General features: G+C 68.4%; 110 protein-coding genes and 2 tRNA genes (1 of these 112 only partly in view). 30 read left to right on the top strand and 82 right to left on the bottom strand.

From position 1 onward, the window contains the following. Positions 1-464, bottom strand: partial view of a 23S rRNA (adenine(2503)-C(2))-methyltransferase RlmN gene (gene rlmN / locus MLGJGCBP_RS25740; RefSeq protein WP_087556523.1) — the 5' portion only. It extends 646 nt beyond the left edge of the window; only the first 464 of its 1,110 coding nucleotides appear in the window; it begins with the start codon at positions 462-464; its stop codon lies beyond the left edge, outside the window. 114 nt (positions 465-578) lie between these two features. On the opposite strand from rlmN, the gene MLGJGCBP_RS25735 reads away from it, so the two are divergent. After that, the gene (locus MLGJGCBP_RS25735) at positions 579-992 is read left to right on the top strand and encodes a LapA family protein (protein ID WP_160098907.1); all 414 of its coding nucleotides are present in this window, start codon (positions 579-581) and stop codon (positions 990-992) included. An 83-nt stretch (positions 993-1,075) separates the two neighbouring features. Then, positions 1,076-1,927 carry an HpcH/HpaI aldolase/citrate lyase family protein gene (locus tag MLGJGCBP_RS25730; protein WP_179220155.1) on the top strand — a complete coding sequence of 284 codons (852 nt, stop codon included), beginning with the start codon at positions 1,076-1,078 and terminating at the stop codon, positions 1,925-1,927. 9 nt (positions 1,928-1,936) lie between these two features. Here MLGJGCBP_RS25730 and MLGJGCBP_RS25725 read toward each other — a convergent pair whose 3' ends face one another. The 6 genes from MLGJGCBP_RS25725 to rpsB form a co-directional block, all read right to left on the bottom strand. Continuing rightward, positions 1,937-2,638 (bottom strand): class I SAM-dependent methyltransferase, encoded by a 702-nt coding sequence (locus tag MLGJGCBP_RS25725; protein ID WP_160098905.1) that lies wholly within the window; start codon positions 2,636-2,638, stop codon positions 1,937-1,939. A gap of 10 nt (positions 2,639-2,648) precedes the next feature. Continuing rightward, positions 2,649-3,575 carry a phosphatidate cytidylyltransferase gene (locus MLGJGCBP_RS25720; protein ID WP_087556525.1) on the bottom strand — a complete coding sequence of 309 codons (927 nt, stop codon included), beginning with the start codon at positions 3,573-3,575 and terminating at the stop codon, positions 2,649-2,651. Between the two features lie 28 nt (positions 3,576-3,603). Then, complete coding sequence (gene frr / locus MLGJGCBP_RS25715) at positions 3,604-4,161, bottom strand: ribosome recycling factor (RefSeq protein WP_015890301.1); 558 nt, start codon at positions 4,159-4,161, stop codon at positions 3,604-3,606. 81 nt (positions 4,162-4,242) lie between these two features. After that, on the bottom strand, positions 4,243-4,971 hold the full coding sequence (gene pyrH / locus MLGJGCBP_RS25710) for a UMP kinase (RefSeq protein ID WP_087556526.1): 729 nt from the start codon (positions 4,969-4,971) through the stop codon (positions 4,243-4,245). 178 nt (positions 4,972-5,149) lie between these two features. After that, positions 5,150-5,974: a translation elongation factor Ts gene (gene tsf / locus MLGJGCBP_RS25705; protein ID WP_072937822.1), complete on the bottom strand. Its 825-nt coding sequence runs from the start codon at positions 5,972-5,974 to the stop codon at positions 5,150-5,152. Between the two features lie 112 nt (positions 5,975-6,086). Continuing rightward, positions 6,087-6,953 carry a 30S ribosomal protein S2 gene (rpsB, locus tag MLGJGCBP_RS25700; RefSeq protein ID WP_015890299.1) on the bottom strand — a complete coding sequence of 289 codons (867 nt, stop codon included), beginning with the start codon at positions 6,951-6,953 and terminating at the stop codon, positions 6,087-6,089. Positions 6,954-7,269: 316 nt separating this feature from the next. Between rpsB and MLGJGCBP_RS25695 the strand changes: the two genes are divergently transcribed. Next, complete coding sequence (locus MLGJGCBP_RS25695) at positions 7,270-7,797, top strand: M23 family metallopeptidase (RefSeq protein WP_236581361.1); 528 nt, start codon at positions 7,270-7,272, stop codon at positions 7,795-7,797. On the opposite strand, the gene MLGJGCBP_RS25690 is transcribed toward MLGJGCBP_RS25695, so the two are convergent. Then, on the bottom strand, positions 7,794-8,819 hold the full coding sequence (locus MLGJGCBP_RS25690) for a MinD/ParA family ATP-binding protein (protein WP_160099041.1): 1,026 nt from the start codon (positions 8,817-8,819) through the stop codon (positions 7,794-7,796). The two genes, MLGJGCBP_RS25695 and MLGJGCBP_RS25690, sit on opposite strands and share 4 nt — an antisense overlap. A gap of 301 nt (positions 8,820-9,120) precedes the next feature. Between MLGJGCBP_RS25690 and MLGJGCBP_RS25685 the strand changes: the two genes are divergently transcribed. Next, positions 9,121-10,290, top strand: coding sequence for a multidrug effflux MFS transporter (locus MLGJGCBP_RS25685; RefSeq protein WP_160098903.1), 1,170 nt, complete (start codon positions 9,121-9,123; stop codon positions 10,288-10,290). A gap of 26 nt (positions 10,291-10,316) precedes the next feature. Here MLGJGCBP_RS25685 and MLGJGCBP_RS25680 read toward each other — a convergent pair whose 3' ends face one another. After that, positions 10,317-11,102 (bottom strand): siderophore-interacting protein, encoded by a 786-nt coding sequence (locus MLGJGCBP_RS25680; RefSeq protein WP_442972123.1) that lies wholly within the window; start codon positions 11,100-11,102, stop codon positions 10,317-10,319. A 351-nt stretch (positions 11,103-11,453) separates the two neighbouring features. Here MLGJGCBP_RS25680 and MLGJGCBP_RS25675 point away from each other — a divergent pair, with 351 nt between their 5' ends. Together MLGJGCBP_RS25675 and MLGJGCBP_RS25670 are read left to right on the top strand one after the other, a co-directional pair. Next, positions 11,454-11,831, top strand: a complete 378-nt coding sequence (locus tag MLGJGCBP_RS25675) for an ArsR/SmtB family transcription factor (RefSeq protein ID WP_087556529.1) — start codon at positions 11,454-11,456, stop codon at positions 11,829-11,831. Next, entirely contained in the window at positions 11,828-12,436 is a 609-nt protein-coding gene (locus tag MLGJGCBP_RS25670) for an SRPBCC domain-containing protein (protein ID WP_160098899.1), read from the top strand. Before MLGJGCBP_RS25675 ends, MLGJGCBP_RS25670 begins: the two co-directional genes overlap by 4 nt. Before the next feature lie 37 nt (positions 12,437-12,473). On the opposite strand, the gene dprA is transcribed toward MLGJGCBP_RS25670, so the two are convergent. From dprA to MLGJGCBP_RS25615, 11 genes are all read right to left on the bottom strand, one after another. Further along, positions 12,474-13,628: a DNA-processing protein DprA gene (gene dprA / locus MLGJGCBP_RS25665; protein WP_160098897.1), complete on the bottom strand. Its 1,155-nt coding sequence runs from the start codon at positions 13,626-13,628 to the stop codon at positions 12,474-12,476. Beyond that, positions 13,625-15,133 (bottom strand): YifB family Mg chelatase-like AAA ATPase, encoded by a 1,509-nt coding sequence (locus MLGJGCBP_RS25660; RefSeq protein WP_160098895.1) that lies wholly within the window; start codon positions 15,131-15,133, stop codon positions 13,625-13,627. Before MLGJGCBP_RS25660 ends, dprA begins: the two co-directional genes overlap by 4 nt. Beyond that, positions 15,133-15,489 (bottom strand): YraN family protein, encoded by a 357-nt coding sequence (locus MLGJGCBP_RS25655; protein WP_087556533.1) that lies wholly within the window; start codon positions 15,487-15,489, stop codon positions 15,133-15,135. The genes MLGJGCBP_RS25660 and MLGJGCBP_RS25655 overlap by 1 nt, the downstream gene beginning before the upstream one ends. 209 nt (positions 15,490-15,698) lie before the next feature. Continuing rightward, positions 15,699-16,571, bottom strand: coding sequence for an LLM class F420-dependent oxidoreductase (locus tag MLGJGCBP_RS25650; RefSeq protein ID WP_160098893.1), 873 nt, complete (start codon positions 16,569-16,571; stop codon positions 15,699-15,701). 128 nt (positions 16,572-16,699) lie between these two features. Next, positions 16,700-17,743: a patatin-like phospholipase family protein gene (locus tag MLGJGCBP_RS25645; protein WP_160098892.1), complete on the bottom strand. Its 1,044-nt coding sequence runs from the start codon at positions 17,741-17,743 to the stop codon at positions 16,700-16,702. A gap of 34 nt (positions 17,744-17,777) precedes the next feature. After that, a complete protein-coding gene (locus tag MLGJGCBP_RS25640; protein ID WP_005240496.1) occupies positions 17,778-18,095 on the bottom strand; it encodes a DUF2469 domain-containing protein in 318 nt (105 codons plus the stop codon). A 37-nt stretch (positions 18,096-18,132) separates the two neighbouring features. Further along, the gene (locus tag MLGJGCBP_RS25635) at positions 18,133-18,813 is read right to left on the bottom strand and encodes a ribonuclease HII (RefSeq protein WP_160098890.1); all 681 of its coding nucleotides are present in this window, start codon (positions 18,811-18,813) and stop codon (positions 18,133-18,135) included. After that, positions 18,810-19,592: a signal peptidase I gene (gene lepB, locus MLGJGCBP_RS25630; protein ID WP_160098888.1), complete on the bottom strand. Its 783-nt coding sequence runs from the start codon at positions 19,590-19,592 to the stop codon at positions 18,810-18,812. The genes MLGJGCBP_RS25635 and lepB overlap by 4 nt, the downstream gene beginning before the upstream one ends. Before the next feature lie 81 nt (positions 19,593-19,673). Then, a complete protein-coding gene (gene rplS / locus MLGJGCBP_RS25625) occupies positions 19,674-20,015 on the bottom strand; it encodes a 50S ribosomal protein L19 (protein WP_005240490.1) in 342 nt (113 codons plus the stop codon). A gap of 94 nt (positions 20,016-20,109) precedes the next feature. Next, positions 20,110-21,015 (bottom strand): hypothetical protein, encoded by a 906-nt coding sequence (locus MLGJGCBP_RS25620; protein ID WP_160099039.1) that lies wholly within the window; start codon positions 21,013-21,015, stop codon positions 20,110-20,112. 73 nt (positions 21,016-21,088) lie between these two features. Continuing rightward, entirely contained in the window at positions 21,089-23,428 is a 2,340-nt protein-coding gene (locus MLGJGCBP_RS25615; RefSeq protein ID WP_201453195.1) for a Tex family protein, read from the bottom strand. Positions 23,429-23,535: 107 nt separating this feature from the next. Here MLGJGCBP_RS25615 and MLGJGCBP_RS25610 point away from each other — a divergent pair, with 107 nt between their 5' ends. After that, the gene (locus MLGJGCBP_RS25610) at positions 23,536-24,552 is read left to right on the top strand and encodes a serine hydrolase (protein WP_160099035.1); all 1,017 of its coding nucleotides are present in this window, start codon (positions 23,536-23,538) and stop codon (positions 24,550-24,552) included. A gap of 22 nt (positions 24,553-24,574) precedes the next feature. Here the strand turns inward: MLGJGCBP_RS25610 and trmD are convergent, their stop codons facing one another. From trmD to MLGJGCBP_RS25540, 14 genes are all read right to left on the bottom strand, one after another. After that, the gene (gene trmD / locus MLGJGCBP_RS25605) at positions 24,575-25,267 is read right to left on the bottom strand and encodes a tRNA (guanosine(37)-N1)-methyltransferase TrmD (RefSeq protein ID WP_160098886.1); all 693 of its coding nucleotides are present in this window, start codon (positions 25,265-25,267) and stop codon (positions 24,575-24,577) included. 10 nt (positions 25,268-25,277) lie between these two features. Then, entirely contained in the window at positions 25,278-25,829 is a 552-nt protein-coding gene (gene rimM, locus MLGJGCBP_RS25600; RefSeq protein WP_160098884.1) for a ribosome maturation factor RimM, read from the bottom strand. Between the two features lie 14 nt (positions 25,830-25,843). Beyond that, positions 25,844-26,086 (bottom strand): RNA-binding protein, encoded by a 243-nt coding sequence (locus MLGJGCBP_RS25595; protein WP_005240479.1) that lies wholly within the window; start codon positions 26,084-26,086, stop codon positions 25,844-25,846. Continuing rightward, positions 26,083-26,544: a 30S ribosomal protein S16 gene (rpsP, locus tag MLGJGCBP_RS25590; RefSeq protein ID WP_005240477.1), complete on the bottom strand. Its 462-nt coding sequence runs from the start codon at positions 26,542-26,544 to the stop codon at positions 26,083-26,085. Before rpsP ends, MLGJGCBP_RS25595 begins: the two co-directional genes overlap by 4 nt. Positions 26,545-26,723: 179 nt before the next feature. After that, entirely contained in the window at positions 26,724-27,809 is a 1,086-nt protein-coding gene (locus tag MLGJGCBP_RS25585; RefSeq protein ID WP_160098882.1) for an amidohydrolase family protein, read from the bottom strand. Positions 27,810-27,812: 3 nt separating this feature from the next. Then, entirely contained in the window at positions 27,813-29,399 is a 1,587-nt protein-coding gene (gene ffh, locus MLGJGCBP_RS25580) for a signal recognition particle protein (protein WP_087556542.1), read from the bottom strand. A gap of 76 nt (positions 29,400-29,475) precedes the next feature. Then, positions 29,476-32,028 (bottom strand): [protein-PII] uridylyltransferase, encoded by a 2,553-nt coding sequence (locus MLGJGCBP_RS25575; protein WP_160098880.1) that lies wholly within the window; start codon positions 32,026-32,028, stop codon positions 29,476-29,478. Beyond that, positions 32,018-32,356 (bottom strand): P-II family nitrogen regulator, encoded by a 339-nt coding sequence (locus tag MLGJGCBP_RS25570; protein ID WP_005240467.1) that lies wholly within the window; start codon positions 32,354-32,356, stop codon positions 32,018-32,020. The genes MLGJGCBP_RS25575 and MLGJGCBP_RS25570 overlap by 11 nt, the downstream gene beginning before the upstream one ends. 4 nt (positions 32,357-32,360) lie before the next feature. Then, positions 32,361-33,728, bottom strand: a complete 1,368-nt coding sequence (locus MLGJGCBP_RS25565; protein WP_087556544.1) for an ammonium transporter — start codon at positions 33,726-33,728, stop codon at positions 32,361-32,363. A gap of 211 nt (positions 33,729-33,939) precedes the next feature. Further along, complete coding sequence (gene ftsY, locus MLGJGCBP_RS25560; protein ID WP_201453194.1) at positions 33,940-35,322, bottom strand: signal recognition particle-docking protein FtsY; 1,383 nt, start codon at positions 35,320-35,322, stop codon at positions 33,940-33,942. 66 nt (positions 35,323-35,388) lie between these two features. Further along, the gene (gene smc, locus MLGJGCBP_RS25555) at positions 35,389-38,994 is read right to left on the bottom strand and encodes a chromosome segregation protein SMC (RefSeq protein ID WP_160098876.1); all 3,606 of its coding nucleotides are present in this window, start codon (positions 38,992-38,994) and stop codon (positions 35,389-35,391) included. A 22-nt stretch (positions 38,995-39,016) separates the two neighbouring features. Next, entirely contained in the window at positions 39,017-39,286 is a 270-nt protein-coding gene (locus MLGJGCBP_RS25550) for an acylphosphatase (protein WP_255314957.1), read from the bottom strand. A gap of 5 nt (positions 39,287-39,291) precedes the next feature. Next, the gene (locus tag MLGJGCBP_RS25545) at positions 39,292-40,221 is read right to left on the bottom strand and encodes a hypothetical protein (protein WP_087556546.1); all 930 of its coding nucleotides are present in this window, start codon (positions 40,219-40,221) and stop codon (positions 39,292-39,294) included. Next, the gene (locus MLGJGCBP_RS25540; RefSeq protein WP_087556547.1) at positions 40,221-40,661 is read right to left on the bottom strand and encodes an OsmC family protein; all 441 of its coding nucleotides are present in this window, start codon (positions 40,659-40,661) and stop codon (positions 40,221-40,223) included. Before MLGJGCBP_RS25540 ends, MLGJGCBP_RS25545 begins: the two co-directional genes overlap by 1 nt. Before the next feature lie 147 nt (positions 40,662-40,808). On the opposite strand from MLGJGCBP_RS25540, the gene MLGJGCBP_RS25535 reads away from it, so the two are divergent. After that, on the top strand, positions 40,809-41,513 hold the full coding sequence (locus tag MLGJGCBP_RS25535; RefSeq protein ID WP_160098874.1) for a pyridoxamine 5'-phosphate oxidase family protein: 705 nt from the start codon (positions 40,809-40,811) through the stop codon (positions 41,511-41,513). On the opposite strand, the gene mutM is transcribed toward MLGJGCBP_RS25535, so the two are convergent. The 10 genes from mutM to MLGJGCBP_RS25485 form a co-directional block, all read right to left on the bottom strand. Next, positions 41,464-42,333, bottom strand: a complete 870-nt coding sequence (gene mutM / locus MLGJGCBP_RS25530; RefSeq protein WP_160098872.1) for a bifunctional DNA-formamidopyrimidine glycosylase/DNA-(apurinic or apyrimidinic site) lyase — start codon at positions 42,331-42,333, stop codon at positions 41,464-41,466. The genes MLGJGCBP_RS25535 and mutM overlap by 50 nt on opposite strands. After that, entirely contained in the window at positions 42,326-43,084 is a 759-nt protein-coding gene (rnc, locus tag MLGJGCBP_RS25525) for a ribonuclease III (RefSeq protein WP_072937778.1), read from the bottom strand. Before rnc ends, mutM begins: the two co-directional genes overlap by 8 nt. 19 nt (positions 43,085-43,103) lie before the next feature. Continuing rightward, on the bottom strand, positions 43,104-43,286 hold the full coding sequence (gene rpmF, locus MLGJGCBP_RS25520) for a 50S ribosomal protein L32 (protein ID WP_005240446.1): 183 nt from the start codon (positions 43,284-43,286) through the stop codon (positions 43,104-43,106). 2 nt (positions 43,287-43,288) lie between these two features. After that, entirely contained in the window at positions 43,289-43,849 is a 561-nt protein-coding gene (locus tag MLGJGCBP_RS25515; RefSeq protein ID WP_087556550.1) for a YceD family protein, read from the bottom strand. Between the two features lie 149 nt (positions 43,850-43,998). Next, the gene (locus MLGJGCBP_RS25510) at positions 43,999-44,772 is read right to left on the bottom strand and encodes a DivIVA domain-containing protein (RefSeq protein WP_087556551.1); all 774 of its coding nucleotides are present in this window, start codon (positions 44,770-44,772) and stop codon (positions 43,999-44,001) included. 108 nt (positions 44,773-44,880) lie between these two features. Beyond that, complete coding sequence (coaD, locus tag MLGJGCBP_RS25505; RefSeq protein ID WP_015890262.1) at positions 44,881-45,375, bottom strand: pantetheine-phosphate adenylyltransferase; 495 nt, start codon at positions 45,373-45,375, stop codon at positions 44,881-44,883. After that, entirely contained in the window at positions 45,372-45,938 is a 567-nt protein-coding gene (gene rsmD, locus MLGJGCBP_RS25500) for a 16S rRNA (guanine(966)-N(2))-methyltransferase RsmD (RefSeq protein ID WP_160098870.1), read from the bottom strand. Before rsmD ends, coaD begins: the two co-directional genes overlap by 4 nt. Further along, positions 45,935-49,339 carry a pyruvate carboxylase gene (locus MLGJGCBP_RS25495; RefSeq protein WP_087556553.1) on the bottom strand — a complete coding sequence of 1,135 codons (3,405 nt, stop codon included), beginning with the start codon at positions 49,337-49,339 and terminating at the stop codon, positions 45,935-45,937. Before MLGJGCBP_RS25495 ends, rsmD begins: the two co-directional genes overlap by 4 nt. Positions 49,340-49,473: 134 nt before the next feature. Beyond that, the gene (gene recG, locus MLGJGCBP_RS25490; RefSeq protein WP_160098868.1) at positions 49,474-51,732 is read right to left on the bottom strand and encodes an ATP-dependent DNA helicase RecG; all 2,259 of its coding nucleotides are present in this window, start codon (positions 51,730-51,732) and stop codon (positions 49,474-49,476) included. Positions 51,733-51,740: 8 nt separating this feature from the next. After that, the gene (locus MLGJGCBP_RS25485; protein ID WP_087556555.1) at positions 51,741-53,426 is read right to left on the bottom strand and encodes a DAK2 domain-containing protein; all 1,686 of its coding nucleotides are present in this window, start codon (positions 53,424-53,426) and stop codon (positions 51,741-51,743) included. 235 nt (positions 53,427-53,661) lie between these two features. Here MLGJGCBP_RS25485 and rpmB point away from each other — a divergent pair, with 235 nt between their 5' ends. Both rpmB and MLGJGCBP_RS25475 read left to right on the top strand, forming a co-directional pair. Next, positions 53,662-53,853 carry a 50S ribosomal protein L28 gene (gene rpmB, locus MLGJGCBP_RS25480; protein WP_005240429.1) on the top strand — a complete coding sequence of 64 codons (192 nt, stop codon included), beginning with the start codon at positions 53,662-53,664 and terminating at the stop codon, positions 53,851-53,853. 148 nt (positions 53,854-54,001) lie between these two features. Further along, a complete protein-coding gene (locus MLGJGCBP_RS25475) occupies positions 54,002-54,802 on the top strand; it encodes an enoyl-CoA hydratase/isomerase family protein (RefSeq protein ID WP_160098866.1) in 801 nt (266 codons plus the stop codon). Positions 54,803-54,832: 30 nt separating this feature from the next. Here the strand turns inward: MLGJGCBP_RS25475 and MLGJGCBP_RS25470 are convergent, their stop codons facing one another. The 3 genes from MLGJGCBP_RS25470 to MLGJGCBP_RS25460 are packed head-to-tail and all read right to left on the bottom strand — an operon-like array spanning position 54,833 to position 57,015. Next, positions 54,833-55,510, bottom strand: a complete 678-nt coding sequence (locus MLGJGCBP_RS25470) for a uracil-DNA glycosylase (protein ID WP_201453198.1) — start codon at positions 55,508-55,510, stop codon at positions 54,833-54,835. Further along, the gene (locus tag MLGJGCBP_RS25465) at positions 55,507-56,028 is read right to left on the bottom strand and encodes a gamma carbonic anhydrase family protein (RefSeq protein WP_160098862.1); all 522 of its coding nucleotides are present in this window, start codon (positions 56,026-56,028) and stop codon (positions 55,507-55,509) included. The genes MLGJGCBP_RS25470 and MLGJGCBP_RS25465 overlap by 4 nt, the downstream gene beginning before the upstream one ends. 9 nt (positions 56,029-56,037) lie before the next feature. Next, complete coding sequence (locus tag MLGJGCBP_RS25460; RefSeq protein WP_160099033.1) at positions 56,038-57,015, bottom strand: thiamine-phosphate kinase; 978 nt, start codon at positions 57,013-57,015, stop codon at positions 56,038-56,040. A gap of 192 nt (positions 57,016-57,207) precedes the next feature. On the opposite strand from MLGJGCBP_RS25460, the gene MLGJGCBP_RS25455 reads away from it, so the two are divergent. Both MLGJGCBP_RS25455 and MLGJGCBP_RS25450 read left to right on the top strand, forming a co-directional pair. After that, positions 57,208-57,441, top strand: coding sequence for an Lrp/AsnC ligand binding domain-containing protein (locus MLGJGCBP_RS25455; RefSeq protein WP_087556560.1), 234 nt, complete (start codon positions 57,208-57,210; stop codon positions 57,439-57,441). Positions 57,442-57,443: 2 nt separating this feature from the next. Further along, positions 57,444-58,040, top strand: a complete 597-nt coding sequence (locus MLGJGCBP_RS25450; RefSeq protein WP_087556561.1) for a DUF3515 domain-containing protein — start codon at positions 57,444-57,446, stop codon at positions 58,038-58,040. A 19-nt stretch (positions 58,041-58,059) separates the two neighbouring features. Here MLGJGCBP_RS25450 and MLGJGCBP_RS25445 read toward each other — a convergent pair whose 3' ends face one another. From MLGJGCBP_RS25445 to MLGJGCBP_RS25435, 3 genes are all read right to left on the bottom strand, one after another. After that, a complete protein-coding gene (locus MLGJGCBP_RS25445; protein ID WP_160098860.1) occupies positions 58,060-59,169 on the bottom strand; it encodes a D-alanine--D-alanine ligase family protein in 1,110 nt (369 codons plus the stop codon). Between the two features lie 94 nt (positions 59,170-59,263). Next, on the bottom strand, positions 59,264-60,388 hold the full coding sequence (locus MLGJGCBP_RS25440) for a cystathionine gamma-lyase (protein ID WP_160098858.1): 1,125 nt from the start codon (positions 60,386-60,388) through the stop codon (positions 59,264-59,266). Positions 60,389-60,392: 4 nt separating this feature from the next. Then, positions 60,393-61,391 (bottom strand): NAD(P)H-dependent glycerol-3-phosphate dehydrogenase, encoded by a 999-nt coding sequence (locus MLGJGCBP_RS25435; RefSeq protein WP_072937764.1) that lies wholly within the window; start codon positions 61,389-61,391, stop codon positions 60,393-60,395. 171 nt (positions 61,392-61,562) lie between these two features. On the opposite strand from MLGJGCBP_RS25435, the gene cofC reads away from it, so the two are divergent. From cofC to MLGJGCBP_RS25420, 3 genes are all read left to right on the top strand, one after another. Then, entirely contained in the window at positions 61,563-62,264 is a 702-nt protein-coding gene (gene cofC, locus MLGJGCBP_RS25430; protein WP_328799608.1) for a 2-phospho-L-lactate guanylyltransferase, read from the top strand. A gap of 68 nt (positions 62,265-62,332) precedes the next feature. Then, positions 62,333-64,537 (top strand): RNA degradosome polyphosphate kinase, encoded by a 2,205-nt coding sequence (locus MLGJGCBP_RS25425; RefSeq protein ID WP_087556564.1) that lies wholly within the window; start codon positions 62,333-62,335, stop codon positions 64,535-64,537. A gap of 35 nt (positions 64,538-64,572) precedes the next feature. After that, a complete protein-coding gene (locus MLGJGCBP_RS25420) occupies positions 64,573-65,508 on the top strand; it encodes an NUDIX hydrolase (protein WP_160098854.1) in 936 nt (311 codons plus the stop codon). Positions 65,509-65,610: 102 nt separating this feature from the next. Here MLGJGCBP_RS25420 and MLGJGCBP_RS25415 read toward each other — a convergent pair whose 3' ends face one another. From MLGJGCBP_RS25415 to leuC, 3 genes are all read right to left on the bottom strand, one after another. Beyond that, the gene (locus MLGJGCBP_RS25415) at positions 65,611-66,300 is read right to left on the bottom strand and encodes an HU family DNA-binding protein (RefSeq protein WP_160098852.1); all 690 of its coding nucleotides are present in this window, start codon (positions 66,298-66,300) and stop codon (positions 65,611-65,613) included. Between the two features lie 158 nt (positions 66,301-66,458). Continuing rightward, a complete protein-coding gene (gene leuD, locus MLGJGCBP_RS25410) occupies positions 66,459-67,067 on the bottom strand; it encodes a 3-isopropylmalate dehydratase small subunit (protein ID WP_087556567.1) in 609 nt (202 codons plus the stop codon). A gap of 27 nt (positions 67,068-67,094) precedes the next feature. Then, complete coding sequence (leuC, locus tag MLGJGCBP_RS25405) at positions 67,095-68,516, bottom strand: 3-isopropylmalate dehydratase large subunit (protein ID WP_160098850.1); 1,422 nt, start codon at positions 68,514-68,516, stop codon at positions 67,095-67,097. Between the two features lie 136 nt (positions 68,517-68,652). On the opposite strand from leuC, the gene MLGJGCBP_RS25400 reads away from it, so the two are divergent. The 3 genes from MLGJGCBP_RS25400 to MLGJGCBP_RS25390 all read left to right on the top strand — a co-directional run bounded on the left by MLGJGCBP_RS25400 (position 68,653) and on the right by MLGJGCBP_RS25390 (position 70,165). After that, positions 68,653-69,354 carry an IclR family transcriptional regulator gene (locus MLGJGCBP_RS25400; protein ID WP_087556569.1) on the top strand — a complete coding sequence of 234 codons (702 nt, stop codon included), beginning with the start codon at positions 68,653-68,655 and terminating at the stop codon, positions 69,352-69,354. 38 nt (positions 69,355-69,392) lie between these two features. Next, positions 69,393-69,911 (top strand): pyridoxamine 5'-phosphate oxidase family protein, encoded by a 519-nt coding sequence (locus MLGJGCBP_RS25395; protein WP_160098848.1) that lies wholly within the window; start codon positions 69,393-69,395, stop codon positions 69,909-69,911. 86 nt (positions 69,912-69,997) lie between these two features. After that, on the top strand, positions 69,998-70,165 hold the full coding sequence (locus MLGJGCBP_RS25390; protein ID WP_150136595.1) for a DUF5302 domain-containing protein: 168 nt from the start codon (positions 69,998-70,000) through the stop codon (positions 70,163-70,165). Positions 70,166-70,228: 63 nt separating this feature from the next. Here the strand turns inward: MLGJGCBP_RS25390 and MLGJGCBP_RS25385 are convergent. The 4 genes from MLGJGCBP_RS25385 to MLGJGCBP_RS25370 form a co-directional block, all read right to left on the bottom strand. Further along, positions 70,229-70,301, bottom strand: a tRNA-Glu gene (locus MLGJGCBP_RS25385). 76 nt (positions 70,302-70,377) lie between these two features. Beyond that, positions 70,378-70,449, bottom strand: a tRNA-Gln gene (locus MLGJGCBP_RS25380). 142 nt (positions 70,450-70,591) lie between these two features. Next, a complete protein-coding gene (gene gltX / locus MLGJGCBP_RS25375; RefSeq protein WP_160098846.1) occupies positions 70,592-72,067 on the bottom strand; it encodes a glutamate--tRNA ligase in 1,476 nt (491 codons plus the stop codon). A 73-nt stretch (positions 72,068-72,140) separates the two neighbouring features. Continuing rightward, entirely contained in the window at positions 72,141-72,914 is a 774-nt protein-coding gene (locus tag MLGJGCBP_RS25370; protein WP_160098845.1) for a fumarylacetoacetate hydrolase family protein, read from the bottom strand. 115 nt (positions 72,915-73,029) lie between these two features. Here MLGJGCBP_RS25370 and MLGJGCBP_RS25365 point away from each other — a divergent pair, with 115 nt between their 5' ends. After that, positions 73,030-74,274, top strand: a complete 1,245-nt coding sequence (locus MLGJGCBP_RS25365) for an MFS transporter (protein ID WP_087556573.1) — start codon at positions 73,030-73,032, stop codon at positions 74,272-74,274. Here the strand turns inward: MLGJGCBP_RS25365 and MLGJGCBP_RS25360 are convergent. From MLGJGCBP_RS25360 to MLGJGCBP_RS25340, 5 genes are all read right to left on the bottom strand, one after another. Beyond that, positions 74,271-75,281, bottom strand: a complete 1,011-nt coding sequence (locus MLGJGCBP_RS25360) for a 3-isopropylmalate dehydrogenase (RefSeq protein ID WP_087556574.1) — start codon at positions 75,279-75,281, stop codon at positions 74,271-74,273. The genes MLGJGCBP_RS25365 and MLGJGCBP_RS25360 overlap by 4 nt on opposite strands. A gap of 67 nt (positions 75,282-75,348) precedes the next feature. Continuing rightward, the gene (gene serA / locus MLGJGCBP_RS25355) at positions 75,349-76,944 is read right to left on the bottom strand and encodes a phosphoglycerate dehydrogenase (protein ID WP_087556575.1); all 1,596 of its coding nucleotides are present in this window, start codon (positions 76,942-76,944) and stop codon (positions 75,349-75,351) included. A 224-nt stretch (positions 76,945-77,168) separates the two neighbouring features. Further along, on the bottom strand, positions 77,169-78,170 hold the full coding sequence (gene ilvC / locus MLGJGCBP_RS25350; RefSeq protein ID WP_179220164.1) for a ketol-acid reductoisomerase: 1,002 nt from the start codon (positions 78,168-78,170) through the stop codon (positions 77,169-77,171). Positions 78,171-78,219: 49 nt separating this feature from the next. Further along, positions 78,220-78,723, bottom strand: coding sequence for an acetolactate synthase small subunit (gene ilvN, locus MLGJGCBP_RS25345; protein ID WP_087556577.1), 504 nt, complete (start codon positions 78,721-78,723; stop codon positions 78,220-78,222). Next, positions 78,720-80,663 (bottom strand): acetolactate synthase large subunit, encoded by a 1,944-nt coding sequence (locus MLGJGCBP_RS25340; RefSeq protein WP_087556578.1) that lies wholly within the window; start codon positions 80,661-80,663, stop codon positions 78,720-78,722. Before MLGJGCBP_RS25340 ends, ilvN begins: the two co-directional genes overlap by 4 nt. A 267-nt stretch (positions 80,664-80,930) precedes the next feature. Between MLGJGCBP_RS25340 and MLGJGCBP_RS25335 the strand changes: the two genes are divergently transcribed. The 3 genes from MLGJGCBP_RS25335 (at position 80,931) to MLGJGCBP_RS25325 (ending at position 85,188) form a co-directional block, all read left to right on the top strand. Continuing rightward, positions 80,931-81,428: a PH domain-containing protein gene (locus tag MLGJGCBP_RS25335; RefSeq protein ID WP_160099031.1), complete on the top strand. Its 498-nt coding sequence runs from the start codon at positions 80,931-80,933 to the stop codon at positions 81,426-81,428. Positions 81,429-81,480: 52 nt separating this feature from the next. Next, positions 81,481-83,325 (top strand): dihydroxy-acid dehydratase, encoded by a 1,845-nt coding sequence (ilvD, locus tag MLGJGCBP_RS25330; protein WP_087556580.1) that lies wholly within the window; start codon positions 81,481-81,483, stop codon positions 83,323-83,325. 321 nt (positions 83,326-83,646) lie between these two features. Next, positions 83,647-85,188, top strand: coding sequence for an amino acid permease (locus MLGJGCBP_RS25325; RefSeq protein ID WP_087556581.1), 1,542 nt, complete (start codon positions 83,647-83,649; stop codon positions 85,186-85,188). Between the two features lie 84 nt (positions 85,189-85,272). Here the strand turns inward: MLGJGCBP_RS25325 and MLGJGCBP_RS25320 are convergent, their stop codons facing one another. Next, a complete protein-coding gene (locus tag MLGJGCBP_RS25320) occupies positions 85,273-86,139 on the bottom strand; it encodes a DoxX family protein (protein ID WP_160099029.1) in 867 nt (288 codons plus the stop codon). Between the two features lie 98 nt (positions 86,140-86,237). Here MLGJGCBP_RS25320 and MLGJGCBP_RS25315 point away from each other — a divergent pair, with 98 nt between their 5' ends. After that, complete coding sequence (locus MLGJGCBP_RS25315) at positions 86,238-87,386, top strand: PQQ-dependent sugar dehydrogenase (RefSeq protein ID WP_160098844.1); 1,149 nt, start codon at positions 86,238-86,240, stop codon at positions 87,384-87,386. Between the two features lie 91 nt (positions 87,387-87,477). On the opposite strand, the gene gatB is transcribed toward MLGJGCBP_RS25315, so the two are convergent. The 4 genes from gatB to MLGJGCBP_RS25295 form a co-directional block, all read right to left on the bottom strand. Beyond that, positions 87,478-88,992: an Asp-tRNA(Asn)/Glu-tRNA(Gln) amidotransferase subunit GatB gene (gatB, locus tag MLGJGCBP_RS25310; protein WP_160098843.1), complete on the bottom strand. Its 1,515-nt coding sequence runs from the start codon at positions 88,990-88,992 to the stop codon at positions 87,478-87,480. Between the two features lie 42 nt (positions 88,993-89,034). Beyond that, positions 89,035-90,066 (bottom strand): ATP-dependent 6-phosphofructokinase, encoded by a 1,032-nt coding sequence (locus tag MLGJGCBP_RS25305; protein WP_087556585.1) that lies wholly within the window; start codon positions 90,064-90,066, stop codon positions 89,035-89,037. A gap of 96 nt (positions 90,067-90,162) precedes the next feature. Continuing rightward, complete coding sequence (locus MLGJGCBP_RS25300) at positions 90,163-90,825, bottom strand: response regulator (RefSeq protein ID WP_015890224.1); 663 nt, start codon at positions 90,823-90,825, stop codon at positions 90,163-90,165. Positions 90,826-90,834: 9 nt separating this feature from the next. After that, positions 90,835-92,031, bottom strand: coding sequence for a sensor histidine kinase (locus MLGJGCBP_RS25295; RefSeq protein WP_160098842.1), 1,197 nt, complete (start codon positions 92,029-92,031; stop codon positions 90,835-90,837). 138 nt (positions 92,032-92,169) lie between these two features. On the opposite strand from MLGJGCBP_RS25295, the gene MLGJGCBP_RS25290 reads away from it, so the two are divergent. Then, entirely contained in the window at positions 92,170-92,811 is a 642-nt protein-coding gene (locus tag MLGJGCBP_RS25290) for a hypothetical protein (protein WP_160098841.1), read from the top strand. Continuing rightward, positions 92,808-94,259, top strand: a complete 1,452-nt coding sequence (locus MLGJGCBP_RS25285) for an alpha/beta-hydrolase family protein (protein WP_160098840.1) — start codon at positions 92,808-92,810, stop codon at positions 94,257-94,259. The genes MLGJGCBP_RS25290 and MLGJGCBP_RS25285 overlap by 4 nt, the downstream gene beginning before the upstream one ends. On the opposite strand, the gene gatA is transcribed toward MLGJGCBP_RS25285, so the two are convergent. From gatA to MLGJGCBP_RS25270, 3 genes are all read right to left on the bottom strand, one after another. Further along, the gene (gene gatA / locus MLGJGCBP_RS25280; RefSeq protein WP_087556589.1) at positions 94,256-95,737 is read right to left on the bottom strand and encodes an Asp-tRNA(Asn)/Glu-tRNA(Gln) amidotransferase subunit GatA; all 1,482 of its coding nucleotides are present in this window, start codon (positions 95,735-95,737) and stop codon (positions 94,256-94,258) included. The two genes, MLGJGCBP_RS25285 and gatA, sit on opposite strands and share 4 nt — an antisense overlap. Continuing rightward, entirely contained in the window at positions 95,734-96,033 is a 300-nt protein-coding gene (gene gatC, locus MLGJGCBP_RS25275) for an Asp-tRNA(Asn)/Glu-tRNA(Gln) amidotransferase subunit GatC (protein ID WP_005240352.1), read from the bottom strand. Before gatC ends, gatA begins: the two co-directional genes overlap by 4 nt. A gap of 75 nt (positions 96,034-96,108) precedes the next feature. Further along, positions 96,109-96,666, bottom strand: coding sequence for an antibiotic biosynthesis monooxygenase (locus MLGJGCBP_RS25270; protein ID WP_160098839.1), 558 nt, complete (start codon positions 96,664-96,666; stop codon positions 96,109-96,111). A 204-nt stretch (positions 96,667-96,870) separates the two neighbouring features. On the opposite strand from MLGJGCBP_RS25270, the gene MLGJGCBP_RS25265 reads away from it, so the two are divergent. Continuing rightward, positions 96,871-97,521, top strand: coding sequence for an amino acid-binding protein (locus tag MLGJGCBP_RS25265; RefSeq protein ID WP_025432327.1), 651 nt, complete (start codon positions 96,871-96,873; stop codon positions 97,519-97,521). 86 nt (positions 97,522-97,607) lie between these two features. Here the strand turns inward: MLGJGCBP_RS25265 and MLGJGCBP_RS25260 are convergent, their stop codons facing one another. The 9 genes from MLGJGCBP_RS25260 to MLGJGCBP_RS25220 form a co-directional block, all read right to left on the bottom strand. Next, a complete protein-coding gene (locus tag MLGJGCBP_RS25260; RefSeq protein WP_160098837.1) occupies positions 97,608-98,096 on the bottom strand; it encodes a GNAT family N-acetyltransferase in 489 nt (162 codons plus the stop codon). 57 nt (positions 98,097-98,153) lie between these two features. Further along, positions 98,154-100,244: an NAD-dependent DNA ligase LigA gene (ligA, locus tag MLGJGCBP_RS25255; protein WP_160099027.1), complete on the bottom strand. Its 2,091-nt coding sequence runs from the start codon at positions 100,242-100,244 to the stop codon at positions 98,154-98,156. Between the two features lie 41 nt (positions 100,245-100,285). Beyond that, the gene (locus tag MLGJGCBP_RS25250; protein WP_160098835.1) at positions 100,286-101,308 is read right to left on the bottom strand and encodes a methionine synthase; all 1,023 of its coding nucleotides are present in this window, start codon (positions 101,306-101,308) and stop codon (positions 100,286-100,288) included. Then, the gene (mnmA, locus tag MLGJGCBP_RS25245) at positions 101,305-102,399 is read right to left on the bottom strand and encodes a tRNA 2-thiouridine(34) synthase MnmA (RefSeq protein ID WP_160098833.1); all 1,095 of its coding nucleotides are present in this window, start codon (positions 102,397-102,399) and stop codon (positions 101,305-101,307) included. The genes MLGJGCBP_RS25250 and mnmA overlap by 4 nt, the downstream gene beginning before the upstream one ends. After that, the gene (locus MLGJGCBP_RS25240; RefSeq protein ID WP_160098831.1) at positions 102,399-103,619 is read right to left on the bottom strand and encodes a cysteine desulfurase family protein; all 1,221 of its coding nucleotides are present in this window, start codon (positions 103,617-103,619) and stop codon (positions 102,399-102,401) included. Before MLGJGCBP_RS25240 ends, mnmA begins: the two co-directional genes overlap by 1 nt. Positions 103,620-103,636: 17 nt before the next feature. Continuing rightward, positions 103,637-104,575, bottom strand: coding sequence for a lysophospholipid acyltransferase family protein (locus MLGJGCBP_RS25235; RefSeq protein ID WP_160098829.1), 939 nt, complete (start codon positions 104,573-104,575; stop codon positions 103,637-103,639). After that, positions 104,572-105,405 (bottom strand): GNAT family N-acetyltransferase, encoded by an 834-nt coding sequence (locus tag MLGJGCBP_RS25230; protein WP_160098827.1) that lies wholly within the window; start codon positions 105,403-105,405, stop codon positions 104,572-104,574. The genes MLGJGCBP_RS25235 and MLGJGCBP_RS25230 overlap by 4 nt, the downstream gene beginning before the upstream one ends. 135 nt (positions 105,406-105,540) lie before the next feature. Continuing rightward, positions 105,541-106,497 (bottom strand): electron transfer flavoprotein subunit alpha/FixB family protein, encoded by a 957-nt coding sequence (locus MLGJGCBP_RS25225; protein ID WP_087556597.1) that lies wholly within the window; start codon positions 106,495-106,497, stop codon positions 105,541-105,543. A 46-nt stretch (positions 106,498-106,543) separates the two neighbouring features. Beyond that, positions 106,544-107,344, bottom strand: a complete 801-nt coding sequence (locus MLGJGCBP_RS25220; protein WP_073359191.1) for an electron transfer flavoprotein subunit beta/FixA family protein — start codon at positions 107,342-107,344, stop codon at positions 106,544-106,546. Positions 107,345-107,586: 242 nt separating this feature from the next. Here MLGJGCBP_RS25220 and MLGJGCBP_RS25215 point away from each other — a divergent pair, with 242 nt between their 5' ends. From MLGJGCBP_RS25215 to MLGJGCBP_RS25205, 3 genes are read left to right on the top strand one after another with little or no spacing between them, the layout of a single operon-like run. Continuing rightward, the gene (locus MLGJGCBP_RS25215; protein ID WP_160098825.1) at positions 107,587-108,366 is read left to right on the top strand and encodes a class I SAM-dependent methyltransferase; all 780 of its coding nucleotides are present in this window, start codon (positions 107,587-107,589) and stop codon (positions 108,364-108,366) included. Then, positions 108,363-109,961, top strand: coding sequence for a 1,4-alpha-glucan branching protein domain-containing protein (locus tag MLGJGCBP_RS25210; protein ID WP_201453193.1), 1,599 nt, complete (start codon positions 108,363-108,365; stop codon positions 109,959-109,961). Before MLGJGCBP_RS25215 ends, MLGJGCBP_RS25210 begins: the two co-directional genes overlap by 4 nt. After that, positions 109,958-111,202, top strand: coding sequence for a glycosyltransferase family 4 protein (locus MLGJGCBP_RS25205; protein WP_087556599.1), 1,245 nt, complete (start codon positions 109,958-109,960; stop codon positions 111,200-111,202). The genes MLGJGCBP_RS25210 and MLGJGCBP_RS25205 overlap by 4 nt, the downstream gene beginning before the upstream one ends. A 77-nt stretch (positions 111,203-111,279) precedes the next feature. Here MLGJGCBP_RS25205 and MLGJGCBP_RS25200 read toward each other — a convergent pair whose 3' ends face one another. Both MLGJGCBP_RS25200 and MLGJGCBP_RS25195 read right to left on the bottom strand, forming a co-directional pair. Further along, positions 111,280-111,537, bottom strand: a complete 258-nt coding sequence (locus MLGJGCBP_RS25200) for a DUF3253 domain-containing protein (protein ID WP_160098823.1) — start codon at positions 111,535-111,537, stop codon at positions 111,280-111,282. Positions 111,538-111,562: 25 nt separating this feature from the next. Beyond that, positions 111,563-112,306: an acyltransferase gene (locus MLGJGCBP_RS25195; RefSeq protein ID WP_087556601.1), complete on the bottom strand. Its 744-nt coding sequence runs from the start codon at positions 112,304-112,306 to the stop codon at positions 111,563-111,565. A gap of 188 nt (positions 112,307-112,494) precedes the next feature. On the opposite strand from MLGJGCBP_RS25195, the gene MLGJGCBP_RS25190 reads away from it, so the two are divergent. Then, positions 112,495-113,802 (top strand): outer membrane protein assembly factor BamB family protein, encoded by a 1,308-nt coding sequence (locus tag MLGJGCBP_RS25190; RefSeq protein WP_160098821.1) that lies wholly within the window; start codon positions 112,495-112,497, stop codon positions 113,800-113,802. 120 nt (positions 113,803-113,922) lie between these two features. Here MLGJGCBP_RS25190 and MLGJGCBP_RS25185 read toward each other — a convergent pair. Continuing rightward, positions 113,923-114,564 (bottom strand): transposase (locus MLGJGCBP_RS25185; RefSeq protein WP_201453192.1); only part of this gene is annotated, 642 nt, incomplete at its 5' end.

Here is a 114,564-nt window from a genome sequence, read left to right as displayed (position 1 = left end):
ACCTGGTCGACGATTTCGGCGGTCGACAGGTTGCGTTGCAGCCCGCCCTGCCCGGTCGCGCAGAACGGGCACGCCATTCCGCACCCCGCCTGACTGGAGATACACAGCGTCGCACGGTCCGGGTAGCGCATGAGGACGCTCTCGAGCAACGTCCCGTCATTCGCCTTCCAGAGCGTCTTGCGGGTGTCGCCGCCGTCGCACGCCAGGTGCTTGACGGCGGTGAGCAGCGTCGGGAACAGCGCCGCACCCACCTGCTCGCGCACGGCGGCGGGAAGGTCGGTCATCTTCTCCGGATCCGCCTCGAGCCGCGCGTAGTACTGACGGGCCAGCTGGTCGGCCCGGAACCCGGGCAGACCCAGCTCCTTGACGGCCTCCCGCCGCTCGGTGGAGTCGAGGTCCGCGAGATGCTTGGGGGGCATCCCACGCCGGGGCGCGGTGAAAACGAGGGGAAGCGAGACAGCCATAGTTTCTCCATTGTCCCATTGATTCGGGGGTCGTTGTCGTGCGGATGCCTGATCGACGTTGTTTCGCCGCCCGATGCGCATGCGGAACCCGCCCAGGTGGGTGAAGATCAACTCATGTCGACAACACCGGACGACCCTTCGAACTTCCCACCGGACGTCCCGGCCGGTCGTGGTCCCGGTACCGGAGCGGCACCCACGGACCCGACACAGCCCGACACGTCACCGGCAGGCACCGAGCATCCCGACGTCGCCCGCCGCAAGGGCATCAAGCACACGCGGGTGGGTGCCACCTGGACCGGTCTGGTGATCGGAATCGTCGTTCTGGTACTGCTTCTCGTGTTCATTCTGCAGAACCTCGACAGCGTGACCCTCGAACTGTTCGCCTGGGATTTCACGCTCCCGCTGGGCGTCACTCTGCTGTTCGCGGCGATCGCGGGCGCGGTGATCATGGCCCTCGCGGGCGGTGTCCGCATCATCCAGATCCGGCGGGCCGCGAACCGGCAGCGGCGTCTGAACAGTAATTTCTAACTGAACAATAGTTACGCAAGTGGATTGCGACGACCCCCTGCGAGCAGAATTACTGTCGTGGATATCACCGGAACGGCACAACTGTGAAGGCCGACATGGAGACGACTGTGGCACCGCGCATCGCGGCTGAACAAGCACGATCCTGGCTGCTGGTTCCCGCCGGCAAACCCGAGGGGTTCGAGGCGGCCCACACCAGCGCCGCCGATGCGGTGATCCTCGACCTCGAGGACGCCGTCACTCCCGATCGCAAACCCCGGGCCCGGGCCGACGTGGTCGCCTGGCTCGGCGAGAACCGCCGCGCATGGGTGCGGATCAACGACGCCACCACCCCCTACTGGGCGGACGACCTGGCAGCCCTGCACGGCGTGCCCGGACTCGAGGGCGTCATGCTCGCCAAGACCGAGAGCGGGATGCAGGTCGACGCCACCGCCGAGCGACTCCCCGAGGGCACGAAGGTGCTCGCCCTCGTCGAATCTGCGATGGGACTCGAGGCCGCACCCGAGATCGCCCGGACCGAGGCCACCTTCCGCCTGGCGTTCGGCAGCGGCGACTTCCGTCGCGACACCGGCATGGACGACTCACCGCTGGCGATGGCGTATCCGCGCTCCCGGCTGACGGTCGCCAGCCGGGCCGCCCGGATCGCACCGCCGATCGACGGCCCCACCCTCGGCACCGACGTCGACGCCCTGGTCCGCGCGTCGGCGCTCACCCTGTCGATGGGCATGACCGGGAAACTGTGCATGACCATCGCGCAGACCGCGCCGGTCAACGACGCGCTGAGCCCGTCCCCTGCCGAGGCCGAATGGGCGCGGGACGTGATCGCGGACCTCGGCGAGGACGGTTCCCGGGTGCGGGACGGCAGCGACCTCCCCAAGCTGGCGAAGGCCAAGAAGATCAACGCGCTCGCGAAGCTCTTCCACATCGCATCGCGCTAACGACACCGGTCAGAGCAATTCCAGCCCGGCGGGCTTTCGGCGAACGTGCACGCGGTAGCGCACGTCGAGAGCCACGCCGGGCGTCTGCGCGAATGCGGTGGACGCCGTCTTCTTCGTGAACTCGATGCCGAGGACTGCGCGCAGCGCTTCCCGGTTCGGGAAGCGCCATCGGGTCTCGACTCGGGCCAGGTCGAACCCCTGCGCCGCGAAGAAGGCCTCCACAGCCGCGGGGTGGTACTGCGGCAGGTCGATGCGCATCCACTCCCCGTAGGGGTGCGCCGTCGCGTCGAGATCGACCACGACCAGTGCGCCGCCCGGGCGCAGCACCCGCATCGCCTCGCGGATTCCGCGGCCACAGCCCGGGCCGAAGAAATACGCGGTCCGCGCGTGCACGATGTCGACGGTCGCGTCGCCCAGGGGGATGCCCTCCGCCGAGCCGGCGAGCACGCGGACGTTCGGCAGGTGTCCCACGCGGGCGCGGGCCCGTTCCAGAAGTGGCGGATGCGGTTCGATGCCGTAGACCGTGGCCGCGGACTCGGCGAAGACCGGGAGATGGAAACCGGTGCCGCAGCCCACGTCGGCGACGATGCCGCCCGTCCAGTCCACGGCCCCGCGCAGATGCCGGAAGATCGCCCCGTCCACGTCCTGGGCACGATTCTCCACCTCGTACCACTCCGGCCAGTGCCAGATGTTCGGGCTGGGAATGGTCACGACAGCGGGGTCACACGAGGACCGTGAGCACCAGCCACGTCACGAACGCCGACGGCAGCAGGGAATCGAGACGGTCCATGATCCCGCCGTGCCCGGGAAGCAGCGTGCCCATGTCCTTGATACGCAGTTCGCGCTTGACCTGGGATTCGATGAGATCGCCGAGCGTGGCGGTGACCACCAGCACGACGCCGAGAAGCACACCGATCATCGAGTTCTCGTCGAGGATCAGCGTGACCGTCAGCAGGCTTCCGATCACGCAGAACAGCAGCGAACCGAAGAACCCTTCCCACGACTTCTTGGGGCTGATCGCCGGCACCATCGGATGCTTGCCGAACAGCACACCCGCCGCATAACCACCGACGTCGGAGCAGACCACGCCGATCATCAGGCACAGCACCCGCCCGGCGCCGTCGTCCTGCAGCACCATCAGCACGGCGAACGACGCCAGCAACGGAATCCAGGACGCCACGAACACGGTGATCGCCGTGTCCCGGAGGAAGTTCTGCGGCGCCGCCTTCAACCCGTGGTCGAACAGGCGCCAGACCATGCAGACCAGGACCGTGCCCGCGAAGGCGCTGAGCACTCCGACCGGACCGAACGGCCACCCGAGCCACAGGATCGCCTGTCCCCCGGCGATCAGCGGGATCCGGGGGGCGCTGATGCCGGACTCGCGGAGCCGCTTCGTGACCTCCCACGTGGCGACGGCCATCGCGACCGCGACCACCCCGATCCACACCAGGGGCACGTAGACGAGGATCAGGATGAGCGCGACACCGAGTCCGACGCCGACGCCGATCGCCGCGGGGAGGTTACGCCCGGCCTTGGACTTCGCGGCCGTGGCCGCCTCCGGCGCGGGTTTCCCCTCGGAGACCGGTCCCGAGGGGTCGCCCTCGGAGATGGGTCCCCCTGGGGTCCCGTGTTCTGCTGGCACGGTCACTGTCCCCGATCCACTCCTCGTCTCGTGACTAAACTTCCAGTAACTCGGCTTCCTTGTGCTTCACCAGTTCGTCGACCTGCGCGACGTACCGGGCGGTCGTCTTGTCGAGTTCCTTCTCGGCCCGCCCGACCTCGTCCTCGCCGGCCTCGCCGTCCTTCTGGATCCGGGACAGCTCGTCCATCGCCTTGCGGCGCACGTTGCGCACGGACACCTTCGCGTCCTCGCCCTTGGACTTCGCCTGCTTCACCAGTTCGCGGCGGCGTTCCTCGGTGAGCTGGGGAACGGAGATGCGGATCAGGTTTCCGTCGTTGGACGGGTTCACGCCCAGGTCGGAGTTCCGGATCGCCGTCTCGATGGCGTTCAGCTGCGAGGCCTCGTACGGCTTGACGACGACGAGTCGCGCCTCCGGCACGTTGATGCTGGCAAGCTGCGTGATCGGGGTGAACGCGCCGTAGTAGTCGATTCCGATGCGGTTGAACATGCCAGGATTCGCGCGGCCCGTGCGGATCGATCCGAGATCGTCCTTGGCCACCGTGACAGCCTTCTCCATCTTCTCCTCGGCTTCGAAGAGAGCTTCATCAATCACGGCTGTTCCTCCATGTCGTTCTGCATCGATTCGTCACTGCCTCTGTTTCGAGAAAACCCTGTGTCGAGCGTGGCACGCGCGTCATGACTTGACGAGCGTTCCGATCTTCTCACCGGACACCGCCCGAGCGATATTCCCCTCGGTCAGCAGATTGAACACCATGATCGGCATCTCGTTGTCCATACACAGGCTGAAGGCCGTCGCGTCGGCCACCTTCAGCTCCTGCTCGATGACCTCACGGTGCGTGATCTGCGTGTACATCGTCGCGTTCGGGTCGAGGTTCGGGTCCGCGGTGAACACACCGTCGACGGCCTTGGCCATCAATACCACCTCCGCGCCGATCTCGAGGGCCCGCTGCGCCGCGGTCGTGTCGGTCGAGAAGTACGGCATGCCCATGCCGGCGCCGAAGATCACGACGCGCCCCTTCTCGAGGTGACGCTGGGCGCGCAGCGGAATGTACGGTTCCGCCACCTGCCCCATGGTGATCGCCGTCTGCACGCGGCTGTCGATGCCCTCCTTCTCCAGGAAGTCCTGCAGAGCAAGGCAATTCATGACCGTGCCGAGCATGCCCATGTAGTCGGAACGCGCGCGGTCCAAACCTCGCTGCTGCAGTTCCGCACCACGGAAGAAGTTGCCGCCGCCGATGACCACCGCCACCTGCACCCCGGATCGCACGACCTCCGCGATCTGCTCCGCGACCTTGGTCACCACGTCGGGGTCGAGACCGACCTTGCCACCACCGAACATTTCTCCGCCGAGTTTGAGAAGGACTCGATGGAATCCCGTACGTTCGTTGGCTGGTTCGGACATTGCTCTCCTCAGTTCCACAGCACTCGTCGATTTCGACAGCGGCCGAGCGCACCCATGCGGCTACCCGGCCCATTCAGACGGCCATCCTCATCCTGCCTCATCAGGACGGTGGCGGTATACGTAGGCCCCGCCGGGCGAGCGCACTCGTCCGACGGGGCCATACGACTCACACGACTTCCTACGAAGCACCGACCTCGAAGCGGACGAAGCGCTTGATGGTCACGCCGGCCTCGTCGAGGATCGCCTTGACGGACTTCTTGGAGTCCTGCACCGAGGACTGCTCGGTCAACACGACGTCCTTGAAGTAGCCGTTGACGCGGCCTTCGATGATCTTCGGCAGAGCCTGCTCCGGCTTGCCCTCGGCGCGAGCGGTCTCCTCGGCGATGTGACGCTCGTTGGCGACGATGTCCTCGGGGACCTCGTCGCGCGTGACGTACTTGGCCTTGAGCGCCGCAACCTGCATGGCGGCGCCGCGAGCGGCCTCCGCAGCAGCGTCGCCCTCACCGGTGTACTCGACGAGGACGCCGACGGCGGGCGGCAGGTCGGCGCTGCGCTTGTGCAGGTAGACCGCGACCGGTCCGTCGAAGGAGGCGATCTTGCTCAGGACGAGCTTCTCGCCGATCTTCGCGGACTGCTCCTGGATGACGGTGTCGACCGTCTTGCCGTCGAGCTCGAGCGCCTTGAGGGCGTCGACGTCAGCGGGCTTCGCTGCGGCGGCGACCGTGACGATCGACTCGGCGAGCTTCAGGAAGTCCTCGTTCTTCGCGACGAAGTCCGTCTCGCAGTCGAGCTCGAGCAGGACGCCGTCCTTGGAAACGACCAGGCCCTCGGCCGTGGTGCGCTCGGCACGCTTGCCCACGTCCTTGGCGCCCTTGATGCGCAGCTGCTCGACAGCCTTGTCGAAGTCACCCTCGGCCTCAGCGAGAGCGTTCTTGCAGGCCATCATTCCGGAGCCGGTGAGCTCGCGGAGCCGCTTGACGTCAGCGGCGGTGTAGTTCGCCATGGTGAGCGAGCCTCCTCATATGTCTGTTGGGACGTAAGTCAGGGTAGTACTCGGGGCAGACCGTGAAACGGCCCTGACCAAAGATCTCTTGGTCAGGGCCGTTTGCATCGGATCAGGCCTCGGTGGAGGGAGCCTCTGCTGCGGGGGCCTCGGCAGCCGGAGCCGCCTGTGCCTCAGCTGCGGGAGCGGCCTCCGCTGCGGGCGCTGCCTGCGAGAGCAGTTCCTGCTCCCACTCGGCGAGGGGTTCACCGGCGCCGGCCTCGGGCTTCGCGTCCTTGTCGGAGCTCAGTCCGGCACGGGCCTGCACGCCCTCGGCCACCGCGGAGGCGACGACCTTGGTGAGCAGGGCGGCGCTGCGGATGGCGTCGTCGTTGCCCGGGATCGGGTAGTCGACGAGGTCGGGGTCGCAGTTGGTGTCCAGGATCGCGATGACCGGGATGTTCAGCTTGCGAGCCTCGGCAACCGCCAGGTGCTCCTTGTTGGTGTCGACGACCCACACCGCGGAGGGGACCTTGGCCATGTCGCGGATACCACCGAGAGTGCGGTCCAGCTTGGTCATCTCACGCGTGAGCATGAGGATTTCCTTCTTGGTGCGACCCTCGAAGCCACCGGTCTGCTCCATCGCCTCGAGCTCCTTGAGGCGGAGAAGACGCTTGTGGACGGTGGTGAAGTTGGTGAGCATGCCGCCGAGCCAACGCTGGTTGACGTAGGGCATCCCGACGCGAGTGGCCTCGGCCGCGATGGACTCCTGGGCCTGCTTCTTGGTGCCGACGAAGAGGACGGTGCCGCCGTGGGCAACCGTCTCCTTGACGAATTCGTACGCCTTGTCGATGTACGTCAGCGTCTGCTGCAGGTCGATGATGTAGATGCCGTTGCGGTCGGTGAAGATGAATCGCTTCATCTTCGGGTTCCAGCGACGGGTCTGGTGACCGAAGTGCGTGCCGCTGTCCAGCAGCTGCTTCATTGTTACGACAGCCATGGCTGTGTATCTCTCTTTCATTGCCGGTTGATGCCGAACGTCGGTGACGTTCCGCCCTGGCGCCCGTGAATCGTCGGACTCACATCGAAATGCGAGACCAGCCGACGATCCGTACACTGCGCGGACGCGCGAAGTCGGACTGTGCGAACACAGACCGCTCGATCAGTGTACGGCCTCGACGCCCCACGCCCTAACCGCCCCTGACACACCCGCGCCATCCGTGCAAGGGCTGCAGGGAATCTGTGGACGAAACGGAATCCATCCACAATGTCGGCCGCCGCCCGATTTCCGCCCCGACGTGCGGGATCGTCGAGCCATGACGAAGTTCGGGGCGATCCTGCGGGTCCTGACCGCGGCGGTCACGGCGACGACCCTCCTGACCGCCGCGGCTCTCCTCGGCCCGCCCGCCGATGCCGCACCGACCGGCGACTTCGACTGGCCGCTGCACCCGCGGCCGCGGGTGGTGCGGGCGTTCGACAATCCCGAACACGACTGGCTTCCCGGCCATCGCGGCGCGGATCTGGGCGGCGTCCCCGACGAGGCGGTGCTGTCCGCGGGCGCGGGCATCGTGGTGTTCGCAGGCACGGTCGCGGGCAAACCCGTCGTCTCCGTCGACCACCCGGGAGGGCTGCGCACCACGTACGAACCGGTGACCGCCCGGGTCACCCCCGGGCTGCGCGTCGGCCGCGGCACCGTCCTCGGCACACTCGAACCCGGGCACCCGGGCTGCATCACTCCCGTCGCCGCGTGCCTGCACTGGGGTCTGCGCCGCGACCGCGAATACCTCGACCCACTCGGACTCGTCCGGGTGGCGCCGGTACGGCTCGAACCTGTCGGCGGCTAGCGCCACTCGGCGACAGCGTGTCTGCCCGCCGATTCCGGGAAGTCGTCCGCGACCATCGCGGCGAGTTCGACGAACGCCTTGCGCGTCTCGGGACGCAGCAGATCCAGATCCACCACCGAACCCTCGGCGAGGTGCTCGTCGAACGGCACCACCTTCACCGCCCGGCACCGGAGCAGGAAATGGTTGGTCAGTTCCGTCATGTCGATCATGCTCGAGCCCGGCCGGGCGGCACTGATCACGACGACGGTGCGGGACACGAGGTGCCCGTAACCGTGGTGCTGCAGCCAGTCCAGCGTGGCGGCGGCACTGCGGGCGCCGTCGATCGCGGGCGAACTCACCAGCACCAGGTAATTGGCGAGTTGCAGAACGCCGTTCATCGCCGAATGCATGATGCCGGTGCCGCAGTCGGTGAGGATGATGTTGTAGTACACCTGCAGGATGTCGATGACTCGCCGGTAGTCGTCCTCGCTGAACGCCTCGGAGATCGCCGGGTCCTGTTCGCTCGCGAGCACCTCGAGGCGACTCGGCGCCTGCGACGTGTGAGCCCGCACGTCCGAATAGCGCCGGATGTCCGGCTCCGCCGCGATGAGGTCACGGACGGTCGATGTTGTCTGCAGGGGCACCCGTTGCGCGAGCGTCCCGAAGTCGGGGTTGGCGTCGACGGCGATCACGCAGTCGCCGCGCAACGACGCGAACGTCGATCCGAGCCCGATCGTGGTCGTCGTCTTCCCGACGCCGCCCTTCAAGGACAGGAACGCAATTCGGTAGTCCCCCTGGATCGGCTGCCGGATCCGGTCGAGGAGTGCGGCGTCACGAGCTTCCCCCGCCGACTCCCCCGGGTTCACCGTTCCCCCGGTGAGCCGGTGCAGTCCGCGCCGCCATCCCCGACTCGGCGCCTTGCGCGCCCGCTTGAGGAGCGCATCCGCCACCAGATCCTGATTGGTCACCTGATGCTGACTCGGCGCCGGAGCGGGATCGTCCCAGGACTGCTGTCCCCACGGGTCCGCCGCGGCATCGCCCACCGGGGCGCCGCCACCGTCGTTCAGCCACGACGGCTGCGGTCGAGTCAAGTCTTCGCGGTCCACTGTTCCCCCGGGATAGTGCAGCAACAACTGCAGATTCGTGGGGCGACGCTACCAAACCGGATCAGGCCCGGGAATGTGCCTGATCGTGCACCGCACGCAGCCTGCCCGGAACCTTCCGTCGCGAGCGCGGGCTGCCGGAAGGTCGCTGCTCATCGCGGCAACAGCCGACTCGGGCGGGGCAAAAATCGAGCAGTCGCGCCGCTACTGTTCTTTTGTGCAGCGAACGATCTCCATCCCGATGTTGTGTGTTCTGGCGTTACTGTCCGCGATCGCCCCACTGGCCACCGACATGTATCTCCCCGGCCTCCCCCTGATGACGGAGAGCCTGAACACGTCGGCGCCGAGCGTGCAGCTGACACTGACCACGTTCATGGCGGGGCTCGGGATCGGCCAGCTCGTGATCGGACCGTTGTCGGACGGTCTCGGACGTCGCCGCCTGCTGATCGGCGCGACCGTCGTGACGACCCTCGCCGCGATGGCCTGCGCTCTCGCCCCGACCGTCGAAAACCTCATCGCCGCAAGACTTTTCCAGGGCCTGAGCGGCGGTGCGGCGATCGTGCTCGCGCGCGCCTGCATCGCCGACCGGGCCCGCGGAGACAGCGCCGCCCGGCTCTTCAGCATCATGATGATCATCGGCGGGGTCGCACCGGTAGTCGCGCCGCTGCTCGGCGGCGCCCTCCTCGGGCCGGTCGGCTGGCGAGGGATCTTCTGGGTCCTCACCGCCGCCGGGGTGGCGATGTTCGCGGGCGTGCTGATCCTCGTCCCGGAGACGCTCCCCCCGGAGAACCGGCACGGCGGCGGGCTCACCGCCCTCGTCCGCAACCTGCACTACGTCGTCGGCAACCGCGTCTACCTGGGTTACGCGTTCACATTCATGTTCGGGTTCGTCGCCCTGTTCTCGTACATCTCCGCGTCGCCGTTCGTCGTGCAGAACGTCCTCGGCCTCAGTCCGGGACAGTTCTCGATCGTGTTCGCGGTGAACGCCGCGGGGATGGTGAGTGCCGCGATCGTCAACACGCGACTAGTGGGCACGTTCCATGCCCGGCAATTGCTGCGTTTCGGGGTGACGCTGCTCCTGACGGCGGGTGTGGTGCTGCTGCTCGCCGCGACAACGATCGATTCGCCGTCCTGGTGGGCGATCCTGATCCCGCTGTTCGTCTCCGTGTCGAGCATCGGTTTCGTGATGGGCAACGCGACGGCCCTGGCTCAGGGCGAGGTCACGAAGGCGTCCGGCACCGGGTCCGCACTCCTCGGGGCCGGCCAGTTCGGGCTCGCCGCGGTGGTCTCGCCGCTCGTCGGCATCGCCGGACCCGACAGTGCCGTGCCGATGACCGTCGCGATCCCCTCGGCGGGAGCCGTGGCCATGCTGTCGCTGCTGGTGCTGACGCGGCCGACGCACACCTCGTAGCGCGTCCGCCGCGGCGGGTCAGCGTGTCAGCGGGAGGCACCCTCACTCGCGGCGAGTTCGGACTTCCACACCCGGAAGCCTTCCTCGGTGCGACCGCGGCGCCAGTATCCGGAGATCGACGCGGCCGAAGCGGGGACGCCCCGCTCGTTGCGCACGTAGGAGCGGAGGTTCTGCATCACGGCCTGCGCCTCACCGTGAATGAACACCTGCGCGTCTCCGGGCAGCCATTCGGTGTCGCGGACCGCCGCGACGAGGGGGGCGTTGCCTCCCGACGCCTCTTCCCCGATCCGGTCCGCCGTGTCGCCGCGGTGGATCCACGTGACGTCGACGCCCGCGGGCGAGTCGAAGGCGATCTCGTCGTCCGGGCCTGCGACCTCGATGATGACCCTCCCCACCGCCGACGCGTCGAGTTTCTCGACGGACGCCGAGATGGCGGGGATTGCGGTCTCGTCGCCCGCGAGCAGGTACCAGTCGGCCGCCGGGTCCGGTGCGAACGCCCCACCGGGGCCGCGCAACGTCAGGACGTCACCGGCCGCCGCGGACGCCGCCCACGGTCCGGCGACACCGGCGTCGCCGTGGACCACGAAGTCGATGGCGATCTCACGCGTCACCGGGTCGACGGACCGGATCGTGTAGGTGCGCAGAACAGGCGCTTCGGGGCTTCCGAATTCGAGTTTCGCGTACGCGTCGGTGAAGGCGTTGGGAACGAAGCTGTCGAATCCGGGGTCGCCGAGGATTACCCGCACCATGTGCGGCGTCAGCCATTCGGTCCGGAGCACGGTCAGTGTTGCAATCGGCTTTGCCACAGGCATCTCTCCAATGAACTCAAGTTGGTTAGTGTTACCTAACTACGGTACAGGAGAGACTGCCGGCGGCAGCCGGAGTCGTCTACGAGCCGGACGCGAACAACAGGTTCAACACCTGCGCGACGAAGTTCCGCCACAAATCCTCGGCTGACCCCATATCTCACTCCTTACGTGACGCTGATCCACCTGTGGGCATCGAATGTTGTGAGGTGCGTTCCAGAGACGTTTCTACTCCACCTCGTCGCCGATCGGTCGGTTCAACTCACCCTTTCAGCTGGCCGAAGCGCGACGACCAGTCTTCCCCTCTGAAATTCTTCGGCCCTTGCCTATATTGGCGAGAGCCGATATAAACGGAAGATGCACGCGTTCGACGTACTCGGCGACCCCGTTCGCCGGCGGATCATGGAACTCCTGTCGGAGGGCGAACTTTCGGCCGGTCAGGTGACCGAAGTCGCAGCCGCAGAGTTCGGGATCTCACAGCCGACAGTGTCCGGGCACCTGCGCGTGCTGAGGGAGAACGGGTTCGCCACCGTCCGTCGCGAAGGCACCAGGCGTCTCTACGCGGTCGAGCCTGCGCCGCTGCAGGAGGTGGATCGATGGCTCGACGGGTTCCGCCGGTTCTGGAGCCAGCCGCTCGACGCCCTGGCCACCGAACTCGCCCGCGGGAGTCGTCAGGACGCCCGGCCGAGCCGATCCGCGCACCCCGATTCATCGACAGAAGGAGACCGACAGTGAACGAGATCGCCGGTCAGGACACCAGCCTGACGACAGTGCAGCGGAGCATGGGTAACCGCGAGATCGCCGAGGGCTCGGCACGAACGGCTGTGCTCAGACGACGCTACGACGCGCCGATCGACGACGTCTGGAATGCCATCACGACCCCGGACCGAGTCGACCGCTTCTTCCTCCCGCTCAGCGGCGAACTGCGCGCGGGCGGTTCCTTCGCGCTGCAGGGCCAGGCCAGCGGGGAAATCCTGGCCTGCGACGCCCCGCATCTGCTGCGGCTGCAGTGGACGCCGCCCGGCGACCGTGGGTACAGCGACCAGGTCGAGGTCCGGCTGACCGCCGACGGTCCGGACGCGACGTGGCTGGAGTTGGAACACGCGTCCGTCGCCGACGTCTTCCGCAACGACCCGGACACGGGCTGCTACGGCGTCGGAACGGGCTGGGAAGGTCCCCTGCACTATCTCGGCGAGTACCTGCGCGGCGTCCTGCCGGACCGCCCCAGCACCGAGTGGTACACGTTCGACGAAGCCGAGGAACTGCGCCTCGCCAACTACCGGGGCACGGAATGGGCGAAAGTCGAGGCCCAGCACGCGCGGAGCATCGGCGACGCCTGAGAACGCATCGGGTCGCGCGCCCCGGACCCGCCCCGTCTCACCGCTGCCGGGACCATCCCGTGTCGTCGGAGCCGACGAAACCCTCCATCTCGAGGAGCGGGAGCACGGCGCGGACCTGCTCGATCGCGACCCCGGACAGTTCGGACAGTTCCCGGACCCCGCGCGGTCCGGCGGCAGGCAGCGCCTCGTACACCAGCAGGGCGTCGCCCGACAGCGCGTCGAGATCGCGGGCCACCTCGGGGCCGTCCCGCAGTCCGATCGGCCCGGCCTCCTCGACCACGTCGCCAGCGTTCGCGACCAACCGTGCCTCACCCTCTCGAATCATCCGATTGCATCCGGTCGACGACGCCGACGTCACCGGACCGGGCACGGCCATCACCGGACGCCCCAGTTTGCGCGCCCAGCTCACGGTGTTCCTGGCGCCGCTGCGCCAGCCCGCCTCCACCACGACCACCCCGTCGGACAGGCTCGCCACCAACCGGTTCCGCGCCAGGAACCGGTGTTTCGCGGGAGTCGTGCCCGGCGCGTACTCACTGATCACCGCACCGTTCTGCGCGATCTGCCGCAACATGCGCGCATGCCCCGCCGGGTACGCGCGATCCACACCACATGCCAGCACCGCCACCGTCAGGCCCCCGACACCCAGGGCTGCGCGATGTGCGGCGCCATCGACCCCGAACGCCGCGCCCGATACGATCGTCCACCCGTCGACCGCAAGATCACCCGCAATCTCCGCCGTCACGTGCTCCCCGTACCCACTCGCCGCCCGTGTCCCCACGATCGAGATCGCCCGATCGGTGAGTTCGGCCACCGGGCGCGAACCGAGCACCCACAACGCCAGCGGCGGACCCTCGTTCCGCGACCGCGACAGATTCCCGAAACCGAGGAGCCTCCACTGTGGCCACTCGTCGTCGTCCGGCGTCACGAGCCGGCCACCCATCCCCGCCATCAGTGCGAGATCGTCCGCGGCCGTGTCCACGTGGGCACGGGCCACCGTGCGCTCCCCCAGCACGTCCGACAGATCCCGCTCCCGCACGGCCCGCGCAGCCTCCTCCGGCCCCACCTCCGCCACGAGTCGGTACAGCGCCGGACACGGCCCCTGCACCACCTTCGACAGATACGCCCACGCCAACCGGCGCGGATCGTGAACTCCGCTCGGATCGTCTGCGTCACTTCGTATTTCCACCGTCATTGAAAGCTCCGATCACGAAATCCCAGCGCGGTGACCACCTGCTCCGGGCCCGGCATGCCCAGCCCGGCCAGATCGCTCACCGTCCACGCCACCCGTAGCGCACGATCGGCCCCTCGGGCTGTGATCAGCCCCTTGCGCAGCGCCCGCTCCACCGGCGCCAGCGCCGGGCGCGCCAACCGGAACTTCTGCCGCAGGGCCGGGCCGGGCACCTCGGCGTTGGTGCGCCATCCGTAGTCGCTCCACCGCTCGCCGGCGGCGGCGCGCGCCTCGGCCACCCGCTGCCGCACATCCTCGGTGCTCTCGCCGACGTCGTCGATGAACGCCCCGGTCGCGACGGCCTGCATCCGCACCCGCAGGTCCACGCGGTCCATCAGAGGTCCCGACAACTTCCCGAGATAGCGTCGCCGAGCGGTTGGTGCGCACACACAGTCCGCCTCCCGCGGCGGCGCACACGGGCACGGATTGGCCGCGAGGATCAGCTGGAAACGCGCCGGGTACCGGGCGACCCCGTCCCGTCGCGCGATACGCACTTCCCCGTCCTCGAGAGGGGTCCGCAGAGCCTCGAGCACCTTGGTTCCGATCTCGGCGCACTCGTCGAGGAACAGCACCCCGCGGTGGGCGCGACTGACCGCACCGGGTTTCGCGACACCGCTGCCGCCGCCGACCAGTGCACTCACCGACGCGGTGTGGTGGGGTGCGATGAACGGCGGCACGTCGATGAGGGGGCGCTCGGGCGGCAGGAGCCCCGCCACCGAGTGGATTGCCGTCACCTCCAACGATTCGCTCTCGGTGAGCGGCGGCAGAACCCCCGGAAGACGTTGCGCCAGCATCGTCTTCCCGACGCCGGGTGGGCCGGTGAGCATGAGGTGGTGCGCTCCCGCCGCCGCCACCTCGATGGCCCAGCGGGCCTCCGTCTGACCGACCACCTCGCTCAGATCGGCGCGCACCGGCTGCGCGACCCACTGCGCCGGCTCGGGGTACTCGAGATCACGTTCCTCCCGCAGCCACGCGATCGCCGCCCTCAGATCGTGCGCGCCGAGCACCTCGACACCGCCGACCAGTCCCGCCTCGGGCAACGACTGCACGGGGACCACCACAGTGGCCCATCCCGCATTCTTCGCCGCAAGCACCGCGGGCAGGATCCCGCGCACCGATCGGAGGCGCCCGTCCAGCGCCAATTCGCCGAGCAGAACGGTCTCGCGCAACCGCTGCCGCTTCACCTGCTTGGCCGCGTCGAGCACGGCAGCGACGAGCGCGAGATCGTAGACCGACCCCACCTTGGGCAGGGTCGCAGGCGACAACGCGAGGATCACCTTCGAATCCGGCCATTCCTCGCCCGAATTCGCGACCGCGGCCCTGATCCGGTCGCGTGCCTCCGACAGCGCGGTGTCGGGCAACCCGACCAGGTGCACTGCGGGAAGCCCCCGGCCGATGTCGGCCTCGATCTCGACGAGTTGACCGTCGACCCCGGTCACCGCAACCGAATGCGCGCGCCCCAGTGCCATCAGAACGCGTCCCGGACGTGCTCGATCTGTGGTTGCGGGCCGTGCCCGATCATGATGGCGACGACGTCGAACCGCACCCGCGACCAGTGCCGGCTCGACTCCCGCAACCATTCCACCGCCAGCAGTCGGATCCGTCGCTGCTTGGAGAACGTGACTGCCTCGGCGGGAGTGCCGTATCCCAGGCCGCGCCGCGTCTTCACCTCGACGAAGACGAGCCAGTCCCCCTCCGCCGCAATGAGATCGACCTCGCCGTATCGGGATCGCCAGTTGCGGTCGACGATTTCCATGCCCGCCTCGGTGAGATACCGGGCGGCCAGATCCTCTCCATGTGCACCAAGCGCGAGATTGTGCGCCACAGCAGCCTCCACCCCGTCCCGCGGCGGCCCACCGATGCGAACCGCGCCCCTCGCACCACCGTGGCCGACCAGGATTCCGGAGGAAGTGCTCGAACTGGGCGAACACATTGGGTTGTGGATGGAGCCCACGTTGTGGACAACTCGCCACCCCGCGGCGAATGTTCACGAGGAAACCCCTGGCCAGGGCTGTCAAGAAGGGAGTCGAGCGCTCAGCCGATCGCTGGCATCCAGCGGCGTGCGAGGGCCGCCACCCACTCGGCGGCGTCACCGGGATCCCCGGGTGGTGCTTCGACGAGGACGAGTTCGTCGACGCCCGCACTGACCAGGGCATCGACGTGGGACGGGTCCACTTCCCGCAGGGCAACGGCCAGGTGCACACCGGCCGGTTCGCGCCCCGCGTCGCGGCACAGTGCGCGGATCGCCTCGATCCGTTCGGCGACGGCGTCGACGCCGTTCAGGTTGAACCCGTACCAGCCGTCTCCCCACGCCGCGACCCGGCGGAGCGCGGCGTCGCTGTTACCGCCGAGCACGACCGGAATCCGGCGATCGCGCACGGGTTTGGGGTTCACGCGGATCGAGTCGAAGTGGACGAACTCGCCGTCGAACGTCGCGACATCGTCACGCCACAGCGTGCGCATCGCGGCGACGTATTCGGCGGCGCGCTCGCCGCGGCGCTCGAACGGAATGCCGAGCGCAGCGAATTCTTCCCTGGACCAGCCGATGCCGACACCGAGGGTCAACCGGCCACCGCTCATCAGATCCAACGTCGCCGCCTGCTTGGCCATGAGCACGGGATTGTGCTCGGGCAGCAGCACTATCCCGGTGGCGACACCGATCGTGTGGGTGGCTGCGGCGGCGAAGCTCAGCCCGATCATCGGGTCGAGCCAATCCGCAACGGCGGGAACGGCGATCTTTCCGTCGTCCGCGTACGGATACCGCGACGCCGACCGATCCACCATCACGACGTGCTCGCCTGCCCACAGCGTGGCGAATCCGGTGTTCTCGGCGGCGACCGCGACCGCGTCGATCACGGCGCGGCGAGCGCCGGTACCGATCCCGAGGGCGTGCAACCCGAGGCGCATCGGCCGATCGTCTCACAGTTGCCCGGCCGAGGTGCCCGGTTCCGGACGCACCTCCCCGCGCACGTCGAGGCTCCTGGCGTAGTGCTCCTTGAACACCTCGAGGTGCGTCCAGGTCTCGCCTTTCGCCGTCAGCCGGACTCGCCGTCCGAATCGGCCGGAGACGGGGCGGCCGTCGTCGGGGTGAGTCCGGCGTCGTCGAGCGCACGCCCGGTGAGCACCCGGCCCAGTTCGATCATCTCGGCGGCGCGGTGGAAGTCGAGGCTGCGGCACGCGTTCCGCGGCACCCGGACGTGCACGTCCGGTGGGTACGCGGCGAGCTGGTACCGGGCCAGCGTTGCCTGCATCACGTCGAGCGAGCGGTTCATCACCGCGAACCGACTGAACTTCGGGACGGCCACCGCGGTCCCCTCGACCACGGCCTGGTCGGCGATCACCTGACCGTCCGGCTCCTCCGACGGATCCGGGTCGGTGTGCGCGGCGCCGAACCGTCCGACCACCGACCGCACGATGTCCAGGTCACGCAGTTGTGCGGCGCTGCGGCGGAAGCGGGCCATCCATTCGTCCACCGGCCGCGAGTCCGCGCTGACGTTCTCCGGGGCCGGCGAACGGCCGTCCCGATCCTCGGCGCCCAGGCTGATTCCGACGGTCAGGTCGGCGCTCACCGAGACGAGCGGCGCCATCGGCAGCGGGTCGAGTACCCCACCGTCGGCGAGGACCCTGCCGTTGAGCACGTACGGCGTGATGACGCCGGGGATGGCGATCGACGCGCGCATCGCCGCGTCGACGGGGCCGCGCTGGAACCACACCGACCGGCCCGCAGCGAGATCGGTGGCCACAGCCGTATACGGGATGGGAAGGTCTTCGATGCGGATCTCCCCGAGGATCTCCCGGACGCGGTGCAGGATCTTCTCGGCGTGGATGGCGCCGGGCGCGGAGACCGACAGGTCGAGGAGCCGCACGACGTCCAGCTGGGTCAGACCGATCGCCCACCGGGTGAAGTCGTCGAGCTTCCCCGCGGCGTGGAGGCCGCCGACGAGGGCGCCCATCGACGATCCTGCGACACCGACGATCTCGAATCCGCGCTCCTCGAGTACCTGAATCGCGCCGATGTGCGCGTATCCCCGGGCGCCGCCACTGCCCAGAGCCAGCGCGACGCGCCTCGGTCCGGTCATCGGATGATCGTACGCGGCCGGGAACTTCAGGTCGTCAGGACAGACCGTTGTCCGGGAGCCGCAGGTCCGGCTTGTCGAGTTCCTCGATGTTCACGTCCTTGAACGTGATGACGCGGACGTACTTCACGAACCGCGCGGGACGGTACATGTCCCACACCCAGGCGTCGGACATGCGCAGCTCGAAGTAGATTTCACCGTCCGCGTTGTGCGGCAGCAACTCCACCGAGTTGGCCAGATAGAATCGGCGCTCGGTCTCCACGACATAGGAGAACTGACCGACGATGTCCCGATACTCGCGGTAGAGCGACAGCTCCATCTCGGTTTCGTACTTCTCGAGATCCTCGGCACTCATCGGTCTCGGAGTCCTCCTGCTCTGGTGTGAATTGTCATCATCTCGCACTTCCGGAACTGTTATCCACTCGGTGTAGCAGCGCCGCGACGTTCGACCACGATCGGCGGTGCTCCGGGCACGGGCCCAGCTCGTCGAGCGCCGCCAGGTGGGCGGGCGTGTTGTATCCCTTGTGGATCGCGAAACCGTAACCGGGGTGTGTCTCGTCCATCGCGACCATCACCCGGTCCCGCGACACCTTGGCCAGGATGCTCGCCGCAGCGATGCACGCCGCAGCGGCGTCGCCCCCGATCACCGGCAGCGACGGGGCCGGGAGCCCCGGGACGCGGAAGCCGTCGGTGAGAACGTAGCCGGGGGTGGTCGAGAGCCCGGCGACCGCACGCCGCATGCCCTCGATGTTGGCGACGTGGACCCCCATGCGGTCGACTTCCTCGGCCGGGAAGGACACGACGCTCCAGGCCACTGCCAGGCGCGTGATGGCCGGGAACAACTCTTCGCGCGTGCGCTCGGTGAGCTTCTTCGAATCGTCGAGTCGTGCCAGCGCCGGATACGGCTTCGGCGCGAGCACACAGGCCGCCACGACGAGCGGGCCCGCGCACGCGCCCCGGCCGGCCTCGTCGACACCGGCCACCGGCCCGAGTCCGCTGCGGACCAGGGCCGACTCCATCGTCCGCAGACCGGACGACCTGCGAATGACGATGCGCGGAGGCCAGGAAGTCACTTGCCCTGGATATCGGGTGAACTGATCGTGCCCATCCGCGACGGCGGCAACGCGATGAAGACCGCTTTTCCGATCACGTTGTCGAGCGGGATGGTGCCTTGCATGTCGTCGCCGACGTGGTACCGCGAGTCCGCGGAGTTGCTGCGGTTGTCGCCCATCATCCACAGGTGGCCCTCGGGGACGGTGACGGGACCGAAGCAGCGTGCCGACTTCAGCGCGGTGTCGCAGGTCTGGGAGCCCGGAACGAACGGGAAGTCCATGACGACGTAGGGCTCGTCGAGTGGTTTACCGTCCACCAGGATGCGCCCCTGGTCGTCGCAGCATTCGACGGTCTGACCGCCGGTGGCGATCACACGCTTGACGAGGTCGTTCTCGTCCGGCGGGACGAGTCCGACGAGGGAACCGACTTCCTGCGCACCGCGGATCACCACATTCGAGGAACGGGTGGAGACGAAATCCTGTGACCACGAATCGGGGCCGCGGAACACGATGACGTCACCCGGTTTCGGATCACCGAAGCGGTAACCGATCTTCTCGACCACGATGCGGTCGCCGGTGCAGCCCGTGCACCCGTGCAGTGTCGGTTCCATCGATTCCGACGGAATGAGATAGACCCGTGCGACGAACGTCTGCAGCAGGAAGCTCAGGACGAGCGCGACCAGAATCAGGACCGGCAACTCGCGGAAGAAGGAGCGGGGCTTCTTCTCGGGCTCCGCCGCACCGCCGTTCGCTGCGGAGGTGGCGGCCGAATCGCCGGTGGTCTCGGATTCCGACGACAATGCCCGCTCCTTCGAAGAATCTGTCACGAAATCAGATTAGCCCGGCACTGCGCGTACGCAGTGCCGGGCTCATCGGAAAGGTCAGCGCTTTTCCTTGATCTTGGCGGCCTTGCCACGCAGATCGCGGAGGTAGTACAGCTTGGCGCGACGGACGTCACCGCGGGTGACGACCTCGATCTGCGCCAGGTTCGGGCTGTGAACCGGGAAGGTGCGCTCGACGCCGACACCGAAGGAGACCTTGCGGACGGTGAAGGTCTCGCGGACGCCGCCGCCCTGACGGCGGATCACGACGCCCTTGAAGACCTGCACGCGCTCCTTGGAGCCTTCGATGACCTTGACGTGCACGTTGAGGGTGTCGCCGGGACGGAACTCGGGAATGTCGTCGCGGAGGGACTTCTTGTCCAGGAAATCGAGAGTGTTCATCGGTGTTCCATCCTTGCGTTTTCGCAGGAGCAGAGGAACCGAGCGGCACGCGGACGTTCGAAGAACACCGGTGCTCGTCTGGTTCGTGCCCAGATCAAGTACTGCTGCCTGGTCCAGGCAACCCGTCCATTGTGCCAGACGCCACCGGGTGAAGCGAAATCGGTGGTGGCGCCGCATGCACCACGTGGTCGAGTTCCACCTCGGCCGCCACCTTGGCATGTTCCGCGGCTTCCTTCACGTGCACCGCGCTGGGCGTGCCCGCGATGAAGTCCTGCACGAAGATCTTGGCCCGGATGACGGGCCGCCGCCACTTCCGCTCCCGTTCGAGCGCCCGCAGCATCCGCTTCGGCTTCGACGTATAGCGCCACCGCGCCCACGGCGCGCTCGGCCTACTCAGCCGGAGCGCCCCGATCAGCAGGATCGGGAACACGAACAGCCCGAGCAGTCCGGTCCAGATCTTCCCCTTGAGCAGCACCACCGCCGCGATGAGCAGGTTGATCACCGACGACAGCGCGATCGCCACCCGCACCCAGGGATCCGGGGAATCCCGGAAGTCGGTGACGTTGATCAGTTCGAGTGGACGCAGACCGAGGAGCAGCAGACCGGTGACGGCGATCGCGACGAACACGGCATCGACCGACGTCCGGCCCTCGTCCGCCCAGTACACGTCCTGCAGGTAGAAGATCAGCGCGAACTCGTCCAGCACCAGAGCTGCGCCGATCCCGAAGAACGTGGCGAGGACGGCACCGGTGGTCTGGGTGCCGTCCTCGTACACGGCGATGAGGGCGACACCGGACATGAGCATCGTCACGACGCCGAACACCACGTGGTGGACGTGGTGCCCGCCGGGTTTCACGTTGCCCGGCCACCACGAGATCTCGGCGCGGATCATCCGCACGCTCAACCGGATGAACAGGAATGCCGCGAGAAACCCGAGCAGGAAAAAGAGCAGAGGCAGGCGCCCGTGCCCGACGATTTCCCTATCCAGCCATTCGTACATCGGCATCCACTATCCCAGTAAAGAACTGGTCACTCCACGGGAAAGTGGAGGCTCGTGTCGGGATGGTGACCTCTTACTTGCCGAACCCCGCCTTTCGCAGCGCGTCGGCCATCGACCCGCCGGGCGCCGGGCGGTTGTCCCGCCCGCGGTCGCGTCCACCCTGCTGCTGCGGCTTGCCCCCGCCGCGCCGGTCCTGCGGCTGCCCACCACCCCGCCGATCCTGCCGCTGCCCGCCGCCGCGGGGCCCGTCGTTCTTGCGGCCGCCTGCCCCGACCTCGTCGTCGAGTCGCAGCGTCAACCCGATGCGCTGACGGGCCTCGTCGACCTCGAGGACCTTCACCGTCACCACGTCGCCCGACTTCACGACGTCGCGCGGGTCCTTGACGAAGTTGTGGGACATCGCCGACACGTGGACGAGGCCGTCCTGGTGGACACCGATGTCGACGAACGCGCCGAACGCCGCCACGTTGGTGACGACGCCCTCGAGGGTCATCCCGGGCTTCAGGTGCGACACCTTCTCGATGCCCGCCGCGAATGTGGCCGTCTTGAATTCCGGGCGGGGGTCACGGCCGGGCTTCTCGAGCTCACCGATGATGTCGGTGACAGTCGGGAGTCCGAACCGGTCGTCGACGAAGTCGGCCGGGTTCAGGCTGCGCAGCGCGGACGTGTTGCCGATGATCTCGCGCACGCCGGTGCCGCTGGTCTGGACGATCTTGCGCACCACCGGGTAGGCCTCGGGGTGGACGCTGGACGCGTCGAGCGGGTCGTCGCCGTTGGGGATGCGCAGGAAGCCGGCGCACTGCTCGAACGCCTTCGGCCCGAGCCGCGCGACGTCCTTGAGACCCTGGCGGCTGCGGAACGGCCCGTTCTGGTCGCGGTGCGCGACGATGCTCTCGGCGAGGGACCCGGCGATACCGGACACGCGGGACAGCAGCGGCACGGACGCGGTATTGACGTCGACGCCCACGGCGTTCACCGCGTCCTCGACGACGGCGCCGAGCGACCGCGCGAGGACGGTCTCCGACACGTCGTGCTGGTACTGGCCGACGCCGATCGACTTCGGGTCGATCTTCACCAGTTCGGCGAGGGGATCCTGCAGGCGCCGGGCGATGGAGACGGCGCCGCGGATCGACACGTCGAGGTCGGGCAGTTCCGCCGAGGCGTACGCGGACGCCGAATACACGGACGCGCCGGCCTCGGACACGACGATCTTCGTGAGGTTGGTGGCGCCGGACTTGGCGATCAGCTCGCTCGCGAGCGCGTCCGTTTCACGGGAGGCGGTGCCGTTTCCGATGGCGATCAGCTCCACGCCGTGCTTGGCGACGAGACCGGCGAGTGTGGCGAGGGAGGCGTCCCACTTGTTCTGCGGCTGGTGCGGGTAGATCGTCTCGTGTGCGACGACCTTGCCGGTGGCGTCCACCACCGCGACCTTGGTGCCGGTCCGGAAGCCGGGGTCCAGGCCCATCGTGGCGCGGGTGCCTGCCGGCGCCGCCAGAAGCAGGTCTTTCAGGTTGGTGGCGAACACGTCGACGGCGTCCTTCTCCGCCGACTGCCGCAGCCGCATCCGCGTGTCGATGCCCAGGGTGACGATCATCTTGGTGCGCCACGCCCACCGCACGGTGTCGAGGAGCCACCGGTCGGCCGGCCTGCCGCGGTCGGCGATGCCGAACCGTCCGGCGATCCGGCCCTCGTAGACCGTGGGTTCGCCCGGGACGGCTTCTTCCGTGTCGGGTGCCAGGGTGAGCGAGAGCACCTCTTCCTTCTCGCCGCGCAGCACCGCCAGGATCCGGTGTGAGGGGAGCTTGCCGAACGGTTCGGAGAACTCGAAGTAGTCGGCGAACTTCGCACCCTCGGTTTCCTTGCCCTTGCGGACCGCGGACACCAGTTGCCCGCGGGTCCACATCAGCTCACGGAGCTCACCGACCAGGTCGGCGTCCTCGGCGAAGCGTTCGACGAGGATTGCGCGCGCACCCTCGAGTTGCTCGGCCGTGTACGACGCCGGATCGGTCGAGGGATCGGTGATCAGCGCGTCGGCCACGGGCTCGTGACCGGCTTCGCGCGCGATCTGCGCCTTGGTGCGACGCTTCGGCTTGAACGGCAGGTAGATGTCCTCGAGACGCGCCTTCGTCTCGGCGGTCATGATCTGCCCGCGCAGCTGATCGTCGAGCTTGCCCTGCGAGTCGATCGACTCGAGCACGGCGTCCCGGCGCTCGTCCAGTTCCCGCAGGTACCGCAGGCGTTCCTCGAGCTGGCGGAGCTGAGCGTCGTCGAGCGTTCCGGTGACTTCCTTGCGGTACCGGGCGATGAAGGGCACGGTGGCTCCGCCGTCGAGAAGGTCCACGGCGGCCGCGACCTGCCCCTCCCGGACGTCGAGCTCCTCGGCAATGCGCTGGTTCACGGTCTTGAGACTCACGGAAATGGACCCTACCGCTACTCTGAGACAATATCGTCGGCGGTGAGGCCGTCACGAAGATCTCTCGGGAGAATTTCATGTCCAGGCTGATCCGCTGCCTGACGGTCATGGTCTTCCTGCTGGGTGCGACGCAGGCCTGCACCATCCCGACCGAGACGAACTCCGTGGTCGACATCCCGGCGACCTCACCGGCGGTCGCGACCCCCGACCTTCTCCCTTCCGAGGAACCCCCCGAGGAACCTGCCGGTGACGGCGTGACCGTGAGCCCGGAGCCGTTCCCCTCCGAGCGGGTCCCAGTCTCCGCACCCCTCGCCGACCGCATCTCGGCGGCGGTCGCGACGGCGGCGGCCGAGCGCGGCGCCGACATGTCGATCGCCGTCCGGGACCGGGCCACCGGCAGCTATCTGGAGGACGCCGCAACCGAACCGGTCGAAACGGCGTCGCTGGCCAAGCTCTTCATCGCCGCCCAGATGTACCACCTCGACGCGCTCGGTGAGCGGCCGCTGTCCGACTTCGACCGTCTCCTGCTGGAACGGATGCTCGAGTCCTCCGACGACGACGCGGCCAACACGCTCTGGGATGATCTCGGCGGTTCGGACCTGGTCGTCGACGTCGCCCGGCGATACGGGCTCGCCGCCACCACACCGCCCTGGGACGGATTGTGGTGGAACACGGAGACGACCGCCGCCGATCTCGTGACGTTCTACACCGGGCTTCTCGACGACCGCGACGGCCTCGGCCCGGCGCGCATCGCCGAGTTCGTCGGCTACCTGCGCGCGACGACACCCGAGGGCATCGACGGCTACGACCAGCGGTTCGGCATCCCCGACGGGTTGCCGGGCGAGACCGTCGTCGGGGTGAAGCAGGGCTGGATGTGCTGTGTGGGTGATCGGTGGATCCACGTGTCGACCGGGGTGATCGGGGAGGACAACCGCTACATCGTGGCCGTCGCGTCTCGGGAGGACATCCGGTACGAGGACGACGAGGAGTCGTATCCGGACACCGCGATCACGGATGTCACCGAGGATTCGAGTGCGCAGCATGCACGGGACACGATGACCGGGTTCGTGAAGTCCGTGTTCCCCACCGGGGTCGTCGACGACTGGGCGCGGCCCCAGGGTTAGCGCCCTGGCCTCGGAAATCGTTTCAGGGCAACAGGTCCGGGCGACGTTCAACGGTTCGTTGCAGCGACTGCTCGCGCCGCCACGCCGCCACCTTCGCGTGATCGCCCGACAGGAGGACGGGCGGGACGTCGAGTCCGCGCCATGTGGCGGGCCGGGTGTAGCTGGGACCTTCGAGGAGGCCGTCGGAGAACGAATCCTCTTGGTGCGATTGCTGATTGCCGAGAACGCCGGGAATCAGGCGCACGAACGCCTCCGTCATCACCAGCACCGCCGCCTCCCCGCCGATGAGGACGTAGTCGCCGATGCTCACCTCTTCGACGCGAACGCGTCGGGCGGCGTCGTCGAACACCCGCTGATCGATGCCTTCGTAACGCCCGCAGGCGAAGACGATGTGCTTCTCCCCCGCCCAGCGCTCGGCGGTGGCCTGCGTGAACGGAACGCCGGCGGGTGTGGGGACGACGAGCAACGTGTCGGCGTCGTCGTCACCGGCGGCGAGGACGTCGTCCAGCGCGGGCCCCCACACGGTGGGCTTCATGACCATCCCCGGCCCGCCGCCGTACGGCGAATCGTCGACCGCCTTGTGGACGTCGTGCGTCCAATCCCGCAGATCGTGCACCTCGACGGAAATGAGGCCCTTGTCGATGGCCTTGCCGAGCAACGCTGCGCGAAGCGGTTCGAGGTATTCGGGAAAGATGGTGACCACGTCGAGGCGCATGCCTGCCGACTCACTTCCCGTCGGTGGATTCACCGAAGTCGGGATCGAGCAGCCCTTCCGGCGGATCGATCAGGACGACACCGTCGGCCACGGACACCGACGTGACGATCGCGGCCACGAACGGGACCAGCAGTTCGCCGGACTGTTCACCGGCCCGACGGACGGAGAGCAACTCGCCTGCCGCGGAATGCAATACCTCGATGACGGTACCCACCTCGGTGCCGTCCGCGAGGCGCACCGACAGTCCCTCGAGTTCGTGATCGTAGAACTCGTCGGGGTCGTCGGAGGGCACCAGGTCTGCGGTGTCGATGACGAACAGCGTGCCCCGCAGGGCATCCGCGGCAGTGCGATCCGGGACGCCCTCGAGGCGCAGCAGAAGCCGCCCGGAATGCTCCCGGGCGGCTTCCACCGTGTACGTACTCACAGTCTGCTCGCGCGGCTTGTGTCCCCGCAGCACGGCACCCACGGCGAATCGATCCCCGGGTTCGTCGGTGCGAACCTCGACCACGATCTCACCCTTGATGCCGTGCGACTTGGCGACACGGCCGACCACGAGCTCCACTGTTGTAAGGCCCTCTACTGATCGGTGTCGACGACGTCGACGCGGATCCCCCGGCCACCGATACCGGAGACCAGCGTGCGCAGAGCGGTCGCGGTGCGACCACCGCGACCGATGACCTTGCCGAGATCGTCAGGGTTGACGTGCACCTCGACAGTGCGCCCCCGACGCCCGGTGATCAGCTCGACACGAACGTCGTCGGGGTTGGCGACGATGCCACGAACGAGGTGCTCCACGGCATCGGCGACGACGGCACTCACTTGTCAGCAGCCTCGGACTCTGCAGCAGCCTCGGCGGGAGCGTCGGCAGCAGCCTCGGCGTCCTCGGCCTTCGCCTTCTTCTTCTTGGGCGTGATGGCCTCGCCGACGGGCTCGTTCTCGGCCTGCGCGAGCGCAGCCTGGAACAGCTCCAGCTTGGACGGCTTGGCTTCCTTGACCCGGAGGGTGCCCTCGGCGCCCGGCAGGCCCTTGAACTTCTGCCAGTCACCGGTGATCTTGAGGATGGCCTCGACGGGCTCGGTGGGCTGGGCGCCGACGCCGAGCCAGTACTGAGCGCGCTCGGAATCGACCTCGATCAGCGAGGGCTCTTCCTTGGGGTGGTACTTGCCGATGGTCTCGATCGCACGGCCGTTGCGGCGGGTGCGGGAGTCTGCGACGACGATGCGGTACTGCGGGTTCCGGATCTTGCCGAGCCGGGTGAGCTTGATCTTGACAGCCACTGCTGTACTTCTCCTTCAGTGCGCACACGAATGTGCCCACATGTCACGTGCAATTCGGCGACGCGCAGGAATAGCGCGCCCGGTTTTGCCTCTAATCTGTGACCGCCGCGCGGTGCGTAACCGGATGCGACGAACAGCGGTTCATTCTGCCAGACGAACCCCGGCAGGGGAAAACCAGGTCATCGGGTCTTGACGACGAGGCCCCCCAACACCACGACATCGGGCGCGGCGAGGGTGTCGTTGCTCGCGCGCGGGTCGTTCCGGAAGACCAGCAGATCGGCGGGCGCACCCGCTTCGACACCCGGATGTCCGAGCCACGCGCGCGCATCCCAGCACGCGGCGCCGAGCGCCTCGGACGGGGTGAGGCCGACCGCCTTCAGTTCCTCGACCTCGTCGGCGATGCGTCCGTGAACGATCGATCCGCCCGCGTCGGTGCCGGCGTAGATCGGGATCCCCGCATCGTGGGCGGCACCGATCGTGTCCTTCACCCGCGAGTGCAGGTCGCGCATGTGCGCGGCGTAGACCGGGAACCGTGAGGCGGACTCGGCGATCTCCGGGAACGTCGCGATGTTGATCAGCGTCGGGACGAGCGCCGTCCCGTTCGACACCATCAGCTCGATCGTCTCGTCGGTGAGTCCGGTGCCGTGCTCGATGCAGTCGATTCCGGCGTTGATCAGGCCCGGAAGCGCATCCTCCGCGAAGACGTGCGCGGTGACACGCGCCCCTTCGCGGTGCGCCGCAGCGATCGCCTCGACCAGAATGTCGTCGCTCCACAGCGGCGCCAGGTCGCCCGTGGAGCGGTCGATCCAGTCGCCGACCAGCTTGACCCACCCGTCACCGGCCCGGGCCTGACGCACCACCTCGTCCGGCAACTGCGACTCGTCCTCGAGATCGACGGGCAGTCCGCGGATGTACCGCTTGGGGGCGGCGATGTGTTGCCCGGCGCGGACAATTTTCGGCAGGTCGGGGCGGTCGTCGACGAATCGGGTGTCGACCGGCGAACCGGCGTCGCGAATCAGCAGGACCCCGCAGTCGCGCTCGGTCTCCGCCTGCGCGATCAACCCTTCGACGCTCTCGCCACCGCCACCGCCGAACTTGATGCCGACGTGGCAGTGGGCGTCGACGAGACCGGGAACGATCCACCCCGACTCGCAGACGGTCTCGGCGCCGGGAATCGGTTCCGTCGAGATCACACCGCCGTCGACCCAGAACTCGACCGGCTGTTCGTCGGGCAGACCGGTTCCCCGGAAGTGCAGTGCAGCCATCGGCTACTTCTTCGGCAGCTTCAGCTGGGACAGGTCGATGCCCTCGAGTCCGGGCGGCAACTCGTCGAGGCCCTTCGGCATGTTCGACAGGTCGGGCATCCCCGCGGGGAGACCTCCGGGCGGCATACCCGGGAACCCGCCGGGCAGGCCGCCGGGGAATCCTCCGCGCACCTTCGGCGGGGTCGGTCCCTTGCCACCCTTCTTGCCCTTCTTGCCCTTCTTGCTGCGCTGCGGCTTGCGGGCACCGGGCATGCCCATGCGACCGGCCATCGCGGCCATCATCTTGCGGGCTTCGAAGAAGCGGTCCACGAGCTGGTTGACGTCGGAGACCTTCACGCCGGAACCGTTGGCGATCCGCAGCCTGCGGGAGGCGTTGATGATCTTCGGGTCGTCACGCTCGGCGGGGGTCATACCCCGGATGATCGCCTGCACCCGGTCGAGCTGCTTCTCGTCGACGTTCGCGAGAGCGTCCTTCATCTGCCCCGCACCCGGGAGCATGCCCAGGAGGTTGCCGATGGGACCCATCTTGCGGACGGCCATCATCTGCTCGAGGAAGTCTTCGAGGGTCAGCTGGCCGGAGCCGATCTTCTGCGCGGTGGCCTCGGCCTGCTTCTGGTCGAAGACCTGCTCCGCCTGCTCGATGAGGCTGAGCACGTCACCCATGCCGAGGATGCGGCTGGCCATGCGGTCGGGGTGGAAGACGTCGAAGTCTTCGAGCTTCTCACCCGTGGACGCGAACAGGATCGGCTGCCCGGTGACCTCGCGGACGCTGAGCGCGGCGCCACCACGGGCGTCGCCGTCGAGCTTCGTGAGCACGACACCGGTGAATCCGACACCCTCGCGGAACGCCTCGGCGGTGCTGACCGCGTCCTGACCGATCATCGCGTCGAGGACGAAGATCGTCTCGTCGGGGTTCACGGCGTCGCGGATGCCCGCGGCTTGCGCCATCAGGTCGGCGTCGATACCCAGGCGACCCGCGGTGTCGACGATGACCACGTCGAACTGCTTGTTGCGGGCTTCCTCGACACCGGCCCTGGCCACCTCGACCGGGTCGGCCGCGGTGATGCCCAGTTCGTTGTCGCCGCCGCCGATGGACGTGCCGGGGTGCGGCGCGAACACCGTGGCTCCGGCGCGCTCACCGACGATCTGCAGCTGGGTGACGGCGCCGGGACGCTGCAGGTCGCAGGCGACGAGCAGCGGGGTGTGCCCCTGGTCGCGCAGCCACTTCGCGAGCTTGCCCGCGAGGGTGGTCTTACCGGAACCCTGCAGACCGGCGAGCATGATGACCGTCGGCGGCGTCTTGGCGAACACCAGCCGGCGGGTCTCGCCACCGAGGATCCCGACGAGTTCCTCGTTGACGATCTTGACGACCTGCTGCGCCGGGTTCAGCGCCGCCGAGACCTCGACGCCCTTGGCGCGTTCCTTGATCTTGGCGATGAACGAGCGGACGACGGGCAGCGCGACGTCTGCCTCGAGCAGGGCCAACCGGATCTCACGGCAGGTGGCATCGATGTCGGCTCCGGAAAGGCGACCCTTGCCACGCAGATCCTTGAGGGCTCCGGTCAACCTGTCGGAAAGGGATTCGAACACCGAGTGCGCTCCTGAAGTCATACGAGTGTGCGGTGGATATTCTCGGGCACCAGCCTAGCCGCTCACGTCCGGTCGTTCATTCTCCCCCGCTGCCCTCCTGCTTCTTCGGCTTCGTGAGCGGGACGACACCGAGGATCGCGCTCTCGACCTGTTCCCGGCTCGCCCTCGTGTCCCCGCCGCCCACATCGAGGCAGAACGAGTCGATCACCGACGAACCCAGCGTCGTCACCCGCGCCCACCGGACGTCCGCTCCGCACGTGTCGAACGCGTCGGCCAGCCTGCACAGAAGCCCCAGCCGGTCCTCGGCCCTGAGCTCGAGGATGACCTCTCCGGGCGACGCGGTGTCGAACCAGATGACTCGCGGCGGCGCCTGCGCGTACTGCACCGGAACCGCGGCCTCGCCGCGTTCCTCGACGGCGGCCACGCGCTGGCTCTCGCGGGCCTCGTCCTCCTTGGCCGTGAGCATCTCCAGCAGATTCAGCTCGCCCGCCAGTGCGCGGATCAGCTCCTGGCGCAGCAGTCCCGCCTGCGGCGGCGCGCCGAACCTCGGGGACACGACGAACGAGTTGACCGCCGAACCCTCGGCACCGCCCAGCGAGGCGGAGAAGACCCGCAGGGAGTGCAGCGCGAGCACACCCGCCGCCTTCGACAGCAGACCCCGCTGGTCGGGGGCGATGACCGTCACCACATACGTGTGCGGACTGTCGGCGGGGACCAGTGCGACGTGCACGCCCCCCGTCGCCGCCAGCGCGACGTGCTCCGGATCGAGCGGATCCGGTGCGGGAAGCACCTCCCCCGCCATGACCAGACGGCACCGGCGCACGAGTTCCCCGATGAGCGAGGACTTCCAGTCGCCCCACACCCCGGGACCGGTCGCCAGTGAATCCGCCTCCGCCAGCGCGTGCAGCAATTCCAGCAGAACGCCGTCACCGCCGAGCGCCTCGACCACCCTCTCGACCGTCGCGGGATCGTCGAGGTCCCGCCGCGTCGCGGTGTGCGGCAGCAGAAGATGGTGGCGCACGATCGCCGTCAGCAGCGCGACGTCGGACGGCCACAATCCGAGCCGCTTGCCGATCTGGGTGGCCAGTTCCGCGCCGACCACACTGTGGTCGCCGCCGCGGCCCTTGCCGATGTCGTGCAGCAGCGCGCCGAGCATCAGCAGATCCGGGCGGGCGACGCGGGTGGTGAACCCACTGGCGTAGGCGGCGGTCTCGACGAGGTGGCGATCCACCGTCCACGTGTGCACCGCATCCCGCGGCGGCAGGTCCCGGACGGCACCCCACTCGGGAAGCAGCCTGCCCCACAGTCCGGTGCGGTCGAGGGCCTCGATCGCGGCGACGGCCCGGCTACCGGTGCCGAGCATCACCAGCAGATCGTTCAGCGCCTCCTTGGGCCACGGCTCCCGCAACTCGGGGGCGTTGTCGGCCAGGCGATTCAGAGTGGACGCCGACATCGGCATCCCCGTCGTCGCCGACGCGGACGCGACCCGCAGCACGAGGCCGGGGTCCTTCGCGGGCCGGGCGTCGCGGGCCAGCACCACTTCACCGGCGTGCTCGACGACTCCCTCGTCGAGGGGCCGCCGCACCGGTGGACGGCGCAACCGCGCCAGACCACGCCGCGGCAGGGCGTGGCCTGCCGTCCGCACACCGACGTCGACGGAGTAGCTGATGGTGCGCGCGGCATCGCTGAGCATGCGCGCGAGGTCGAACCGATCACCGATCCGGAGTGCGGCGCCGATCTCGTCGGCGTCCTGCGCCCGCAACTGGTCGCGCGAGCGGCCCGCCACCCGGTGCAGTTCGGTGCGGACGTCGAGGAGCCGCCGGTGCGCGAGCGCCAATCCCCCGCCGGGCGACTCCGGGCCGAGTCCGGGCATGCCGTCGGTGAGCTGCGCAATGGACAGCGCGTTGAGCAACTGCACGTCCCGCAGTCCACCGCGACCGCTCTTGAGGTCGGGCTCGGCGCGGTGGGCGATCTGGCCGCTCCGTTCCCAGCGGGCCTGGGTCTGCTCGATGAGGCCGTCGAAGCGGTTGCGGATGTCGGTGCGCCACTGCCGGCGCACCCCGCTGATGAGCAGATTGGTCAGCTCGACGTCGCCGACGATGTGGCGTGCCTCGAGCATCCCCAGGGCCGCGGTGATGTCCGTGTCCGCCACCTGCAGTGCCTGAGGGATGGTGCGGACACTGTGGTCGAGCTTGATGTGCGCGTCCCACAACGGATACCAGAGCTGGTCCGCCACCTGCGCGACCACCGCCGGATCCATGTCGTCGTGGAGCAGGAGGAGGTCGAGATCCGAGTACGGCAGCATCTCCCGCCGACCGAGCCCCCCAACCGCGACGAGCGCGAAGCCGCTGTCCGGCTTGATGCCGAGTTCGGCACCCTTTGTGGTCAACCAGAACTCGTGCAGGTCGACGAGCGCGTGACGCAGCGCAGCCGCGTCGAGCCGCCGACCGTGACCTGCCGGATTCCTTGCGCCGGGGCCGGTCTCGGAGCCGCCGGTGAGCAGTTGCCTGCGTGCGCGGGCCAGGTCCGCCGCTTCGTCCGATCCGCCTGACGCAACCGGCCCTGGTTCCGTCGCCTTGGCGACGGGACCAGGGCCGGTCTTACCGGACCCGTTGGGGTCAGAGCGCATCCGCGCCGCGTTCCCCGGTGCGTACCCGGATGACCGACTCGACCGGGGAGACCCACACCTTGCCGTCACCGATCTTGCCGGTGCGTGCGGCCTCGACGATCACCTCGACGACCTTGTCCACAGCAGCGTCGTCCACGACGACCTCGACCCGGACCTTCGGTACGAAATCGACCGAGTACTCGGCGCCTCGGTAGACCTCGGTGTGGCCCTTCTGCCGGCCGTACCCCTGAACCTCACTGACGGTCATGCCCAGGACGCCCGCCTGCTCGAGTCCCGTCTTGACGTCCTCCAGAGTGAACGGCTTGACAATTGCTGTGATCAGCTTCATTTCCTCATCCCTCCTTGCCGGATACACGAGCGGCTGCCGAGTTTCCGCCGAGAGCGGCGAAATCGTAGGCGGTTTCTGCGTGTTCCGACTCGTCCACTCCAAGTGATTCACCCTCGTCGCTGAGCCGCAGCCCGATCGTGAACTTCACGATCAACGCGACGACGGCCGTACCGACGAGCGAGTAAAGCAGTACTGCTCCGGCGCCCACTGCCTGACGCCAGAGTTGGTCGAGGCCTCCACCATAGAACAGTCCGACCACACCCGCGGGCGCCTCAGACGTTGCGACCAGGCCGACCATCAGCGTTCCGACGATGCCACCGACCAGGTGAACACCGACGACGTCGAGCGAGTCGTCGAACCCGAAGCGGAACTTGAGACCGACGGCGAGCGCGCAGAGCGCTCCGGCCACGACGCCGATCGCAAGTGCGCCGACGACGTTCACCGAGGAGCAGGAAGGCGTGATGGCGACCAGGCCGGCCACGATTCCGGAAGCCGCGCCGAGCGTGGTGGCGTGACCGTCCCGAATGCGCTCGACCAGGAGCCAGGCGAGCATCGCCGCGCACGTTGCGATGACCGTCGTGATGAAGGTTGCGCCGGCGATTCCGTTGGACCCGACGGCCGAACCGGCGTTGAAGCCGAACCAGCCGAACCAGAGCAGGCCTGCGCCGAGCATCACGAAGGGCAGGTTGTGCGGACGGAACGGGGTTCCCGGCCATCCCTTGCGCTTGCCGAGGATGATTGCGAGGACGAGGCCGGCGGCGCCGGCATTGATGTGGACCGCGGTACCACCCGCGAAGTCGACCGCGGCGAGTTTGTTGGCGATCCAGCCGCCGGTCCCTGCGGTGACGCCGTCGAAGGCGAAGACCCAGTGCGCCACGGGGAAGTACACGACCGTCGCCCAGAGGCCGGCGAACAGCAGCCAGGGACCGAAGCGCAGGCGATCGGCGACGGCACCCGAGATGAGGGCGACCGTGATGATCGCGAACATGGCCTGGAACGCGACGAACACCGTCGCAGGGATGGTGCCGACGAGCGGGATCGCGGAATCGGCGATGACCGAACCGGCGTCGTCGGTCTCGGCGAGGTAGGAGCCGCCGAACAGTCCCTTGAGCCCGAAGTACTGGAACGGATCACCGACAAGGTTCCCCTTGTCCTCACCGAAAGCCATGGAGTAGCCGTAGAGAACCCACAGGATGCCGACGACACCCATCGCACTGATGCTCATCATGAGCATGTTCAGCACGCTCTTGGCCCGCACCATGCCGCCGTAGAAGAACGCAAGACCCGGAGTCATGAGCAACACGAGCGCGGCGCTGGTCAGCATCCACGCTGTATCCCCGGTGTCCGGTGCACCGATAGTGGGGAAATCCACCTTGAGCCTCCTCCTTCTCTGCCCAGCCGGTTGCGGCTGACGACCTGAGAAGAAGGGTGCTCAGTCGGTGTTTCGGCTGTGCCACTGCACTGTTTCGCGCACGTGAACGCATCGACCTATTTTGTTGCGTACACGTTTCGCCAGGCGATTTGCAGTCGGTTTCGGGTCCCCGGAGCCGTCCGGGACCCCGGGACGACCGCCGGATCCCCCTCTAACCGAGCAACGCGTCGACGAACGCGCCCGGCTCGAACGGCGCCAGATCGTCGGCACCCTCACCGAGTCCGACGAGCTTCACGGGGACTCCGAGTTCGTGCTGGACCTGGAACACGATGCCGCCCTTGGCGGTGCCGTCGAGCTTGGTGAGCACCACACCGGTGATGTCGACGACCTCGGCGAACACCCGGGCCTGCGCCAGACCGTTCTGGCCGATGGTCGCGTCGAGGACCAGGAGGACGTCGTCGACCGATGCCTTCTTCTCGATGACCCGCTTGACCTTGCCGAGTTCGTCCATCAGGCCCGTCTTGGTGTGCAGCCTGCCCGCGGTGTCGATCAGCACGACGTCGACGCCGTTGTCGATCCCCTTGGCCACCGCGTCGAACGCGACGGCCGCCGGATCCGCGGCTTCCTTTCCGCGCACCACTTCGGCGCCGACCCGTTCGGCCCACGTCTGCAACTGGTCCGCGGCGGCCGCACGGAATGTGTCGGCGGCGCCCAGCAGGACGCGCCTGCCGTCGGCCACGAGAACACGCGCGAGCTTGCCCGTGGTGGTGGTCTTGCCGGTGCCGTTCACCCCGACGACGAGCAGGACCGCCGGGTGGTCGTCGTGCGGAAGGGCGCGAATGGAGCGGTCGAGTTCCGGACGGAGTTCGGCGACCAGGACCTCGCGCAGCAGTGCGCGGGCGTCGGCCTCGGTACGGACGCTGCGCGACGCCATCTGCTCGCGCAGCGACGTGACGATCTTCGTGGTGGTCGCCGAACCCAGGTCGGCGATGAGGAGCGTGTCCTCCACCTCTTCCCAGGAGTCCTCGTCGAGGTCGCCGCCGCCGAGCAGTCCCAGCAGGCTCTTGCCCACCGCCGACTGGGAGCGGGACAGACGCCCACGCAGACGGTCGAGCCGACCTTCGGTGGGGGCGATGACGTCGAGCGCGGGTGCCGCGGGAGCCGGTTCGGGCTCGGGAGTCGGCGCAACCTCGGGTTCCGGTTCGACCTCCGGGGCGACCACCGGTTCGTAGGTGACCGGCTCCGGCGGTGGCGCAGGCTTCTCCGGTGCCTTCTCCGGCGCGGGGGCCGTCTCCGGCTCCGGAGGCGCCACGACCTCCGGTTCGGGGGCGATCGTGGGTTCGGGCACCGGTGTGGGGAGTACGGGCTCCCGGGGCGGCGCCGTCGCCGTCGACCCCTGGCTGAAGTTGAAGCCGCCGTCGGCGCGATAACTGCCCGAACGGTCCTTCTCCGCCGTGGTGACCTGCGGGGTGTCCGGCGCCTTCAGGGAGATCCGGCGACGCCGATACAGCAGGGACCCGACGACGAGAACGACGAGAAGTACGGCCAGTGCGGCCGCGATGGCAATCCAAGCTCCGGTAGTCACGCCGCCCATTGTTTCAGGCTCCGGATTCCGTCGCGCACTGCCTCGCCGGGCGAACGGTCCCCGTCGGTGCCGGAATCAGGCGTCCGCGGCCGCCATGTCCTGGCCACGGAGCCGCTGGGAGATGACGGTGGTGATGCCGTCGCCGCGCATGCTGACGCCGTAGAGCGCGTCGGCCACCTCCATCGTCGGCTTCTGGTGGGTGATGACGATCAGCTGGGACTTCTCCCGCAGCTGCTCGAACAACCCGATGAGGCGACGCAGGTTGGTGTCGTCCAGCGCGGCCTCCACCTCGTCCATCACGTAGAAGGGGGACGGCCTGGCCCGGAAGATCGCCACGAGCATTGCCACGGCCGTGAGCGATTTCTCACCACCGGAGAGCAACGACAGCCGCTTGACCTTCTTGCCGGGGGGCCGGGCCTCCACCTCGATGCCGGTCGTCAGCATGTCGGACGGGTCGGTGAGCACCAGCCTGCCCTCGCCGCCGGGGAACAGTTTCGCGAAGACCTGCACGAATTCGCGTTCGACGTCCGCGTAGGCCTCGGTGAACACCTGCAGGATGCGGGCGTCGACGTCGGCGACGACACCGAGGAGGTCCTTGCGGGCGGTCTTCACGTCCTCGAGTTGTGTCGAGAGGAAGTTGTAGCGCTCCTCGAGTGCGGCGAACTCCTCGAGCGCCAGCGGGTTGACCTTGCCGAGCGTCGCCAGGTCCTTCTCGGCACGTTTCGCGCGACGTTCCTGCGTGGTGCGGTCGTACGGAATCGGCGCGGGCATCGTGACCTGTTCGCCGCGTTCCTTCGCCTGCTCGTACTCCTCCATCTCGAGCGCGGACGGTGGGAGCGCCACGTCGGGACCGTATTCGGCGATCAGATCGTCCAGGCCGATCCCGTGCTGGTCGAGGATCGCCTCCTCGAGTTGTTCGATGCGCAGTGCGGCCTGCGCGCGGGCCACCTCGTCGCGATGCACGGCGTCGGTGAGCGACGCCAGCTGTCCGGTCAGCTGACGCACCCTCTCCTTCACCTGTTCGAGTTGGGTCGTCCGCTCGGTGCGGGCCCGGGCGAGATCGTCCCGGTGCGCCATCGCGGCGTCGACGACCTCACCGAGGTGCTCGGCGACCCGCTGTCCGGACTCGGCGACCGCCGCCGCGACGGCGGCCGCGTTCTGCCGGGCCTTCATCGCGCGTTCGGCCCGGGCACGCGCGTCGCGTTCCACCTGGGCGGCGCGGCGCAGCGAATCGGCCTTGCCGCGCACCGACTCGGCCCGTTCCTCGGCCGTCCGCACGGACAGCCGGGCCTCGACCTCCACGGCCCGCACTTCCGCCAGGGCCGCGGCGGCCATCTCCCGATCGATGCTCGTCGAATCGGAACCCCCCGTGTCGGCGCCGGCGGGCGAGGCCTCCTGTTCCGCCATCCGCAGCCGCTCCTCGAGTTCGGCCAGCGCAGTGAGCGTGTCCTCGCGACCGCTCTCGGCCTTGTCTCGCTGCGCCATGAGCCGATCGGATTCGGCATGCGCGGCCCGGGCGGCCTGGCCGAGGCGGCCGAGGCGTTCGTAGATGGCCGACATCGCGGCGTCGGATTCGTTCAGCGCGGCCAGTGCCTGCTCGGCGTTCTCCTGGCGGTCGGCCTGTTCCGCGACGGCGCCGGACAGTGCCGCGGACAATTCCTCGGCGCGACGTTCGGCGCGAGCGAGGTCCTGCACCGAGTTGTCGATGGCGGCCTGGACCTCGAGGGTGCTCGGCTGGCGGTCGGAGCCGCCGCTCATCCAGCCCGCCCCGAGGAGATCTCCGTCGCGGGTGACGGCGCGCACGTCGGGTCTGCGCCGGACGTGTTCGACGGCGTCGTCGAGGGAGTCGACCACGACCACTCCGCCCAGGAGTGCCGCAAGCCCGGTCCGCAATTCGGCGGGGCAGTCGATGACGTCGACGGCCCACCGGGCGCCGGAATCCAGGTGCCCACCGTTCGGCACGGCTTGATCGGTGCCGATGACCAGGGACGCCCGGCCGCTGTCCGTCTCCTTCAGCGCACCGACCGCGCCGCGGGCGGCGTCGAGGGATTCGGCGACGACGGCGTCCGCGGCGGGACCCATCGCTGCCGCGACCGCACCTTCGTACCCCTTTTCGACGGTGATGAGACCCCCGATCGGTCCCCGGATACCGTGCTCGCCCCGGTTCTCGACGAGCCAGCCTGCGCCGTCCTTGCGTTCGAGGCCCATCGACAGCGCGTCGATCCGGGCGCGCAGCGACGCCACTTCCTGCCCGGCGGCGCGTTCTTCGGCCTGGAGTTCGGTGACGCGTTCGGTGATCAGGCGCAGCGCCTCGACGGCACGCTCGTGGTGGGAGTCGAGCCCGAGTTCACCGGCGTCGAGGTCGCCGATCTCGTCCTGGACGACCTCGAACTCGGACTGCGCCGCGTCGCCGCGCCGTCGGGCCTCGTCGATCGCGACGGTCAGCCGCGACACTTCGGCGTCGACGGAGTCGGCGCGGGTGCGCAGGGTGTCGACCTGCCCGGACAGCCGGGCCAGGCCTTCACGGCGGTCGGCGATCGCGCGCACCGCCGCCATGTGGGCCCGTTCCGCGGCGGCGGCGGTCTCCTCCCCCAGCGCCAGTTGCTCCTTGGCCGCGTCCAGCGCCGCGCGGGCCATTTCGACGGCTTCGACGAGTTCCATTTCCTCCGCCGCGATCCGGTCGGCGCGGGCCTCCATCTCGTCCGGATCCTGACCGCGGTTCGCGGACGGCTCGGAGTCGAGGTGGCGCGCCCGCTCGCGGGCGATGCGGATGGTCGCGTTGACGCGCTCCGCGAGCGCCGACAGCTGGAACCACGTCTGCGCGGCCGCTTCCGCACCCGGTGTGAGCCTCGACAGTTCCTGCTCGTGCCGTCCCAGCTCGAGATTGGCCTCGTCGAGCGCCTCGGTGACCTGGTCGTGCTGTTCGCGGGCAACCTTCTCGTCCTGCGCCTGGTCGGCGAGCTCCTCACGCCGCGTCACCAAGTCGTCGGCGGCGAGCCGCAGCTTCGCGTCGCGGAGGTCGGCCTGCACGGTCTGCGCACGGCGGGCCACCTCGGCCTGCCGCCCGAGCGGTTTGAGCTGTCGGCGCAGTTCCGCCGTGAGGTCGTTCAAGCGCGCCAAGTTGGCCTGCATCGCGTCGAGTTTGCGGACCGCTTTTTCCTTGCGTTTGCGGTGCTTGAGCACCCCGGCGGCCTCTTCGATGAACGCGCGCCGGTCCTCCGGACGCGATTCGAGGATGGCGGCGAGGCGGCCCTGCCCGACGATCACGTGCATCTCCCGGCCGATACCGGAGTCGCTGAGCAGTTCCTGCACGTCCATCAGCCGGCACGAGCTGCCGTTGATCTCGTATTCGCCGGCGCCGTCGCGGAACATGCGCCGGGTGATCGACACCTCGGAGTAGTCGATCGGCAAGGCGCCGTCGGAGTTGTCGATGGTCAGCGTCACCTCGGCACGCCCGAGGGGCGCCCGCCCGGCGGTGCCGGCGAAGATCACGTCTTCCATCTTGCCGCCGCGCAGCGCCTTCGCCCCCTGCTCACCCATCACCCAGGTGAGGGCGTCGACGACGTTGGACTTACCCGACCCGTTGGGCCCCACGACACAGGTGATTCCCGGCTCGAATCGCAGAGTCGTTGCGGACGCAAAGGATTTGAATCCCTTCAGCGTCAGACTCTTCAGATGCATGACGGAGAACTTTACCTTCGGTTCACCGTTCGACGAACCCGGTGAGGTCGCCGCGGGGGGAATCCCATTGCTCCACGACGAGATCCACCGCGCCGGGCGTGTCTCCCGACCGCAGCAATGTCAGCAGGGTGTCCAACTTGTCCCGGGGTCCCTCGGCGATGACGAGTACCCGGCCGTCCTTCTGGTTGGCCGCGTAACCGACGAGGCCGAGTTCGAGTGCGCGGGCGCGGGTCCACCACCGGAATCCGACACCCTGCACGTACCCGTGCACCCACGCTGTCATTCGCTCCATGTCCGTCACGACCGTTCGAGCTTGTAGATCTTCCCGGTGAAGCTGGTGGCGTAGAGCGCATCCGGGTCCCAGCCCGGTCCGGCACCGAAGCGCACCGACGACACGAGGGGCAGCCCGGACGCCAGGGCGCAGCTCTCCCCCGTCGCCGGATCGACCCGGACCACCTTGCCGCCACCGTTGTACGCGACGTACACGATGCCGTCCGGTCCGACGGTGAGGTCGTCGGCGGCGTTGAGCGGCCCGGAGCCGGGCAACTCCACGGACACGACAGGACCGCGGAGGTCGTCTTCGCGGAGGATGCGCAGCGTCGTGGTGGTGTCGAACGTCGTGACCGTGTAGACGTTGCCGTCGTGCACGGCGAGTCCGTCGACCGTTCCCAGATCGGTGCGCACGACCTCCGGTGTGTGGGGGTCCTCGGCCGGGACGCGGGTCAGTCCGGCCCCGGAGCCGAGATTCCGCGCGGTGAGGATGTCGCCGTTGCTCAGCCGGACGAGCCCGTTCGGCATCACCAGCCCCTCGGCCACGGTGCTCGTGTCACCGGTGTCGAGATTCACGACGTCGACGGTGCCGCTCGTCGAGCCCGTGACCCCGGAGGCGAAGGAGTTCCCCGTGGCGAAGTACGCGTCGGCGCCGTCCACGGCGATCCCGCCCGGCGACTCGACCTCCGGCACGATCGGGGTGACGGTGCCGTCGGGGCTGACCCCGTCCAGGGCTCCGCCGCCCACCAGACCCGTCCGCGACACCAGCATGGTGCCCGCGCCATCGAAGGCCAGGTTCTCGAGCACGCCCGCGCCGGACGTCACCTCCGACACGGACCACGGGGTGCAGGCGCCGCCGGGGGGCGAGAACGCGGGCCCGGCCGCAGCAGGCGCGACCACGAGCAGGCCCGCGCAGAGCACCGACCCGCCCGCGAGTGCGGCGAGCTCGCGACGCATCACTGTTCCTTCTCGACGGACAACGTGACTTTCGTCCCGGCCTTCAGCGTCCGCCCGACCGTGCACACCTTGTCGACCGACCGTTCCACGAGCGTGACCAGACGCGCCTGCGCGTCGGCGTCGAGTTCGCTGAGATCGAGCTCGAGCACCTCGTCGAGCTGCGGGTACACCTCGTTCTCCCGGTCGGCGGCGCCGGACACCCGGATGGTGGCCTCGTAGTTGTCGCCCAGGCGCCGCGACAGCGGGAAGTCCGAGCTCATTCCGCTGCACGCGGCGAGTGCGATCTTCAGAAGTTCCCCGGGGGTGAACACGCCCTCCACGCCCTCGGAGCCGATCAGGACCTCGGCGCCGCGGGAGCTGCGGCCGGTGTACAGCCGGGTGCCCGTTCGCTCGACCCACAGTGAGGTGGGCGCCGTCGTGTCGGAAGTCTGTTCTGCCATGCGCTCAATCCTGCCACCGACGGGCGCAACGCCAGGTAGGCGGGTGGGCGGCACCGGTTTCCACCGATTTGTGAACGTCGATTCTCAGCAGTGGGAACCGGTGGGCCGTAGGGTGAACCGACCAACGACGCCGAGACGTAGCGGGGAATGCAGATGGGCCAGATCGGGAGTGCGGGAGAACGCCGACTTCAATCCGAGTTCGGCACCGGGGATCGTGCCGCCAAGTTCTACTCGGATCAGATGCTGGACCATCTCAATCCGACGATGATCGAGTTCGTCGGACGCCAGGAGATCGCGTTCATCGCCACCGCCGACGCGTCCGGCGAGTGCGACAACAGTCTGCGTGCCGGGACTCCGGGATTCATGCACGTCATCGACTCGAAGACCCTCGCCTACCCGGAGTACCGCGGCAACGGTGTCATGGCGAGTCTCGGCAACATCCTGGAAAACCCGCACGTCGGAATCATTCTCGTGGACTTCGTGCAGGACCTCATCGGACTGCACGTGAACGGTTCGGCCCGGATCGTCGACGACGAGGTCCTCCGCTCCGAGATCGCGGATCTGCCGGTGGACCACTCCGGCGGGCGGATCCCCGAACGCTGGGTGGTCGTGGACGTGGAGGAGGCATACATCCACTGCCGCAAACATATTCCGAGGATGGCACCGGTTCCCCGCCACCGTGAATGGGGAACCGACGACGTGAAACGCAAAGGCGGCGACTACTTCGACGCCAAGGCGACGCCACGCCACGACGCCGACGGACAGGTCGCCGAAGAGCCCATGCCCGCCGGACTCACCCACGTCATCTCGCCGGGCTTCTCCGTGGCGCCGGCTGGCACTTCGGGCAACTGAACGACGAGCGGTTCATGAACTTCTCCCGCCGGATCGCAGTGCCGCACCGCGGGCACGGCCGATCCTCCTGACCGTAGGCGGACAGGCAGCGGTCGAAGTAGCCCGACTCGCCGTTGACGTTCACGTACAGCGCGTCGAACGACGTGCCGCCCTGGGTGAGTGCCTCACGCATCACCTGTTGGGCGGCGGTGAGCACATCACGAGTCCGGGGACCGGTCAGCCTGTCGGTGAGCCGATTTCCGTGGATCTGCCCGCGCCACAACGCCTCGTCCGCATAGATGTTGCCGATGCCGGAGACGACGGTCTGGTCCAGCAGCACCCGTTTGATCTCGGTGTGCTTGCCGCGCACCACCTTCACGGTGGCCGCGAGATCGAAACGCGGATCCAGTGGGTCGCGGGCGATGTGCGCCACCGAGTCCGGCACGAGCGAACCGTCGACGTCGACGAGAGGCGCGAGTGCCCAGCCCCCGAACGTCCGCTGATCCACGAACCGGAGGTCGAGACCGGAATCGAGCCGGGCCCGGATACGCAGATGCTTCTCGGTCGGCAATTCCGGTGGCTGCACGAGCATTTGACCACTCATCCCGAGATGCACCACGAGAGCGACCGTGCTGGGTTCGAGGACCAGCCACAAATACTTTCCACGACGGTCGGCGCCCGCGATCCGTTCGCCGGTGAGCTGTCCGGCGAGGTCCGCGGCACCGGGCAGGTGACGCCGGATCGCCCGCGGGTGCAGGATGTCCACCGAATCGATGGACGCCCCCACGATGTGGCGTTCGAGTCCGCGCCGGACTACCTCGACTTCGGGTAGTTCAGGCACTGACGTCGTCGGTCGCTACGTCGGGTCCTGCGTCGGACAACGCATTCCACGCCGTGCTCGCAGCCTTCTGCTCGGCCTCTTTCTTGGAGCGGCCGATACCGACGCCGAGGGGCTTGCCGCCGACGATCACGGTGGCGGTGAACTCCTTGTCGTGATCCGGACCGGTCGCGGTGATCTCGTACGCCGGAACTCCGACGCCACGCTCCGCGGTCAGCTCCTGCAGGCTCGTCTTCCAGTCCAGGCCCGCGCCGAGGCGGGGGGCTCGCTGAAGGAGGTCGCTGAAGAGATCGAGCACGACGCGTCGCGCCGTCTCGATTCCGTGCTCGAGATGGATGGCGCCGAGAATCGACTCCATGCCGTCGGCCAGGATGCTCGGCTTGTCGCGGCCGCCGGTCATCTCCTCGCCCTTACCGAGCAGAAGATGGGCACCGAGACCGCCCTCACCGAGACTGCGCGCCACTTCCGCGAGCGCGTGCATGTTCACGATGCTCGCCCGAATCTTCGCGAGGTCGCCCTCGGATTTGTCGGGGTGCGCGAGGTAGAGCTTCTCCGTGACGGTGACTCCGAGTACGGAGTCACCGAGAAACTCGAGACGCTCGTTGGTGGGCAGGCCACCGTTCTCGTACGCATACGAGCGGTGCGTCAACGCCAGGGTGAGCAGTGAAGGCTCGATTTCTACGCCGAGGGCGGCGAGGAGGGAAGCATGATCCTCCTCGCCGCCGGCGGGTGTATTACTGATGTCGCTCGTCACAACGCCTCTCCGTGGAGAACTAGACGGCGGCAGTGACCTGGCGGCCCTTGTATGTGCCACACGACGGGCACGCGACGTGGGGCAGCGTCTTCTCGCCGCAGCCACGGTTGGGGCAGGTGACGAGGGTAGGCACAGTGGTCTTCCACTGGCTGCGACGCGACCTCGTGTTGGATCGCGACATTCTGCGCTTGGGGACAGCCACTTCTACTTCTCCTCGGCTTCGTTGTTCACAAGATTCTTGCTGGGTTCCGAATCCACGCCAAATTTGGCTGCAAGACCAGCCCAGCGAGGATCAAGTATGTCATGCCCGTGGCCAGATTCGGCAATCGCCAGGCGAACGCCACATTCTGGGCACAATCCTTGGCAGTCGTCACTGCAGAGCGGCTGCAACGGCAGTGCGAGGCCGACGGCGTCGATCACGACGGGTTCGAGGTCGATCTCGTCGTCGACGACGTGATAGACCTCCCCCTCCTCCGTGGTCTCTTCCGTGGCGCTGTCCGGGTACGCGAACAGTTCCGTGAGAGTCAGGTCCACCGCGTCGGAGAACGGCTCGAGACATCTCGAGCACTCCCCGACGGTGTCGGCTCGCAACGAACCGGTGACCAGGACCCCCTCGGATACGGCCTCCAACCGGAGATCCAGATCGATCTCCGATCCTTCCTCGATGGCGATCAGGTCGAGACCGATACGCCGTGGCGCCGTCACCACCCGTTCCACGGTGCGCATCGAACCGGGACGACGGCCGAGTTTGACCGTGTCCAGCACGAAGTCCGCGTCCCGACGGGAGCGCGATGAGCTGTGGCGATGGGATGACAACAAACTTCACTTTCGAGAAAAGGGAAACGACAAAGGGCAACCACCCCACGATACGCAATGAGCGCTGTGGAGCCAAATTCGATCGGGAGTTCAGACGCTCAGCGGCGACGCTCGGCGCGGCGGTCGTCGACGTCGTAGTCGGAGGCGTAGTCGGGAACACCCGAACCCGTCCGCAACTGCTGACGGCCCCGCCCCACGGACCGGACGGTGCCGTTGAGGAAGTCCTCGAACTCCGCGAGCTTCGTGTCGACGTACAGGTCGCAGTCCGAGCGGAGACGATCCGATTCGGCGTGCGCGGAGTCGATCACCCGCGCCGACTCTGCGTGGGCGGCCTGGACGACCTCCGTCTGCGAGACGAGCCGCGCCTGCTCGGCCGTGCCCTCCGCGACGGACCTCTCGTAGGACGCCTTGCCCGACTCGATCATGCGATCGGCCTCGGACCGCGCCCGACCAGTGAGTGCGTCGTACTCACGCCGGCCTTCGGCGACGGAGGACTCGGCCTCGGCGCGCGCGTCCGCGACCAACTGCTCGGCGTGCGCGCGGGCCTCGGCCACCATCCGGTCGGCCTGCGCCTTCGCGTCCGCCAGGATGCGGTCGGCGTCGTCGCGGGCGTTCTCGATGGTGGAGTTCGCTTCGGCGTTGGCGCTGGAGACGGTCTTCTCCGCATTGGCGCGGGCGTCCCCCACCAGCTTGTCCTTGTGGTCCAGGACGTCCTGGGCGTCGTCGAGTTCACCGGGAATCGCATCGCGCACGTCGTCCAGCAGTTCGAGGACGTCGCCGCGGGGAACCACGCAGCCGGCGGTCATCGGTACGCCGCGTGCCTCTTCGACAATCGCGACAAGTTCGTCGAGCGCCTCGAAAACCCGGTACACAAGCAACCCCAATCGTCCGTGACCCTCAGCAGGTCGGCGCAGCCTTCCTCGTGCAAGTCTGCACGACCGGACGCCGCGGGTGGGTCCTGGCAGCCGGTGTGTCGGGTATCAGCTGCTCTCGGCGGCGCGCTCGGCGATCCTCGTGAGAAGGCGGGCGTGCACCTTCTCGGGGAGCATGTCGGAGACGTCGCCACCGAAGGTGGCCACTTCCTTCACGAGCGAACTCGACAGGTAGCTGTAGGTGGGGTTGGTCGGGATGAAGAGGGTGTCGACACCACTGAGCTTCTGGTTCATCTGCGCCATCTGCAGCTCGTAGTCGAAGTCGTTGGCACCGCGAAGGCCCTTCACGATCGCCGTGATCCCTTGCTGCTTGGCGTAATCCACCAGCAGGCCGTGCCAGGAGGAGACCCGCACGTTGGGCAGATCAGCGGTCGAGTCTTCGAGCATCTCGATGCGTTCCTCGACGGTGAAGAGGCCACGCTTGTTCTTGTTGACCATGACCGTCACGATGACCTCGTCGAACTGCGCGGCAGCTCTGCCGATCACGTCAAGGTGGCCATTGGTCACAGGGTCGAAGGATCCGGGGCAGACAGCGCCAGTCATGAGTCCAGACCGTAGCAGGTTGCCAACTCGATTCTCGCCTCGCCGTACTTCTTCGCCTTGACGGGCGCGAAGCCGTCGGGCCAGGCCGTCTCGGGCGACCTCGACGACCGCTCGAGCACCACGATCGAGCCGTCACCGACCCAGCCGTTGACCCGCAGGTGACCGAGGACCGTCTGCACCGCCGCATCGTCGACGGCGTACGGCGGATCCGCCATCACCAGGTCATACGGCCGGTCGGCGGTGCCCGCGAGCACCGCAGCCACCGGGGCGCCGCGGACTTCCGCGCCGGGCAGGCCGACCGTCGTCACGTTGTGCTTGATGACGCCCGCCGCCTTCGAGTCGGATTCGACGAGGACGACGCGATCCGCACCCCGGGACAGCGCCTCGAGGCCGAGCGCCCCCGAGCCCGCGTAGAGATCGAGGACGGACGCGCCCTCGAGGTCCATCCTGCTGTGCAGCGCGCTGAACAATGCCTCGCGGACCCGGTCCGAGGTGGGCCGGGTCCCGCTCGGCGGGACCCGCAGGCGTCGACCGCCTGCGAGTCCCGCGATGATCCGAGTCACTCGCTCGCGGACTCCCCCGTCGCCACGACGGCGAGGAGGTCGCCGCCCTCCACCTGCTGGACCGATCCGATGGCCAGCCGGGTGACGGTGCCACCGCGGGGTGCGGTGATGGCCGCTTCCATCTTCATGGCCTCGATGGTGGCGATCGTGTCCCCTGCGGCGACGTGCTGGCCCTCGCTGACCGCGAGGGTCACCACACCGGCGAACGGCGCCGCCACGTGGCCGGGGTTGTTCTTGTCGGCCTTCTCCGCGGCGGGGATCTCACTCGAGATCGACCGGTCACGCACCGACACCGGACGCAACTGCCCGTTGAGGATGGCCATGACGGTGCGGTAGCCCCGCTCGTCGGGTTCGGAGATGGCCTCGAGCCCGATGAGCAGCTCGACACCCTGCGCGAGACGGACCCGGTGCTCGTCGCCGCGGCGCAAACCGTAGAAGAACTGGTTCGCCGACAGCTGCGAGGTGTCGCCGTACTTTTCCCGGTGCTCGAGGAATTCCTTCGTCGGGCCGGGGAACAGCAGCCGGTTCAGCGTCGCGCGGCGTTCCGCGGACGTGCCGGCGAGGGCCTTCTCGTCCTCCGCGGACAGCGGTACCTCGGGCTTGGCGTCGCCGCGGCCCTCGAGTGCCCGGGTGCGGAACGGCTCCGGCCAGCCACCGGGCGGGGTGCCCAGTTCGCCGCGCAGGAACCCGACCACCGAGTCGGGGAGGTCGAACTTCGCGGGGTTCTCCTTGAACTCCTCGGTGGAGGCACCGGAGCCGACGAGGTGCAGGGCGAGGTCGCCGACCACCTTCGACGACGGCGTGACCTTCACAAGGCGGCCGAGCATCCGGTCGGCGGCCGCGTACTTGGCCTCGACCTCCTCGAACTTGTCGCCGAGCCCGAGGGCCACGGCCTGCGTGCGCAGGTTCGACAGCTGACCGCCCGGGATCTCGTGCGTGTAGACCCGCCCGGTGGGGGCGGGCAGCCCGGACTCGAACGGGGCGTAGACCTTGCGGAGCGCCTCCCAGTACGGCTCGAGGTCGCACACCGCCTGCAGATCCAGGCCGGTGTCGTGCTCCGAGTGCGCCGCCGCGGCCACGATCGCCGACAACGCCGGCTGGCTGGTGGTGCCGGCCAGGGCGGCCGAGGCGCCGTCGACGGCGTCCGCGCCGGCCTGCCATGCGGCCAGGTACGTCGCGAGCTGTCCGCCCGGGGTGTCGTGGGTGTGCACGTGCACGGGCAGGTCGAAGTTCTTGCGCAGCGCGGTCACCAGGGTGGTGGCGGCCGGGGCGCGGAGCAGTCCGGCCATGTCCTTGATCGCGATGATGTGCGCACCGGCCTCGACGATCTCCTCCGCCAGGCGCAGGTAGTAGTCGAGGGTGTACAGCTTCTCGTTCGGGTTCGACAGGTCGCCCGTGTAGGACAGGGCGACCTCGGCGACCGAGGTGCCGGTCTCGCGGACCGCGTCAATGGCCGGCCGCATCTGGTCGACGTTGTTGAGGGCGTCGAAGATGCGGAAGATGTCGATGCCGCTGTTGGTGGCCTCCTCGACGAACGCCCGCGTCACCTTCTCCGGGTACGGGGTGTACCCGACGGTGTTCCGGCCGCGCAGCAGCATCTGCAGGCAGATGTTGGGCACGGCCTCACGCAGCGCCGACAGCCGGTACCAGGGGTCCTCGTGCAGGAACCGCAACGCCACGTCGTAGGTGGCACCGCCCCACGCCTCGATCGAGAGCAGTTCCGGCGTCATCCGGGCGACATGCCCGGCGACGTCGAGCAGACCGCTGGTGCGCACGCGGGTCGCGAGCAGCGACTGGTGGGCGTCGCGGAACGTGGTCTCGGTGACCGCGAGCGCCTTCTGCTCCCGCAGTGCCTTGGCGAATCCCTCCGGCCCGAGGGCGAGGAGCTTCTGGCGGCTGCCGTCCTGCGGCGGGGCGGACAGATCGATCTGGGGCAGCTTGTCGCGCGGGTACACCGACGACGGCCGCTCGCCGTGCGGCTTGTTGACCGTCACGTCGGCGAGGTAGGACAGGATCTTGGTGCCACGGTCGGCGGAGCTGCGCAGCGTGAGCAGCTCGGGGCGCTCCTCGATGAACGAGGTGGTGACCCGTCCCGCCTTGAAATCGGGGTCGTCGAGCACGGCCTGCAGGAACGGGATGTTCGTCGACACCCCGCGGATGCGGAACTCGGTGACCGCGCGGCGGGCCCGGGCCACGGCGGTTTCGAGGTCGCGGCCGCGGCAGGTGAGCTTGACGAGCATCGAATCGAAGTACGCGCCCACCTCGGCGCCGAGGGTGGCACCGCCGTCGAGACGGATGCCCGCACCGCCCGGGGTGCGGTACGCGGTGATCCGGCCGGTGTCCGGACGGAACCCGTTGGCCGGGTCCTCGGTGGTGATGCGGCACTGCAACGCCGCACCGCGGAGCTTGATCTTGTCCTGGCTCAGGCCCAGATCGGCGAGGGTCTCCCCCGACGCGATCCGCAGCTGCGACTGCACGAGGTCGACGTCGGTGACCTCTTCGGTGACGGTGTGCTCGACCTGGATGCGCGGGTTCATCTCGATGAACACGTGGTTGCCGCGGGTGTCGAGGAGGAACTCGACGGTGCCCGCACAGGAGTAGTTGATCTCCTTCGCGAACGCGACGGCGTCTGCGCAGATCTTCGCCCGCAGCTCTTCCGGAAGGTTCGGGGCCGGTGCGAGTTCGATGACCTTCTGGTGGCGACGCTGCAGCGAGCAGTCCCGCTCGAACAGGTGGATGACGTTGCCCTGACCGTCGGCCAGGATCTGGACCTCGATGTGCCGCGGGTCGACGACGGCCTGCTCGAGGAACACCGTCGGATCACCGAACGCCGATTCGGCCTCGCGGGCAGCGGCCTCGATGGACTCCTTCAGCTGCGCGCGCTCGGCGACCCGGCGCATGCCGCGGCCACCGCCGCCGGCGACGGCCTTCACGAACAGCGGGAACTGCATGGTCTCGGCCGCGGCCAGCAACTCGTCCACATCGGCGGACGGCTGCGACGACGCCAGCACCGGCAGACCGGCAGCCTTCGCCGCGGCGATCGCGCGTGCCTTGTTGCCAGTGAGCTCGAGCACCTCGGCGGAGGGACCGACGAACGTGATGCCCGCTTCGGCGCACGCGGCGGCGAGATCCGGGTTCTCGGAAAGGAAGCCGTAGCCGGGGTAGATGGCGTCGGCGCCTGCCTGCTTGGCCGCGGAGACGATCTCATCGACGGAGAGGTACGCCCGAACCGGGTGTCCCTCCTCGCCGATCTGATAACTCTCATCGGCCTTCAGACGGTGGATCGAGTTCCGATCCTCGTACGGGAACACCGCAACCGTTCCAGCACCTAGTTCGTAGGCGGCACGGAAAGCGCGGATCGCAATTTCGCCACGGTTGGCGACCAGGACTTTGGAGAACATTGGAGCAAACTACCCCGCCGAAGACGGCCGTGGAGAACAGGCATCCCACATTGCAAGATTCTCCGCAAACTTCACAAAGACGCCCCTGACGTGTGCGAATTCTGCAACAGACCCGAAACAGACGTGCGAAGTTCTCACGTTTTCTCCAAATATTCGATGCGGTCGGCGTCGAGCGCCGACGTCACCATCGCCGACAGCCCCGGGTGATTTTCGAGCCGCGGATCGTCGGCGATCACCGACCGCGCGAACTCGGACGCCGCCGCGATGACGTCCTCGTGGCCGAGCAGCGACAACAGCCGCAGCGTGGACGTCGTGCCCGACTGCGCCGCACCGAGGATGTCGCCCTCGCGGCGGGTGGCGAGGTCGAGTTGCGCGAGTTCGAAGCCGTCGTTGGTCGACGCGACGTTCGACAGTCGCTCGTAGGCGGGGCCGCCCGGGTTCATTTCGGTGACGAGAATGCAGAGCCCCTGGTGTTTGCCGCGGCCGACGCGTCCGCGCAACTGGTGCAGCTGACTGACACCGAACCGGTCCGCGTCGACGATCACCATGATCGTCGCGTTGGGGACGTCGACGCCGACCTCCACCACCGTGGTGCACACGAGGACGTCGATGTCTCCGGCCGTGAAGTCGCGCATCACCGCGTCCTTCTCGTCCGCGGGCAGCCTGCCGTGCAGCAGTCCCACCCGCAGGTCGGCCATGATGTCGCCGCTCAGTTCCTCGAACACGTCGACGGCGGACTTCGTCTCGGGCGCCTTCTCGTCGAACGTGTCCTCACCGTCGCCCTTCTCGCCGTCGCCGATCCGTGAGCACACCACGTACGCCTGCCGCCCGTCGGCCACGTCCTCGCGGATCCGTTCCCACGCCCGCGCGACCCACTGCGGCTTCTGGGACGCGGGTACCACACTGCTCTTGATCGGGGAACGTCCCTTCGGCAGCTGGCGCAGCGTCGACACCTCCAGATCGCCGAGCACCGTCATCGCGATGGTGCGGGGAATCGGCGTCGCCGTCATCACCAGCAGGTGCGGGCTCAGCCCCTCCCGCGCCCTCGACCGCAGCCGGTCACGCTGCTCGACACCGAACCGGTGCTGCTCGTCGACGACCACCATCCCGAGGTTGAAGAATTCGACGTTGTCCTGGATGAGGGCGTGCGTCCCGATGACGATTCCGGCGTCGCCGGTGATCGCCTCGTTCAAGGCCGTCCGTTTGGCGGCAACGCCCATCGACCCCGTCAGCAGCGCCACCCGCGTCGCCTTCTCGTGCGCCCCGAGTTCACCGGCGGTCGCGAGGGAGCCGAGCATCGCCCGCAGCGATCGGGCGTGCTGCGTGGCGAGTACCTCGGTGGGTGCGAGCAGCGCGCACTGGTAGCCGGCGTCGACCACCTGCAGCATGGCACGCAGGGCCACGATCGTCTTGCCCGAACCGACCTCACCCTGCAGCAGCCTGCTCATCGGGTGCGGTTGCGCCAGATCGGCGGAGATCTCGTCGGCGACCGAGTGCTGACCGTCGGTGAGCTGGAAAGGGAGCATGCTCTCGAACACGTCCGCGATCCCACCGGGCACGGGCGGGCACGCCGGTGCGACCCGCTCGGCGTTGTCGTGGCGGCGACGGGCGAGCACCAGTTGCAGCGCGGTCGCCTCGTCGAACCGCAGTCGGTCGTGGGCGTTCTCGACGTCCTCGCGGGTGTCGGGCAGGTGGACCGACCGCAGGGCTTCGTCGAGTCCGATCAGGTCCCGTTCGGCCCTGATGTTCTCCGGTAGCGGGTCGTCGACGTGGTCGAGCTGGTCCAGGATCTGGCGGACGCATTTCATGATCGTCCAGCTCTCCACATCCCGGGTGGCGGGGTAGAGCGGGATCAGCGCGCGGTCGAACACCGACATGTCGACCCCGGCTCCGGCTTCCTGTGACGCCCGGGCGATGCCCGCGAGGTCCCCGGCGCCGCGGATCCGGCCGACGTTCACGACGGGGTCCTCGCTGCCCGCGCGCGGTTCGGGAAGGACGAGGTAGCTGGGGTGGGTGAGGCTCCATTTGCTGCGGAAGTACTTCACCGTTCCCGAGAACATCGCGCGCACGCCGGGCTTGATCACGTGCTTGACCTTCTGCGGGCTGAAGAAGGTGACGTCAACGTTCTGGGTGTCGGTCGACAGGACCACCTTGAGCATGCTGCCCGGCCGGTTCTTCATCTTCACGACGGCCGCGGACGTGACCCGGGCGATGATCGTGATGTGCTCGCCCTCCGGCGGGTCCTTCTCGGCGAGTTCCCGGCCCTGGGAGGCGTACCGGTGCGGGTAGTGCCGCAGCAGGTCCTCGACCGTGCGGATGTCGAACGCCTCCTCGAGCGCATCGGCTGTCTTCTTCCCCAGCAGATGATCGAGCCGGTCGGACAATGTGGCCATCGAATTCCTCATTCCACCCCGAGTTGCAACAGATCTCCAGGTTGTCCTCCGTGGTAGATCATCACCTCGACGCCGGGGTGCCTCTGCGAGATGTGATCGGCCAGTTCGGTGTCGAGCCCCTCGGGCGCTTCCGAGCCCATCAGGAGTGTCACCAGTTCTCCACCCGCCCCGAGGACGAGGTCGACGAGCCGTCGCCCGGCGGCGACCGCGTCCGGTTCGATGACGATCACCTCGTGACCCATCAGTCCGATGCCGTCGCCCGGTTCGCAGGTGCCCACGTAGGTGAGGGCACGTTCGCGGGCGATCCGCAGCGACCCCCAGCGGGTGGCGGCGGCGGCCTCGGACATCGCGAAGGCGTCGTCCACCGCCTCGCGCCCGGGATCGTGCACCGCCAGGGAGGCGAGTCCCTGCACCATCGCGGACGTCGCGAGCAACAGGACCTCGTGCCGGGCGTCGCGCGCCGCGGCGCTGACCGCGACGAGTTCCTGCGCCGTCAGCGCGCCGTTGGGGAGGACGAGCACCTCGGTGCGTCCCATCTGCCGGATGACGCCGAGGAGCTGGGCGCGGGTGACGGGGGCGTCGTCGCAGCGCAGGATAGTCGCGCCCTCGCTCGCGAACAGTTCGGCGGCGCCGTCCCCGGCCACGACGGCGACGATTCCCCGCTCGCCCTGATCGGGCCGGGTGCGGACCGGCGGAAAGAGCAGCCCCTGGTCCCGCGCGTCCACGAGGAAACTGCTGACCCGGATTCCGTGGATGCGACCCGCCGCGAGTCCGGCTTCCACGGCCGCGCCCGCGTCCGTGCAGTGCACGTGCACCGACCAGCCGCCACCGCCGTCGCCGACGATCACGATCGAATCCCCGAGGTCGTTCAGCGCGCTGCGCAGCCCCGCCATCCGGGCCTCGTCGGACTCCGCGACCAGGTACATCACCTCGAAGTCCTGGTCCGCGCCCTCGTCGCAGTCGGGTCCGGGTCCCGGATGCGCGTGCGCTGCCTGCGGCGCGGCGACGGAAACGGGTTCGGCGCGCCGCGCAGACGGGGTGCGCCGCGGAACGTGGAGTGCGATCGGCGGACGATCCGGCGGCGCACCCGTCACGGCGGTGACGAGCGCGTCGAGGATCACCACGAGTCCGAGTCCGCCCGCATCGACGACGCCTGCGGTGCCCAGCACCTCGAGTTGCGACGGTGTCCTGGTGAGCGCGGCGGCCGCCGCGTCGGCTGCCGCCCGGGCGGTGTCCGCGATCGGCGCCTCGTCCGGGAACTCCGCCGCCGCGTCGGCGGCGCAGCGCAGCACGGTGACGATGGTCCCCTCCACCAGATAGCTCACCGCGTCCGTCACCAGGTTGGTGGCCATCAGCAGTCCGGTCCTGACCGTCCGGGTGTCCACGGCCGAGGCGACAGCCGCTTCCGCGACCCCCCGCAGCACCTGGGACAGGATCACCCCGGAGTTCCCGCGCGCGCCGGCGACCGCACCCCGCGCCAGGGCGATCGCCACCTGCCGGACGTCCTTGGTGCCACCGTCGGCGCCCGCGTACTCGTCGATCGCACCCAGCGCCGCACGCATCGTGAACAGCAGATTGGTGCCCGTGTCCGAGTCCGGGATCGGAAAGACGTTGAGGCTGTTGATCTCCTCGCACCGCCGTTCCAGTCCGGCGACGGCGGTCCGCGCCCACGACTCGAGGACTCGACCGTCCATCGGGAGCTCAGGGGCCACTGTCGTCCTCTCCGGCCGGGGAATGGGAAGGTGCCGCCAGACTAGTCGGGGGACGGTGATCGGGCCCGCGGTCCGAGCCGTTCGGGACCGGGTTTGGCCATTCCCCACTCGAGCGGCTACTCTTGCACGGTTGCCTCGTTACGGGCGCACTTGCTGTGCCCTGTTTCCACGAGGCCAGCAAATTTCACAGTTCACTATCTTGAAGGAGTTCGCGACTATGGCTGCCGTCTGCGACGTATGCGCCAAGGGGCCCGGCTTCGGTAAGTCGGTCTCGCACTCGCACCGGCGTACCAACCGTCGCTGGAACCCGAACATTCAGACTGTTCGTGCCGAGGTTGCCCCCGGAAACACCCGGAAGGTCAACGTCTGCACGTCCTGCCTGAAGGCTGGAAAGGTTGCTCGGGGCTGACCCGACGCTGCGTGCGATGTCACTGCGCCCCCGACACTTCGGTGTCGGGGGCGCAGTTCTTTTGTGCCGCGACTGCGACCCGATTCGGCATCGTCGCAGCGCATCGGGGCACGTCGGGCACCGGCAGGGGCCCACGTAAGGTGCAACGGTGACTTCTCTCGATGGATTCAGCAAAGTACAGCTCGAAGACGGCGTCCTGCGCGTCACGATCGCGACGGCGGAGAACGGCACCTCGCTGGACGGCGAGGGTCTGGTGCAGGGTGCCCGCGCACTCGAAGCGGTCGGTGACCGGATCGGCAGCGTCCTCCTCGTCGGTGAGGGCCCGAACTTCTGCGCGGGCGGCAACGTCCGCGCCTTCGCGTCCGCACCGGTGCGCAGCGAGTGCGTCGCCGAGGTGGCGGGCGTCTTCCACGCCTTCGTCCGGGCACTCGACGCCGTGACCGTTCCGGTGATCGCCGGTGTCCACGGCTGGGCGGCGGGCGCAGGCATGAGCCTCGTCTGCCTCACGGACGTCGCGATCGGCGGCCCCGGCACCAAGCTGCGCCCCGCCTACCCGTCGATCGGCTACACGCCGGACGGCGGCATGTCCTGGACGCTCCCACGCATCGTCGGCGACGCCCGTGCGCGGGAGATCCTGATCACCGACGCCGTTCTCAGCGGTGACGAGGCCGTCCGCCTCGGCATCCTCAGCCGCCTCGTCGGCGACGACGTCGTCCAGGACGAGGCGCTCCGGCTCGCCCGCACCCTCGCGGCAGGCCCGACGTCGGCGTACTCGGGGATCAAGACACTCGTGCGCGATTCGCGGTCTCGCACACTCGCCGAGCAACTCGACGCGGAGGCCGAGTCGATCGCCGCCGCGGCCGACAGCCCGGTGGGACGCGAGGGCGTCGACGCGTTCATCGAGAAGAGGCGTGCCGATTTCGCGTCGGTGAAGGAAGCGCGGGACTGACGAAGTCGTACGAGCCGTCCCGGCGGCGGCTTACGGCAGTTGCCAGTTCACCGGTTCCGCGCCCAGGCTGTCGAGGAGTTCGTTCGCGCGGCTGAACGGCCGCGAACCGAAGAATCCGCGCGACGCCGACAGTGGTGAGGGGTGCGCCGACTCGATGGTCGGCACGTCGCCGAGCATCGGTTTCAGGGTGGACGCGTCCCGGCCCCACAGAATCGCGACGAGGGGTTCGGGGCGCGCAACGAGGGCGCGAATGGCCTGTTCGGTGACCGCCTCCCAGCCCTTCTTCCGGTGCGAGGCCGGGAGTCCCGGCTGCACGGTGAGAACCCTGTTCAGCAGGAGCACGCCCTGACGGGACCACGGGGTGAGGTCGCCGGTGGTCGGCGTCTGGTAGCCGAGGTCCTTGCTGTACTCGGTGAAGATGTTGCCGAGGCTGCGCGGAACCGGCCTCACCTCCGGAGCCACCGAGAAGCTGAGTCCGACGGCGTGACCGGGTGTGGGGTACGGGTCCTGGCCGACGATCAGGACCTTCACCTCGGAGAACGGGTGGGTGAAGGCCCTCAGGACGTTCTCGCCGGCGGGGAGGTACTCACGACCGTCGGCGATTTCCGCGCGCAGGAAGTCGCCCATCTCCGTGATCCGTCCGGACACCGGCTCGAGTGCCTCGGCCCATCCGGCCTCGACGAGGTCCGACAGCGGCGCCGCCATCAGTCGAGCCTGCGCAGCGACTCGCGGTAGTAGGCCGCGTTGGCGGCATACATCTTCACGTTCCTGTCGAGGTGCCCCTCGGGGACCTCGTAGTTCTGCCGGATCTTCGCGGGGACGCCGAGCGCCATGCTCCGCGGCGGAACCTCGAACTTGAACGGGACGACGGCGCCTGCTCCGACGATCGACCCTTCGCCGATGACCGAACCGTTGAGCACGATCGAACCGGACGCGATCAGGCAGTGGTCGCCGATCGTCGATCCCTCGATGTGCGCCGCGTGGCCGACGACGCATCCCGAGCCGATGACGGTGGGATCGAAGACCGTGCAGTGGATCACGGTGCCGTCCTGGATGTTGGTGTCGGCGCCGACGGTGATGGTGCCGTAGTCGGCGCGGAGCACGGCCTGCGGCCACACCGAGGTTCCCGCCGCCAGGGTCACGTTTCCGATCACCACGGCGTCGGGGTGGACGTAGGCGGCCGGATGGATGTCGGGTTCGCGGTCCCCGAGCGCGTAGATAGCCATGCGTGCAACCTATACCGCGAAACTCTGCCAGCCGCCGGCCCCCGGCCAGGTCTCGCCGTCGACCGAGATGCCGGACCCGTCGTGGACGACGCCGATCCGGGTCCACCCCGCCGGGAGCGGGACGTCGGCGGGGAAGGTGGCGGTGAAGCCGTGGTCCTCTCCCCCGGTGAGCACCCATTCCCAGTGGTCGGTGCCGAGACTCTTCGCCGCGGACACCAGTTCGGGTGACACGCTCATGTCGGATCGGGTGAGCGACATCCCGACTCCGGACGCGTCGCAGATGTGGCCGAGATCGGCGAGGAGCCCGTCGGAGATGTCGGTCATCGCGTGCACACCGCCGTCTGCGGCGGCCCATGCCGCGGCATACGGCGGGGTGGGGACGCGGTGCGCGGCGAGAAGGTCAGGGAAGTCCGCGGATCCGCCGAGCAGCAGCGCGAGACCGGCGGCCGATCGGCCGAGTTCCCCGGCCACCGCGACCACGTCACCCGGCCGCGCGCCCGACCGCCGGATCGGATTCCTGCCACCGAGATCACCGAGGACGGTGACGGAAATCACGACCTGTCCGGCCTGCACCAGATCCCCGCCCACGACACCGGCTCCGAGTTCCTCGGCGCTCTCACCGATCGCCGCGGAGATGCCGTCCGCCACGTCGATCGGCGTGTCCGGCGGCAGGCCGAGGGACACCAGGAAGGCAGTCGGTCGCGCACCCATCGCCGCGACGTCGGCGGCGTTCTGGGCCACCGCCTTGCGACCGATGTCTCGCGGCGAAGACCAGTCGAGTCGAAAATGCCTGTCCTGCACCAGCATGTCGGCGGACACCGCCACCCGCCCGTCGGCCGCGCGGACGAGGGCGGCGTCGTCTCCGGGTCCGATCAGGGTGGTCGGGGGCTGCACCCGACCCTCCACCGCTCGGCCGATGACGGCGAATTCGCCGACGTCGGCGACGGTGCGGGGCGGAGTCGGGTCCGGGGAATCCGTCGGTGTGATGGTGTGCCTCCAGGCGCGCCGTAGTGTCGGGTGACCCGCGCGACGGCCGTGGGTCCGGTCGACGGAATGTGCGCCTGCGGTACCTTTTAGCTGTTGCCGGGACTACTCGGCACGTGACCGATCAGCGCGCCGAAGCACCCGCGACTCTACCGAGACACCTGCGGGGCGGAACAGGGAAGGGCCGGAGCGAGAGTGCAAGCGTTCATCCTGATCCAAACCGAGGTCGGCAAGGCTGCGGCGATCGCGACCGAGATCGCGAAGATCACCGGAGTGCGGACGGCCGAGGACGTGGTCGGACCGTACGATGTCATCGTGCGGGTGTCCGCGGACGACGTCGCTCCCGTCGTCAAGGAGATCCGTGAGGTCGCCGGCATCACCCGCACCCTCACCTGCGACGTCCCCGAAAAGTCTGCGAACAAGAACTGAGCATGTCCGATCCCGAACCCGAACAGAACACGTCCGACGGCACTTCCGGCCCGGCTCCCGCGGAGCGACGGAATCCGGCGCTCATCGCGACGGCCGTGGCACTGCCCGTTGCCCTGATCATCGGCATCGTCGTCGCCGCGGTCTTCGCCGGACGAAACCCGGCCAAGGAACCCGTGTCGCTGGGGCCCGTGCCCGCGCCGGCGTCCGGTTCCGCGGAGTGCGCCGCCCTGATGGCGGGCCTCCCCGACGCGCTGGGCGACTACACCCGGGCGGAACTCACCGAACCCGCACCCGAGGCGACCGCCGCGTGGCAGCCTGCCGAGGGCGAACCCCTCGTGCTGCGGTGCGGCCTGGACCGTCCCGCGGAGTTCGATCAGGCGTCACCGCTGCAGGTGATCGACGGGGTGCAGTGGTTCGAGATCTCCGGTGCGAGCGCCGGAATCGACGCGAGCAGCTATTTCGCCGTCGACCGCGGCGTGTACGTCGGACTCACCGTTCCCACCGGGGTCGGCCCGACGCCGCTCCAGGACATCTCCGGTGCGGTGTCGCAGGCGCTGCCGCAGAAGCCGCTCGATCCGGCGCCGGTCGCGAATCCCTGAGCGCCGGACCGCCGTTTCGCTACCGCAGGCCGGTGCCGCGGGCGAGGGCGGTGTCGACGAGGGTCGAGACGAGGGTCCCGTAGTCGACGCCCACCGCGTCCCACATGCGCGGGTACATCGAGATCGACGTGAATCCCGGCATCGTGTTGATCTCGTTGATCACCGGGCCGTCTTCCGTGACGAAGAAGTCGACGCGTGCGAGTCCCTGGCAGTCGAGCGCGGAGAATGCGCGCACCGCGAGTTCGCGGATCTCGTCGCTGACCGAGTCCTCGAGTTTCGCGGGCACGTCGAACTCGCACACGTCGTCGAGGTATTTGCTGTCGAAGTCGTAGAACGCCTCGTCGTCTTCGTCGGTGCCTTCCGGCATCCGGATCTCGGCGATGACGCTGGCCCGCACTTCGCCGTCCGGGAACTCGAGGACTCCGCACTCGACCTCGCGGCCGTGGATCCCCGATTCGATGATCACCTTGGGGTCGTGCCTGCGGGCATGGGTGATGGCGTCGTCGAGTGCGGCCCAGTTGGCCACCCGGGTGATGCCGATGGACGACCCGCCGCGGGCAGGTTTCACGAACACCGGGAGGTGGAGGCGGGACTTCTGTTCGTCGGTCAGTGTGGCGGTGCCGGGACGCAGGACGACCTGGAACCCGGTCGGCAGGCCTTCTGCGGCGAGCAGCTTCTTCGTGAATTCCTTGTCCATGCCTGCCGCGCTCGCGAGCACGCCGGGACCGACGTACGGGACACCGGCGAGTTCGAGCAGGCCCTGGATGGTGCCGTCCTCGCCGTAGGCGCCGTGCAGGACTGGGAAGACGACGTCGACGGACGCCAGGATCTTGCCCGCTTCGCCGTCGTCGAGGGCGACGAGGTCGCCGGACCGCGTCGGATCGGCGGTGAGCGCCAGCGCGGACCCGTCGGCATCGACGCTGGGCAGCGCCCGGCCGCGGATGGACAGCGTCTCGGGGTCGGTGGAGCCGAGAACCCACGAGCCCTCGGTGGTGATGCCGATCGGCACCACCTCGTACCGTTCCGGGTCGAGGTTCCTCAGGACGCTTCCGGCCGACACACAGGACACGGAATGCTCGTTGCTGCGGCCACCGAAAATGACGGCTACCCGGGTACGCGGTTTACTCACGACACAAACCGTACCGTCGCCGTGACCCACTCACCGCACCCACCTCTCCTCAATTTTCTTGGCCAACCTCAGGACACGACGGGCGGCACGCACGTCACAATGCGGACAATGCGCTCTCGAGATCGGCGACGAGGTCGTCGGTGTCCTCGATTCCACAGGAGAGCCGCACGAACCCGTCGGGCACGGGGTCACCCCATCGGGCCCGGCGGTCGGCGGTTGTGTGGATACCGCCGAAACTCGTCGCCGGTACGAGGAGGTCGCTGCCGGCCACGAGCCGGTGGAACTGTTCGGCGGAGTCCACCTCGAACGTCACCAGCCCGCCGAACCGGCTCATCTGCCCGGCGGCGACGGCATGCGCGGGATCACCGGGCAGCCCCGGGTACCGGACGCGGTGGGCCGCCGGGTGCGTCTCCAGCACGGCCGCGAGCGCCAGGGCGTTGGCGCATTGCCGCTCGAATCGCAGCCCTGCCGTTCCGAGGCTCCGGTGGGCGAGCCACGTCTCGAACGGGCCCAGCACCGTGCCCGACAGCGCCCTCTCGCGTTCCATGCCGGCCAGGAAGTCGGCGTCCGACGCGGCGATGTACCCCATGAGCAGATCGCTGTGTCCGCTCAAAGTCTTTGTACCGCTGGCGACTACCACGTCTGCACCCAGCTCGAGCGGTTGCTGGCCGAGCGGGGTGGCGGTCGTGTTGTCCACCACGAGAACGGCGCCCGCGTTCGCGCACTGCTCGGACACGATCCGCAGATCCACCACGTCCAGGGACGGGTTGGCCGGCGTCTCGGCCACCACGACCGTCGTCCCCTCGGCGGAGGCCAGCAGCGCGTCGGCCGCCTCGCCGGCCATGTCGGCGGTCCGCAGTTCGTGCACGGTGATGCCCATCGGCTCCAGACGCTCCCGCGCGTACGCGCGCACCTGGTAGTAGCCGTCGGACGGCACGACGACGGTGTCGCCTGCGGTGAGCAGACTCCGCAGCACGACGGTGATCGCCGACATCCCAGAGCCGACGACGAGCGCGCCTGCGGCGCCCTCGAGCGTCGCCAGTGCCGATTCGAGGTCGCGCCAGCCCGGGTTGGAGGCGCGCGCATAGGTATCGGATTCACTCCCCTCGTCCGCACTCAGCTGGTAGGGCGCCGCGAAGACCGGACCCCTCTGCATTGGCGAACCGGGAATCTGTTCTGCTGCAACAGCTTTGACGCATCGGGTCGAATCACCACTCACGGCTTCACTCCGGCTTCGTGCGGCGGCCGAGCAACTGACCGATAGCGTCCTGCACCACGAGACCCTCGTGGCACACCCGGTGCACCGCATCGGTCAGCGGCATCTCGACGTCGTAACTGGCGGCCAGGGCACGCACCGACGAGCACGATTTGACGCCCTCGGCGACCTGACCGTGGGTGGCCGCCTGGGCGCTCTCGATCGATCCGCCCTGACCGAGACGCTCGCCGAACGACCGATTCCGGGACAGGGGCGACGTGCACGTGGCGACCAGATCGCCCACCCCGGCGAGACCCGCGAGAGTGGCGGGTTTCGCACCGAGCGCAACGCCGAGCCGGATGATCTCGGCGAGACCGCGAGTGATGATGCTCGCAATCGTGTTCTCGCCCAAACCGATCCCCGATGCCATACCGCAAGCGAGGGCGATGACGTTCTTGCAGGCGCCGCCGATCTCGCACCCGATGACATCCGAATTCGTGTACGGCCGGAAGTATCCGGTGGCCGAGGCCTTCTGCAGTTCCAGCGCCCGCGTCGAATCCGTGCACGCGACGACCGTGGCGGCCGGCTGACCGATCGCGATCTCCCGTGCCAGATTGGGCCCGGACAGGACGGCGACGCGCCCCGGATCCGCCCCGGTGACCTGAATGATCACCTGACTCATCCGCATGAGGGTGCCGGTCTCGATGCCCTTCGCGAGACTCAGCATCGTCGCGTTCGCGGGGATCATCGGACTCCAGACCTGCAAGTTGTCGCGCAGGGACTGCGACGGCACCGCGAGGACGACGATGTCGGCGCCGTCGAGCGCGGCCCGCGCGTCGTCCGTTGCGGTCAACGACGGAGGCAGGGCAATGCCCGGCAGGTAGTCCTCGTTCTCGTGCCGCGACACGATCGACTCGGCGACCTCGGCGCGTCGCGCCCACATGGTGACATCGGTCCCGGCGTCGGCCAGAACCTTCGCAAATGCAGTCCCCCATGAACCCGCTCCCAGTACCGCAGCCTTGCTCACACAGCCCCCTCGTCGTTCGTTACCCGATGCGCCGCCCACAGTATTGCCGATGCCGAGGTCGAGCGCCGCTCCGCTACCGAACTCGTCCGCTGCTCAGCCGCGATCCGGGCGTCCGGCGCACCACCCCGCGCGGGCTGGCAAGATATCCGCATGAGCACAGCGACCCGATCCGTGGCGCCGCGCGCGCACGTACTCGTCGCGGTGAAGGAACTCCACGCGGCCAAGACGCGGCTGTCGGGCGTCTTCGACACGAACGACCGCACCGGACTGGTGCTGTCGATGTTGCGCGACACCCTGTCCGTCGTCAGCGATGTCGCGACAGTCGTCGGTGTCACCGTGGTCACGCCGGATCCCGCGGTGGCCCGGCTCGCACGCAGCGTCGGCGCGAACGTCTACGCCGACCCCGCCCCCGTCGCCGCCGAAAGCCGGTCGGACGAGGGCGGCACCGAGCACGGTCTCAACGCGGCCCTGGCCGCGGCGGCCGAGCACGTCCGCCGCAACGAGAGCGGAGTCGACGTCGTCGCACTGCAGGCTGACCTTCCGTCACTGCGCGGCGGCGAATTCGGCGAAGCACTCGCCGCGGCGAGAACCGGCGGCAGGTCGGTGGTCGTCGATCATCACGGCACCGGAACGGCCGCACTCTTCTCCTGCGACCCGGCGATTCCCCTCGATCCCCGGTTCGGACCGGGATCGGCGAAACGGCATCTCGACTCCGGGGCGCGTCCTCTCGACGGCCACTGGCCGGGGCTGCGGACCGACGTCGACACCGCCGACGATCTCGATGCCGCGCAGGCTCTCGGCGTCGGACCTGCGACGCGAGCAGCACTCGACGCGCTCGAACACACCGCGCCCTCGCGCTGCGGAAACGAGTAGCCCGCGCACGCCGTGTGAATTTGCCCCATCGATTGTCCGCGGCCGAATTCTCGAGGGATGATCGTGGGGTGAGCAACCGAGAAGCACTCGATCACCCGGCCGACGTCGACGGAAAGAACGGAACCGGCGACGGCATCGTCACTGCCAACCCCACGAACGTTCCGATGGCTCCCCCCGCCGCGACGAGTGCCCTCACGAGCGCGTTGACGGACGGGCTCCCCGAAGATCGTTACCTCAACCGTGAACTCAGTTGGCTCGATTTCAACGCCCGGGTGCTCGCCCTCGCCGAGGACACGTCGCTGCCGCTGCTCGAGCGCGCCAAATTCCTCGCCATCTTCGCATCCAATCTGGACGAGTTCTTCATGGTCCGGGTCGCGGGACTCAAGCGCCGCGACGAGACCGGCCTGTCCGTGCGATCCGCCGACGGCCTCTCCCCTCGCGAGCAACTCTCGCTGATCGCGACCCGCACCCAGGAGATCTCGGAGAAGGCCGCACGGGTGTTCCTCGACTCCGTTCGTCCTGCGCTTGCCGCCGAAGGGATCTCCATCATCGGATGGGACGAACTCACCGACGACGACCGCGAGCGACTGTCGGTGCATTTCCAGGACCAGATCTTCCCCGTGCTCACCCCGCTCGCCGTCGATCATGCCCACCCGTTCCCCTACATCAGCGGCCTGAGTCTCAACCTCGCCGTGACGGTGAAGGATGCGCTCACCGGTGGCGAACACTTTGCGAGGGTCAAGGTTCCGGACAACGTGGGAAGGTTCGTCCGCGTCCGCCGCGACGAGACACCGTCCTCCATCGACGCGTTCCTGCCCCTGGAAGATCTGATCTCCGCTCACCTCGACATGCTGTTCCCGGGCATGGAGATCGTCGAGCACCATGCCTTCCGCATCACGCGCAACGCCGATTTCGAGGTCGAGGAAGACCGCGACGAGGACCTCCTGCAGGCCCTCGAGCGTGAGTTGGCCCGCCGCCGCTTCGGTTCCCCCGTGCGACTCGAGGTCGCGGACGACATGACCGAGCACATGCTCGAACTTCTCCTGCGCGAACTCGACGTCGATCCCGGCGACGTCATCCAGGTGCCCGGACTGCTGGATCTGTCGTGCCTCTGGCAGGTATACGCGGTCGACCGGCCCGCCCTCAAGGACGCACCGTTCGTGCCCGCAACGCATCCGGCGTTCGGCGAGCGGGAAACACCCAAGAGCGTCTTCTCGACCCTCCGCGACGGCGACGTCCTGGTCCACCACCCGTACGACTCGTTCTCCACGAGCGTGCAGCGTTTCATCGAGCAGGCAGCCGCCGACCCGCAGGTGCTGGCGATCAAGCAGACCCTCTACCGCACGTCCGGCGACTCCCCCATCGTCGACGCATTGATCACCGCCGCCGAGGCGGGCAAACAGGTTGTGGCACTGGTCGAGATCAAGGCGCGGTTCGACGAGCAGGCGAACATCAAGTGGGCCCGCAAGCTCGAACACGCGGGTGTGCACGTGGTGTACGGGCTGGTCGGGCTCAAGACCCACTGCAAGACGTGCCTCGTCGTCCGCCGCGAAGGGTCCACCATCAGGCGTTACTGCCACATCGGCACCGGCAACTACAACCCGAAGACGGCCCGGCTGTACGAAGACATCGGTCTGCTCACCGCGGCACCGGAGATCGGCGCCGACCTCACCGACCTGTTCAATTCGCTCACCGGCTACTCACGGAAGACGCAGTATCGCAACCTTCTCGTCGCGCCGTACGGTGTGCGCCGGGGCATCATCGAGCGGATCGACGGTGAGATTGCGCGCAAGCTTCGCGGCGAAGACGCCGGAATCCTCCTGAAGGCCAACGCCTTGGTCGACGAACAGGTGATCGACGCGCTCTATCGCGCGTCCAAGGCCGGTGTGCCCGTCGAGATCGTCGTGCGTGGCATCTGCGCCCTCAAGCCCGGAGTTCCCGGACTGAGCGAGAACATCCACGTCCGGTCGATCCTCGGCCGTTTCCTCGAGCATTCGCGAGTCTTCCATTTCCGCGGCGCCGACGAATACTGGATCGGCAGCGCAGACATGATGCACCGCAACCTCGACCGACGCGTCGAGGTCATGGCGCAGGTGAAGGATCCTCGCCTCACCGCTCAGATCGGCGAGATCGTCGATTCGGCGCTCGATCCCGTCACCCGGTGCTGGGTGCTCGGACCCGACGGCCGGTGGGTTCCGTCGCCGGCGCACGGCGAGGAGGTTCGCGACCACCAGGAGGCCATGATGCGTAAAAGAATGGGCACCGGATCCTGATCGCGGCGTACCCGCGGCAGTAGGGAAGGAACTCGGTGAGCAGCACACCCGGCAAACCGGTCAAAGCCAATATCTTCGCGGCGGGAGCAGTGCTGTGGCGAAAGTCTCCCGAGAATCCCGACGAGATCGAGATCGCGGTCATTCACCGGCCCAAATATGAGGACTGGTCTTTTCCCAAGGGAAAACTCGACCCCGGCGAAACCGCGGTGGTGGCAGCACTGCGCGAGGTGGAAGAAGAGACGGGTATTCGCGCGCGCCTCGGCAGGCATCTCGGCGCGTTGACCTATCCGATTCCGGGGCACCGCCGGTTGAAACGTGTCGAATACTGGGCGGCCGAGGCCCGTGCGGGCAAATTCGTCCCCAACAGCGAAGTGGACGTCATGCGGTGGCTTCCGGTACCGGAGGTGGCCGATCAGCTGTCGTATCCCATGGATCGCAAGATGCTCCGCCGGTTCACCGCTCAACCGCCCGACACCGCGACCGTCCTCCTGGTCCGGCATGCCAAGGCGGGAAGCCGGAAACGGTACAAGGGCGACGACGCGACCCGGCCCCTGGATGCGAACGGCGTACTGCAGGCCGACGCCCTCGTAGCCCAGCTCGAGGCGTTCGGGGCCACCGACATCACGTCGGCCGATCGGACGCGCTGCACGCAGACGGTCGAGCCGCTGGCTCGCGCGTTGGACACGACCGTCCGGTTGGATCCGCTGCTGTCCGAGGAGAGTTACACCGCCGACCGGGCGGCCACCCGTACCCGGGTCCGCAAGATCGCCGCGCTCGGCGGGGTTCAGGTGATCTGCAGTCAGGGTGGCGTCATTCCCGATCTGCTCGACTGGTGGGCGGACATCGACGGCGTCACACTCCCCCCGGCACGGAACAGAAAGGCGAGCACCTGGGTGCTCTCCCTGTCCGGGGGCAAACTCATCGCCGCCGACCACATCGACAGTCCGCTGCCTCCCACACGGAAGGACTGAGCGCACCGACCGGATCTCATCCGGGAACGACGACGACACAGACAGGCGCCAACCCCCAGGGTCGGCGCCTGTCTGTGTTCGGGAAGACCCGTGTGCGCTGTCTTACTTGGCGCGCTTCGCGGGAGCCTTCTTCGCTGCCGTCTTCTTTGCTGCGGTCTTGGCCGGAGCCTTCTTGGCTGCAGTCTTCTTCGCAGCCACCGTCTTGGCCGGTGCAGCCTTCTTCGCCACGGTCTTCTTTGCTGCGGTCTTGGCCGGAGCCTTCTTGGCTGCAGTCTTCTTCGCAGCCGCCGTCTTGGCCGGTGCAGCCTTCTTCGCGACCGTCTTCTTTGCTGCCGTCTTGGCCGGAGCCTTCTTGGCTGCAGTCTTCTTCGCAGCCACCGTCTTGGCCGGTGCAGCCTTCTTGGCGGCGGTCTTCTTCGCTGCCGTCTTCTTCGCAGCAGCCTTCTTGGCGGCGGCCTTGGTGGCGGGCGCCGCTGCGCCGCGCTTGACTGCCGGACCGGTGGCCGGAAGCTTCTGGCCGCCAGCGATAACCGCCTTGAACTGAGCGCCCGGACGGAACGCCGGCACCGACGTCGGCTTGACCTTGACGGTCTCACCCGTGCGCGGGTTACGTGCGACACGTGCCGCACGACGCCGCTGCTCGAAGACGCCGAAACCGGTGATGGTCACGCTGTCGCCGCGGTGCACTGCCCGGACGATCGTGTCCACGACATGCTCGACAGCTTCCGTTGCCGTGCGCCTGTCCGTGCCCAGTTTCTCGGTCAGAACATCGATGAGCTCTGCCTTATTCATTGAAATTCCTCCGCGAACTAATGGTCCATCATCGGACCGACTACGAACTACGGTAAACCTGAATACCGCAGGAGTCTATGTGCCACGCCAATTCTCAAACAACGCGGCACCATTCTCAGGAACTTATTATCTGGTAGACAGGGCTCCGATTCCAACTTTCAGTCGGCCGAAGTGGGCTCCGGAAGGGTCACTGGTTTCCAAGAAGGCCTTGCCTTTTCAAACTCGGAAATGGCTTCTACCTGCCGTAATGTCAATCCGATGTCGTCCAGACCCTCGAGCAGACGCCACCGTGTGTAGTCATCAATCGCAAAGGGCACCACGGTGGTTCCGGCGGTCACGGTCTTGTTCTCGAGGTCGACGATCAATTCGAGACCGGGCTGTTCGTCGAGCAACTTCCAGAGCAGTTCGACGTCCGACTGGGACACCTGGGCGGCCAGCAGACCGGCCTTGCCGGCGTTGCCCCGGAAGATGTCCGCGAACCGAGACGCGATCACGACCCGAAATCCGAAGTCGGATAGCGCCCACACGGCGTGCTCCCGGGAGGAGCCGGTGCCGAAGTCCGGTCCCGCGACCAGAACGCTGCCCTTGTCGTACGGGGCGACGTTGAGGACGAAGTCCGGATCGTTCCGCCACGCGGCGAACAGACCGTCCTCGAAACCGGTGCGGGTCACTCGTTTCAGGTAGACCGCCGGGATGATCTGGTCCGTGTCCACGTTCGATCGCCGCAGCGGGACGCCGATACCTTTGTGTGTGCTAAAGGATTCCATCGAAAAATCTCCTAAATTCCTTGGGTCCTAGGCCAGATCTGTCGGCGCGGACAGGGTTCCCCGGACTGCGGTCGCGGCGGCGACCAGCGGCGAAACCAGGTGAGTCCGCCCGCCCTTGCCTTGACGGCCTTCGAAATTGCGGTTGGACGTGGAGGCCGAACGCTCGCCGGGCGCGAGCTGATCCGGGTTCATGCCGAGGCACATGGAGCACCCCGCCTGACGCCATTCGGCGCCGGCGGCGGTGAAGATCTCGCCGAGACCCTCCTTTTCGGCCTGGGCGCGGACGCGCATAGAACCCGGCACGATCAGCATCCGGACCCCGTCGGCGACGTGCCGCCCGCGCAACACGTCGGCCACGGCCCGCAGATCCTCGATCCGGCCGTTGGTGCACGAACCCACGAAAACTGTGTCGATCGCCACGTCACGCAACGGAGTTCCGGCTTCGAGACCCATGTAGGTCAACGCCTTCTCCGCGGCGTGACGTTCGCTCTCGTCCACGATCTGCTCCGGATCCGGCACCGTCTCGCCGAGCGGCAGACCCTGGCCCGGGTTGGTGCCCCAAGTCACGAACGGCGTCAGCGTGCTCGCGTCGATGTGGACCTCGTTGTCGAAAACCGCACCCTCGTCGGTCTTCAACTGCTCCCAGGCGGCCACCGCGGCGTCCCAGTCGGCGCCCTGCGGCGCGTGGGGGCGTCCCTTGATGAATTCGTAGGTGATCTCGTCGGGGGCGATCATGCCTGCCCGCGCACCGGCCTCGATGGACATGTTGCAGATGGTCATCCGCGCTTCCATCGACATCTTCCGGATCGCTTCGCCGCGGTATTCCAGGACGTAGCCCTGGCCTCCGCCGGTGCCGATCTTCGCGATGACGGCCAGAATGAGATCTTTACTCGTCACGCCTTCGGGCATTTCGCCGTCGACGGTGATCGCCATCGTCCGGAACGGACGCAGAGACAACGTCTGCGTCGCCATGACGTGTTCGACCTCACTGGTGCCGATACCCATCGCGATCGCGCCGAAGGCGCCGTGGGTGGACGTGTGGCTGTCGCCGCACACCACGGTCATACCGGGCTGGGTGAGACCGAGTTGCGGGCCGACGACGTGGACGATGCCCTGGTCGATGTTTCCCATCGGGTGCAGCCGGACGCCGAATTCCTCACAGTTGCGCCGGAGCGTGTCCACCTGAGTCTTGGAGACGGGGTCGGCGATCGGCTTGTCGATGTCGACGGTGGGGACGTTGTGGTCCTCGGTGGCGATCGTCAGGTCGGGCCTGCGGAGCGGACGCCCCGCCAGCCGAAGTCCGTCGAATGCCTGCGGACTCGTCACTTCGTGAACGAGATGCAGATCGATGTAGATGAGGTCGGGGTTGTCTCCCTCGCCCCGGACCACGACGTGGTCGTCCCACACCTTCTCTGCCAGGGTGCGTGCTTTGTCGGCCATCTTCTCCACCTCTGTGTGTCTCTCGCACCGCGGGCTTCGGGCTGGTCCGCCGTGCGCTTGTTGTCGTTACTGTCTTCCCGACACGCACTCGACGTGAGACGAAGGTGCGCTATGATCCCAATATGCGAGAAAGTGGTATCGACCTATGAGACAGCATAGCGGCATCGGGGTCCTTGACAAAGCGGTGGGCGTGCTTCATGCCGTGGCCGAGAAGCCCTGCAGCCTCACCGAACTGTGCTCGCGCACCGGACTCCCCCGCGCCACCGCCCACCGGCTGGCCGTCGGGCTCGAGGTTCACCGCCTCCTGACGCGTGATTCCGACGGGCTGTGGTGCCCCGGTCCCGGCCTCGCCGAACTCGCTGCAACGGCTAACGATCCGCTCGTCTCGGCGGCGGCTCTCGTCCTTCCCCGACTGCGCGAGATCACGGGCGAGAGCGTGCAGCTGTACCGCAGGGAAGGCACGCAACGCATCTGCATCGCGGCGATGGAGCCGCCCACCGGCCTCCGCGACACGGTTCTCGTCGGGGCACGCCTCCCGATGAGCGCCGGTTCGGGCGCCAAGGTCCTCCTCGCCTGGGCCGACCCGCAGACCCAGCGCACGGTTCTCCCCGACGCGGCGTTCGGCGAGCGCGTGCTGCTCGAGGTCCGCCGACGCGGCTGGGCACAGAGCGCCGCCGAGCGTGAACCCGGCGTCGCCAGTGTCGCCGCACCCGTGCGGGACTCCGCGGGCGCTGTCATCGCAGCGATTTCGGTGTCCGGCCCCATCGACAGGATGGGCAGGCGGCCCGGCGCCCGGTGGGCGGCCGACCTCCTCGCCGCCGCGGAGGCGCTGCACAAGAGACTCTGACCTCTCACGACCGAAACTCACCGCGACAGGAGAAGCCGATGGGGAAGAACCAACGATCGCAGATCACGATGACGGATTCGGAGATCGCCGAATTCGTGGACCGGAGCCGGATCGCCACCCTGGCAACGGTGGCACCGGACGGCAGGGCCCATCTGGTCGCCATGTGGTACGCGGTGATCGACGGCGAGATCTGGTTCGAGACGAAATCCAAATCGCAGAAGGCGGTCAACCTGCGCCGCGACGACCGGGTCACCGTCCTGATCGAGGACGGCCAGACCTACGACACCCTGCGTGGACTCTCGATCGAGGGCCGGGCGGAGATCGTGGAGGACCCGGACGCGATGTTCGCCGTCGGCGTCAGCGTGTGGGAGCGCTACACCGGGCCCTACACCGACGATCTGCGTCCCGCCATCGATCAGCTGCTGTACAAGCGGGTGGTCGTGCGGATCGTTCCCGAGCGCATCAGGAGCTGGGACCACGCCAAGCTCGGCCTTCCAACGATGCCGGTGGGCGGAACCACGGCCGCATACCTCGAGACGGCCGACCGCCGCGCCTGATATCGGGCACGGCGGAAAAACAGGAGTATTCTCGGTGCCCTCGGCGTAGCTTCACAGAGTGAACCGACTACCCGAGGGAGTTCACCGTGACTGACGCCGATAACGAGGACACGAAAAAGAAATTCCGCGAAGCACTGGAGCGGAAGAATCATCAGGCCGGGCTGTCCGCCGATCACAAGGACGCGGATTCCAAGGTGCACCATGCGCACGGGCCTGCCGACCACAAACGCGAATTCCGCCGCAAGACCGGATAAACGACACACCATCCGTATATATAAAGAAACACCCTCCGATTACTCGGAGGGTGTTTCTTTTTGTAGCCCCGACGGGATTCGAACCCGCGCTACCGCCTTGAGAGGGCGGCGTCCTAGGCCGCTAGACGACGGGGCCAGGAACTTTGTCTTGCTTTGGAAGCTCAGCAAGCATAGCTTCCAGAAGTTCGGAGTCAAAATCGGCCGAACTTCCGCTGGGGTACCAGGACTCGAACCTAGAATGGCGGTACCAGAAACCGCTGTGTTGCCAATTACACCATACCCCAATGGCCGTTCTCGAACCGCTGAGCTTCTGGGCTCTGCGGCCCGCCTCGGGCCGAAGAAGAGATTACCAGCCTACTGCCGGGATTTACCAAATCGTATGGTCAAAGGCTGTTTTTGCACCCTTTTCGGCCCGAGGGCGGCGCTTTAACCGGCGATGCCGGCCCGCGCGGAACGCAGCCGGGACAGCGACACGTCGCGTCCGAGCAGTTCCATCGATTCGTAGAGCGGCGGGCTGATGTGCGAGCCCGTGACGGCCACACGCACCGGCGCGAACGCCTTACGTGGCTTGAGGCCCAGTTCGTCCACGAGAGCGGTCTTGAGGGCCTCCTCCAGCGAGGCTGCGTCCCACGCACCGACTGCGTCCAGCGATGCGAGGGCGGCGTCGAGAACCGGCGCGGAGTCGGCCCCCAGGTTCTTCGCCGCGGCGGCCGGATCGATCGCGAAGTCGGCCTCCTCGACGAACAGGAACTTCAGCAGATCCCACGCGTCGGACAGGACCACGATGCGTGTCTGGACCAGATCGGCAGCGGTCGCGAAGACGGACTCGTCCACCGTCTCCCCGAGATGGCCGTGGAGCGTGAGGAACGCACGCAGGCGCGCGGCGAAATCGGCGGGCTCGAGCAACCGGATGTGCTCGGCGTTGATCGCGTCGGCCTTTTTCTGATCGAACCGGGCCGGATTGGAATTGACCTTGGAGATATCGAAGGCGGCAACCATCTCGTCCAGCGAGAACACGTCGTGGTCGTCGGAAATACCCCAGCCCAGCAGCGCCAGGTAATTCAGCAATCCCTCGGGGACGAAACCACGGTCGCGATGGATGAAGAGGTTCGACTCGGGATCGCGCTTGGACAGCTTCTTGTTGCCCTGCCCCATCACGAACGGCAGATGCCCGAATTGCGGCGTGAAATCGGCCACGCCGATCCGCTGCATCGCCTCGTAGAGGGCGAGTTGCCGCGGAGTCGACGACAACAGGTCTTCTCCGCGCAGCACGTGTGTGATCTTCATCAAAGCGTCGTCGACCGGGTTGACCAACGTGTACAGCGGGATCCCGTTGCCGCGGGTCAGCGCGAAGTCGGGCACGGTGCCGGCCTTGAATGTCGTCTCGCCGCGCACGAGGTCGTCCCACGTCAGGTCGTGGTCGGGCATCCGGAGCCGGACCACGGGCTTGCGGCCCTCGTCGAAGAACGCCTGCCGCTGCTCCGGCGTCAGGTCACGATCGAAGTTGTCGTAGCCGAGCTTGGGGTCGCGGCCTGCCGCCTTGTGCCGCTCCTCGACCTCCTCGGGCGTCGAGAACGACTCGTACGCCTCGCCCGCTGCGAGCAGTTTCGCGACGACGTCCAGGTGCAGGTCGCGTCGCTGGGACTGGCGGTACGGCTCGTACGGTCCCCCGACCTCCGGGCCCTCGTCCCAGTTCAGTCCGAGCCAGCGCAGCGCGTCCAGGATCGCCTGGTACGACTCCTCACTGTCGCGGGCAGCATCGGTGTCCTCGATGCGGAACACGAACGACCCGCCGTTGTGTCGGGCGAACGCCCAGTTGAACAGGGCGGTTCGGACGAGCCCCACGTGCGGGGTTCCGGTGGGCGACGGGCAGAAACGGACGCGAACTTCGCTTGTGGTCATGGCTCACTTGGGTCGACGCTGGGAAAACGGACTCCTACAGGCTAGTCCGCTCCCGATTTCGACACGAGAGCCGTCAGCGCTTGGCGGTCACCGGGTTGGTGAGGGTGCCGATGCCGCCGATGGTCACGCTGACGCTCTGGCCGTCGACGATCGGACCGACGCCTTCCGGGGTGCCCGTGAGGATGACGTCGCCGGGGAGCAGCGTCATCACGGCCGACACCCATTCGATGATCTTCGGAATGTCGTGCAGCAGAAGCGAAGTGTTGCTCCGCTGCTTCACCACACCGTCCACCTCGGTGGTGATGTCGACGTCGGACGCGTCGAGCTCGGTCTCGATCCACGGCCCCAGCGGGCAGAACGTGTCGTGGCCCTTCGCCCTCGCCCACTGGCCGTCGTGGCGCTGGTGGTCACGAGCCGACACGTCGTTGGCCGCCGTGTAGCCGAGCACCACGTCGAGGGCCTTGGCCGCGGGCACGTCCTTGCACGGGCGTCCGATGACGACCGCGAGCTCCCCCTCGTAATGAACTTCGTTGGAGGACTTCGGCAGGACGATCGCGGCGTCGGGGCCCACGATCGAGGTGTTCGGCTTGAGGAAGATCACAGGATCGGCGGGCGCCTCTCCGCCCATCTCGGCGGCGTGGGCGGCGTAGTTCTTTCCGATGGCGACGACCTTGCTGGCGAGGATCGGGGCCAGCAGTCGCACATCCGCGAGCGGCCAGCTCCGGCCGGTGAAAGTCGGGTTGCCGAACGGGTGCTCGGCAATCTCCTTCGCGATCCGGGACTCCCCGTCCCCTTCGATACTGACGAACGCAACACCATCGGGACTTGCCACTCGACCAAGACGCATGGCGCCGAGTCTATCGGCCCGGCTTCACCGGCGTGCCGGGACGCCGGGCGACGGGGGGTATAGAATCCGAAGCAGCGCCAATATATGAGAATCAAATCCTAGATATTGAGATGACATGACAGCATCGATCGACACCGCCTCCGCCGTCGGAACTGCTCGCAGATGGTGGATGCTCGCCCTCGGGATGTTCGCCCAGGCCGCACAGGCGGTCTTCGTCAACGGCGTCGCCTTCCTCATCCCCGAACTCCAGGCGAATCACGGCCTCAGCCTCGCCCGCACCGGACTCGTCGTCGCCGCACCCACCCTCGGGGTCATGGTGACGCTGATCGCGTGGGGCGCACTCGCCGACCGCTACGGAGAACGGAGGGTGCTGGCCGCAGGCATGGCGGCCACCGCGGCTGCGGGCGTGGGCGCGGCCCTCTCCGGATCGCTCACGGCCACCGCGGTCTTCCTGCTGATCGGCGGCATGGCGGCGGCCTCGGCAAATGCCGCGAGCGGCCGCGTCGTCGTCGGCTGGTTCCCTCCCGAGCGCCGCGGCCTGGCCATGGGCATCCGGCAGATGTCACTGCCGCTCGGCATCGCCTGCGCTGCGCTGACGCTCCCCTCGGTCGCACACGACCACGGCATCGGATGGGCGCTCGCGCTGCCCGCCGTCCTGTGTGCCGCCGCCGCGCTGGCCTGTGGACTCTGGGTGGTCGATCCGCCCCGGCCGAGTCGCAGCGACGCGGCGGATCTCGGCATGCTCACGAATCCGTACCGCACCAGCGGCACACTGTGGCGGATCCACGCCGTCTCCGTGCTGCTCGTCGTGCCCCAGTACACGGTGTGGACGTACGCGCTCGTGTGGCTGATCTCCGAAAGGCACTGGGAAGCAACGGCGGCCGGCCTGATCGTGACCCTCGCCCAGATCCTCGGCGCGTTCGGCCGGATGGGCGTCGGTTTCTGGTCCGACGTGGTGGGCAGCCGCATGCGTCCGCTTCGCTGGGTCGCGGCCGCCGGTGGACTGTCGATGGCGGCACTCGCCGTGACGGACGCGATGGACTCGCCGCTCGCGATCGTGGTGCTGCTCGCGGCGTCCGTCGCGACGGTGGCACCTAACGGGCTGGCCTTCACCGCCGTCGCCGAGATTGCGGGCCCGTTCTGGGGTGGGCGCGCCCTCGGCGTCCAGAACACCGGCCAGTTCGTCGCGGCCTCGATCGTTCCCCCGGTGTTCGGCGCACTGATCGGAATCGTCGGATTCCCGGTGACTTTCGCGATAGCCGCGGGATTCCCGGCGGCCTCGATACCACTGATCCCCGTGGCCCGGTCCGAAGACCGGTCCACGGGGATCGAGGGAGACAGGGTCGACGCTCGGTCCTAGAGGGCCGCGGCGATCCGGTCGCCGACCTCCGACGTGACGACCTTCGAATCGCCCCGGGACGCCAGATCGGCCTCGACCGCGGCTTCGATGCGCGCGGCGTCGCCGTCCCGGCCGAGGTGACGCAGCAGCAGTGCCGCGGACAGGATGGCCGCCGTGGGATCCGCGATCCCCTGGCCCGCGATGTCCGGGGCGCTGCCGTGCACCGGTTCGAACATCGACGGGTTCGTCCCCGAGGCGTCGATGTTCCCCGACGCCGCCAGGCCGATACCGCCCGTGACCGCACCCGCGAGGTCGGTGATGATGTCGCCGAACAGGTTGTCGGTGACGATCACGTCGAAGCGCGACGGGTCGGTGACCATGTAGATGGTGGCCGCGTCGATGTGGCAGTACGCCGTCTCCACGTCCGGATATTCGGCCGACACCGTCTCCACCGCGCGCGTCCAGATCGCACCGGCGTTGGAGAGGACGTTCGTCTTGTGAATCAGGGTGACGTGCTTGCGCCGGGTCTGCGCGAGCGCGAACGCGTAGCGCACCACCCGCTCGGCGCCGAACCACGTGTTGATCGACACCTCGGTCGCGATCTCGTGCGGCGTGCCGACTCGGATCGCGCCACCGTTACCGGTGTACGGACCCTCGGTGCCCTCGCGCACCACCACGAAATCGATGTCCGGCTGCGCCGCGAGCGGCGACTTCGTCCCCGGATACAGCTGCGACGGACGCAGATTCACGTGATGGTCCAACGCGAACCGCATGTTCAGCAGCAGTCCACGCTCGAGCACGCCCGGCGTGACCGACGGGTCGCCGATGGCGCCCAGCAGGATCGCATCGTGCTCGCGGATCGCCGCGAGATCGGCGTCCGGGAGCAACTCCCCCGTCGCGTTGTACCGACGGGCACCGAGGTCGTACTCGGTGGTCTCGAGATCGGGGACGAGTTTCCGCAGCACCTTCAGCGCCTCGGCCGTCACCTCGACACCGATACCGTCACCCGGAATGACCGCAAGCTTCATGAACGCCTCACTTCAGATAGAACTGTGCGCGTGCCACGACGGGGTCGTGGCACGCGCACAGTGGGGATTAAGCCAGGTTGACGAGCTCGATCTTGGTGGCGCCGACGGCGGTGGAGATCGCGTCCCGCACCTCGCTCGGCACCTCCTGGTCGACGCGGAGGAGGATGGTCGCACCCTCACCCTCGGCGTCCTGGCTGAGCTGCGCGGCCTGGATGTCGATGCCGGCATTGCCGAGCTGCGTGCCGATCTTGCCCAGTGCGCCGGGCTGATCGGTGTAGTTGACCACCAGGTTGAGACCCTCGGCGCGCAGTTCGAAGTTGCGGCCGTTGATGTTGACGATCTTCTCGACCTGCTGCGGGCCGGTCAGCGTGCCCGAGACGTTGATGACGCTGCCGTCGCCGAACACGCCCCGCAGGTCCACGACGCTGCGGTGGTTGGGGCTTTCGGCGGCCTTGGTGACCTCCGCCGTGACGCCACGCTCCTCCGCGAGGGCGGGGGCGTTGACGAACGTGACCGCGTCCTCGATGACAGCGGAGAACACGCCGCGCAGTGCCGAGAGCGCGAGCACCTCGACGTCCTCGGAGGCGAGCTCGCCGCGCACGTCGACGGACAGGTTGACGGGCAGTTCACCCGACAGGGCGCCGAGAAGCACACCCTGCTTGCGGACGATCTCGAGCCACGGGGCAACTTCCTCACCCACGGCGCCACCGGACACGTTGACGGCGTCCGGAACGAAATCACCTGCGAGAGCGAGCAGTACGGACTTCGCGACATCCGTGCCCGCGCGGTCCTGAGCCTCGCTCGTCGACGCGCCGAGGTGCGGCGTCACGACGACCTCGGGCAGGTCGAACAGCGGGCTGTCGGTGCACGGCTCGGTCTCGAACACGTCGAGGCCCGCGGCGCGCACGTGACCCGACTTGATGGCCTCGGCCAGCGCGGCCTCGTCGATCAGGCCGCCGCGGGCGGCGTTGACGATGACGACGCCCTTCTTCGTCTTCGCCAGGTTCTCCGTGCCGAGCAGCCCCTTGGTCTCGGGCGTCTTGGGGAGGTGCACGGAGATGAGGTCGGCGCGCTTCAGCAGTTCGTCGAGGGTGACGAGTTCGATGCCGAGCTGCGCGGCGCGGGCGGCCGACACGTAGGGGTCGTACGCGATGACGTGGGTCTCGAATGCGGCGAGGCGCTGCGCGAACAGCTGTCCGATGCGGCCGAGGCCGACGACGCCGACCGTCTTGCCGAAGATCTCGACGCCGTTGAACTTGCTGCGCTTCCACTCGCGGTCACGCAGGGTGGCGTCGGCGGCGGGAATCTGACGGGCGGTGGCGAGCATCAGCGCGACAGCGTGCTCGGCGGCCGTGTGGATGTTCGACGTCGGGGCGTTGACGACCATGACACCGCGCTCGGTGGCGGCGGGCACGTCGACGTTGTCGAGGCCGACGCCGGCGCGGGCGACGATCTTGAGCTTGGTACCGGCCGCCAGGACCTCGGCGTCCACGGTGGTGGCGGAGCGGACGAGGATCGCGTCGGCCTCGGGCACCGCCGCGAGCAGGGCCGGGCGATCAGGTCCGTCGACCCATCGCACCTCCACACCGTCGCCCAATGCCTCGACGGTGGACGGCGCGAGCTTGTCGGCGATCAGAACTACAGGACGGCCTGGCTGGCTCACGTGCAAACTCCCTGAATAGGTGGGTGTGGGGGTGTTTTAACCACACACAGCTTAGTCCGCCCTCACCGGGAAACCACATCCCGGTCTGCGATACCACATAGTGGACGCCTGCAACAACGGAACCGGGCACGAAACAACACCGGCCCGATGTCGCTGCGGAGACCTCCGACGAGGCCGACGCGACATCGGGCCGGTGCTGTGGTGGAACTGTAAAGCAGTGAAACCTAGGCGGTTTCGGTGATCGGGCGGTCGACCCAGCTCATCAGGTCGCGCAGCTTCTTGCCGGTGACCTCGATCGGGTGCTCGGCGTTGGCCTTGCGCAGGCCCTCGAGCTCGGTGTTGCCGTTCTCGACGTTGGCGACGAGGCGGCGGGTGAACTCACCCGACTGGATGTCGGCGAGGATCGCCTTCATGCGCTCCTTGGTGCCGGCGTCGATGACACGCGGACCGGACAGGTAGCCACCGAACTCCGCGGTGTCGGACACCGAGTAGTTCATGCGGGCGATGCCACCCTCGTACATGAGGTCGACGATCAGCTTGAGCTCGTGCAGGACCTCGAAGTACGCCATCTCGGGCGCGTAGCCGGCCTCGACCATGACCTCGAAACCGGTCTTGACCAGTTCCTCGGTGCCACCGCACAGCACGGCCTGCTCGCCGAAGAGGTCCGTCTCGGTCTCCTCCTTGAACGTGGTCTTGATGACGCCGGCGCGGGCGCCGCCGATGGCCTTGGCGTAGGACAGCGCGAGGGCCTGGCCCTCACCCTTCGGGTCCTGGTCGATCGCGATGAGCGCGGGAACACCCTTGCCGTCGACGAACTGACGACGCACCAGGTGGCCGGGGCCCTTGGGGGCGACCATGCCGACGGTGACGAACTCCGGAGCCTTGATCAGCTTGAAGTGGATGTTGAGGCCGTGTCCGAAGAACAGCGCGTCGCCGTCCTTCAGGTTCGGCTCGATGTCATTGGTGAAGATCGACGCCTGCGCGGTGTCGGGTGCGAGCACCATGATCACGTCGGCCCACTCCGAGACCTCGGCGGGGGTACCGACGGTCAGGCCCTGCTCCTCGGCTTTCGCGCGGGACTTCGAGCCTTCCTTGAGGCCGATACGCACATCGACGCCCGAGTCGCGCAGGCTCAGCGAGTGCGCGTGGCCCTGGCTTCCGTAACCGATCACAGCGACCTTACGGCCCTGGATGATCGACAGATCGGCATCGTCGTCGTAGAACATCTCGACTGCCACAGTTCAACCTCTTTCTTGGATTTGCGTATCTAAAGTACTAGCGAGTGGCCGTGATGGACTTAGGCCCCCGTCCCACGGCCACGACCCCGGACTGCACGATCTCCCGGATGCCGAACGGATCGAGCATCCGCAGCAGCGCATCCAGCTTGGATCGCGTTCCAGTCGCCTCGATCGTGACCGACTCCGGGGAGACGTCGATCACCTTGGCGCGGAACAGATTCACCGTCTCGATCACCTGCGTGCGCACGCTGGCGTCGGCTCGCACCTTGATGAGCACCAGCTCGCGGGCGACGGAGGCCTCACCGTCCTGCTCGACGATCTTGATGACGTTGACGAGCTTGTTCAGCTGCTTGGTCACCTGCTCGAGCGGGAATTCGTCGACGGTCACGACGATGGTCATGCGTGAGATCTCGGGAAGCTCGGTGCCACCGACGGCGAGCGACTCGATGTTGAACCCACGACGGGAGAACAGCGCGGCCACCCTGGCCAGCACGCCCGGCTTGTCCTCGACGAGAACACTGAGGGTGTGGCTGGTGCTCACTGATCTTCCTCCCCGGCCGCTGCGGCCGTGCCCGAACGCTGCTCGCGCTCCATGGCCTCGTGAATGACGGCCGGCTCGGCGGCCGCCTCGTCGTCGTCGAACAGCGGACGGATGCCCCGCGCCGCCATGATCTCGTCGTTGCTCGTGCCCGCCGCGACCATCGGCCACACCTGGGCGTCGGCGCCGACGATGAAGTCGATCACCACCGGCTTGTCGTTGATGGCCTGGGCCTCACGGATCGCGGCCTCGACGTCCTCTTCGCGCTCGACGCGAATGCCGTGGCAGCCCAACGCCTCCGCGAGCTTCACGAAGTCGGGGATGCGGATGGCGCCGTGCGTGCCGAGGTTGGTGTTGGAGTAGCGCTGGTCGTAGAACAGCGTCTGCCACTGGCGCACCATGCCGAGGTTGCCGTTGTTGATGAGCGCAACCTTGATCGGGATGCCCTCGAGCGCGCAGGTGGCGAGTTCCTGATTGGTCATCTGGAAGCAGCCGTCACCGTCGATGGCCCACACCTCGGTGTCGGGCATGCCCATCTTGGCGCCCATCGCGGCGGGCACGGCGTAGCCCATCGTGCCGAGACCACCGGAGTTCAGCCAGGTGCGCGGCTTCTCGTAGTTGACGAACTGCGCTGCCCACATCTGGTGCTGGCCGACGCCGGCGCAGTAGATCGCGTCGGGACCGGCGAGCTTGCCGACCGCCTGGATCACGTATTCCGGGGACAGCGCGCCGTCCGAGGGACGGTCGTAGCTGAGCGGGTACGTGCGACGGATCCCGTCGAGATACGCCCACCACTCGGTGAGGTCCAGCGTGGTTCCGGTGGCCAGGTCGGCCTTGATCGCCTCGATCAACTCGACGATGACCTCTTTGCAGTCGCCCACGATCGGGACGTCCGCGTACCGGTTCTTGCCGATCTCCGCCGGATCGATGTCGGCGTGGATGACCTTGGCGTCGGGGGCGAACGAATCGAGCTGACCGGTGACGCGGTCGTCGAACCGCGCGCCGAGCGTGATCAGCAGGTCACTGCGCTGCAGTGCCGCCACGGCCGCGACCGTGCCGTGCATGCCGGGCATGCCGCAGTTCAGCGTGTGGCTGTCCGGGAACGCGCCGCGCGCCATGAGGGTGGTGACCACCGGAATGCCGGTGAGCTCGGCCAGTTCGAGCAGTTCCGGGGACGATTCCGACTTGATGACGCCGCCACCGACGTACAGCACCGGGTGCTTCGCGTCGGCGATGAGGCGCGCGGCCTCGCGGACCTGCTTGCCGTGCGGCTTCGTGACGGGACGGTATCCGGGCAGCCGCATCTCCGGCGGCCACGAGAACGTGGTCTGCGCCTGGAGGACGTCCTTCGGGATGTCGACGAGCACCGCACCGGGACGACCGCTGGAGGCGAGGTAGAACGCCTCCGCGATGATCCGGGGGATGTCGACGCCGTCGGTGATGAGGAAGTTGTGCTTGGTGATGGGCATCGTGATGCCGGAGATGTCGGCTTCCTGGAACGCATCGGTGCCGATGAGCCCGCGACCGACCTGACCTGTGATGGCCACGACCGGAACGGAGTCCATCTGCGCGTCGGCGAGCGGCGTCACGAGGTTGGTCGCACCGGGACCGGACGTCGCCATGCAGACGCCGACCTTGCCGGTCGCCTGGGCGTACCCGGTGGCGGCGTGACCTGCACCCTGCTCGTGACGGACAAGCACGTGCCGAACCTTCTTCGAGTCGAAGAGCGGGTCGTAGACAGGCAGAACGGCACCACCCGGAATGCCGAATACCGTGTCGACCTCGAGCTCCTCGAGGGCTCGGACCACGGACTGGGCGCCGCTGACCCGCTCGGGGGCGAGTTGGCGGCGGCTACCGGTCTGCGTCGCGGCGGCCGCGGTCGTCGGGCTTGCTGCCCCCGACTTGCGCGGCGTGGGTTGAGGCCGTGCGGTTGGTGCGCTCACTGGGAAATCCTCTGATTCTGGCTCCGGGCAACAAAAAACCCCCGTCAGCTGATGCTGTACGAGGGTGGCGCGTCGTTATCTGGCGAGTTGAAGAAATCGACTCAGGCGACGACGCGCCGGCCGATTACGAGCAACTCATTCTGTTTCACGCGCTCGACGGTAGGCGCGCTAATGGTGAACAGTCAACTTGGTGAGTCGGCCGTCCCAGAATATGAGATACGTCGGCTGCGGTGCGAAGATGTAGAGGTGTCAACTCCGCAGCAGCCCGTGCCACCAGAATCATCATCCCACACGACGAACCCGCCCAAGCAGGTCATCCGGATTTCTCCCCTCGCCTATCTGGGATGCGCCTTCCTCCTGTTCGCCGTGTCGTTCCCCATCTTCGGCTGGCCCGCCGCCTTCGGCTGGCTCGTGATCGCCCCGATCCTCGCGGTGGCCTGGGTCGCGCGGGTGCGCACCACGGTCACACCCGACGGACTCGAGGTGCGCCGGCTGTTCGGCGGCCGGTCGCTCGCGTGGTCCGAGATCACCGGATTCCGCTTCCCCAAGCGCGGCTGGGCCCGGGCCACACTGGCCGACGGTAGCGAAGTCGCCCTTCCCGTCGTCACGTTCGACCGGCTCCCCGAAATCGCCGAGGCGAGCGGTGGCCGCATCACCGACCCCTACGCGGCAGCAGCCGCGGCGGAGGAAGCGGCCCGGCACGCCGACGCCGAATCGAACGGCGAGCAGCCGGCGAAGAACCGGCCGGACACAGACGGGGAATAGTGCGCGAGTAGCGTTTGTCAGTACTTCCGTACGCTGACTAAGGAATACGCTCATGCCCCCGCTGAGGTCCCGAACCACCACCGCAGGACGAAATGCCGCAGGCGCCCGCGCACTGTGGCGCGCCACCGGAATGACCGACTCCGACTTCGGGAAGCCGATCGTCGCGATCGCCAACTCGTACACGCAGTTCGTTCCCGGCCACGTCCACCTCAAGAACGTCGGCGACATCGTCGCCGACGCCGTCCGCGCCGCCGGTGGTGTACCTCGCGAATTCCACACGATCGCCGTCGACGACGGCATCGCGATGGGGCACGGCGGCATGCTGTATTCGCTTCCCAGCCGGGAGATCATCGCCGACTCCGTCGAGTACATGGTCAACGCGCACACCGCCGACGCACTCGTCTGCATCTCCAACTGCGACAAGATCACCCCCGGAATGCTCAATGCCGCAATGCGTTTGAACGTTCCCACCGTGTTCGTGTCGGGCGGTCCGATGGAGGCGGGCAAGGCGGTGGTGGTCAACGGCGTCGCCCAGGCACCGACCGACCTCATCACGGCGATCTCGGCGAGCGCCAACGACGAGGTCGACGAGGAGGGACTGTCCGAGGTCGAGCGCAGCGCCTGCCCGACGTGCGGGTCGTGCTCGGGCATGTTCACCGCGAACTCCATGAACTGCCTCACCGAGGCGCTCGGTCTGGCGTTGCCGGGCAACGGTTCGACGCTGGCCACCCACGAAGCCCGGCGCGCGCTGTTCACCCGCGCGGGCACCACCGTCGTCGAGGCCGCCCTGCGGTACTACCGGGACGAGGACGACTCCGTCCTCCCTCGCAACATCGCGACGCCCGCCGCGTTCCGCAACGCGATGGCGCTCGACGTCGCGATGGGCGGTTCCACCAACACGGTGCTGCACACCCTCGCGGCCGCGCAGGAGGGTGAGGTCTACGACTTCGACCTCGACAAGATCGACGAGATCAGCCGCAAGGTGCCCTGCCTGTCGAAGGTCTCACCCAACTCGGACTACCACATGGAGGACGTGCACCGGGCAGGCGGAATCCCCGCGATCCTCGGCGAGCTCCGCCGGGCCGACCTGCTCGAGAGCGACGTCTCGACCGTCCACACGAAAAGCTTCGACGAGTGGCTCGACACGTGGGACATCCGGTCCGGCAAGGCATCCGACGAAGCCGTCGAACTGTTCCACGCCGCTCCCGGCGGCGTCCGCACCATCGAGCCGTTCTCGACGAACAACCGCTGGTCGTCGCTCGACACGGACGCCGCCAACGGCTGCATCCGCGATTTCGAGCACAAGCACACGGTCGAGGGCGGCCTGGCCGTGCTGCGCGGCAACATCGCCGTGGACGGCGCGGTCATCAAGACGGCAGGCATCGACGAAGACCTGTTCCACTTCCAGGGACCCGCGCGTGTCGTGGAGTCGCAGGAGGAGGCGGTGTCGGTGATCCTCGGCAAGAAGATCCAGCCCGGTGAGGTCCTCGTCGTGCGCTACGAGGGTCCCGCGGGCGGCCCGGGCATGCAGGAGATGCTGCACCCCACCGCATTCCTCAAGGGCTCCGGCCTCGGCAAGAAGTGCGCGCTGATCACCGACGGCCGCTTCTCCGGTGGTTCCTCGGGACTGTCCATCGGCCACATCTCGCCCGAAGCCGCCAGCGGCGGCGCCATCGGCCTGGTGGAGGACGGTGACCAGATCCTCATCGACATCGCGACGCGCACGCTGAAGCTCCTCGTCGACGACGCGGTGCTCGCCGAGCGCCGGGCGAAGATGGAGTCGTCCGAGCGTCCGTGGCAGCCGCTGAACCGCGAACGCACCGTCACCACGGCCCTGCGCGCGTACGCCGCGCTGGCGACGTCCGCCGACAAGGGCGCGGTCCGCCAGGTTCCCTGACCGCACGCACCGACAGCACCGGGCACACACGAAGCCGGGTGCCGCAGCAGGTTCCCTGCCGCGGCACCCGGCTTCCGTCGTCGGTGCGACCGCGAATTCCGCCACGATGTGACCGCTCTCACGGGTGATCAACTCGCTCAAACGGCAACACCCGTGAACAGGTTCTACTGATCGAATTGATCAGTTGAGCTCACGCTTCTTGCACACGGCGCTCAGTAGTGGTTCCCTCAGTTGGCCGTTGAGACCTACATCACAATCGGCAGCACCACCGGAACTTCTCCGGCCCACGAGGCCATCGGGAACACAACCAAGGAGCGACACATGCCAGGAGTCGGCATATGGCGAACGAAATCCGTTGAGCAATCGATAGCGGACACCGACGAACCCGACACCCGGCTGCGGAGGGAACTCACCGCGAAGGACCTCACCGTCTTCGGTGTCGCCGTCGTGATCGGCGCCGGTATCTTCACGCTCACCGCCCGGACTGCAGGCAACGTTGCCGGGCCGTCCATTTCGCTCGCCTTCGTCCTCGCCGCCATCGCGTGCGGCCTGGCCGCCCTCTGCTACGCCGAGTTCGCATCCACCGTCCCCGTCGCGGGCAGCGCGTACACGTTCTCCTACGCCACCTTCGGCGAGTTCGTCGCCTGGATCATCGGCTGGGACCTCATCCTCGAATTCGCCCTCGCGGCGGCCGTCGTCTCGAAGGGCTGGTCGCTGTACCTGGGCAACGTCCTCGGATTCAGCGGATCCACCACCGCCCATCTCGGGCCCATCGACTTCGACTGGGGCTCGCTGATCATCGTCGGCGGCATCACCATCGTCCTCGCCATCGGGACCAAGGTGTCCTCGCGCGTGTCCGCCGTCATCACGGCCATCAAGATCGCCGTCGTCCTCCTCGTCATCGCTGTCGGCGTCTTCTACATCAAGAAGGAGAACTACGCCCCGTACATCCCGCCGGCCGAGGGCAACGAAAGCGCCGCCCACGGTGTGCACCAGACCCTCTTCTCCTTCCTCTCGGGAGCGGACGGCAGCAGCTACGGCTGGTACGGCCTGCTCGCCGCCGCGAGCCTCGTGTTCTTCGCGTTCATCGGATTCGACGTCGTCGCCACCACCGCCGAGGAGACCAAGGATCCGCAGAAGGCGCTCCCCCGCGGCATTCTCGGCTCGCTCGCGATCGTCACCGTCCTCTACGTCGCGGTCACCCTCGTGCTCACCGGCATGGTGAAGTACACCGACCTCAAGACCGGTAGCCCGCTCGTCGGCGACAGCAGCGCCACGCTGGCGACCGCCTTCGAGGCACACGGCATCACCTGGGCGCAGACCGCCATCAACTTCGGCGGACTCGCAGGCCTCACCACCGTCGTGATGGTGATGATGCTCGGCCAGACCCGCGTCCTGTTCGCCATGTCCCGCGATGGACTCGTCCCCCGCGGTCTGGCGAAGACCGGCAAGAAGGGCACCCCGGTCCGCATCACGCTGTTCGTCGGCGCCGTGGTGGCACTCCTCGCCGCCTTCTTCCCGATGGGCACCCTGGAGGAGATGGTGAACATCGGCACCCTCTTCGCGTTCGTGCTCGTCTGCATCGGCGTCGTCATCCTCCGCCGCACCCGCCCCGACCTGCCGCGCGGATTCCGCGTTCCGCTGGTCCCGCTGGTGCCCATCCTCGCCGTCCTGGCCTGCGGCTGGCTGATGCTGAACCTGTCCGTCGAGACCTGGATCCGATTCCTGGTGTGGATGGCCCTCGGCGTCGTCGTCTACCTCGCCTACGGCCGCCGCAAGTCCGTCCTCGGACAGAGGCTCGCGGCACAGGCACAGGCCACCCCGCCCGAGGAGGAGAACATCCCGGAACTCGCCCAGCGCTGACCCTCGTCCGGCGTTGATCCGGCAGAAACGACTGCGCCGCACTCCCGATCGGGGGTGCGGCGCAGTCGTGGTTCAGGGAAACGATCAGATGAGCGGGTTGGCGCCGTTGAGGAAGATCCAGATGCACACACCGGCGGCGACGCCCAGGATCAGTGCCGCGAACGACCCGATGAACGGCCGCGTGGCCCAGCCGCGGCGGCCGTCGAGCGAGATCCGCCCGGGGCCGGTGAGAATGATCACGCCCGCGCACACGCCGAGAAGCGTCTCGTACTCGGTGCCGGAGGGCGCGAAGTACTCGAGCCCCGGTTCCGCGATCTGCCGGAACGCCCACGCATTGATCATCACGGCCAGCACCGAGGCGGCGGCCAGCGGGGTGACGAGACCGAGGATCAGCAGCGCACCGCCCGCGACCTCACCGATGGCACCGAGGATCGCGAGCAGCTTCGCCTGCTGGAAGCCCGAGTTCACAAGCACCTCCTCGAAACCGTCGAGGCCCGGACCGTTCCACATTCCGGTCAGCTTCTGCAGGCCGTGCACGAGCGCCGTGCCGCCGACCGCGAGTCGCAGTGCCAGCAGTCCGAGATCCAGGGTGCCGCGGCCGATCTTCACGTCCCCCTCGCCGAGCCGGTCGGTCGACGGATCACCCGCAGTGGCCCCGAGGGACGCACCGGAGGTCGCGCCGATCACCTGCGTCGGCTGGTCCGGCACGTCGGACGCCGACTGCCGGTACGCGGGGATCTGCTCGGTGGGCAGACCGGCGCCGCGTGCATCGCCGTAATCGAGTTCGTCGTCGGTGTGCGGGAGACCCTGTCCCGTGGAACCGGACGTCGGCGTGGCCGACGGAAACCGCTCGGTGGGAAGGTCGTAAGGGCTCGAGACCCTGCCGTAGCCGGGTGAGGCGCCTTGCTGCGCGGCACCGTCATCCGACGACTCGCTGGGGTCTTTCCGCATGTCAGTCACACCGTCAAGCCTAGGTCGATTCGCCGGACATCGCTGGTAGGCGGAACCGGCGTGGCGGCGACCTCGCACTCTTCCGTAACGTCTCCATCATGATGGTGGGTGGGCGGCGCCGCACGGCGTCCCGCAAGATGGCGATGTCCGCACTGTGCGTGACGGCGGTCCTCGCCGCCGGGTGCGCGAAATTCGACGACTCCGCGTCCTCCCCCTTCACACCCGAGCCGACGGGTGCATCGGGCGCGGAGGTCGAACCCGAGAACCCGCCGCCGTCCACCACGACCACACCGCCGCCGAGCGGGCCGCTGGGACCGTGCCAGGATCCGGATCCCAGTGTCATCGCCACGTGTCTCGACACCACCGGCGGACTCGTCGTCCTCCCCGACGGGGCCACCGCTCTGGTCGCGGAGCGCCGGACCGGGCGCATCCTGCAGGTCGCCCAGGGGCAGACCCCCAAGGAGATCGCGCACGTCGACGTGGACGGCAGCACCGACGGCGGCCTACTCGACATCGCGCTGTCGCCGAGTTTCGTCGAGGACAACCTCATCTACGCCTACGTCACCACCCCGACCGACAACCGGGTGGTGCGGATCGCACCGGGCGACTCCGCCAAGGAGGTTCTCGGCGGGATCCCGCGCGGCGACACGGGCAATGCGGGATCGCTCGAATTCTCCGGCGACGAACTGATGGTCCTGACCGGCAACGCGAACAACCCGGCAGCGGCCGCCGATCCGGCGTCGCTGGCCGGAAAACTGCTGAAGGTCACCGCACTGTCGCCCGCACCGACGCCGGCACAGCCCCGGCCGCAGGTGGTGCTGACGGGCATGGGGACAGCGGGCGGGGTGTGCGTCGACCCGGGGGTGGCCGTGTGGGTCACCGACCGCACCCCGTTGGAGGATCGGCTGGTGCGGGTCAGCGCGGACGGAGCGGTGTCGTCTCCGGTGTGGACGTGGCCGGAGCGGCCCGGCGTCGGCGGCTGCGTCGCAGCCGGTGATGTCGTGGCGGTGTCACTGAGCACCGCGAAGGCCATGTCGGCGCTCGCCGCCGACCCCGGCACGGGCGCCGTCACCACCGCACCGGGTGTCATCGTCCAGGACCGGTACGGCCAACTCGGCGGCGCCGCACTCGGTCCCGACGGGCTCATCTGGGTGAGCACGGTCAACAAGACCGCCGGTCAGCCCGGACCCAACGACGACCGCGTCATCAAGATGCCCCTGCCGTCCGGTGGCGGCGGATTCGACTGACGGGCCCCGCCCTCGCGCCGCGTCCCCCGCGCAACGAACGGGACGCTCGTTCGGTTGATCCGAACGAGCGTCCCGTTGGTGCAGAAAGAGATCAGCCGCCGCAGGCCTCGATGACCAGTTCCTTGACGCGGGCCGGATCGGCCTGACCGCGAGTGGCCTTCATCACGTCGCCGACGATCTTGCCCGCGGCCGCGACCTTGCCGCCGCGAATCTTCTCGGCGATGTCGGGGTTCGCCGCCAGGGCCTCGTCGACGGCGGCCTTCAGCTTCGTGTCGTCGCGTTCGACGACGAGCTCGGGATGATCCGCGACGACCTGGTCGGGGTCGCCCTCACCGGCGAGGACGTGGTCGACCACCTGACGGGCCACCTTGTTGTTCAGCTTCCCGCTGTCGATCAGCGCGACCACCTGCGCGACCTGAGCCGGCGTGATCGGCAGTTCGCCGAGTTCCACCCCGCGGGTGTTCGCCTGCTGCGCCAGGTACGACACCCACCAGGACCGCGCGGCCTCCGGCGAGGCGCCGGCCTCGACGGTCGCGATGACGAGGTCGACGGCGTTCGCGTTGACGAGGTCACGCATGACCTCGTCGGAGACGCCCCAGTCGGCCTGGATCCGGGCGCGGCGGACCCACGGCAGCTCGGGCAGGGTGCCCCGCAGTTCCTCGACCCACTCGGCGCTGGGCGCGACCGGCTCGAGGTCGGGCTCCGGGAAATAGCGGTAGTCCTCGGCGGTCTCCTTGCGGCGGCCCGGCGACGTGGTGCCGTCCGCTTCCTGGAAGTGCCGGGTCTCCTGGATCACCTCGCCGCCGGCCTCGAGCACGGCGGCCTGGCGGCGCATCTCGTACCGGACCGCGACCTCGACGCTCTTGAGGGAGTTGACGTTCTTCGTCTCGGTGCGGGTGCCGAGTTCGGTCGCCCCGATCGGCATCAGCGACGCGTTGGCGTCGCACCGCATCGAACCCTGGTCCATGCGGACGTCCGACACGTTCAGCGACTTCAGCAGATCGCGCAGCGCGGTGACGTACGCGCGGGCCACCTCGGGGGCGCGGGCACCGGCGCCGCTGATCGTCTTGGTGACGATCTCGACCAGCGGGACCCCGGCGCGGTTGTAGTCGAGCAGCGAGTGGCTGGCACCGTGGATGCGACCGGTCGCGCCGCCGACGTGCAGCGACTTTCCGGTGTCCTCCTCCATGTGCGCGCGCTCGATCTCGACGCGCCACGTGGTGCCGTCGTCGAGGATGACGTCGAGGTAGCCGTCGGTGGCGATCGGCTCGTCGTACTGGGAGATCTGGTAGTTCTTCGGCTGGTCCGGGTAGAAGTAGTTCTTCCGCGCGAACCGGCCCCACGGTGTGATGGAACAGTTCAGTGCGAGTCCGATCCGGATCGCGGACTCCACCGCCGCCTCGTTCACGACGGGCAGCGACCCGGGCAGACCGAGGCACACCGGGCAGACCTGCGTGTTCGGCTCGGCGCCGAACTCGGTGGGGCACGGGCAGAACATCTTCGTGTTGGTGCCGAGCTCTACGTGCACCTCCATGCCGAGAACAGGCTCGTACTTCGCGAGCACGTCGTCGTAGTCGAGGAGGTCCGGAGTGTCGACAGCAGTCATGCCACAGAGTTTATGCGTCCGGCGGTTCACCGGAAAACGCGGTCAGCCGAAAAATGCGGCCGCCTCGTCGTACCGCTCCCGCGGCACCGTCTTGAGGCGCCGGGTGGCCTCCTCGAGGGGCACGAGGTCGATCGACGTGCCGTGCAGCGCGACCATGTTGCCGAAGTCGCCGCGGTGGACGGCGTCGGTGGCATGCACCCCGAAGCGGGTGGCGAGCACCCGGTCGTACGGCGTCGGGGTGCCGCCGCGCTGCACGTGCCCGAGCACCGTCGTCCGCACCTCCTTGCCGAGGCGGCGTTCGATCTCGTCGCCGAGTTGCTGCGCGACCCCGGTGAACCGTTTGTGGCCGAACTCGTCGATGCCGCCTTCGCGCAGACTCATCGACTCCGGGGTGGGGGTGGCGCCCTCCGCGACGACGCAGATGAAGTGCGAATCGCCGCGCTGGAACCGCTTCTTCACCATGGTGCACACCTCGCCGACGTCGAACGGGACCTCGGGAACGAGAGTGAGATGCGCGCCGGTCGCGAGCCCGGAGTGCAGGGCGATCCAGCCCGCGTGCCTGCCCATCACCTCGACGAGCATCACCCGCTGGTGGGATTCGGCGGTGGTGTGCAGGCGGTCGATCGCGTCCGTCGCGATGGACAGGGCGGTGTCGAAACCGAACGTCACATCGGTGCAGTCGATGTCGTTGTCGATGGTCTTCGGCACCCCGATCACGGGCACCCCGCTCTCGGCGAGCCAGCTCGCCGCCGTGAGCGTGCCCTCGCCGCCGATCGGGATGAGTGCGTCGATGCCGTTGTCGTCGAGCGTCTGCCGGATCTGGTCGAGGCCGGCCTTGAGCTTGTCGGGGTTGACCCGCGCGGTACCGAGGATGGTGCCGCCCCGGGTGAGGATCCGGTCTATCCGGTCGTCGTTGGACAGCGCGACCTTGCGGTCTTCGAGCAGGCCACGCCACCCGTCACGGAATCCCACCACCGAACTGCGGTACCGCCCGTCGGCCGTCCGCACCACTGCCCTGATCACCGCATTGAGCCCGGGGCAGTCGCCGCCTCCGGTGAGGATTCCGATCCGCATCCAAGCACCCCTCGTCGTCTCGTGTGGTGATGGTGGTTCTCATTAGACATCTTGCCGCCCGAAACGTGTTCGAGCACCTCGGATCGGCCGGTTCGATCAGCCGGGTGTGACGAGACCGCTCTCGTAGGCCAGGACCACCGCCTGCGCCCGGTCGCGCAGGTCCAACTTGGACAGCACCTTCCCGACGTGCGTCTTGACGGTCTGTTCGGCGACGAACAGGCGTTCCGCGATCTCGGTGTTGGACATGCCGCGGGCGATCAGCTCGAGCACCTCGCGTTCGCGGGGCGTCAGCGCCGACAGTGCGGCCGGTTTGCGACGTGCGGTGCTCCGGCGGCTGGTCACGTCGGCGATGAGACGCCGGGTGACGGTCGGCGCGAGAAGCGCCTCGCCGTCGGCGACCACCCGCACCGCGCGGATGAGTTCCTCCGCGGGCGCGTCCTTGAGCATGAAGCCGCTGGCCCCGATGCTCAGCGCCTCGTACACGTAGTCGTCCACGTCGAACGTCGTGAGCATGAGCACCCGCACCGGCGGATCGAACCCTGCCGACAGGATGACGCGGGCGGCGTCGAGTCCGTTCATTTCCGGCATGCGCACGTCCATCAGGACCACGTCGGGCCGCAGGCGCTTCACCTCGCTCACCGCCACCGCCCCGTCCGGGGCGTCACCGATGACACTGATGTCGGGCTGGGAGGCGAGCAGGGCTCCGAAACCCTGCCGGACCATAGCCTGGTCGTCGGCGATGAATACGGTAATGGCCACGCCGCCAGCCTAGGCGGAGGCGACCGGGAACTCGGCGTGGACCTCGAATCCGCCGTTGTCGTGCAGGTGCGTGGTGAGTACGCCGCCGACCGCCTGCGCACGCTCGCGCATCCCGATGATGCCGTTGCCGCCGGTCGACTCGTGCCTGGTCAGGGCCGAGACAAGGCTCCGCCGCGGCGGGCCGTTCACGATCGACACGGACGCGATCGGCGTCTCGTACGCAATCTTCACCTCGACCGCGGCGCCCGCCGCGTGCCGGGCCGTGTTGGCGAGGGATTCCTGCAGGATGCGGTACATCACCAGCCCGACCGACTCCGACACGTGCCGCGGGTCGCCATCGGTGTGCCAGGAGACGGGGATGCCGGCCCTGCGGCTACCCTCGAGCAGCTCGCTGATCTGCTGGACGCCGGGCTGCGGCGCGTGCTCGGCCACCTGGCCGTCGCTGCGCAGCACACCGAGGAGTCCGCGCACCTCATTCAGCGCGGCGCGGCCCGCGGCTCCGATCGATTCGAACTCGGCCCGCGTCTCGTCCGACATGCCCGCGATGCGGTACGGCGCGCTCTGCGCCTGCACCACGACCATCGACATGTGGTGCGCGACGACGTCGTGCAGGTCCCGGGCGATGCGGGCCTTCTCCTCGAGGATCGTCCGGCGGGTGCGCTCGAGTTCGCTCAGCTCCTCCTGCTGTGCGAGTTGCCGCCGGGACAGCACCAGCCACCGGATCAGCAGACCGAAGACGACGATGGCGGTCAGTCCCACCGCCCACCCACGACCGTTGGTGCCCGGGGTGTCGGCGAGGAACAGCAGGACGGTGGAGATCCACGCCACACCGACGACCGGGATCGTGGCCCGCATGCTGACCGCGGCCAGCAGGGCGAGCATCACCAGGATGTGGACCACCTGCCAGGGGTAGTCGTATCCGTCCTGCAGCGCGAAGACACGCGGAATCACCAGCGCCGAGATCGCGGAGACGGCCCAGGCCAGCGCCGGGTTCGACCGAATGAGCAGGAACGGGAACGTCGCGAGCGCCGCCACGAACGGTTGAATCGGAGGACTGACCTGGTGGGTCAGCTGCAGGGTCGGCCACGCCACGGCGAACAGGATCGCCGTGACCACGACGATTGCCACGTTCAGCCACTGGCCTTCGGCGGCTCTCCGGATGCGCGTCTTCGTCTTCACACCCTCGACACTAGAAACACAGGTCACGGCGTGTCCTCATACCCCGGACTCACGTCGGCCTAGTACCGGAGTATGAGATCGGAGCCCTCTCCCCCACGAGGCCAGTGATCGAACCGGACCCGGGAGTGATGTGGCTGCGCAACACGAATTCATAACGTCGTCGTCATGCGAACGACGGGGACACGGAGAACGACTTGGGCCGCGGTGGCGTGCGCGGCCACCGCGCTACTGACCACCACAGGATTCGCCGGCACCGGCGCGGCGAGCACGCCCCGCCACGAGAACGTCGCCGCGTCCGCCGCGGTGCGCACGCTCACCACACCGGAAGCGCTCACCGAGGACTCCATTCCCGAGGACTTCGCATCGGTGATGGGGTACACACCGGTGCGAATCGACGGCATGCTCGCCAATCCCGGCGGCGACTGTTCCTCCCCGGTGCCGCTGCCGCTCGAGTTCGACACCGCGTGCAAGGCGCACGACCTCGGCTACGACCTCCTGCGGTACGCGTCGCGGTCCGGCGAGGATCTCGGCCCCTGGGCGCGGCAGTCGCTCGACGCGCAACTGGATCAGCGAATGCACACCGCGTGCGACACCCGTCTCGACGAGCAGACGCGGGCACAGTGCTTCGTGATGGCCAACATCGCGACCACCGCCGTCACCGGAAACAGTTGGCGTCAAGGCTATTCGACACCGGTCACCGAAGCCGGGCTCCCGTACGCGCTGGCCGGCGCCGCGGGCGCCGCACTACTCGCAGGCGTGGCGTGGTCGATCCGCCGCCGCCCGCGTCCGGTCGGAGCGATCGCATGACCACCGCGGCTCTGTCCGGTCCCGGACGGAGCCCGGCGCACCCCCGGTCGCGTACCGCGCCGAATACCCTGCGCCGCACACTGACCACGACGATTCCGATCTCCGCCCTCCCCCGCGCCTCCTCGACGATCGCCGTCACCACCGCGACACTCGCGTCGCTCGCCCCCTCACTGCTTCCCCGCAGTACGCTGACACAGGCACTGTTCACCGGGTTCCTCGCCGCGGTCGGCTTCGGGATCGCCGTCCTCGTCCGTCTGCTCCGGCAACTCGTCACGCGCTCACACCCCCATCACCCTCCGCGGGACTCGGTGCGTCTGCTGGTCCTGATCGGCGCCATGATCGTGGTGACATGGGCGATCGTGCTCGCCGACCACTGGCAGGATTCGCTGCGCGCCGCCATGGGCATGCCGGGCATCGGGCCGGACCACTGGATACAGGCGATCATCGGGGTGGCGCTGACCTTCCTGCTGTTCGCCGGCATCGGCAGCGTCGTCGCCGCGGTCGCCCGCCGCCTCGGCTGGATCGGCAGCGCCACCACCGCCGTCGTACTCGCGACCGGGCTGCAACTGGTCGCCGGACCCGCGTTGTGGGGGATGATGTCCCGTTCCTACAGCGACTCCAACGCGCTCGTCGACGTGTCCCTGCACCGGCCGGTGTCCGCCGAATCGTCCGGCGGTCCGGAGTCCGCTATCAGCTGGGAGTCGCTCGGGCGCCAGGGACGGCGGTTCGTGGCTGCGGGCGAGCAGTCGGCCGCCATCCGCACCTACGTGGGAATGGATTCGGCTCCCGACGTCGAATCGCGTGCAGCGCTGGCGGTCTCGGAGCTGGAACGGGCGGGCGGCTTCGCCCGGTCCGCCATCGTCGTGACCGTGCCCACCGGCTCGGGCTGGATCGACGAGAACGCGGCCGAAGGATTCGAGGAACGCTTCGCCGACGACGTCGCGATCGTCGGCATGCAGTACTCGTATCTGCCGAGCTGGATCACGTTCGTGTTCGGACGTTCCGCCGCAGACGACTCGGCGACGGCACTGTTCGACGCCGTCGCCGAGCGGATCGCCGACCTACCCGAGATCCTGCGCCCGGCGCTTTACGTCTACGGCCAGAGCCTCGGTTCCGTCGGCGGCAGCGCGATTTTCACCGACGCCGACCAACTCCGGGAACGCGTCTGCGGCGCATTGTGGTCGGGCCCGCCCGCCGGCTCCGTGCTGACGGACGGCGCAACGGTACTGGCGAACACGTCCGACCCGGTGGTGTGGTGGTCCCCCGACCTGATCCTGCACCGGCCCGACCTCTCGCTCGCGGTACGCGATGCGCCGGTCCCCCAATGGATTCCGGGCATCACGTTCCTGCAGACCAGTGTCGACCTGGTGTCCGCGCTGAACTTCGCGTCCGGTCACGGACACCGCTACGGCAGCGAGCAGGGCACCGCCCTGCCCGACTGCCCCTAGCTCGGCGAGCCGATCGGACCGCGTGCAGCCTCGTAGGCGGCACCGACCCGGTACAGCCGCTCGTCGGCCAGTGCGGGAGCCATGATCTGCAGTCCCACCGGCAGACCGTCGTCCGCGGACAGCCCGGACGGAACCGACATCGCGCAGTGCCCGGCCAGGTTGGTGGGCAGCGTGCACAGGTCCGACAGGTACATCGCGAGCGGGTCGCCGACCTTCTCGCCCAGCTTCCACGGCGTGAACGGACTGGTGGGCGACACCAGGACGTCCACCTTCTCGTAGGCCTTGTCGAAGTCCCGGGCGATGAGCGTCCGCACCTTGAGAGCCTGGCCGTAGTAGGCGTCGTAGTAGCCGGACGACAGGGCGTAGGTGCCGATCATGATGCGACGCTTGACCTCCGGGCCGAAGCCGGCGGCACGCGTCGCGGCCATCACCTGGTCGGCGCTCATGTCGCCCTGGTCGATGCGCAGCCCGTACCGCATGGCGTCGAACCGCGCGAGGTTCGACGACACCTCGCTCGGCAGAATGAGGTAGTACGACGCGAGCGCGTACTCGAAGTTGGGGCACGACACCTCGACGACCTCGGCACCGAGTTCGGTGAGTTGCGCGACGGCGGCATCGAACGAGGAGATGACCCCGGGCTGGTAGCTGTCGGAGTGCAGTTCCTTGACCACACCGACCTTCACGCCCTTCAGGTTGCCGCCCGCACCCTCGCGCGCGGCCGCCACCACGGGACGCACCGGCGCGTCGATCGACGTGGAGTCGCGCGGGTCGTGCCCGGCGATGACCTCGTGCAGCAGTGCGGTGTCGAGGACCGTGCGGCCGCACGGGCCACCCTGGTCGAGCGAGGACGCGCAGGCGACGAGACCGAAGCGGGAGACCGTGCCGTACGTCGGCTTGGTGCCGACCGTCGCCGTGACGGCGGCGGGCTGGCGGATCGAGCCACCGGTGTCGGTGCCGATCGCGAGCGGGGCCTGCCGGGACGCGAGTGCCGCGGCACTGCCGCCGCCGGAGCCGCCCGGGATGCGGGTGGTGTCCCACGGGTTACGGGTGGGGCCGTACGCGGAATTCTCGGTGGACGATCCCATCGCGAACTCGTCGAGGTTGGTCTTACCCAGGATCGGGATGCCGGCCTCGCGCAGCTTCTTCGTCAGCGTCGCGTCGTACGGCGCGATCCAGCCTTCGAGGATCTTCGACGCGCACGTGGTGGGCATGTCGGTGGTGGTGAAGATGTCCTTGAGCGCCAACGGAACTCCCGCGAGCGGGGAGGCGGGAGCATCGCCTGCGGCGAGGCTGCTGTCGACCTCCTTCGCCGACACGAGGGCCTGTTCGCCCGCCACGTGCAGGAAGGCGTTCAGTTCACCGTCGACCGCGGCGATGCGGTCGAGATGCGCCTGGGTGACCTCGACGGACGACACCTCACGGCTGTGGATCTTCGACGCGAGATCTGCGGCGTCGAGAGTGGTCAGATCGGCGCTCATTCGCCCTCTCCAAGAATCTGCGGGACGGCGAAACGATCCTGCTCGACGGCCGGCGCGCCGGACAGCGCCTGCTCGGGCGTCAGGCCGGGAACGATCACGTCGGGACGGGTCACGTTGGTGACGGCGTTCGGGTTCGCCATCGGCGGAACATCCTCGGCGGGCACCTCGGTGACCACCTTCACGTGGCTGAGAATCGAGTCCAGCTGACCGGCGAACTCGTCAAGCTCGGCATCGGTCAGGGCGAGTCGAGACAGCCGCGCGAGGTGCGCGACCTCGTCACGGGAGATGGCAGGCACCGCGGGGCCCCTTTCGGTTCGGACGTACACATTCGGACGTACACAAGTGGGTCCCAGCCTAGAGCAGTGGTCGGATCAGCCGTGCAGCCAGCGCCGCAACCTGGCCGTCAGGAACGGCAGAACCACGAAGACCATCACCGGAGTCGTGAGCACCGTCGCCACCACGGTGCGGGTCACCACGTCCAGGGGCGCCAGCCGGGGAGTGACGAACATCGCGACGAGCAGCGAGATCGGGAAGAAGCCGAGCCAGATCGTGACCGCCTGCTTCCACCGCGGCGGTGGGGCAGAGACCCGCACGGCGTGGGTGAGCGTCGACTGCGGTTCGAACCAGCCCTCCACCCCGGTCAGCCGGTGCGTCACCGTGTCCTGCGCCAGACCCGTCCCCCGCCCCACCCACACCTTCCGCGCAGGCGAGGTGGTCCACGCGTCGAGCGTGTGCTCGTCCGCGAACCGGTACACCACGTGGTACTGCTCGGGGTCGGACGCCGCGCGCAGCCAGCCCCCGCCGAGGAATCCCGGGAACGTGCCCGCCATCGCCATCCCGGCGTCCGTCCAGCGCAGGAACTCCTGCTCGCGGCCCGCCGCCACCCGCCTCGAGACGGACGTCGTCACTCCCGTTGCCGTGGTGTTCATGCACCCATGTTTGGGCCGTCGTGTTTCGTGCACGAGGCGAATCCGTATCGGCGATGTCACGAATCGAGCGCGACCTGCGAGTCCCCGTTCCGACCCGGGCGAAGCCGCAGGGGGGACCGCATACTCGGGAACGAAAGTGCAAGGATGGTGAGCGACGGGGGTCGCAGGTACTCCCGCGTCTATCTCGTGGTGAAAGGGACGCACGTGTCGTATCTGCTTCGCGTCCAGCTCCCCGACCGTCCCGGTAGCCTCGGCTCTCTCGCCGTCGCCCTGGGCTCGGTGGGTGCTGACATTCTGTCGCTCGACGTGGTGGAACGGGGTGCCGGATTCGCCATCGACGACCTCGTCGTCGATGTCGAGCCGGGATCGCTCCCCGACACCCTCATCACGGCCGCCGAGAACCTGCCCGGCGTCACCGTCGACTCCATCCGGCCGTACGCCGGAATACTCGACACCCACCGCGAGCTCGAGCTGATCGACCAGGTCGCCACCGCCGCGGACGATCGACTGCAGGTCCTCGTCGACGGCGCCCCGCGGGTGCTCCGGGTCGGCTGGTCCGTGGTCGCCGATCTCGGCCCCCACGGCGCATACCGGGTGGTCGGCAGCTCCGGAGCGCCCGAGACGCACGCCACCGAGATCCCGTGGATGCCGCTGGAGAAGCCCACCGCGCTCGACGGCGAGGGCGACTGGGTTCCGCAGGTGTGGCGCGACATGAACACCACCCTCGCCGCGGCTCCCCTCGGGACCACCGGCCGGGTGCTGATGCTCGGCCGCCCCGGCGGCCCGGAGTTCCGTCCGTCCGAGATCGCCCGGCTGGGCTACCTCGCCGGCATCATCGCGACAGTACTGAGCTGACATCCGCCCCGGGCCGGGAGGTCCGGGGCTGGGGAGGTCCGGGGCTGGGGAGCTCCGGGGCCGGGAGGTCCGGGGCTGGGGTCGCCTCAGACCAGTTCGCGGACCAGGACGGTGAGCTCGACACCCGGCACGGGCGCCCAATTGCGTTCGGGCACTGGCACGAAGCCGTTGCGGTCGTAGATGCGGCGGGCGTCTTCCATGTCCGGCTGGGTCGACATCACCACCGCGCGGTCGCCGCGGTCGTAGGCCGTGTCGAGCACGTGCCGCACGAGCGCCGACCCGACGCCGGACCCGCGGGCGTCGGGGGACACGGCGAGCATCCGGAATTCGAGTTCCCCCGGCTGCGCGACGTCAGCGTACGGGGACGCGGGTTCCGCGATCGTGACGGAACCCACGACCCGGCCCTCCATCACCGCCACCCGAACCTCCGCCTTGTCTGCCCGTTCAGCGGTGTCGCGCAACCGGTTCGTGTACGGATCGTGTGCCTCGACGTGTCCGCCGCCCACGTAGGCGATCACCGTGAGGTCGCTGACGGCCTCGTACTCGTCCGGTGTCGCATTCCGAATCTCGATCATGTCCAGAACTATGACAGGACAGCTCACGCCGCCCAAAACTCGAGCGTGAGGTTCCCGTCACACTCCGGAATCCGCGACCGCGTCCGGTCCGCCCTCCAGCAGTCGGCGGAACCCGTCCTCGTCGAGTACCGGCACACCGAGTTCGACGGCCTTGTCGTGCTTCGACCCCGGCGATTCGCCGGCCACCACGAACGCCGTCTTCTTCGACACCGAACCCGCGGCCTTGCCGCCCCGGACGAGGATCGCCTCCTTCGCCTGGTCGCGGGAGAACGTCTCGAGCGAACCCGTGACGACGATCGACAGTCCCTCGAGGTTGCGCGGAATCGATTCGTCGCGTTCGTCTTCCATGCGCACACCGGCCGCCGACCACTTGTCGACGATCTGCCGGTGCCAGTCGACGCCGAACCATTCGACGACGGCCGCGGCGATGGTGCCACCGACCCCGTCGACGGCCGCGAGTTCCTCGACGGAGCTCTCCCGGATCCGGTCCAGCGACCCGAACTCGCCCGCGAGCGCACGCGCCGCCGTGGGACCGACGTGGCGGATGGACAGGGCGACCAGCACCCGCCACAGCGGCTTGTCCTTGGCGGTATCGAGATTGTCGAGCAGCCTGCGGCCGTTGGCCGACAGCCCGCCGGCCTTGGTCCGGAACAGCGCCGTCTTCAGCAGGTCGTCCTCGGTGAGCGAGAACAGGTCGCCCTCGTCGCCGATCGCCTTCGCTTCGAGCAGGCTCGTCGCGGCCTCGTAGCCGAGCACCTCGATGTCGAACGCACCGCGGCCCGCGACGTGGAACACGCGTTCCCGAAGCTGCGCGGGGCAGTACTGCTGGTTGGGGCAGCGAATGTCCGCGTCACCCTCCTTGGCGGGGGCCAGCGGCGTGTCGCACTCCGGACAGTTCGCCGGCATCACGAACTCGTACTCGTCGCCGGTCCTGGCGTCCACCACGGGCCCGAGGACCTCGGGAATCACGTCTCCGGCTTTGCGCAGCACGACCGTGTCGCCGATCAGCACGCCCTTGCGTTTGACCTCGGAGCCGTTGTGCAGGGTGGCGAGGGAGACGGTGGAGCCGGCGACCGTGACCGGTTCCATGTAGGCGAACGGGGTGACCCGGCCGGTGCGGCCGACGTTGACCCGGATGTCGAGGAGCTTGGTGGTGGCCTCCTCCGGCGGGTACTTGTACGCGATCGCCCAGCGCGGCGCGCGCGACGTGGACCCCAGCCGGCGTTGCAGCGACGTCTCGTCGACCTTGACCACGAGGCCGTCGATCTCGTGCTCCACGTCGTGCCGGTGCTCGCCCCAGTACTGCACCCGGTCCACGACGGCGTCCGCACCGGTGACGCGGACGGTGTGGGTGGACACGGGCAGGCCCCACGCCGCCAGCGCCGTGTACGCGTCGTACTGGGAGGCAGGCTCGAATCCTTCGCTCCGGCCGAGACCGTGGCAGATCATCCCGAGGCGCCTGCGGGCGGTGACGGCCGGATTCTTCTGCCGTAGCGACCCGGCCGCCGAGTTGCGGGGATTCGCGAACGGCGCCTTGCCCTCCTCGACGAGCGCCGCGTTGAGCGCCGCGAAGTCCTCGAGCCGGAAGAACACCTCACCGCGCACCTCGAGGAGCGCCGGAACCGGGTATTCGTCTGTGCCGGTGAGCTTTTCCGGGATGTCGTCGATGGTGCGGGCGTTGAGCGTCACTTCCTCACCGGTCCGGCCGTCGCCGCGGGTGGCGGCGCGGACGAGTCTGCCGTTCTCGTACACCAGGTTCAGCGCGACTCCGTCGATCTTCACCTCGCACAGGTAGTGCAGATCGGGGCCGGTCTCCTGCTCAACCCGGCTGATCCAGGTGCGCAGTTCGTCGGTCGCGAAGACGTTGTCGAGGCTCAGCATCCGCTCGAGGTGATCGGCGGAGGCGAAGTCGGTGGCGAATCCGCCGCCGACGAGCTGGGTCGGCGAATCCGGCGTCCGCAGGTCGGGGTACTGGTTCTCGAGGTCGTTCAGCTCGCCCAGCAGCACGTCGAACTCTCCGTCGGAGATGATGGGCGCATCACGGACGTAGTAGCGGAACTGGTGCTGCCGCACTTCCTCGGCCAGCTCGTTCCAGTGCTCCCGGACGTGTCCGGGGGCCGGGGTCGGGGCTTCGGTCGATTCACTCACCATCGAAGATTAACCGGTCCGGCCGACACCGAACCCCGGACTCAGAGCGATTCGGGGTCGTCGGTGAACGCGCTGCTCACCTCGGCGCACAACTTCAGCGCGTCGCGGCTCCAGGACGCGTCGGCGCCCGCGAGTCCGCAGGCCGGTGTCACGGCGATCTGGGTCCGCAGCGTCGTGCGCGGAAATCCGAGCCGGTCGATCAGCGTCACCGCAGGTCGGGCGAGGTCGCGCCAGGTGGCGGGCACGGCGGGGGCGGTGGTCGGGATCAGCCCCAGCACCAGCTCCTTGCCCGCGTCGAGCAACTCGCCGATGCCGTCCAGATCCGAAGGCGCCAGCTGCGACACATCCAGACCGACCGCGCGCGCACTGCTGCGCCGCAGCAGGTCGGTGGGCAGGTCCGCGGAGCAGCAGTGCACCATGGTCACTCCGCCGGACCCGGCGAGGGCGGCCTCGAGCACCGCGAGCGCCTCTGGTTCCGGCATGGCCCGCACGGTCTCGAGCCTCGACCTACCGGACAGTGTGCCCGCCAGCACGGCGGGCAGTCGTGGCTCGTCGAACTGGATCAGCACCTGCGCACCGATACGCCGGGTGACCTCCGCGGCGTGCCGCGCGAGTCCTTCGCCCAGCGATTCGGCGAAGTCGCGCACCGCACCGGGGTCGGTGAGCACGCGCCTGCCGGTGCCGAGTTCCACCTCGGCCGCCAGCGTGAGAGGACCCACCGACTGCACCTTCACCACGTGATCGGCCCCGGCGAGGCCCGCACTCTCCCACGCTTCCTCGAGCGCGTCGAGGTCCTGGTTCAGGAAGTCGGTCGCCCGCTTGGCGACCGAGCCGCGACGCTGCACCACACGGTAGGCGGAGGTGGACACGTCCAGTTGCAGATCGACGAGCAGGGCGCTGGCGCGGCCGATCATGTCGGCGCCGAGCCCGCGGGCGGGCAACTCCACCAGGTGTGGAAGCCTGCCGAGTTCGCCGAGGACGACGGTGGCAGCTTCGCGCGGATCCGTTCCGGGCCACGAGCCTACGCCGGTGACGGCACCGGCCAGTGAGATATCCTGCGTCACTGCGTGTTCGGACGCGCGTCGGTACCCGAGATGGTTCCGCTGCCCAGCACGATGTCGCCTGCGGGGTCGGTCCGGTACAGCACGACGGCCTGCCCCTTCGCGACGCCGGTGAGCGGTTCGCGCAGCGAGATGCGGATACCGCCGTCGACGGCTTCCGCGACAGCCTCGGCGAGTCCGCCGTGCGCGCGTACCTGCACGGTGCATTCGACCGGTCCGGACGGCGCGCTCCCGGACGTCCACACGGCGCGGTCCGCGCTGATCGCGTGCACTTCGAGGTCGCGTGCCGAACCGACACGGACGGTGCCGGTCTCGGGTTCGATCGACGTCACGTACCGCGGCTGCCCGTCGGCCGCGGGGCCCTGGACGCCGAGACCCTTCCGCTGTCCGATCGTGAACCCGTGCACGCCTTCGTGTTCCGCGAGCACCTCACCCGAATCGGCGTCGACCACGCTGCCCGGGCGGACACCGATGTGGGCGCCGAGGAACGCCCGGGTGTCACCGGACGGGATGAAGCAGATGTCGTGGCTGTCGGGCTTGTTCGCCACGGCGAGGCCGCGTTCGGCGGCCTCCTCCCGGATCCGGTCCTTCGGGGTGTCGCCGACGGGGAACATCGCCCGCGACAGTTGCTCGGCCGTCAGCACACCGAGCACGTACGACTGGTCCTTGTCCGCGTCGACGGCCCGGCGCAGCACACCGTCCTCGAGCTGCGCGTAGTGGCCGGTGGCCACCGCATCAAACCCGAGGGCGATCGCGCGGTCCGCGAGCGCCGCGAACTTGATCTTCTCGTTGCACCGCAGGCACGGGTTGGGGGTCTCCCCCGCCGCGTACGAGGCCACGAAGTCGTCGATCACGTCTTCCTTGAAGCGGTCGGCGAAATCCCAGACGTAGAACGGGATTCCGAGCACGTCCGCGGCACGCCGGGCGTCACCGGCGTCCTCCTTGGAGCAGCAGCCCCGGGACCCGGTGCGCAGCGTGCCCGGCTCTGCGGACAGTGCGAGATGCACGCCCACCACGTCGTGTCCGGCAGCGACTGCCCGTGCCGCCGCCACAGCGGAATCCACACCGCCGCTCATGGCCGCCAGTACTCGCATCAACGATTCCCTCCACGCGCTCCGACACCGGCGAGCCCGGCGGCGCGGGCCCGCTCCACAATTTGCGGCAGCGCCGCGACGACTGCATCCACGTCCGCGACCGTCGACGTGTGCCCGAACGAGAAGCGCAACGACCCGCGCGCGGTCGCGGCATCCACGCCCATCGCGGTCAGGACGTGGCTCGGGCGCGCGACACCGGCGGTACACGCCGAACCGGTCGAACACTCGATCCCGGCGGCGTCGAGCAGCATCAGCAGCGAATCACCCTCGCAGCCGGGGAACGTGAAGTGGGCGTTGCCCGGCAGTCGCGCGCTGCCGACCGGACCGTTCAGCACGGCGTCCGGGACGATCTCGCCGACGCGTTCGATGAGTCGGTCGCGCAGGACGGACAGTTCCGCGGCGCGGGAGTCGAGGTTCGCGGTCGCGTCGCGCAGCGCCGCCGCCATGCCGACGACACCGGCGGTGTCCGGGGTGCCCGAACGCAGGTCGCGTTCGTGTCCCCCGCCGTGCAGCAGCGGCGCACACGGCACCTGACGCCCCAGCAGGAGCGCACCGACGCCCTGCGGTCCGCCGACCTTGTGCGCGGCGATGCTCAGTGCGGACAGCCCGCTAGCAGCGAAGTCCACGGGGATGTGTGTGACGGCCTGGACGGCGTCGCTGTGCATGGGCACACCGAACTCGGCCGCCACCGCGGCGAGTTCGGTGATCGGCATGATCGTGCCGACCTCGTTGTTGGCCCACATGATCGTGACCAGCGCGGTCTCGTCCGCATGGACGGCGAGTTCGTCGCGCAGCGTCTGCGGCGACACCCGGCCCAGTTCGTCGACGGGCAGCCACGTGACCTGTGCGCCCTCGTGCTTCTCGAGCCACTCCACCGCGTCGAGCACCGCATGGTGCTCCACGGCAGCGGCGAGGATTCGCACCCGGCGGGGGTCGGCGTCGCGCCGCGCCCAGAAGATGCCCTTGACCGCGAGGTTGTCGCTCTCGGTGCCACCGGAGGTGAAGATGACCTCGGACGGCCTGGCGCCGAGGTCGGCGGCGATCGACTCGCGGGCCTCCTCGATGCGGCGGCGGGCTGCGCGCCCGGAACCGTGCAGCGAGGACGCATTGCCCACGGTACTGAAGATGTCGGTCATCGCCCGGACGGCCGCCGGCACCATGGGAGTGGTGGCTGCGTGGTCCAGGTAGACGGGGTGATCGGCACTGCGGGCAGAGGTCATGACGTGACCAGGATAGCTCAGGCGACGAGACGCTCCGCCGCCTCGATGCCCGCAGCCGCCGTCCCGACCGCACCCTGCAGCGGATCGACGATGTCGTGCGCTGCGAGATCGATGCGTTCGTCGCCGCGTGCGGCGCGTTCACACCGGGCCGCCAGATCCCGGCGGCACTCCCCCGGATACTCGATCGGCGCCAGCCGGACCTCGGCGTTGACGCCCTTCTGGCGAATGATGCGCCGGATCGACAGGCCGATCGTCTCCTCGCCCACGAAGCACGGCCCGGTCGTCAGTTCCCCGCCCCGGCCGGTGTATCGCAGCGAGACCGGCTGGACCGGGCACTCCGCGTCGATCGCCGCCTGGAACAGCGCGGGCCGGAATCCGCCGTACGCCCGTCCACACCACGTGGTGCCCTCGGGGAACGCGACGACTCGTTCGCCGTCGCGCAGCCTGCCCGCCGTCGTCGCCACCGTGCCCGGCAGCGCCCGCAGGCTCTGCCGTTCGATCGGGACGACCCGCATCCGCCGGGCGAGCGAACCCAGAACCGGCCAGTCCAGCAGATCGCCGCGGGCGACGAAGTTCGCCGGTGCGAGCGCGCTGAGCACCAGCACGTCGGTCCAGGACACGTGGCCGGCCACCACCAGAAGGCCGCCGTCGTGCCTGCGCTTTCCGCGGTGATCGACCACGACGAGGCGAATTCCGACGCAGCGCAACAGCATCGCCGCGTACCGACGCTGCAGACCGGTCCGCCACGACCGCGGCAGCAACCATCCCGCGGTCAGGAGCGGCGCCGTCGCCAGCGCCGACACCACGAGGCACCACCGCACGACCACGGTCGGGATCGACACGGCGTTCGCCTCCGCGGGCAGGCATCCTGCGCCGCACGGACTCGACGGCATCCACGAATGCACGGGCACCGCGGCCGACTCCGGCACCGCGGCCGCATCCGACACGGCGGTCATGCCTGCGTCCCCGCCTCGAGAGTGGCCGATGCCGAACGCAGGCGGTCGAGGTAGCGCTCGTTCGCGCCGTGCAATCCCTGCAGGGCAACGAAGTCGGCGACTCCGAATTCCGGATCGTGCGCGGGCTCGCCACACACCTTGGCGCCGAGGCGCAGGTACCCCCGGAGCAGCGGCGGCAGGACCGGGCGGGCGGGCGGGTCGATCTCGTCGAGTGACCGGCCGTCGACGCGCACCGGGTTCCGGGGCACGGCCCGGGAGGCCGGGTCGCTGCCGTACTTGCGGAGCAGCAGGTCACGCACGCCGCGGACGTTGGAACCGGCCATTGCGTCGGGGTGCTCCCGCATCGGCACGGAAACGCAGCCCATCACCCACTCGTATCCGGTCAACTGCAGGTAGTGCAGGATCCCGGCCCACATCAGGCTCAGGACCGAACCGGAACGGTGATCGGGGTCGACGCACGCCCGGCCCATCTCGACGATGCGGTTGCCGACGGGATCGAGTGCCGAGATGTCGAATTCGGTGGCGGTGTAGTAGCCGCCGGCCTGGGCGGCGGCGTCGGGCGGGAGCATGCGGTAGCACCCGACGAACTCGCCGGTCTCCTCGTGCCGGACGAGGAGGTGGTCGCAGAAGTCGTCGAACCGGTCGGCGTCGAGGGCGTCCGCGTGCGCGGGGACGGAGAAACCGGGTTCGGACGCGAACACGCGGTACCGCAACCGCTGAGCGGCCACGCGGTGTTCGCGGTCGGACGAGACGACCAGGGAGTACCTGGGTGCGGTTACAACAGAATCGGCGGTCTCACTCGGTGCGCGGAGAACTGACGAAGTTGTCATGGCGCAGGTTTACCGAGCAGGGGCGGCGCGGGGGCGTCGCCCGGGTGTCGTGTCGATGCAGCCCGGATGAACGACGGAAGATACGACGGCGGCCCCGCTCCCGGGAAAGGGAACGGGGCCGCCGTCGGTGGAAAATCAGCCCTTGTGAGCCTTGACGGCCTCGGTGAGCTGCGGAGCGACGTTGAACAGGTCGCCGACGATGCCGAAGTCCGCGATCTCGAAGATCGGAGCTTCCTCGTCCTTGTTCACGGCGACGATGGTCTTCGACGTCTGCATACCGGCGCGGTGCTGGATGGCACCGGAGATGCCGAGCGCGATGTACAGCTGCGGCGAGACCGTCTTACCGGTCTGACCGACCTGGAACTGGCCCGGGTAGTAGCCCGAGTCGACCGCGGCACGCGAGGCGCCGACAGCGGCACCGAGCGAATCGGCGAGGTCCTCGACGACGGTGAACTTGTCGGCGCTGCCGACACCGCGGCCACCGGAGACGACGACGGTCGCCTCGGTGAGCTCGGGGCGGTCGCCACCGACGATCGGATCACGCGAGGTGATCTTGACGGCGCCCTCGTCCTGGGCCGGAACCTCGACGGAAACCTTCTCGCCTGCACCGGCTTCGGGCTTCGCCTCGATGGCACCCGGGCGGACCGAGATGACCGGCACGTCGCCGTTGGCCTTGGCGTCGACGGTGAACGCGCCACCGAAGATGGAGTGCACGGCACTGCCGTCGGACTTCACGTCGACGACGTCGACGAGCAGGCCGGAGCCGATGCGGGCAGCAAGACGTCCGGAGACCTCCTTGCCCTCGACGCTGGCGGCGGTGATGACCGCGGCCGGGGCTGCCGACTCGACGAGCGACGCGAGCACGTCGACCTTCGGCGTGACCAGGTAGCCCTCGATGTCGTCCGACTCGGCGACGTAGATCTTGGCCGCGCCTGCGGCGGCGAGGCCCTCGGCCAGCTTGTCTGCGGTACCGGCGGGACCGGTGACCACTGCGGCCGGCTCACCGAGCGCGCGAGCGGCGGTGATGAGTTCGGTGCTGACCTTCTTCAGTGCACCCTCTGCGTGCTCGACGAGCACCAGTACTTCTGCCATGTCTAACTCTCCCTGTATGTGTCTGCTGGTCTGTAGAGGGGCGCGATCAGATGATCTTCTGGCCCACGAGGTAGGCAGCGATCTTGCTGCCGCCGTCGCCCTCGTCGACGATGCGCTCACCAGCGGTACGCGGGGGCTTGGGGGTGGAGGCGGTGACGGTGGTGCCCGCGTTGGCGACACCGACGGTCTCCGGGTCGACGCCGAGGTCGGCCAGCGTGTAGACGAGAACTTCCTTCTTCTTCGCGGCCATGATGCCCTTGAAGGAGGGGAAGCGGGGCTCGTTGATCTTCTCGGTGACGCTGACGATGGCCGGCAGGCTCGCCTCGAGGCCGAAGACGCCCTCGTCGGTCTCGCGCTCACCGGTGACGGTGCCGTCGGTGACGGTCAGCTTGCGCAGCTGCGTGAGCTGCGGGATGCCCAGGTACTCGGCGATGATGGCCGGAACGGCGCCGACGCGGCCGTCGGTGGCCTCGTTGCCGGCGATGATCAGGTCGGCGGGCTCTTCGTTCTCGAACGTGATCTGTCCGAGCGCCGCGGCCAGGGTCCACGCGGTCTGCACCGCGTCGGAGCCGTGCAGGGCCGGGTCGTTGATGTGCACTGCCTTGTCGGCACCCATGGAGAGGGCCTTGCGGATGGCGTCGGTGGCGCGGTCCGGACCTGCGGAGAGGACGGTCACCTCGCCGCCCTGGGCCTCCTTGATCAGGAGCGCTTCTTCGACGGCGCGCTCGTTGATCTCGTCGAGCACTGCATCGGCGGCCTCGCGGTCAAGCGTGTAGTCGCCGTCGGTCAGCTTGCGCTCGGACCACGTGTCGGGGACCTGCTTGATCAAAACAACGATATTCGTCATGGGTCTTCGTCGACCTCCTGTGTGTTCTTGCGTGGTTATCGTGAGTCGCTCCGCGCGGACCGAGCTCTCGTCTTTCGATATTTCGTCGCACGATTGCTCTGCGACAGATTACCTCACGCTAAGTTACCCGTTGGTAACTTGCGCGAAAGTCTCGTTCACCATAACGGCCGAAACCGCATTTCACCGCTGTGATGTAGACCACCTGGACGAGCGACCTTGCCGGGGGCACTAACCTCGCACCGGTGAGCGAATCATTTGTCGGCGACCGCGAGGACGCACCACTGCCCCTCACGGGCGAGCGGACCGTGCCCGGTATCCCCGAGGAGAACTACTGGTTCCGGCGGCACGAGGTCGTCTACCGCGAACTCCTCCCCCGCTGCGCGGGACGCCGGGTACTCGAGGCCGGATCCGGAGAAGGCTACGGCGCCAACATGATTGCCGATGTGGCAGAGGGCGTCACCGGACTCGACTACGACATCTCCGCCGTCGAACACGTCCGCTCGCGGTACCCCCGGGTCGAGATGCTGCACGGCAACCTCGCGGAGCTTCCCCTCGGCGACGAATCCGTCGACACCGTCGTCAATTTCCAGGTAATCGAACACCTGTGGGACCAGTCCCAATTCCTGCGCGAATGCTTCCGGGTACTGACCCCCGGAGGGGAACTGCTCGTCAGCACGCCCAACCGCATCACGTTCTCGCCGGGCCGCGACACGCCGCTCAATCCGTTCCACACCCGCGAACTCGACGCGGCCGAGCTGACCGAACTGCTCGAGGAAGCCGGATTCACCGTCACTCTCATGACCGGCGTCCATCACGGCGCGCGACTGCAGGCTCTGGACGCGAAGCACGGCGGCTCGTTCATCGGTGCGCAGATCGACCGCGCACTCGCCGGTGAACCCTGGCCCGAGGAACTGACCCGCGACGTCGAGGGCATCACCGTCGACGATTTCGCACTGCATGAGGGCGACATCGACGACAGCCTCGACCTGGTGGCCATCGCGGTGAAGGATCCTGTTCGGTGACCGAATCCGACAACCGCACCGGAGCGGGCGACGCGACGGAGCCGGGCATGTTCTGCCTGGTCCTGCACTCCCACCTGCCCTGGCTCGCCAACCACGGCCGCTGGCCCGTCGGTGAGGAATGGCTGTACCAGTCGTGGGCGGCGTCGTATCTCCCGCTCACCGCGATGCTGCGGCGGCTGTCCGGCGAGGGTCGCTCGCATCTGCTGACCCTCGGCATCACCCCCGTTCTGGCAGCTCAGCTCGACGATCCGCACTGCCTCGCCGGAATGCACCACTGGCTCGGGAACTGGCAGATCCGCGCGCACGAGGCGGCAGGCATGCCCGACGACGCGCATCGCGAACTCGGTGCGCGCGAACACCGTGCGTCCGCCGCCGCGCTCGCCGACTTCGAGCTGCGCTGGCGCCACGGCGGCTCCCCGGTGCTGCGCGACCTCCTCGACCGCGAGGCGTTCGAACTGCTCGGCGGTCCGCTCGCCCACCCGTTCCAGCCGCTGCTCGATCCGCGGTTGCGGTCGTTCTCCCTTCGCGAGGGTCTCGCCGACGCCGCCGCCCGGTGGAACTGCACGCCGACAGGTATCTGGGGGCCCGAATGCGGGTACACCCCCGGCATGGAGACCGGATACGCCGACGCCGGCGTGACGCATTTCATGGTCGACGGGCCCGCCCTGCGCGGCGACACGTCCCTCGGCCGGCCGGTCCGGGAGTCGGACGTGGTCGCGTTCGGACGCGATCTGCAGGTCAGCTACCGGGTGTGGTCGCCGAAGTCGGGCTACCCCGGCCACGCCGCGTACCGCGACTTCCACACCTACGACCACGCCACGGGACTCAAACCGGCCCGGGTCACCGGCCGCACGGTCGACTCGGCCGACAAGGCGCCGTACGACCCCGCTCTCGCGTCGGCGGCCGTCGACCGGCACGTCGCCGACTTCGTCGCCACCGTCCGCAGACGGCTGCGCGACGAGTCCGAGCGCATCGGCCGGCCCGCGCTCGTCGTCGCCGCGTTCGACACGGAACTGTTCGGGCACTGGTGGCACGAGGGGCCCGAGTGGCTCGAGAAGGTGCTGCGGGCGCTGCCCGAGTCCGGAATCCGGGTCGGCACCCTCGACGACGCCCGCAGCCAGGGCTACGTCGGCGAACCCGTCCAGCTCGAGAACTCGTCGTGGGGATCCGGCAAGGACTGGCGGGTGTGGGCCGGCGATCAGGTCGCGGACCTGGTGCAACTCAACTCCGAGGTGGTCGGGACCGCCCTCGACACCGTCGACAAGACCCACGACCACGACGCCGCACCCGGACGTCCCGCGCTCCGGAATCGCGTGAACGACCAGATGCTGCGCGAGGCACTGATGACGGTGTCGAGCGACTGGGCGTTCATGGTCAGCAAGGATTCGGCCGCCGGGTACGCCCGCGACCGGGCACACAAGCACGCGCACGCCACCCGCGAGATCGCCGCCGCCGTGTCGGCGGGCAAGGACGCGGCCGCGAGCAGGCTCGCAGAGGGATGGAACCGCGCCGACGGCCTGTTCCCCGGGCTCGACGCGCGGCGTCTGCCCGCCAGGGACCACCGGCTGACCGGTACCGAGGGAGGGACGTCGTGAAGATCCTGATCGTGTCGTGGGAGTACCCACCCGTCGTGGTCGGCGGTCTCGGCCGCCACGTGCACCACCTGGCCACCGAACTCGCCGCCGCCGGACACGAAGTGGTGGTGCTGTCGCGGCGGCCGTCGGGCACCGACGCGTCGACCCATCCCACCGTCACCCACATCGAGGACGGCGTCCTGGTGGTCGCCGTCGCCGAAGACCCCGCGCACTTCGTGTTCGGCGAGGACATGCTGGCGTGGACGCTCGCGATGGGACACGCGATGGTGCGGGCCGGCGTCGCACTGCACAAGCCGGGTGTCGGAGAGGGTTGGCATCCGGACGTGGTGCACGCGCACGACTGGCTGGTGGCGCATCCGGCCATCGCGTTGGCCGAATTCTACGACGTCCCTTTGGTTTCCACGCTCCACGCCACCGAAGCCGGACGGCACAGCGGCTGGGTTTCCGGCCGGATCAACCGGCAGGTGCATTCGGTGGAATGGTGGCTGGCCAACGAATCCGATGCGCTCATCACGTGTTCCGCGTCGATGCAGGACGAGGTGACCGCACTCTACGGTCCGCAGCTCCCGCCGATCACGGTGATTCGCAACGGAATCGACCTCACCACGTGGAGTTTCCGCGAGCGCGCGCCACGGTCCGGACCGCCGAAACTGCTGTTCGTCGGCCGCCTCGAATACGAGAAGGGCGTGCAGGACGCCATCGCCGCGCTCCCCCGCATCCGGCGCAGCCACCCCGGGACGACACTGTCGGTCGCCGGCGAGGGCACCCAGTTCACCTGGCTCTACCAACAGGCCCGCATCCACCGCGTCGCCCGCGCCGTGAACTTCCTCGGCAACCTCGACCACATCGAACTGCTCGGGTGGCTGCACGGCGCCGACGCCATCGTCCTGCCCAGCCGGTACGAGCCGTTCGGCATCATCGCGCTCGAGGCCGCCGCCTCCGGAACCCCGCTCGTCGCGTCCACCGCGGGCGGTCTCGGGGAAGCGGTCGTCGACGGCGAAACGGGCATGTCGTTCCAACCGGGCGACGTCACCGGGCTCACGTCCGCGGTCCGGGAGGTCCTCGACGACCCGGCCGGGGCGCAGCAGCGCGCGGTGGCCGCCCGCGACCGGCTCACCGCCGATTTCGACTGGCACAAGGTGGCCGAGGAGACCGTCCACGTGTATTCGGGCGCCAAACGTCGTGTGCGGCATCCACTGGCGCGGCCGGAGATCCCCGAGCGCCCCCTGCCCGGCCGCTGATCGGGCTCTGACCGGACTCCGATCGGGCGAATGGATCGTTCGGCGCCTTCGGTGCGCCGAGCGGTACATTCGCCCGGTCACTTCGGGTGGGCCCGCCGAATCCGGATCGGACCCCGAGCCGAGTCCGGGTTTACCACGTCACCCTTCTGCGTGATCTCGACCTCGCCGGAGGCGGCCAGGCGCCGTGCAGCCTCTCGCACCGGTTCCATGAGGGGTCGCCAGTCATCGGGTGCGACGGCTCGCGCGACGTCCGACGGGCAGATGCTCGCACTGCCGGCCCGGGCGTCGAGGAGCGCCCGGATGCGATCCTCGAGTTCACTGTCTGACGCAGCCATCCTTCCGACTATGCCACCGCGCCGCTCAGTTCTCCTGCGCCGCCTTCTTGCGAGCGATGTCTTCGAGGGCCGCGATGTACTTCGCGCGTTCGGCCGCGCCGGCCTCCCACTCCGCTTTGCGGTTCTTCACGGCCTTGGCCGGCGACCCGACGGCGATGCTGAAGTCCGGGATGTCGCCCTTCACGACGGCGTGCGCACCGAGAACGCAGCCGCGCCCGACGCGCGTGTTGCGCAGGACCGTCACCTTGGCCGCCACCCAAGTGTCGGGACCGATGCGGACGGGGCCCTTCACGATGCCCTGATCCTTGATCGGGACGTTCACATCGTCCATGCGGTGGTCGAAGTCGGTGATGTAACACCAGTCCGCCACGAGCGTCGACGCACCGATCTCGATGTCGAGGTACGTGTTGACGACGTTGTCCTTGCCGAACACCACCTTGTCGCCGATGCGCAGCGAACCCTCGTGGCAGCGGATGGCGTTGCCGTCGCCGATGTGCACCCACCGGCCGATCTCGAGCCGGGACAGGTCGGGGGTCGAATGGATCTCCACCCGCTTGCCGAGGAACACCATGCCTCGCAGGATCACGTGCGGGTTGGCCAGCTTGAACTTCGCGAGCCGGTAGTACCGCACGAGGTACCACGGCGTGTACGCCTTGTTCGCCAGCACCCATCGCAGCGAGTCGCGTGTCAGGAAGCGGGCCTGCTCGCTGTCGCTCCGCCGGGATCCTCGCCACCTCGTACGCAACGGTGCGCCCCACATGCTCGTCATAGCCTGTCAGCCTACGTTCACCGCCCGCACCCCCGTTCGGGTGCGTCCGGACTCCGACACCGCCCTCGGGGTGTGACGCTCGGCCCCGCCGCGGGGCGTGTGCTCGGCCCCGCCTCGGGGTGTGACGCTCGGCCCCGCCTCGGCGGGATAGTCTCTGGGCCGAGCGTTATCGAAGACGAGGAGATGTAATGCGGCGGGTCCTACGTTCGTCAGTACTGGCGCTGGCGACGATCTCGACTGTCGTCCTCAGCGGCTGCAGCAGCGGACCGCAGGTCGACGACATCTTCTCGGCGGGCGGGTGGCCCGGCATGCACGCCGACGCCCGAAACAGCGACACCAGCCCCGTCACCGGTTCCCGCGACCTCTCCTTCGCGTGGTCGCGCCCGCTCGGCGGCCCTGTCGCGAATTACGCGTCCGTGGCGGCGAGCGGCCAGGTCTTCGTCACCGCGCGCACCGAGAAGGGCTGCAATCTCTTCTCCTACCAGATGGACAGCGGCCGCAAGCGCTGGTGCCGGCAACTCGCCCCCGGCGTCGTGGCGTCCACACCGGTCGTCGACGGCGCCGCCAACGTCTACGTCGGCGAGAACGGCGCCATCAACTCGTTCAACGAGTACGGCCAGCTGCGTTGGCGCACACCGGTGGTCGGGACGCCGCTGTCCGCACAGTTCACCGGCGACGGCAATCTTCTCTTCATCACCCAGCTCGGCCAGATCAACGTGGTGAACACGCAGAACGGCCAGAAGGTCGTGGCGCCGTACGATCTCGTCCCGCCGCCCTCCTTCGCCGACGGTGCGAACGCCGACATCATCCCGGACGACCAGGGCCTGAGCGGCTGCTTCTTCGGCGCGCCCGACTGCCCGGTGGCGAACATGCCTGCCATCGACCTCGAGTCCGGCAAGTTCTACTTCACGCTCTTCGCGCCCGGCGCGCCCCAGGCGGAACTCGTCGCGATGAAGTACTCCGGCGGCGAGAACCCGGCAATCACCCAGGAATGGTCCAGCGACACTCTGCCGGGCGGCAGTGCGTCCAGCCCCGATCTGTCGGCCGACGGCTCCGTCGTCTACGCCAACGACAACTGGGGAACGATGTGGGCGATCGACTCTGCGACCGGTGATCCGAAGTGGAGCTACGACATCGGATACGCGGCGGCCGGCAGCCCGTCGACGTCCGCGGACGGTCTGATCATCCCGGCGGGTGGTCCCGACGGCCACCTGCTGGCGCTGCAGGACAAGGGCGATCACGCCGAACTCGTCTGGGAGCGGAAGGATCTGCTGCAGCTGGGTGTCCCGGCGCAGACCGCCGGGTCCACCGGGTACGCAGTGGTCCGTGAGGGTTCGGACGGACTGGCGATGCTCACGTTCGACACCGGAACCGGCGAAACCCTCGATCAGGACACGCTGCCCGGGGCGAAGGGGTTCACCGTCGGCACCTCCGTCGGCCCGAAGGGCGAGGTGCTCACGCCCACCCTGCTCGGGGAACTGTTCGTCCTCCGCTGACCCGTGAGTACTTGTTAACCGCCGGGGGGCTGTTGCGGAATTGAGTGACGGTGGTGTGGCTGTGTTCGGCGCGTTGGGTGGGTCGGCGGAAAGTGCGGCCCGCCCGCCCCGGGCTGCCGGTCAGGTGGTGGCCGGGAGGGTGTTCCCGTCGGCGAGGTGGGTGAGGATCTTGCCGATGTTGTGGACGGCGGCGTGGAAGGCCCATTCGCTGCGGGCCCGGTCGAGGCCGCGGCTGGTGAAGCGCCGGAATCCGAGGTTGTGTTTGGCGTGCCCGAACACGGTTTCGGCGATGTGTGAGCGCCTGCGGTAGGTGGCGATGCCGTCCTCGGTGCGCAGGCGGTGGGTCATCGCTTCGATCGGATCGGCGTGTGGTGGTGGGGATCCGGTGACCGGATTCTTCGCCGCCGCGGTGTCGAGGTCACGGGCTTTGCCGGTGGCGATCAACCGGCCCGGGCCCGGGGCGGTGAGATTGTCGCGGGAGCAGTAGCCGGCGTCGAAGAGCATCACCCCGATCAACTCCTCCGGAGCCGGAGCCGGAGCCGGAGCCGGGGCCGGGTTGGTGTCGGCGGGGTTGGTGTCGGCGGGGGTCGTGTTGCGGCGGGTGGTGTCGATCAGTTGCGCGGCCCGCCCGGCCTTGTCGACGAGGTCGGGGAAGTAGTCGTAGTCGGCGGGGCTGGTCCCGACCCCGGTGGCCAGGATCAGCCCGTCCGCGCTGGTGAAGGCCTGGCAGTTGTAGCCCTGCAGCCAGCCGCCGCCGCGCAG

The organism is Rhodococcus sp. T7 (assembly GCF_009872365.1).
In the GTDB taxonomy this organism is placed as follows: domain Bacteria; phylum Actinomycetota; class Actinomycetes; order Mycobacteriales; family Mycobacteriaceae; genus Rhodococcus_F.
The sequence above is the reverse complement of the archived record's forward strand: the minus strand, read 5'-3'. Positions and strand labels throughout refer to the sequence as shown.

Coding starts and splice junctions, on each gene's coding strand:
- MLGJGCBP_RS25570 (WP_005240467.1), bottom strand. CDS start 32,356: ATGAAGCTGATCACAGCAATTGTCAAGCCGTTCACTCTGGAGGACGTC.
- MLGJGCBP_RS25395 (WP_160098848.1), top strand. CDS start 69,393: ATGGGGAAGAACCAACGATCGCAGATCACGATGACGGATTCGGAGATC.
- MLGJGCBP_RS25450 (WP_087556561.1), top strand. CDS start 57,444: ATGTCCGATCCCGAACCCGAACAGAACACGTCCGACGGCACTTCCGGC.
- trmD (WP_160098886.1), bottom strand. CDS start 25,267: ATGCGCCTCGACGTGGTCACCATCTTTCCCGAATACCTCGAACCGCTT.
- MLGJGCBP_RS25685 (WP_160098903.1), top strand. CDS start 9,121: ATGTTGTGTGTTCTGGCGTTACTGTCCGCGATCGCCCCACTGGCCACC.
- MLGJGCBP_RS25320 (WP_160099029.1), bottom strand. CDS start 86,139: ATGCGGAAAGACCCCAGCGAGTCGTCGGATGACGGTGCCGCGCAGCAA.
- MLGJGCBP_RS25680 (WP_442972123.1), bottom strand. CDS start 11,102: ATGCCTGTGGCAAAGCCGATTGCAACACTGACCGTGCTCCGGACCGAA.
- MLGJGCBP_RS25315 (WP_160098844.1), top strand. CDS start 86,238: ATGATGGTGGGTGGGCGGCGCCGCACGGCGTCCCGCAAGATGGCGATG.
- gltX (WP_160098846.1), bottom strand. CDS start 72,067: ATGACCACAAGCGAAGTTCGCGTCCGTTTCTGCCCGTCGCCCACCGGA.
- MLGJGCBP_RS25495 (WP_087556553.1), bottom strand. CDS start 49,339: ATGTTCTCCAAAGTCCTGGTCGCCAACCGTGGCGAAATTGCGATCCGC.
- mnmA (WP_160098833.1), bottom strand. CDS start 102,399: ATGCGAGTACTGGCGGCCATGAGCGGCGGTGTGGATTCCGCTGTGGCG.
- gatB (WP_160098843.1), bottom strand. CDS start 88,992: ATGACTGCTGTCGACACTCCGGACCTCCTCGACTACGACGACGTGCTC.
- MLGJGCBP_RS25220 (WP_073359191.1), bottom strand. CDS start 107,344: ATGACGAATATCGTTGTTTTGATCAAGCAGGTCCCCGACACGTGGTCC.
- MLGJGCBP_RS25650 (WP_160098893.1), bottom strand. CDS start 16,571: ATGCGCCTCGGGTTGCACGCCCTCGGGATCGGTACCGGCGCTCGCCGC.
- rpmB (WP_005240429.1), top strand. CDS start 53,662: ATGGCTGCCGTCTGCGACGTATGCGCCAAGGGGCCCGGCTTCGGTAAG.
- ilvD (WP_087556580.1), top strand. CDS start 81,481: ATGCCCCCGCTGAGGTCCCGAACCACCACCGCAGGACGAAATGCCGCA.
- MLGJGCBP_RS25540 (WP_087556547.1), bottom strand. CDS start 40,661: ATGGCAGAACAGACTTCCGACACGACGGCGCCCACCTCACTGTGGGTC.
- dprA (WP_160098897.1), bottom strand. CDS start 13,628: ATGACGGTGGAAATACGAAGTGACGCAGACGATCCGAGCGGAGTTCAC.
- MLGJGCBP_RS25360 (WP_087556574.1), bottom strand. CDS start 75,281: ATGAAGCTTGCGGTCATTCCGGGTGACGGTATCGGTGTCGAGGTGACG.
- MLGJGCBP_RS25365 (WP_087556573.1), top strand. CDS start 73,030: ATGACAGCATCGATCGACACCGCCTCCGCCGTCGGAACTGCTCGCAGA.
- MLGJGCBP_RS25620 (WP_160099039.1), bottom strand. CDS start 21,015: ATGTACGAATGGCTGGATAGGGAAATCGTCGGGCACGGGCGCCTGCCT.
- MLGJGCBP_RS25485 (WP_087556555.1), bottom strand. CDS start 53,426: ATGGACGGTCGAGTCCTCGAGTCGTGGGCGCGGACCGCCGTCGCCGGA.
- tsf (WP_072937822.1), bottom strand. CDS start 5,974: ATGGCGAACTACACCGCCGCTGACGTCAAGCGGCTCCGCGAGCTCACC.
- leuD (WP_087556567.1), bottom strand. CDS start 67,067: ATGGAATCCTTTAGCACACACAAAGGTATCGGCGTCCCGCTGCGGCGA.
- MLGJGCBP_RS25225 (WP_087556597.1), bottom strand. CDS start 106,497: ATGGCAGAAGTACTGGTGCTCGTCGAGCACGCAGAGGGTGCACTGAAG.
- MLGJGCBP_RS25675 (WP_087556529.1), top strand. CDS start 11,454: ATGCACGCGTTCGACGTACTCGGCGACCCCGTTCGCCGGCGGATCATG.
- recG (WP_160098868.1), bottom strand. CDS start 51,732: ATGGCCACATTGTCCGACCGGCTCGATCATCTGCTGGGGAAGAAGACA.
- ftsY (WP_201453194.1), bottom strand. CDS start 35,322: ATGGGCGGCGTGACTACCGGAGCTTGGATTGCCATCGCGGCCGCACTG.
- MLGJGCBP_RS25550 (WP_255314957.1), bottom strand. CDS start 39,286: ATGGAGCGAATGACAGCGTGGGTGCACGGGTACGTGCAGGGTGTCGGA.
- MLGJGCBP_RS25270 (WP_160098839.1), bottom strand. CDS start 96,666: ATGAACACCACGGCAACGGGAGTGACGACGTCCGTCTCGAGGCGGGTG.
- smc (WP_160098876.1), bottom strand. CDS start 38,994: ATGCATCTGAAGAGTCTGACGCTGAAGGGATTCAAATCCTTTGCGTCC.
- MLGJGCBP_RS25400 (WP_087556569.1), top strand. CDS start 68,653: ATGAGACAGCATAGCGGCATCGGGGTCCTTGACAAAGCGGTGGGCGTG.
- MLGJGCBP_RS25660 (WP_160098895.1), bottom strand. CDS start 15,133: ATGGCACTGGGGCGCGCGCATTCGGTTGCGGTGACCGGGGTCGACGGT.
- pyrH (WP_087556526.1), bottom strand. CDS start 4,971: ATGTCCGAACCAGCCAACGAACGTACGGGATTCCATCGAGTCCTTCTC.
- gatA (WP_087556589.1), bottom strand. CDS start 95,737: ATGAGCGCCGATCTGACCACTCTCGACGCCGCAGATCTCGCGTCGAAG.
- rpsB (WP_015890299.1), bottom strand. CDS start 6,953: ATGGCTGTCGTAACAATGAAGCAGCTGCTGGACAGCGGCACGCACTTC.
- MLGJGCBP_RS25735 (WP_160098907.1), top strand. CDS start 579: ATGTCGACAACACCGGACGACCCTTCGAACTTCCCACCGGACGTCCCG.
- MLGJGCBP_RS25610 (WP_160099035.1), top strand. CDS start 23,536: ATGGTCTTCCTGCTGGGTGCGACGCAGGCCTGCACCATCCCGACCGAG.
- MLGJGCBP_RS25235 (WP_160098829.1), bottom strand. CDS start 104,575: ATGACCGCCGTGTCGGATGCGGCCGCGGTGCCGGAGTCGGCCGCGGTG.
- MLGJGCBP_RS25230 (WP_160098827.1), bottom strand. CDS start 105,405: ATGACAACTTCGTCAGTTCTCCGCGCACCGAGTGAGACCGCCGATTCT.
- MLGJGCBP_RS25575 (WP_160098880.1), bottom strand. CDS start 32,028: ATGCGCTCTGACCCCAACGGGTCCGGTAAGACCGGCCCTGGTCCCGTC.
- MLGJGCBP_RS25465 (WP_160098862.1), bottom strand. CDS start 56,028: ATGGCTATCTACGCGCTCGGGGACCGCGAACCCGACATCCATCCGGCC.
- MLGJGCBP_RS25240 (WP_160098831.1), bottom strand. CDS start 103,619: ATGACCTCTGCCCGCAGTGCCGATCACCCCGTCTACCTGGACCACGCA.
- MLGJGCBP_RS25585 (WP_160098882.1), bottom strand. CDS start 27,809: ATGGCTGCACTGCACTTCCGGGGAACCGGTCTGCCCGACGAACAGCCG.
- MLGJGCBP_RS25640 (WP_005240496.1), bottom strand. CDS start 18,095: ATGAGTGCCGAGGATCTCGAGAAGTACGAAACCGAGATGGAGCTGTCG.
- MLGJGCBP_RS25695 (WP_236581361.1), top strand. CDS start 7,270: ATGACGAAGTTCGGGGCGATCCTGCGGGTCCTGACCGCGGCGGTCACG.
- rplS (WP_005240490.1), bottom strand. CDS start 20,015: ATGAACACTCTCGATTTCCTGGACAAGAAGTCCCTCCGCGACGACATT.
- MLGJGCBP_RS25290 (WP_160098841.1), top strand. CDS start 92,170: ATGCGAACGACGGGGACACGGAGAACGACTTGGGCCGCGGTGGCGTGC.
- MLGJGCBP_RS25535 (WP_160098874.1), top strand. CDS start 40,809: ATGCAGATGGGCCAGATCGGGAGTGCGGGAGAACGCCGACTTCAATCC.
- MLGJGCBP_RS25370 (WP_160098845.1), bottom strand. CDS start 72,914: ATGCGTCTTGGTCGAGTGGCAAGTCCCGATGGTGTTGCGTTCGTCAGT.
- coaD (WP_015890262.1), bottom strand. CDS start 45,375: ATGACTGGCGCTGTCTGCCCCGGATCCTTCGACCCTGTGACCAATGGC.
- MLGJGCBP_RS25285 (WP_160098840.1), top strand. CDS start 92,808: ATGACCACCGCGGCTCTGTCCGGTCCCGGACGGAGCCCGGCGCACCCC.
- MLGJGCBP_RS25545 (WP_087556546.1), bottom strand. CDS start 40,221: ATGCGTCGCGAGCTCGCCGCACTCGCGGGCGGGTCGGTGCTCTGCGCG.
- MLGJGCBP_RS25645 (WP_160098892.1), bottom strand. CDS start 17,743: ATGACCGGACCGAGGCGCGTCGCGCTGGCTCTGGGCAGTGGCGGCGCC.
- MLGJGCBP_RS25325 (WP_087556581.1), top strand. CDS start 83,647: ATGCCAGGAGTCGGCATATGGCGAACGAAATCCGTTGAGCAATCGATA.
- MLGJGCBP_RS25195 (WP_087556601.1), bottom strand. CDS start 112,306: ATGACGAGCATGTGGGGCGCACCGTTGCGTACGAGGTGGCGAGGATCC.
- MLGJGCBP_RS25200 (WP_160098823.1), bottom strand. CDS start 111,537: ATGGCTGCGTCAGACAGTGAACTCGAGGATCGCATCCGGGCGCTCCTC.
- MLGJGCBP_RS25190 (WP_160098821.1), top strand. CDS start 112,495: ATGCGGCGGGTCCTACGTTCGTCAGTACTGGCGCTGGCGACGATCTCG.
- ilvC (WP_179220164.1), bottom strand. CDS start 78,170: ATGTTCTACGACGACGATGCCGATCTGTCGATCATCCAGGGCCGTAAG.
- MLGJGCBP_RS25415 (WP_160098852.1), bottom strand. CDS start 66,300: ATGAATAAGGCAGAGCTCATCGATGTTCTGACCGAGAAACTGGGCACG.
- MLGJGCBP_RS25305 (WP_087556585.1), bottom strand. CDS start 90,066: ATGCGGATCGGAATCCTCACCGGAGGCGGCGACTGCCCCGGGCTCAAT.
- MLGJGCBP_RS25260 (WP_160098837.1), bottom strand. CDS start 98,096: ATGATCGAGATTCGGAATGCGACACCGGACGAGTACGAGGCCGTCAGC.